Source organism: Streptomyces sp. NPDC007025 (assembly GCF_042869455.1).
In the GTDB taxonomy this organism is placed as follows: domain Bacteria; phylum Actinomycetota; class Actinomycetes; order Streptomycetales; family Streptomycetaceae; genus Streptomyces.
Genome location: NZ_JBIAFT010000011.1, coordinates 1 through 113,173, shown reverse-complemented (window position 1 = coordinate 113,173; position 113,173 = coordinate 1). Strand labels below are relative to the sequence as shown.

Genomic DNA, 113,173 nt, shown 5'->3' with positions numbered 1-113,173 from the left:
CGCTCCCTCGTCCCAGCCGAAGTGCTCCGCCTCGTAGCGGTCGAGGAAGCGCTCGAACTCGGCGTAGCTGCCGGGAATCCCCTTGATGCCCATGCGCCGCCCGAGGGTGCGGTAGTAGGCGCTCACGGCGCGCAGCTCGTGCTCGGTGAGCCGACGCCAGCCGAACGCGTCGAGCCAGCGCTTGGGCATGACGACGAAGGTGCACAGCACGTAGCGCATGTCGTCGTCGCCGATGTCATAAGCATGATGCATCTGGTTGATCCGGCGCACCGCGGTGCGCCCCTGCACACTGTCGAAGCCGTGCTCGACAACCGCGTCCAGCAGGAGCGCCGTGTCGTCGTAGCGCTTCTGCGAGCGGTCGGTCAGCTCCGCGGTGGCGGCCAGGAGCGCGCCGATGCTCGGTACGGCGTACGTGCGGTACAGGGCGAGTTCGAGGGCCCGGGTGAAGTCCCAGGGGAACTCGTATGCCGCGATCAGGCGGTAGATCTCATGCGCGTCCTGCTCCGGGTCGAGCCGGAGGATGTGGCTGAGCCGTTCGTAGCGGCGCACGCGGAGTGCTCCTCTCCCTCGGATCCTGGCGTCGGTCACGGAGGTGTTTCGGCTGCCGCTCGTGGACACGTTCCATCTGTCGCCTCCGGACTCCGGGGGCTATCGTCACCGAGATCCACCAGGAACGGGAGGTCATCGGTGGCTGCGGAAGAGGAAGATTCGCTCTATGTGCTGACTGCCGTGCTGCTGACGCCCGCACAGTTCCCCAGTGTGCTTGCCGACGACTACCCCGCCGCCTGCGCCGCGCTGGGCCTGGAGCCCTATGCCGAGGGATACGGACTCGTGCTGGGACAGGACGGGGCCGGTGCGCGCTGGACCGTGGTGACGGAGGAGGTGCCCCAGGTGGCGTGTGCCATCGCGGCCTGGGACTGCGGTATGGAGGCGGATCTGTCCCCGGACGAGAGGGACATCGTCGCGGTGCTGCCCGGGTGGCCGCTGGCACTCGCGGTCTCCGCACCCGGTCTGCCCGAGCCGCACGATCCGGCCCTGGAGGGGGAGCTGGCGGACGCCGGGCCCCTGCTCGCGCCACCGGACACTTCCGGCTGGGGACCGGCGCAGCGGCGACTGGGCGCGGACGAGATAGCGCTCCAGTGGGCGCAGTGGCGGGCGCAGGTCGACGACGAGGTGGAGTTCGTGGAATCGGGCAGCGAGCCCGCCGCACCGGTGCGGCGGGTCCTGGAGGAGGTGCGGGCCTATCTGGCGGCGCCCCCGCCGCCCGGGCGGATACGGTCCGCGTTCGCCTCGGGCGAGTCCCGCACCCTGCGGGCGGACGGCCCCGGCTGGAGCGTGGTGGCACGCACCGACGACATCGCGTTCGTGCTGCTGGACGAAGCGCCTGGAGAGGTCCTCCCGGTCGGCCGCGGCCGCGAACTGCCCGAGCTTCTCACGGCCCTGGACGGCATCGCGCTGCGCCCGGTCGCGTGACGGCTCGGCACCGCGCGGCCACCGCACCCGGCCACATCCTCCGGCGCAGCGGCGCCGGGGCGGCCGGCGCCAGGGGCATGCTCCGCCCCGGCGAAGACTGCGCACGGTACGCCGCGGGCCGAGCGGCAGTCAGCGGTCCAGCTCCTTGCGGCTGACTCTGCGCAGCCTCCTGCGCTGCGACGGATCCAGCGCCAGGTAGGCGACCGCGGGGACGCCCACGATCACCAGCAGCGCGATCCAGAACGACGTCAGCCACCACAGCAGCAGCCCGACGGCCACCCCTCCGATGGCGATCTTCGCTCGGTTGGTCATCTCCGTACCTCCTGCGCACCCGCGGCGTGCCCTCTGTCGTCCAGTCCGGCAGCTCCGCCTCTCCTTCCATTGAACGCCATCCGGGCACGGCGGGTTCCCTCCCCGCGCGGGCGGGACCACCGCGTGCCGCGGGGATTCGCCGGTACGCGGCGTCCGGCCCCGGCGTGCTGTACTCTCGGCCGCTCCGCTCACTAATCAAATTTGAGGAATGCATCAGCACTGTGGCAGCGCCCCTGGCAAACACCCCTCGGATGTCCCAGCTCACCGACTGCGTGGCCGTCTTCCTGCCCGCGGACCCGCCACGCCGGTCCCGTGTCGCCTTCCGGCTCCCCGAAGGGGCCGTGCAGCAACCCGCCGCGCGCGACACGGCGCCGTCCCACACCCGCGGAGCCGACTGCGGCCCTGACGCCGATCCCCTCGAAGTGACAGTTGCCGTTCCGGTCGGCGGCAGCGCGGAGACCCGCACGGTGCCGGCTCTCACACTTCCTGTGGCGACGGCCCTGCCCGTACTCATCAGAGCCCGTGCCGCGCACCAGGAGGGCGGGGCGGGACCGACCACGGCATTCTGGGGTGCCGCCGCGCTGTTCGCCCTCCGGCTGACCGCCGAGGGGCGGCTGCGGCCGCGAGTGACGCCGGCCGGCTACGACGCCTGGGGCCTGGGCCCGCTCACCGGTGCGGAACGCACCGCGCTGGAGGAGCTTGCCGCCGCGATGCCTCCGGACGCCCACGCCGTGCCGCTGCCCGGAGGCGGCCCGCTGCGTATCCCGGAGCCCGGTGCGCTGCTGCCGGCGTTCCTGGACGCGGTCGCGGACGGGCTGCCACGCACCCCTGCCGCAGCGGTCGCGGCAGGAGCGGCCGCGTTCGCCGGTGACGGGCTCGTCGCGGTGCCTCAGCTGCGGCAGTGGGCAGCGGAGGTGGCTGCCGGCGCCGACGGAGGGCTGGGCCTGTCGCTGCGGATCGAGATCGAGAGACCGCATGTGGCCGGCGAGGAGGCGGAACGGAGCGGAGTACTCGCCGAGGAGCAGGGTGGCCCCGTCTTCCGAGGAGTGCTGCAACTGCACGCGCCTGCCGACCCTGCGCTGGTCGCCGACGCCGCGGCGGTGTGGGCGGGCACCGCGCCCGTGACGGAACGATTCGGCCCGCAGGCGCGCACGGACGCGCTCCTCGCGCTGCGGCGCGCGGCCGCCGCCTGGGAACCCCTCACCCCGCTGCTGTCGGCGGCGGTGCCCGACTCGCTCGAACTCACCGACGAGGAGGTGGCCGAGCTGCTGGGCACCTCGGTTCCGCGTGCCCTGGCCGCCGTCGGCATCCAGGTGCACTGGCCCCGGGAGTTCGCCCGGTCGCTCACCTCCCGCGCCGTGATCGGCCCGGACGGCGGAAGCGATCCCTCCGGAGCCGGGGGGCTGGATCCGCACCGCCGGGGGCTGCCCGCACCACAGGATCCCGGCGCGCTGCTGCGCTTCGACTGGCGCTTCGCCATCGGCGACCAGGAGGTGACCCGCGCCGAACTCGACCGATTGGCCGAGGCGGGACGCCCGTTGGTGCGACTGCGCGACCAGTGGGTGCTCGTCTCGCCGCGGGAGATCGCAGCCGCGCGGCAGCGCGAGGACCGCAGGGTGGGCACGCTGGAGGCACTCGACGCCGTACTGACCCGAGCAGCCGACACCGGAGCAGCCGGCCAGGAGGCAGCACGCGTCGAGGTCGAGGCCACCGGATGGCTGGAGACGCTGCGGGAGCGGCTGTCGGATCCGGAGCGGCGCGAGGAGCCTCCGCTGCCCGCACCCGCCGGGCTGAAGGCGACGCTGCGCGACTACCAGTCACGCGGACTGGACTGGCTGCACCGGATGACCTCGCTCGGTCTCGGCGGCTGCCTCGCCGACGACATGGGGCTGGGCAAGACGCTCACCCTGATCGCCCTCCACCTGCGCCGGCAGCACGTCGAGGGCTGCGGCCGACCGACCCTGGTGGTGTGCCCCGCGTCCCTGGTGGGCAACTGGCAGCGGGAGATCGAGCGCTTCGCGCCGGACTCCCCGGTTCGCCGCTACCACGGCCCGAACCGCTCACTGGAGGGGCTGTGCGAGGGCGAGTTCGTGCTGACGACCTACGGCACGATGCGACTGGACTCCGATCGCCTGGTCCCCGGCGACGGCGGGCTCTGGGGCATGGTCGTCGCGGACGAGGCCCAGCACGTCAAGAATCCGTTCGCGGCCACGGCCAAGGCCCTGCGCACGATTCCGGCACGGGCGCGGGTGGCGCTGACGGGAACACCGGTGGAGAACAACCTCTCCGAGCTGTGGGCGGTGCTGGACTGGACCACTCCGGGACTCCTGGGCCGCCTCGGTACGTTCCGCAGACGCTACGCGGACGCGGCCGAGGACGGCGACCCGGTGGCCGCGGAGCGGCTGGCATGGCTCGTGCGGCCGTTCCTGCTGCGGCGGCGCAAGACGGATCCGGGCGTCGCGCCCGAACTCCCACCGAAGACCGAGACGGACCGGGCGGTCGCCCTGACGCCCGAACAGGCAGGACTGTACGAGGCCGTGGTGCGCGAGAGTCTGGAAGCGCTGGAAGGGACAGAGGGGTTCGAACGGCGCGGCTTGGTGGTCGAACTGCTCACCTCGCTCAAGCAGATCTGCAACCACCCCGCTCAATACCTCGGGGAGCACGGCAGCCGGCTGCCCGGTCGCTCAGGAAAGCTGGAACTGCTGGACGAACTGCTCGACGTCCTGCTGGCGGAGGGAGCCTCCATTCTCGTCTTCACACAGTACGTGCAGATGGCCCGGCTGCTCGAACGTCATCTCGCCTCCCGGCGTGTACCCACCCAGTGCCTGCACGGGGGCACCCCGCTGCCCCGGCGTGACGAGATGGTGCGCCGCTTCCAGGAAGGGGCCGCACCGGTGTTCCTGCTCTCCCTCAAGGCCGCCGGGACCGGTCTGAACCTCACACGCGCGAGCCATGTCATCCACTACGACCGCTGGTGGAACCCGGCGGTCGAGGCCCAGGCGACCGACCGGGCCCACCGCATCGGCCAGACCCGGCCCGTTCAGGTGCACCGTCTGGTCACGGAGGGAACCGTCGAGGACCGGATCGCCGACATGCTGCGGCGCAAACAGGCACTGGCGGACTCGGTGCTCGGCACCCGCGGGGAGCCGGCGCTGGCCGAACTCACGGACCTCGAACTGGCCGAACTCGTCGAACTGCGCAAGGTGGAGCGTTGAGCGGCGGAGACGAGCAGGGGGACGTCATGGCGGAGGCGGAGAGCGGAACGTACATGAGCACCCCGGCCCACGCGGAGGGCGTCGAGGAACGAGAACGCGTCTTCGCGCCCCTGCCCCCCGCGCGGGGGCAGGCCTTCGCCCGCACCTGGTGGGGCCGGACCTGGCTCAGAGCCCTCGAGGACACCGCGCTGGACGGTGCGCAGCTCAAGCTGGGCCGCGCGTTCGCGCGGCGGGGCGCGGTAGGGGCCGTCGCCGTCCGCCCCGGCCGCATCACCGCGGTGGTCCTCGGCGCCGACCGGACACCGTGCCGCGCCGATGTGCTGCTGCGCGAACTGACCACGGACGAATGGGACCGGCTGCTGGACGTGGTCGTCGCACAGTCGGGCCATATCGCCGCGCTGCTGGACCGGGACATGCCGCCCCGGCTGGTGGAGGACGCGGCCGATGCCGGACTGGATCTCCTTCCCGGCACCGGCGACCTCGAACCAGAGTGTGCGTGCGGCGGATGGGACCACTGCGCGCACACGGCCGCGCTCAGCTACCAGACCGCGCGGCTGCTGGACGAGGACCCGCTCGCCCTGATGCTGATGCGGGGACGGGGAGAGCGGGAACTGCTGGAGACGCTGCAGGAGCGCAGCACCGCACAGGCCGCGGAGAAGGACGGCAGACCGCCCGCGGCAGCCGCGCACGAGAACGACGGGCCCGAGGGTGTGGAGGCCGCGGAGGCGTTCGCCCTCGGCGTGCTGCTGCCCCCGCTGCCCGGACCGCCCGCCCCGGTGAGCGGAGCAGTGTGGGAAGCGGCGCTGGACGGTGCCGCCGATGTGCCGGGACTGGACGTCGGGGCGCTCTCCTTCCTGGCCGCGGATGCCGCCGCGACAGCGCGCCGCATGCTGGCCGCAGCCGTCTCCCCGCAGGCGGCCGGCCGGCCGGTGCAGCAGTCGCTCACAGCTCAGGAGGACGCCGTGCGGCTCGCTGCCGCGAGCCCCGGACCGGCCGTCACGGCCCGGCTGGCCGCCTTCTGCGGCTGCTCGGAGGCCGAACTCGGGATCGCCGTACGCGCCTGGGGGATCGGCGGCGCGGAGGCGCTGGCGGTCCTGGCGGACCGGCCGGCGTCACCCGCGGCGCTGCGACAGGCGCGGTACGAACTCGACCTCGCCTGGGGCGAGGCGGAGACCCGGCCGGTGCTGCAGGGCCAAAGCCGGCGCTGGACGGCGCCGGGAGGCGAGGCCCAGCTGCGCTACGGGCCGGACGGCCGCTGGTGGCCCTTCCGCATGCTGGGGCGGTTGTGGTGGCCGGTGGGCGGGCCGGAGCGGGACCCGGCGGCCGCGCTCGCGACGGCGCTGGCCTACATCGGGGAATCGCCGCCCGGGCGCTGAACACGGGCGTGCCGCCGCCCCGGGACGCGGGCGGCGGCACGGACCGAAGGTGTTCTGTCAGGCGAGGCCCTCCAGAACGGGAAGATAGCCACCGGACTGCCCGGCGGCGGTGGGGTGGTAGGACTCGTCGATCGGGAAGGTGACGCTGTGCAGCCACCAGTCGTCCGAGCAGATCTCGTGTCCCGTGAAGGTGGGACGGACGTCGCCGAAGCTGAACCCGTGGTCGGCGGCGCGCTTCGCGGTGACCTCGTCCAGGGCGTCGGACGCGGAGTTGATGGCTTCGCGGGACCTCTCGCTGATGCCCACGATGCAGCCGCCGTCGAGCTCGTAGATGTGGGGATAGCCCAGTACGACGACCTTCGCGGAGGGGGCGCGCTGGGCGATGGCGTCGTAGACGCCGTCGAGCTTGCCCGGCAGAGTGTTCTCGACGTAGTCGCGGGCCTCCTGGACGCGCGCCAGGCAGGCGCTCTCGCCCTGGGTGACGCAGGTCGTCATGGTGTCGGCGAACCCGGCGTCGTTCCCGCCGATACTGATGCTCACCAGGCCCGTGGAGGAGCTGAGGGGGCCGAGCTGACCGGCGAGCACGTCGTCGGTCCGCGCGCCGGAGCAGGCGGTGAAGTCGAAGGACGAGGGGGAGTTGGCGGCGTTCCAGAGATTCGGGTAGGCATGTGCGCTTCGCTTGCAGTCGCCTCCCGAGTAGTCCCCGGCACCCACTCCGGAGGAGTAGGAGTCGCCGAGGGCCACATAGCCGGTCGCGGCCGCCTCTTCGGCGGAGGCGGACGCGGCACCGGTGAGGGAGGAGAGTCCGAGGAGGACGGCGACGGCCGCAGCCGTGGATGTCCATCTGCGCAGCTTCATGGAGCCTCTCAGGGATAGGCACGGTAGGAACTGCTGTCACTTCGGTCGCGGCTGGACTTACCCCGCGATCGATGCGTCCATGCCAACTTTGGGGACTCAACTACGCGCGCAGACTGCCGTGTTGATGCGAAGGGGCGCGTGCTCCCGGCCGATCACACCGGCCGGGTCGCACCGGGGAAGGGTCACACCAGGGGTTTCGACAACTGCTTGCCCTTGCCGGCCGTCAGACTGCAGGTGACATAGCTCAGGGCCGTTCCCGCGTTCTTCGCCTTGGGGTACGTGATGAGCGTTCCGCCCACCGTGCCGCGCGGCTGCTTCGCCGCCTTGTTCCGCAGCACGGTGCGGCACATCGAGTCCGCCTTGCTGCGGACCGCGTCGTTGGTGCTGTAGTCCCCGGTGAGCTTCTTGCGGCTGACCACCTCCGCGTCGTGAGACTCGTCGCACTCGCGGTCGATGATCGCTCCCTCACTCTCCTCGGACTGGTCGAAGCAGTCGCCGACGCGGAGCAGGAACGACGGAAGCGGCACATCGCTGGGGCTCTCGTCGGGGTCCTCGGAGGGTGCGTCCGGAGTCGGATAGTCGGTCGCCTCCTCGTCGGAGGGCTCCTCCGTCGGCGTCGGACTCTGCTCCGGGGAGGGCGAGGACGAGGACGACCGCGAAGGGACAGGCGCACCCCCGGCGGAGTCGTCGGAGCCGGAGTCGCCCCGCGTCAGGTACACGACCGAAGCGGTGATCAGGGCGAGCGCGACGACGACCGCCGCGACCACCGCCGCCACCATCTTCCCGGTGTTGCGACCGGGCGGCGGTGGAGGCGGCCATCCGCCGCCCGGCACTGCGCCGAAACCACCGGAATCGGGAGGCCCGAAACCTCCTCCCGGAGGCTGCGCCGGGGGCGGCGGACTGCCTGGGGGCGGATGGTTCGGCGGCGGTGGCATCGTCATGGACACCACTGTGTCATGTCGCACTCACTGTCGGCATCGAGGTTCCGGCGGAGGGACCCGCTCCGCCACTCGCCCGGTCTGCGGCGCAGCAGCCGGGGCCGCGACGGCGGCCGTCGCGGCCCCGGAGACCGGGCCGTTGGTCACTTGGCCCCGACGCCGCCGTACCCCATGTGGCGCCGGAGGTCGGCACCGTTCGGCACGGGCCCGTCCGGCCGCCACAGCGGGAGCTGGACCAGACCGGGCTCCAGAAGCTCGAACCCCTCGAAGAAGGCCGAGATCTCCTCCCCGGTCCGCCACTGGGCGCTGGAGGTCGACTCCTCGTTGTAGACCTTCGTGACCTTCCCGAAGCCGTCACTCTGGTTGAAGTCCGCCGTCCCGTGGCTGAGGATCAGCCGGCTTCCGGCGGGCAGCCGCTCGGTCAGGGACCGCACGATGCCCACCGCATCCTCGGCGTCGGTCACGAAGTGCAGGACGGCAAGCAGCACCAGTGCGACCGGCTCGTCGAAGTCGATGAGGTCCTGGGTGACCGGGTGGTCCAGGATCGCGGCCGGATCGCGGATGTCGGCCAGGACGAACCCGGCGTTGCCGGAATTGGTCAGCTTGGCCCCTGCGTAGGCCGCGACGATCGGGTCGTTGTCCACGTAGGCGACCCGCACCTCGGGATCCACCTGGCGCGCGACGTCGTGGGTGTTGGGTGAGGTGGGGATGCCGGTGCCGATGTCGATGATCTGACGGACACCGCTGTCGACCACTGTCCGCACGGCCCGGTGCATGAAGTCCCGGTTGCTGCGGGCGGTGACACCCACGTCCGGCAGAGCCGTGAGAATGCGGTCCGCCGCGTCCCGGTCGGCCTCGTAGTTGTCCTTGCCCCCGAGATAGTAGTCGTACATCCGGGCCGGGTGCGGCCTGGTGGTGTCTATCTGATCCGGGCTGAATCCAGCCTCCGACACGTGCTTCTCCCACTCGTCCGTCGATCCGGACCGGGCTTTCGCGGTCCGGTGGTGTGCTCAGCCGACCAGGAAGTCGGCTTCCCCCGCCTTGGCCGCCTCGATGAATCCCGAGATGTCACTCCGGCTGCAGATGAGCGCCGGGCCGTCGGGATCGGTGGACTGGCGCAGCGCGACCCGGCCGTCGGCCAGCTTGAGCGCCTCCACGCAACTGCCGCCGTTGCCACCGCTCCAGGGCTTGCGCCAGCCCTCGTCGCCCAGATGTGCGGCGGGCATCCCGTTGTAGATTCGACCCATGGTTCAGATCTCCTTGCGCAGTGCACTCAGGACCGCCCGGGTCCGCACCAGCGGCACGGCCTGGGCGCTCATCCGGTCCAGCGCCTCGAGGAACACGCTGACGTCGTCGCGCTGGTCGAAGTAGACCGCGCCCACGAGACTCTCGGAGCAGACCATGTCGGGCAGCTCGTCGAGAGGGAACCGGAAGAGGTGGAAGGGGCCGTACATGGCCGGATGCGGCCCCGCGTTGAACGGCATGATCTGCAGCGCCACGTTCGGCCGCTCGATGGCCTGGATGAGGTGGTCGATCTGCTCGCGCATCACATCGGGCGAGCCGAGCGGACGCCGCAGGACCGTCTCGTCGATGACGGCCCACAGCAGCGGCGGGTTCGCCTCCTGGGTGAGCACGGTCTGCCGTTCCATGCGCAGCGCGACGCCCCGTTTGATCTCCGCCTCCGGTGCATGCGGCATACCCGCGCGCAGGACGGCCCTGGCGTAACTCTCCGTCTGCAGCAGTCCGGGCACGTAGTGCGGCTCGTAGGCGCGGATGACCTCGGACTCGCTCTCCAGGCTCACGAACACGCTGAACCACTCGGGCAGCACATCACGGTACCGGTGCCACCAGCCGGGCTGGTTGGCCTCCCTGGCGAGCGAGACGAAGCCGTCGATCTCCTCCGGGTCGCTCACCCCGTAGGTGCGCAGCAGCTTCTCCACATAGGGGACCTTGAGGCCGACCTCCGCCTTCTCCATCCGGCGGATGGTGGCGTGCGTGACGTCGAGCGATCTGGCCGCCTGTTCGAAGGTCACTCCCGCCCGCTCACGCAGGTGCTGCAGTCTCTTCCCGAGCACCACCCGCAGCACGGTGGGCGCCGCACCGCCCGTCCGTGAGTCCGCCACAGCCGCTCCCCTCCAACTGACATCGGTAGAGGGAAGTTTGGCATGTGCCAGCTCGCCAGCACACCCTGTCAAACACAATTCTGCAATTCACAGACTGATCCTTGCCTAACGCGAGTGACGAACCGCATAGTGGACCTGTGGCTGCCCCCCATGACGCCCTGCCTTTAGAACACCGGCCAGACGGCGCGCCGACGACCCGTCCGCTGCGCGACGCCTTCCACCTGCCGGCCCGCGACACCTCCGTGGCCCTGGCACGCGCACGCGTGCTGGAGAGACTCCGCGAGTGGTATGTCGACGACGAGTCCAACGCCGACGCGCAACTGCTCATGTCCGAGCTGTTCACCAACGCCGTCCGCCACACGGACAGCGAGAAGGTGAGCTGCGAGCTGTGGGTCATCGGAGTGCGGCTCCGCCTCGAAGTGGCGGACGAGGGCGGCGGCCAGTCCGTCATGCGCGTGGAGGACGCGGACCGCGGCCGGACAGGCGACGACGAGCGCGAGAACGGAAGGGGCCTGCTGCTGGTGAGCGTGCTAGCCGACGACTGGGGCATACGCAGGGCCCGCACGAGCGGCTCCGAGACGACGACGGGGCACGCGGTGTGGGCCGAACTGGAATGCAACCGCACGCACGGCTGACGCTCCGCTCGCGATAGACGGCGGACGCAGAGCTGACAGCGCCCCGCACCGGTGGCAGGATGCACGGCACTTACCGGCCATGATCGGGCTCCTTTGCCGACCTGTCCCCCTTGTGGAGGCGCTGTGTCCGCACGATCCGCGCGTAAGCGACAGTACGGGATATCCCTGACCGCAGTGCTGACGGCGGCCCTGCTGACGGCCGTCACCGCCTGTTCCAGCACCAAGACCTCCGGCAGGAGCGGCGACGAGGTCCAACTTGTGGCCTCGGGCAAACTCACCGTCTGCACCCATCTGCCCTACGAGCCCTTCCAGTTCAAACAGGGCAAGAAGATCGTCGGCTTCGATGTCGACCTGGTCGACCTGGTCGCGGAAGACCTCGGTGTCGAGCAGAAGATCGTGGACACCCCGTTCGAGGGGATCCAGTCGGGCGAGGACCTCAACGCGAGCAAGTGCGATCTCGCTGCCGCGGGCATGACCATCACTTCGGTCCGCGAGAAGAACCTCGACTTCTCCGCTCCCTACTTCGAGGCCACCCAGGCGCTGCTGACCGGGAAGGGCGGAGAGTACGACTCCCTGGAGGACCTCAAGGGCCGGAAGCTGGGGGTCCAGCAGTCCACCACGGGCGAGGAGTACGCCAAGAAACACGCCGACGGCGTCACCGTGCGCCACTACGAGGATCTCGCTCTGCTGCTCAGCGCCGTCAAGACCGGTCAGGTCGACGCGGGGATCAACGACAACGGCGTGCTCTACGACTACGCGAAGAAGAACCCGGACACCGAGGTCACCACCGAGTTCGACACCGGTGAGCAGTACGGGATCGGTGTGCGCACCGGTAACGACGCACTGCGCGAGCAGATCGACAAGACGCTCAAGAAGGCCAAGGCCGACAAGCGGTACGACAAGCTCTACAAGAAGTGGTTCGGCACGGAGCCGAAGAAGTGAGCCGCCGCAACCGCACCCGCGCCATCCGAACCGCCCAATACGGCGTTCTGCTGGCCGTCGTGCTGGCTCTGGCCCTCGCCGCGGACTGGGGCGAGCTGCGCCGCGCCTTCTTCGACGTCGAAGTCGCGAGGAAGCAGTTCCCGGACGTGGTGACCACCGCCTTGGTCAACACGGTGATCTACACGGTGCTCGGCTTCGCCTTCGGACTGGCTCTGGGGTTGCTGCTGGCCCTGATGCGGCTGTCGCAGGTACCTCCGTACCGCTGGCTGGCCGTCGCCTACATCGAGTTCTTCCGCGGCGTACCGGCACTGCTGGTGTTCATCGCGCTCGGCTTCGGCGTGCCACTGGCGTTCCAGGTCTCCATCAACCAGTACGTGACGGTGATGCTGGCGCTGGGACTGGTCGGTGCCGCCTACATGGCCGAGACGATCCGCGCCGGCATCCAGGCGGTCCCCCGGGGCCAGACGGAAGCGGCCCGGTCCCTGGGGATGTCGCCGACGTGGGCGATGGTCTCGATCGTGATCCCGCAGGCGTTCCGGATCGTGCTGCCGCCGCTCGCCAACGAGCTGATCCTGCTCACCAAGGACTCCTCACTGGTGTATCTGCTCGGGCTGTCGATGGACCAGTACGAGTTGGCGAAGTTCGGCCGGGACGCGCTGAACCAGCACCGCAGCCTCACCCCGATTCTGATCGCGGGACTGTTCTACCTGGCCATCACGCTGCCCCTGGGCCACCTGGTGCGGCGCCTGGAGGCCCGTACGGCGAAGGCGAGGTGACACCGGAGTGAGTGAGAACACGGGAGCACCCGCGGCGGACATGGCCGCCATCGAGGTGCGGGGGCTGCGCAAAACCTTCGGCGAGCTGGAGGTGCTGCGCGGGATCGATGTCACGGTGCGGCGCGGCGAGGTGGTCTGCGTCATCGGCCCGTCCGGATCGGGCAAATCCACACTGCTGCGCTGTGTGAACCTGCTGGAGGAACCCACCTCCGGCACGGTGCGTGTGGCCGGCACCGAGGTGACCGACCCGGAGGTGGACATCGACCGGGTCCGGCGCCGCATCGGCATGGTCTTCCAGTCGTTCAACCTGTTTCCCCACCTGACGGCGCTGGGCAACCTGACCATCGCGCAGCGTCGCGTGCTGGGGCGCGGCAGGGCGGCGGCGGAGGAGGTGGCACGGCGCAATCTGCGCCGCGTGGGACTCACGGACAAGGAGTCCGGCTACCCGGCCCAGCTCTCCGGAGGACAGCAGCAGCGGGTGGCCATCGCCCGCGCACTGTCCATGGACCCCGAGCTGATGCTGTTCGACGAACCGACCTCGGCACTCGACCCGGAGCTGGTCGGCGATGTCCTGGCGGTGATGCGCGGACTGGCCGCCGAGGGGATGACCATGCTGGTGGTCACCCACGAGATGAGCTTCGCCCGGGAGGTGGCCGACCGGGTGGTCTTCATGGACGACGGACTGATCGTCGAGGAGGGACCGCCCGAGCAGGTCGTGGGCGCCCCGCGGCAGTCACGCACCCGCGCCTTCCTCGCCCGGGTGCTGGACCCCGCGGCAGCCGGAGTGCTGGAGGGCGGCGCGGCACAGCCGGAACCACCGGCCGCACCGCCCGGGCAGGTCCCGGAGGAGGTGCGCAAGCGGCCGCTCCGATAGCGGAGGCCGCCGTGCGGAAGGGCGCCGTCCGCCCTCAGGGGTGCCCGGTCTGTCAGACCTGTGCTCTACATTTCCTCTCATCGAGGACGAGTGTCCGCCGGCGCCGACGGGTGCCCGGTGGAGAACGAAAGGCCAGGACCATGGCAGACAGCCCGCGCTCGGCGGACGCTCCCGTCACCGAACCCCCGGCCGGCCCGGAAGAGCTGCTGGAACAGGCGAAGCCCTACCGCAAGGAGCTGCTGGCGCACTGCTACCGGATGATGGGCTCGGTGCACGACGCCGAGGACCTGGTGCAGGACACCTACCTGCGCGCCTGGAAGGCCGGAGACCGGTTCGAGGGCAGATCCTCGCTGCGCACCTGGCTCTACCGGATCGCCACCAACGCCTGTCTGACCGCGATCGAACAGCGCGGCCGCCGGCCGATGCCTTCCGGTCTCGGCGCGCCCAGCGACGACCCGGAGCGCCCGGTGGTCGAGGCCCCGGAGGTGCCGTGGCTGGAGCCGATCCCGGATGCCATGTTCGCGGGCTCCTCCGGGCCCACGGACCCGGCCTCGGTGGTGGTGGGCCGCTCGTCGATGCGGCTGGCGCTGGTGGCGGCCCTGCAGCACCTGCCAACCCGGCAGCGGGTCGTCCTGCTGCTGCGGGACGTGCTCAAGTGGCGCGCGGCCGAGGTCGCCGAACTGCTCGGGACGACGACGGCGAGCGTGAACAGCGCCCTGCAGCGGGCCCGCGCCCAGCTCGAACAGGTCGCCCCCGTGGAGGAGGAGCTGACCGAGCCGGCCGACCCGGCGGCGCGAGAGCTGCTGGACCGGTACGCGGCGGCGTTCGAGCGTTCCGACGTGACGGCCATCGTGGACCTGTTCAAGGAGGACGCCGTCTGGGAGATGCCTCCCTTCCCGGAGTGGTTCCGCGGCCGGGAGAACATCGTGCGGCTCATCGGGGCCCAGTGCCCCATCGGCCGGGACGAAGGCCTCATGCTGCCGACCTGGGCCAACGGCCAGCCCGCCTTCGGGCTCTACAGCCTGCGGGAGGACGGCGTGCACCGGCCGTTCCAGCTGCAGGTGCTCACGCTGCGGGACGGGCAGATCGCGCATGTGGGTGCGTTCTTCGGCGAGGAGCTGTTCGCCACGTTCGGCCTCCCCGCTCAGGTGGACGCGCAGGAGGCGGCGGCGCTGCGGCGCTGAACCGTCTGGGGCGCTCCACGCCCCGCCGCAACGGCGCGCGGTACCGCCCGGGGGCGGTCCGGCGCACCGTGCGGCGGGCCGCGCGCCGCTCCCGGGGGGCCGCGCCGCCACGCCCCGGGCAGCGGGAACCTCTCGGGAGCGTCGGCTCTCCGGCGGCTCAGACGCCCAGCAGGTGGTCCATCGCGAGTTGGTCGAGGTGTTCGAAGGCCATGCCCCGCTCCGCTGCCGCGGCGGGATCGAAGTCCTCGAAGGCGGCGCGGTCGGCCAGCAGCGCACCCGGCGTCTCCTGCGGGCCCAGCGTCGGGCGGGAGAGCTCGTCCACCCGCGCGGCCCGCAGCGCCTCCTGGACGGCGGGGTCGGCACGGAACGCGGCAGCGCGCTCCCGCAGGATGAGGTAGTTGCGCATGCAGCCCGCCGCCGAGGCCCATACCCCGGCGGCATCCTCGGTGCGGGGAGGCTTGAAGTCGAAGTGCCGCGGGCCCGCGTAGCCGCTGTGCTCCAGCAGGTCGACCAGCCAGAACGCGGCTCGCAGGTCCCCGGCGCCGAACCTCAGGTCCTGGTCGTACTTGGCACCGGACTGACCGTTGAGGTCCAGATGGAAGAGCTTGCCGGCCCAGATGGCCTGCGCGATGGCGTGCGGGTAGTTCAGCCCGGCCATCTGCTCGTGTCCGACCTCCGGGTTGACGCCGAAGAGTCCGGGCCGCTCGAGCTGCTCGATGAAGGCGAGGGCGTGTCCGACCGTCGGCAGCAGGAGGTCGCCGCGCGGCTCGTTGGGCTTCGGTTCCAGGGCGAAGCGCAGTGCGTAGCCCTGTTCGGTGACGTACTCGGCCAGCAGGTCGAAGGCTTCCTTCAGCCGGTCCAGGGCGGCCCGGACGTCTTTGGCCGCACCGGATTCGGCGCCCTCCCGGCCGCCCCAGGCGACGTAGGTGTGCGCCCCCAGTTCGGCGGCCAGGTCGATGTTGCGCATCGTCTTGCGCAGGGCGAAGCGCCGGATGCCGCGGTCGTTGGCGGTGAAGGCGCCGTCTTTGAAGACGGGGTGGGTGAACAGGTTCGTCGTGGCCATAGGCACCGCCATGCCGGTCGCCTCCAGTGCCTTCCGGAACCGTGCGACGTGCGCCTCGCGTTCCCCGTCCGAGGCGCCGAAGGGGACGAGGTCGTCGTCGTGGAAGGTGACTCCGTAGGCGCCCAGTCCGGCGAGCCGGTGCACGGACTCGACCGGGTCGAGGGGCTCCCTCGTCGCGTCACCGAACGGGTCCCGGCCCTGCCAGCCCACCGTCCACAGGCCGAAGCTGAACTTGTCCGCCGGTACGGGTTCGTAGCTCATGCTGTCGTTCCTCTCCCACGCATCGTCGCCCTCGTACGCACGGGCGGGCACCGCGATGCGCAGCTATTCGTCATGGCTGCTTACAAATTAGTATGCGCACAGCACCGGAAGCCAGGGAAGGGAGCGGCAGGCCATGAGCGCACCGGAAGGCCCGTTCGTCATCGGGGTCGACAGCTCGACCCAGTCCACCAAGGCACTCGTGGTGGACGCCGCGACCGGCCAGGTGGTCGCCCGAGGCCAGGCACCGCACACCGTCTCCCCCGGCGACCGCCGCGAGTCGGACCCCGAGGAGTGGTGGCAGGCGCTGCGCACCGCCGTGGGGCAGTGCGGGCCGGCCGCCGGCGAGGCCGCGGCCGTGTCCGTCGCAGGCCAGCAGCACGGCTTGGTGACGCTGGACGGCGCGGGAGATCCGGTGCGCCCCGCACTGCTGTGGAACGACGTACGCTCGGCGCCCCAGCGTGACCGCCTGGTCGCCGACCTCGGCGGCCCCACGGCTTGGGCCGAGCGCGTCGGCAGCGTCCCGGCACCGGCCTTCACCGTCACCAAGTGGGCCTGGCTGCGGGAGAACGAACCGGAGGCCGCACAGTCGACCGCTGCCGTGCGGCTGCCGCACGACTTCCTGACCGAGCGGCTGACCGGGCAGCCGGGCACCGACCGGGGCGATGCCTCGGGCACCGGGTGGTGGTCCTCGGCGACCGGCTCCTACGACACGCAGATCCTCGAACTCGCCGGCCTGGACCCCGCGCTGCTGCCGCCCGTACTCGGTTCCGGGGAGGCGGCGGGCACGGTCAGGGAGACCGGGGACGGTCTCCTGCCGGCCGGCACCCTGGTGGCCACCGGTACCGGGGACAACATGGCGGCGGCACTCGGCCTGGGGCTGCTGCCGGGGCAACCGGTGCTCAGTCTCGGCACCTCGGGCACGGTGTACGCGGTCTCCAGTCGCCGCCCCGCCGATCCCAGCGGAACGGTCGCGGGCTTCGCGGACGCGCACACCGGCTGGCTGCCGCTGGCCTGCACCCTCAACTGCACCCTGGCCGTGGACCGGATGGCCGCGCTGCTCTCCCGGGACCGCGAGGACGTGGAACCGGGCGGGCGGGTCACCGCGCTCCCCTTCCTCGACGGCGAACGCACGCCCGACCTCCCGTACGCGACCGGACTGCTGAGCGGGCTCCAGCACGCCACGACGGGTGGCCAGGTCCTCCAGGCCGCCTACGACGGCGCCGTCTTCGCACTGCTGCGTGCGCTCGACCTGGTGCTGGCCGAGGGCGGGGAAGCGGCTGCGGCGCAGGAAGCGCCGCTGCTGCTGATCGGCGGCGGCGCCAAGGGCACGGCGTGGCGCGAGACGGTGCGGCGGCTGTCCGGCCGGGCCGTCCAGGTGCCCAGCGCGCAGGAACTGGTGGCACTGGGGGCCGCGGCACAGGCCGCGGGGCTGCTGCTCGGCGAGGACCCGGGCGCCGTCGCCCGCCGCTGGCGCACCGCGCAGGGGTCCTCGTACGAGCCCGTGGCCCGCGACGACGACGCACTGGCCCGCCTCTCGGCGACGCTCGAAGGGGCGGGTGCGCTGCTCGGCCGACGCCCGTGACCGGCGGCCCTCCGGCATCGGCTCCGGACACCCGGCCGCTCATGTTCCGCCGCCTCCTTGCCGCGGCTCCGGCCGCTCACCGGCCGCTCGCACCAGCGGCGCACACCCGGCTCCGACGAGTCCCACGGGGCGCCACGAGAAGGAGCCGTTCATGACAGCTGAGGCACCCGGACCGCAGCGGGAGATTCGCAGGCGGAACCTCTCGCGCGTGCTGTACGCGGTGGCCCAGCAGGGGCCTTCGTCCCGTGCGGCGGTGGCGACGCGGCTGGGGCTGACGCGCACGGCCGTCTCGACCCTCGTGGACGAACTGCTGCGCGGCGGCCTGCTGACCGAGCAGGGGCCGACGCCGGCGGCCGGCGGGCCCGGGCGGCCCGGTACGGCACTCGCGCTCACCGACAGCGGGCCGTGCGGGCTGGGCGCCGAGATCGGCGTCGATCATCTGGCGGTCTGCGCGACCGACGTACGGGGCCGGGTGCGCGCCCGTGCGGAGACCGACTCGCCGGGCAGGGACAGCGTGCCTGGCGCCGTGCTCACGCCGCTGCGGGAGCTGGTGGACCAGGTGGCGGCCCGGGTGCGCGGGCTCGGACTGGCACCGGCCGCTCTGGCGGTGGCGGTACCCGGACTGGTCGCCCGCGGCACGGCGTCGGTTGTCCGCGCCCCCAACCTCGGATGGCAGGGTGTCGACCTCGCTCCCCCACTCGCGGAAGCGGGAGCGGAACGCGCTCCCCTGCCGCTCCTGGTGGACAACGAGGCCAACCTCGGAGCGCTCGCCGAACTCTGGCTGGGCGGCGGCAGGGTCCCCCGGGACTTCGTGCACGTCTCGGCAGAGGTCGGTATCGGTGCCGCCGTGGTGCTGGACGGCGCACTGCTGCGCGGCCACCGCGGGTTCGCCGGGGAGATGGGCCACATGCCGGTACACCCGGACGGAGACCGGTGCGCCTGCGGGGGCAGGGGCTGCCTGGAGCAGTACGCGGCGGAGCCGGCTCTGCTGCGCGCCGCCGGGATCGCAGCCGACCGGCCGCGGGCCGCCGCACTGGCCGACCTGCTGGAGCGCGCGGCAGCAGGAGATGTACGCACGCTGGACGCTCTGGCGGCAGCCGGTGGCGCGCTGGGGCTGGCACTGGCCGGAACGGTGAACCTGCTGGACCCCCGTGCTCTGGTGCTCGGCGGCGTACTGGCCCGCTTCGCTCCGTGGCTGCTGCCGCCCCTGGAGCGGGAGCTGAGCGAACGCACCGCCGCGCCCGGCGCCCTCCCGGAACTGCTCGTCTCGGAACTGGGCGCGGACGGACCGCTGCTGGGTGCTGCGCACGCGGCCGTGCGCGTGGTGCTGGACGACCCACTCTCCTACCTGGCCGGGCCCCGGGGATGACCGGCCGGCCCGGGGCGCGTCCCCAGGCCGGGCAGGTGTCCGCAGGACTCTTCCCCGCGGCCGACGGTCCACCCGCTCGGGGGCGGGGGGCTGTACGACGGCCACAGGTCGGTCCAATGGCACATTCTGGCGACTCTTGGCAGCCCTTCCGGGTGCTGCCATCATCAACGCGCGTCAACTCGCCCTGCACGTGCACCCATTCCCCCCACTGGGAGAGACGATGGACTCAGCACGCCAGAACCCCGCATCCTTCCCCTCACGCCCCCACCTCCCGCGGCGCGCGCTGCTGCGCGGAGGGGCAGGCTTCACTCTCGCCGCCGGCCTCGCAGGCGCCTCGCTCGCCTCGGGCGGAGCCGCGGTGGCCCGGCCCAGAAGGCCGCTCGCCGTGGACTATCCAGCGGCGGAGTGGGTCCCCGCCTCCTCCGCCAACTACACGACGGCGAACCGGCCCGCGCAGTACCCGGTCGAGTTCGTGATCATCCACGTCACCCAGGAGTACTACGCGGACACGCTGGAGATCTTCCAGAACCCTGACAAGGCGGTCTCCGCGCACTACGTGGTGCGCTCCGACGACGGTCACGTGGCCCAGATGGTGCGCGAGAAGAACGTGGCCTGGCACGCGGGGAACTGGGACTACAACACGCGCAGTGTCGGCATCGAGCACGAGGGCTGGATCGACGAACCGGCCTGGTTCACAGAGGCCATGTACGAGGCGTCGGCAGCGCTGACGGCGGACATCTGCCGCCGGCACGGAATCCCGCTGGACCGCCGGAACATCATCGGACACAACGAGGTTCCCGGCGCCGACCACACCGACCCCGGCGGCGAGTGGGACTGGGCGCACTACATGGACCTCGTCAAGGCCCAGTAGCAGAACGGGAGACGGGCCCGGCGGAGTCGGCGGACCGAGCCGGGCCCGGTCGGCGACGGGCCGACGGCAATGGGGCAGCCGTCGGCGGCGGATGGGCCGCCGGCCACCGAACGGGCGGGCGTGCTCGCTTCCGTACGGGTACGCGTGACTGTTCGCGAACAGGTGTCGCAGTCCCCACCTGCCCTCGGCCTCCGGCCCGGTGCCGCGCGGGCCCCTCGGAGCGGAAGCGTGCGCGGCCGTGCCGACCGGCCCTGATCACACGCCAGTTCGGGCGCATGATCAGCCGGACACGCAAGCACTTCAACCCATCGTGTGACTACCGGCCGGAAGGCTTCTGCGCGGCACACCTTCCCCGCCATCCTCAGCATGTGCGACAACGGGAGAACAAGCAGGCCGCCGGCCGCGACGGACGGCAGAAGCTGGCAGCGGCGGCACTGGTGTGCCTGGCGATGGGGGCAACGGCCGGTGGCGCGGCAGCCGCATCGACGCGTGCCGAAGCCCCCGCCCGCACCGACGAATCCGCCGTGCTCGCGGCAGCCACCCGGCCGGACGGCGGTGAACCGCCTGGCCGCCCGCAGCCGAAGACCGCCCGTGCGGCGAGCAGTTCCCCGGCGGCCCCGGCGCCTCCGGCGACGGACGACGCCACCCCCGCCACCGGCACCGCCGCCGCCCGGACGGTCACGCCGTCGCACCTCACGCCCACCGCGGTTCCACATGGAGCGACGGCCCAGAGGCCCCACCGGGACGGTGGCACCCGCCTCTCGGTCGGAACGGAGGGGACCCGCCTCGACGCGACGGCAGGGCGGGCCGGCCGCTGTCCGGGCGTGTCCCTGACGGTGCGGGCGCCCGGTGTCAGCCTGGAACTCTCAGCGGGACAGCCGTGCGCCCCGCGTCCGCCCCGGCCCACTCCGCCGACACCGACACCCTCGCCGCGGCCTCCGGAGCAGAGCCCTCCCGCACCCGCCCCGTCTCCCGCGCCCTCGCAACCGGCGCATCCTCCGGCCGCAGTGCCTCCCGCCGCCCCCGAGCCGCAGGCCGCCCCCGAGGCGTCGGCGGTCCGGGCCACCCCACGTCCGGTCCGGCCGGACCGGGCATCCCCACGACCCGCGGTGACGCCGCGGCCGCTCCATTCGCCGACGCCCTCGCGCACGGCGGTCGCCGCTCCACGCCGGCCCGCGCCACAGCGCGAACGACCGGACGGAAGCCTGTCGATGGTCACCCGCACGCTCCTGATCGTCACCCCGGCCGTCCTCGCGGCCGCCGCCCTGCGCCCCCGTTCGAGCGGTGGACGGCAGGCGGCAGCCAATGGCACTGGCACGAGCCGCAACTGACCTCATTCGGGCCGTGCACGTGGTGCACCGCCGCCCCTCTCCCCTGTCCAACGCTTCGTGGAGGACCCGTGTCCGAAAGGTTCATGCTGGCGCTCAGTTTGGTCGCCGCCTGTCTGGTCGTCGTCGTTGTCGTCGTCCTCAGACGCCGGCGTGCCACGCCGGGCGATCCGGCGGAGACCCCGGACGTGATCGAGTACATGACGATGATGATCGGCGTGGTGTACGCGATCGTGCTGGGCCTGGCCATCGCCGGGGTCTGGGAGGAACGCAACGCGGCGGACGAGGCCCTCGCCCAGGAGGCGCAGGCGCTGCACGAGGTGAGCGAGCGGGTGGGCGTCTACCCGGCAGCCGAACGCGAACGCGTACGCGGCGACGTGGACGCCTACGTCCGGTACGCGGTCACCACCGAGTGGTCGCACATGGTGGAGCAGGGCGAACTCACCGAGCGGGGCACCCGCATGCTCAAGAGACTGCGCGGCGACGCGGCTTCCTTCGAACCGGCCACCATGCAGCAGGCGCAGTCCTACCAGGCCGTGATCGACCAGATCGCCGCCGCCGACACCGCCCGCACCGCACGGGCGACCGGCGCCGGACCCACGATGCCGGGCGTGGTGTGGATCGGGCTGTACGCGGGCGCGGTGGTCTCGGTGGGGATGCTCTTCGCGCTGCAGATCCAGCGCTCCGGCAGGGAACTGATCCTGGCGGGCATCTTCAGCGCTCTGATCGCCTTCCTGCTCTTCCTGGTCTGGCACTTCGACGCGCCGTTCGCCCGCGGCCTCGAGGACCCCAAGGAAGCGTTCACGACACTGTTCCCGCGAGCGACGGGCTCCTCGGGCTGAGCGGTATCCGGCAGGCACCGGTGCGGACGTCCAGGGCGACCCGTCCCGCGGCGGGGAGACCCGTCGGCTCCCCCCTGCCGCGGGACGGGTGAGATGCTGGCGGTCCCAGAGGCGAGAGATCACAAAGGAGTCCGGGTGTCCCTGCTCTTCCCCGCGCTGCACGCGGCGTCCTCGCACACGGCGCTGCGCTTCGGCGACCGAGTCCTCAGCTACCGCCGGCTGGCTGCCGTGGCCGGCGGCCTGGCCACCAGGTTGCAGACCTCGGCGCCCGTCGCGGTCTGGGCGACGCCCAGTCTGGAGACGGCGGTCGGCGTGATCGCCGGGCTGCTGGCCGGAGTGCCCGTGGTCCCGGTGAACCCGAAGAGCGGCGAGAGCGAACTGACGCACATCGTCAACGACAGCGCACCCGCCACAGTGCTGGCGGAGCCCGGTGCGGAACTTCCGGCAGCACTCGGGGCGCTGCCGCGCACGGACATCGCGGTCCCCGACGAGTCGGAGGAGGGGACCTGGGTCCTGCCCACCGAGCCCAACGCGGAGACCGCGGCACTCATCGTCTACACCTCGGGCACGACCGGGCCGCCCAAGGGCGTGGTGCTGTCGCGGCGCGCCGTGGCCAGCAATCTGGACGCGCTGACGGAAGCCTGGCAGTGGACGGAGGACGACGTGCTGGTGCACGGACTGCCGCTGTTCCACGTGCACGGGCTGATCCTCGGCGTCCTGGGACCGCTGCGCCGCGGGGGCGCACTGCGCCATCTGGAGGCCTTCAGCACCCGGGGAGTGGCACGGGAGCTGGCGGGCGGCGGCACGATGCTGTTCGGCGTCCCGACCATGTACCACCGGCTCGCCGACGCCTGTGAGAGCGATCCGGACCTGGTGCGCGCGCTGGCCGGGGCGCGGCTGCTGGTGTCGGGCTCGGCGGCGCTGCCGCTGCACGACCACGACCGGCTCACCGCCGCGACGGGCAAGCGGGTGATCGAGCGGTACGGCATGACCGAGACGCTGATGAACACCAGTGTGCGGCCCTCGGGGAGCTCCCGTACGGGTTCCGTCGGCCTGCCGCTGCGCGACGTGGACCTCCGGCTGGTGGACGACACGGGGCAGCGCCTTCCCGCGGAGGACACCGAGACGGTGGGTGAGATCCAGGTGCGCGGGCCGAACCTGTTCACCGAGTACCTCAATCGCCCCGACGCGACGGCCGAGGCGTTCGACGGCGGGTGGTTCCGCACCGGCGACATGGCGACGCGGGACGCGGACGGATCGGTGCGCCTCGTCGGCCGCAAAGCCACCGACATGATCAAGAGCGGCGGCTTCCGGATCGGCGCGGGCGAGATCGAGAACGTGCTCCTCGGCCATCCCGCCGTCGCGGAGGCCGCCGTCACCGGTGAACCGGACGACGACCTGGGCGAGCGCGTCGTGGCCTGGATCGTGCCGGTGACGCCACGGCAGCCGCCGTCGGCGGAGGAGCTGACCGAACTGGTCGCCGGCCGGCTCGCGCCGCACAAACGTCCGCGCGACGTGCGCTTCCTGGATGCGCTGCCGCGCAACGACATGGGAAAGGTGCTCAAGCGGGAACTGCCCGGGCAGCAACGCTGACGGCCCACCGCGTCCCGCGGTCCGCGACCGCTCCTCCCCCGACCGGTTGCGGGTTCGCGATGCACGCTGCTCGCGCGGGTCCCCGGCCTGCTCTGTCAGCTCCGAAGCCCGGAGTCAGGCAGGCCCCCGCCGCAGGTCCGCGGCATCGGCCAGCCGTCGGTAGGAGCGGAGGCGGTCGTCGGGGTCGTGAGTGTTGAGCGTCAGCAGAAGTTCGTCGGCACCCGTGCGCTCCACGAGTCCGGCCAACGCGTCGGCGACCTCCTCCGGGGTGCCGCGCAGCTGGGTCTGCCGGGCCTCGTCGAAGGCAGCGCGCTCCTTCGGGCCCATCGTACGGCCGCGCACGTCCTGGGGCGGGACGAGCGGGGCGAAGGTGCCGCGGGTGCGGGACAGCGCCGTCGACCACGCCTCGGGGACCTGCAGCTCCTCCGCCTCCGCGCGGGTGTCGGCGGCGGCCGCGTTCACCGCGACGACGACGTGGGGCGCGGTCCCGTCCCGGACGGCTCCGCCCACCCCGGCTCCCGGGGCGCCGGCGGGGCCGGTGCGCGGCCGGAAGGCCGCCCGGTAGGCCCGTATCGCCTCCCGCGTCCGCTGCTCGTCGCGGGAGGTCCCGATCACCAGCGGCAGTCCGTGCTCGGCCGCCACCGTGGCACCCGAGCCGACCGCCAGGACGAACGGCGGTACGCGCAGCCCCTCTGCGGGCCGGGCATGTACCGGGCCGGTGCCCTCGAAGTAGCCGAGGAGTTCCGATATCTGCGCCCCGAAGTCCTCGGCGGCGTCCTTGCCGACGCGCAGTGCCTTGCGGACGCCGTCGGTGAATCCGACGGAGCGCCCCAGTCCCATGTCGATGCGGCCGGGATGGAGCGACTCCAGCACCCCGAACTGCTCGGCCACGACCAGCGGCCGGTGGTTGGGGAGCATCACCCCTCCGGTGCCGACCCGGATCCGGGAGGTGGCGGAGGCCACCGCGGCGGCCAGGACCGTCGGCGCGGAGCCCGCGATGCCGGGGACGGCGTGGTGCTCGGAGACCCAGAAGCGCAGGAAGCCCAGCGCTTCCGCCTGCTGTGCGAAACGCACCGTCTCACGCAGCGCACCGCCGGGGTGCTCACCCTCCCGGGTGAGAGAGCGGTCGAGGACGGACAGGGGTACCGGGATCCGGGGCGATGGTGTCACCTCCGGTACAACATCTGTCGGCGGTACGGATTCCCGACGCTCCTGCGGGATCGGGCTACCGGTCGGCCGGGGACTCCTCCAGCAGTCCGGCGTCGTGGACGAGGAGAGCGAGCTGGACGCGGTTGTTGAGGTCGAGTTTGGTCAGGATGCGGGAGACGTGTGTCTTGACCGTCGGCACGCTCATGTAGAGGGACGCCGCGATCCGGGCGTTGGCCAGTCCGCGGCCGACACCGAGCGCCACCTCGCTCTCCCGCTCGCCGAGCCGGGCGAGGGCGTCCTTGGCGCGCGAGCGGCGGGTCTCCCGACCCGCTGGGGTGACGTGCTGGATGAGCTGGCGGGTGACCGCGGGAGAGAGCACGGGCTCCCCGGAGGCGACCCTGCGTACCGCGGCCAGGATGTCGGCGGGCGGGGTGTCCTTGAGCAGGAAGCCCGCGGCTCCGGCACGCAGGGCGCGGAGCACCTGGGCGTCGGCGTGGAAGGTGGTCAGGACGACGACCTCGGGCGGTTCGTCGCGAGCCCGGAGCAGCTCGGTTGCGGTGAGCCCGTCCATGGCCGGCATCCGGATGTCCATCAGGACCACATGCGGACGGTGCTCGTCGACCAGTCCGAGCACCTGGCTGCCGTCCGCGGCCTCCCCCACGATCTCGACGCCCTGGGTGCCGCCCAGCATCAGCCGGAGCCCGGCCCGTACGAGAGCGTCGTCGTCGACAAGGAGCACGCGGATGGTCATGCACATACCGTAGCCAGCCGCTACCCGGCCTCCACCCCCGCCCTGCGGAGGCCACAGCCGGCAGCGCACGGGCCGGGTGCGCTCACGCGCGGGCGCCCGCGTCGTCGCCGACCGGTGCGTCCCAGTCGATGCGGTAGTCCAGCAGCCAGTCGCTGCCGGAGTCGTCGTCGCGCCGCGCGCCGGGCCGGGCCTCCGCGGGGCGCGGGACGACCCGGTCGTTCAACCGGGCGCTGCGTTCGACAACGGCCTCGACCCGGTTCCGGCGCAGCGACTCGAAGCGGATGAACGCCTCGGGCACCCCGGGGAGGTCGCGGAGGCACTTGGCGAGGACGACGCTGTCCTCGATCGCCATGGACGCGCCTTGCGCCGCGTTGGGGGCCGCCGCATGTGCCGCGTCTCCGAGCACGACCATGGAAGCACGGTGCCAGACCGGGGTGCGGGCCATGTCGTAGGCGTTGGTGGCGACGATGCCCCGGCTGCCACGGACGATCTCGGCGGCCGGCGAGGCGTCTTCGGAGAAGAGCGAGACGACGTGGTCCCGCCAGCGGGCCAGCTCCGCGGGCGTCCCGGTGGCCAGCTCCTCCCGGTCGAGCTCGCCGCCTGGGGTGTTGGCGAACCACCAGACCTCGCCGTCGGGCGCCGCGGTGCAGCCGAGGAACGCGCGCCGCCCCTGGATCATCCGGTAGGTGCCGGGAGGCGGCGCTGCTTCCGGGGGAACCTCGGGCGTGTAGCCGCACACGGTGATCTGCCCGGTGTGGCGCGGCGCGGGCGCGCGGGGGTCGATGAGCGTCCGGGTGACGGAGTGGAGACCGTCAGCGCCGATGAGCAGGTCCCCTTCGGCGCACGAGCCGTCCGCGAAGCGGGCGGTGACCCGCCCGTCGGAGGCCGTGTCGGCGGAGACGAGACGCTTGCCGTGCTCGATGGTGACACTCCGGCGGATCGCCTCGTCGTGAAGCGCACGGTGGAGAGTCGCGCGCCGGAGCGTGCGCGGCCCGAGAGCGCCGTCGGCGCCGGTGCCCCGGGCGACCGGCCGCACGCCCACGCGGTCCCCGGTGTGCGCGAGCATCTCCACACGTTCCGCGGGAAAGGAGACGTCCAGCGCGGCCCGGTGTGCGTCGACGGTGCGCAGGGCCTCCAGGCCGTTGTTGAAGAGCACGAGGAAGGCACCGGCGTCATCGGCGCCGGACGGGTACGCCTCGTGCACGGTCGAGCTGATCCCCGCCCTGTGCAGGGACATCGCCGTCATGGCTCCGGCGATACCTCCGCCGATGATGAGCGCGTGCCGCTGCCTCATGGCACCTCCTGTCGCTGGGTGTTCCGTTCGCTGCCGCTCTCCCCCTACTGACCGCCCTCGAGGGCCGGTGGTTGCGCACCGGCTCCCTCGGATGCGGCGCGGCTCACTCACCTCCCCGGCGGAGGTGACCGCAGGCGGCGGCCGGAGCCCGCGTACGGCGGCAGCCGGAGGCCTCCGCCCCGGCCGCGCGGCGTCCCCTGCTCCGGAGCGGCGCCGCGCCCCCGGTCACCGGCCCAGGGCAGCCGCCAGATAGGGCGCGGTGGCACTGCTGCGGGAGGCGGCGACCTCCTCCGGGGTTCCGGCGGCGACGACCCGCCCTCCCCGGTCGCCACCGCCCGGACCCAGGTCGATGACCCAGTCGGCGCCGCAGACCACCGCCGGATCGTGTTCGACGACGATGACCGTGTGGCCGGCCCGGACCAGTCCGTGGAGCTGCCCCAGCAGCACCTCCGTGTCGGCCGGGTGCAGCCCGGTGGTGGGCTCGTCCAGGAGGTAGAGCGTGTGCCCACGGCGGCCGCGCTGGAGTTCGGCGGCGAGCTTGATGCGCTGGGCCTCGCCCCCCGACAGCTCCGTCGCCGGCTGCCCCAGCCGCAGATACCCCAGGCCGACACGTTGCAGTGCGTCCAGCCCGCGCCGTGCGGCCGGGACGTCCGCGAGGAACTCGGCAGCGCCGTCGACCGTCATGCCCAGGACGTCCGCGACGGTCGCCCCCCGGTAGGTGATCTCCAGCGTTCGAGGGTTGTAGCGCGCCCCGTGGCAGTCCGTGCACGGCGCATAGCTGCCGGGCAGGAAGAGGAGCTCCACCGCGATGTACCCCTCGCCCTGGCAGGTCGGGCAGCGGCCCTCGGCGACGTTGAACGAGAACCGTCCGGCTCCGTACCCCCGGGCCCTGGCCTCGTCCGTGGCGGCGAAGACCTTGCGCACCGCGTCGAAGAGGCCCGTGTAGGTCGCCAGATTGGAGCGCGGCGTGCGCCCGATGGGCTTCTGGTCGACGCGCACCAGGCGGTCCACGGCCTCCACCCCCCGGACCTCCGTGACCACGGTGCCGCGGCCCCCGGGCGGCAACTGGTCCGCCTCCGACTCCGCATCGTCCGTGCCGGAACCTGCTGCCTGGCTCCGCTGCTCCGCGGGAGCCGTCCCGGTACCGGTGTGCGCGGCGACGACGTCGGCCAGGACCTGGGTGACCAGCGTGGACTTGCCCGACCCGGAGACCCCTGTGACAGCGGTGAAGACACCGAGCGGGAACGCCACATCCAGCCCTCGCAGGTTGTGCCGCCTCACCCCGGAGAGCGACAGCGTGCGCTCCAGCCGACGTGGTGGGACAGGTCCCTGCGCCCAGGCTCCGCGACCGGGGCGGGCGGACTGCGGTGCCCCGGAGGCGCGGGACTCCACACTGTCGCCTTCCGCCGCAGGGGATCCGCCGGGCCCGGAGGCGCCGAGGCGACCGCCTACCGCGGCGCCGGGGGCTTCCGGCGGGAACAGGTAGGTGCGCGTGACGGAGCGCTCCGACTGCGCCAGTCCGGGCACCGGGCCGCTGTAGAGCACCTCTCCTCCGTGCTCGCCCGCAGCGGGGCCGACGTCCACGACCCAGTCGGCCCGCCGGACCACGGCCATCTCGTGCTCGACCACGAACAGCGAGTTCCCCGCCTCTCGGAGCCTGTCCAGGACCCTCAGCAGTGCCTCGGTGTCGGCGGGGTGCAACCCGGCCGACGGTTCGTCCAGAACGTAGACCACGCCGAAGAGACCGGACCGCAACTGGGTCGCCAGCCGGAGCCGCTGCAACTCCCCCGCCGAGAGGGTGGGAGTGGGCCGGTCGGTGCTGAGATAGCCCAGGCCCAGCTCCACGAGCACGTCGATGCGGGAAAGGAGGTCGGTGGAGAGGGTTTCGGCGACGCTCTGCCGAATGCCTTCTTCGGGGGCCCCTCCCCCCTCCCCTCCCCCCGTTGCGGCTCGCAGCACCCCGGCGAGCCCTTCCAGCGGCAGGGCCGCCAGCTCCGCGATGTCCCGGCCCGCGAACGTCACGGCGAGCGCCTCCGGGCGGAGCCGGCGACCGCCGCAGACCGGGCAGTCGGCGCTGACCAGGAACCGCCGCACACGCTGCCGCAGGGTGGCGCTCTTCGTCTCCGCGAAGGTGTGCAGCACATAGCGCTTCGCGCTCTGATAGGTGCCCTGGTAGGGCCGCTGGATGCGGCCCGCCTCACGCACCGGGTGAACGGTGACGACCGGCTGCTCGTCCGTGAACAGCAGCCACTCGCGCTGTTCGGACGGCAGCTCCCGCCACGGACGGTCGATGTCGTAGCCGAGTGCCGCGGTCACGTCGCGCAGGTTCTTGCCCAGCCACGCTCCCGGCCACGCCGCGACCGCCCCCTCCCGGACACTGAGCGACGGGTCCGGGACCAGCGACTCCTCGGTGACCCGGTGCACCACGCCCAGCCCGTGACACTCCGGGCAGGCGCCGGCTGCCGTGTTGGGCGAGAAGGCATCCGAATCCAGCCGCTCGGCTCCTTCCGGATACTGCCCGGCCCGCGAGAAGAGCATCCGCAGCGAGTTCGACAGCGTGGTCACCGTACCGACCGACGAGCGGCCCGTGGGCGTGGAGCGCCGCTGCTCCAGCGCCACCGCGGGCGGCAGTCCGGTGACCTCCTGGACCCGCGGTGCTCCGACCTGGTGGATCAGCCGCCGCGCATAGGGGGCGACCGACTCGAAGTAGCGGCGCTGTGCCTCCGCATAGAGCGTGCCGAAGGCCAGCGAGGACTTGCCCGAACCCGAGACACCGGTGAAGGCGACCAGCGCGTCCCGCGGAATGTCCACATCCACGCCGCGCAGATTGTGCTCGCGCGCGTCGCGCACTCGTACGTAACCGTCGTCGCTCATCCTTCCATGATCGGACATGCCGCCGAGCACCCACGGCAGCGGCCCCTCCCCGGGTGCGGCCACGGTGCGTGAAGGGCTCGCCGGGGTGGTATCCATGGCCGCCATGGAGTGGTTCACGCCGTGGTTCCCGGCGCCCGAATACGGGCTGAGCCGACTGGTTCTCCAACGTGCGCTGGCAGGGGTCTACCTCGTCGCCTTCCTCTCGGCGGCACTGCAGTTCCGGGCCCTGCTGGGCGAGCGCGGTCTGATGCCCGCCGCGGCGTTCACGCGCCGGGTACCGTTCCGGGCCTCCCCCAGCCTCTTCCACTGGCGGTGCGGCGACCGCTTCACCGGCGCATGCGCCTGGGCGGGTGTCGCGCTGGCTGCCGCGGTGGTGGGGGGCGCCGCGGATGCCGTGCCCCTGTGGGCCTCGATGGTGATGTGGGCACTGCTGTGGTTCCTCTATCTCTCGTTCGTGAACGTCGGTCAGGTCTTCTACGGCTTCGGCTGGGAGTCACTGCTGCTGGAGAGCGGGTTCCTCGCGATCTTCCTGGGCAATGCGCAGACCTCACCGCCTGTGCTGACCCTGTGGCTGATGCGCTGGCTGCTCTTCCGGGTGGAGTTCGGCGCGGGGCTGATCAAGTGGCGCGGCGATGCCTGCTGGCGCAACCTGACCTGCCTCTACTACCACCACGAGACCCAGCCGATGCCCGGGCCCCTGAGCTGGTTCTTCCACCACCTCCCGCGGCGGATACACCGGATGGAGGTGGCCGCCAACCATGTGGCCCAGCTCATCGTGCCCTTCGGCCTGTTCTTTCCGCAGCCGGTCGCCACCGTCGCGGCCGGGCTGATCATCGTCACGCAGTTGTGGCTCGTGCTGTCAGGCAACTTCTCCTGGCTGAATTGGCTGACGATCGTTCTGGCGCTCTCCGCTGTCGACCCCTCTCCCGCAACGGGCACCTCCTCCTACGGTCATACTCCGCTGTGGTTCGCCTTCATGGTGTGCCTCGCAACAGTGCTGATCGTCGTGCTGAGTTGGTGGCCCGCACGCAATCTGCTCAGCCGGACCCAGCAGATGAACCGCTCCTTCAACTCCCTCCACCTGGTGAACACCTACGGTGCGTTCGGCAGTGTGACCCGTGTCCGGCACGAGATCGTCCTCGAGGGCACGGACGAGGAGCAGATCACGCCGGAGACCGTGTGGCGCGAGTACGAGTTCAAGGGGAAGCCGGGGAACGTGCGCCGGCTGCCGCGGCAGTTCGCGCCGTACCATCTCCGACTGGACTGGCAGATGTGGTTCGCCGCGTTGTCCCCGGCCTACACCCGCGGCTGGTTCGAGCCGTTCGTCTCCCGGCTGCTGGAGAACGACCCGGCCACCCTGCGGCTGCTGCACACCAACCCGTTCCCCCAGCAGCCGCCCACTCATGTACGCGCGCTGCTGTACCGCTACCGCTTCACGACACGGGAGGAGCGGCGGGCGACGGGGGCCTGGTGGCACCGGTCCTTCGAGCGCGAGTTCCTGCCCCCGTTCGCGCTCACAGGGCGTCCAGGTGGGCGCCATCGCTGGTGACCGCGGCCGCTGACCACGGCCGGGTTCGCTGGTACGGCTGGTGGCCGCGGCAGCGCGGCCGGCTGTTCTCGCCCGCATGCGCGTTCCGCCTGTGCGTGCAGGTGCATCCCTCATCGTCGTCCTCGCTCTCGATCCGCTGTCCCGGTACGAGGCGCCGTCTCGCCCCGGTGGAAGGAGTCTGTCCCCGGTCGCCACGCTCGTGGGCAGCCATCGCAGTTCCGGTGGACAACTGACCGGTTGTGCATAATCCCGCCACTCACATGGGCGACGAGGACGAGCGGAATACGGACGGGGCGTACAGCACTCAGCGCGACGGGACCCGGGCCACCTCGGGCGAGTCCGACTCGAGCGGCACGGACCAGGACCGCACGAGCCCCAGTTGTGCCGCCTGCCGGGGCAGCACCGCATCCAGCGCCCAGTCCGCCAGCACCCGGATCCGGTTCCCCGGCATGGCAGCGAGGTGGTACCCGCGGGTCACCAGATTGGCGAGCGGCCCCGAGAGCGGCACCCGGAGCGGGTTCGCTGCGGCCTTGACCCCGCCCAGGTCCACCATGAATCCGAGGTCGTGGTGCTTGTAGGGGCGCGGCTCCCCGTGCCCGAGTGAGGCGGCGAGATTGCGGCCCGCGACCTTCCCCTGCCGCACCGCGTGCTGCGCCGTCATCGGAGTGATCTCCCCCGGCCGGGTCAGGTCCGGTACAGCGGCCGCGTCACCGCAGGCCATCACCTCCGGCCTGTCCGGCACCCTCAGGTACTCATCGACCACGATGCGCCCCTGCCGGGTCTCCAGCCCGAGATCCTTCACGACGGGGTCGGGCCGCATTCCCACACACCAGATCAGCGAGTGGGTCGCTACGAACTCGCCGTTGTCCAGCACCACCCCCTCGCTCGTCGCCTCCTGGACGGAGGTTCCGGCCCGCACCTCGACCCCCCGCTTGCGCAGCACCTCGTCCGCCGTCCCGGAAAGACGGTGATCCAGTTCGGGCAGCACGCGAGGCGCGACGTCGAGCAGCATCCAGCGGGTCCGCACCTCCCCCGTACTCCGAGTGCCCGCCGGTCCGCGCCCGTCCGTCCCCTGCCGGCTGTGCTGCCAGGCCAGCGATTCGGCGAACATCTGGCCGTGCGCCGCGACCTCTGTGCCGGTGTATCCCGCACCGACGACCACGAAGGTGCGCCGCGCCGTTGCTTCCTGCGCGTCCTCGGCAGCGGCAGCCAGCGCGATCTGCCTGTTGATGTGATCACGGAGGTAGAGGGCCTCCGGCATGCCGCGGAAGCCGTGCGCGTGCTCGGCGACCCCGGGGATCGGCAGCAGCTTGTTGACGCTGCCGACTGTCAGCAGCAGTCGGTCGTAGCCGAGCTCGCCCGACCGGCCTTCTGGGTCCACGTAGCGGAGGCGGCGCCCGTCGAGGTCGACGCCGTCGACCTCGCCCAGCACGAGCCGCACCCGTGGCAGCGTGCCGGCGAGCGAGACCGAGACCCGCCGCGGTTCCAGGACGCCCGACGCGACCTCCGGCAGCAGCGGCAGATAGAGAAAGTAGTCGTTGGGGTTGACCAGCACGATCTCCGCTTCGTCACGGAGCGTGCGGGACAATGTACGCGCTGCCCTGTAGCCGGCGAATCCAGCTCCGACGATCACAATGCGGGACCGGCTCACAACCGGACCTCCTCCCAGAACCGGACCGGGCAGGTTCCGTTCCGACCCCGGCCGTCTGCCGCGGATCCGCCGGGTTTCCCACCGGCTCTCCCACCAAACGCGTTCCGTGGGGGATCGGGCGCAGCGGCCGGCCGCCCGCGACGGGCCCACACTCCGCCCACCCTGGAGGGACGACTGCCCACGCGTGATCCGCCGACCGTGTAAGCACCGGGAGGGGGTGAGCGAGCACCCCCTGAAGTGCTGTATTGTTCTTTGTGCGCGAGCGGCGAGGGAAAAGCCCCGAGCCGAGCGAGCACCGGGACGTGGCGCAGTTTGGTAGCGCACTTGACTGGGGGTCAAGGGGTCGTGGGTTCAAATCCCGCCGTCCCGACCGGAGAGAAAGCCCCTTGAACAGGAAGAAATTCCTGTTCAAGGGGCTTCTTGTTTATCTCAGCGCACGACTCGCAAGTGACGTGGCGCTCCCTCGCTGGGGACCATTTGGGGACCAGGTGCCTTCTGGCCTCCTGACAGGTGGGCCGAAAGAGCGGAGCCGGCCAACTCGATAGCTCCCTGATCCGGATGCAAGTACCGCTGCGTCGTTGTCAGCGCCCCGTGGCCAGCGATCTTGCGAAGCACATGAAGGGGCACCCCGGCATCCGCCATCCACGTGAGTCCTGTGTGCCGAAGATCGTGGCGTCGCAGGTGCTCGTACCCCAGCCTCACGACGACCTCGTCCCAGTGCGTCGCGTCGCGCAGCACAGCAGTGGAGATGCGTCCGCCGCGCGGCCCGGTGAACAGCCGAGCCATGGGGTCATGCCCCACGACAGCCAGACGGCGTTCCACCAACTCACGGATCTCGGCAATCAGCGGTACGCGCCGACGGCGCTTCCCTTTGGTGCCCTTGTCGACCAGGCCACCAGGGCCGGTCGTGGTCTGTCGGCACAGGTTCCACATCCACGTCCGCGGGTCGATGTCCTTGACCCTGACACCGGACACCTCGCCAATACGGGCAGCAGTGCAGGCCGCGAACTGGACGACCTCGCCCCAGCCCGCGTACTGCCCTGCCGAGCGGTCGACCAGGGCAGTCGACAGACGTTCCAGGGATTCCCAGTCCTTCAGCGCGAGGGAGCGGGGATCGTCCAGCTCATCCTCGGCCTGCCGGTACGCCTGCTGCCAGCCCACGACCCGCGCCGGGTTGGTGTCGATGATTCCGTCCCGGACCGCCTGCTCCATGACGCGGACCAGCGCCGCGAGACTGTTCTTGACCGTGGACTGCCCGCACTCGTCAGCGATCCACCCGTATACCGCCCGGTCGACGATGCCCGTGGTGACGTTCTGCACGGCGATGTGCCCGATGGTCGGCACCACCCGCAAACGCCAGCCTGCGCTGTACGGGTCCATGGTCTTGTGTTCCAGACCGCGCATGGCGAGGTCCCATTCTTCCTCCCCGTACTCAGCCAAGGGCATGGTCGCCACAGCTGGCGTGACGCCCCTTGCAGCGATGCGCCGCAAACGGTCAATCCACTCCTGAGCTTCCTTCTCCTTCTCGAACGCTTCGGACGCGGAAGAGCGCTTCTTGGTGACCGGGTCGCTCCACCGGACCCGGGCCCGGTACGACGACGCCCGGTCAGCGCGGTACTCGATGTCCGCACCAAGCTTGATTCCTACCGGAACGATCGGAGCAGCCATCAGGCAGCCTGCCTCGGGTCAACGCGACGGGACGCCAACCAGTCCTGAACGTCTCCGACGCTGTAAAGAGTCACCCTCGACGACAGCGGCACGAACGGCGGCCCCTGCGGCGGCTTCGAAGTTCGCCACCGACGAAGAGTGGAAGTATCCACACCGATCAGGGCCGCGACATCGTCAGTGGTGTACCAGCCACCGTGCAGGAGGTCTCCACTCTCCTGCGCATTCCGTTCGAACGACCGCGCCGTCCTGGGAGGCTCAGCCACCCGGGCAGGCGTCAGTACGGGTTTCACTACGGACAGGGGCCTTGCCATACCGACTCCCTCATTGAATGTGCGAGTAACAATGCTGTGGGTCGCGGACCATCGCGGACCACGTCTGTGACCTGCGGTTTTCTGGCCGTCTTGAGCGGACCATCGCGGACCGCCGTTGTCGGCCTGGTCCGCGATGGTCCGGACTGTGGGCGATGGAAAGCCCCAGCTCATGCGGGGTGGTCCGCGATGGTCCGCGACCCGGCGGACTGTGGGCGGTTCCTTACTCGGGGGCCGGCGCGCGAAGCGTGATCCCGCTGTAGGTGCGGACTCGGCTGTCGCCCTCGCGAGGGCGGGTGAGCCGAAGTTGGGGGACCACGGATTGGAGGTTGCGGCCGAACATCTGCTTGGTGCCGATGGCGCGGACGTTGTTGTCCTCGGCCCACTCGCGCCAGACGGCCCATAGGGTATCGACGGGGACTGTGCAGGTGGGGCCGGTCTGGCAGCGTTCGCGGACGAACGCGCTGGTGGGGCTTGCGGTGTCCTGCATGCTGGTGACCGCGTCCCGGGATGATGCCGGTTCGGTGATGCGGCCGTTGCGCTCCAGCCGGGCCAGACCGTCCAGTGCCCAGTTGAGGATGCCGGGCATCTCTGCCGCCAGCTTGCCGGTCAGGGTCGTGTCCTCGCGTCCCAGCCATGAGGCGGTCATGGTCAGCACGACGAACCGACGTGCGATCACGCCGCTGCTGTCCCCGAAGTTGGGCAGCTCGTTGGACAGGACCATCAGCCGGGTCGGCAGCTTCCCGGTCCACGCCTCCCGGTACTTGCGGTCGATGTCGATGGTGTCCTCACCCGAGATCGTGAGGAGACGTTCGACGACCTGCCCGCCGTCGCCGTTGAGTCGCGCGTCGGAGATGACCGCCAGCGGCTTGCCCAGCAGGGAGGCCAGGCCGAAGTTCGACCCGAGTCCGGCGAGCGTGGGGCCGGCGATGTTCTTGCGCCCCACCAGCTCGGCGAGAATCCGGGCGATGGTGCCCTTCCCGGAGCGGGAAGGGCCCTTCATGAGGAGGATCTTCTGCTGGTCTGTGCGTCCGGACAGGACGTAGCCGAACCACTCCTGCAGGGCCGCGATGGATTCGGGATCGTCGGGCCACAGCTGCCCGAGAAACCGCGTCCAGGTAGGGGCCGTGGCGTGGGGGTCGTAGGCGTAGGGGACGGAAACGAGGTTGAAGAAGTCCGGGGTATGGGGCAACAGGGCCCGGTCGGTGATGCGCAGGAGTCCGTTCTCGCACGCCACGATCGGGGCCTGGCCACTTGCCGCGGCCTGGTCCTCGTTGAGCCATGTGGGCGCGTCGGTCTCGGTCGGCAGGAGCAGGAGAGCGCCGAACGCGTCCAGCAGGTTGGAGAGCTTCGTCCTCGTGGGCGCCCACTCCCGCACCTCGGGCTCTCCCTTGGCGTTGGCGCTGTAGTAGACGGCGTGCTCCAGACGCCGGTACATCTCCGCCTTGACCTGCCGCTCGTCCAGCTCGCGCCAGCAGGTGCCCGTCCAGTCCATCCACGAGCCGCGCCACCAGCGGCGCCGGGGCTGCCCGCCCTGGCCCTGCCAGTCCGGCGCCAGGCAACGCGCCACAGCCAGGGGGTTGGAGGGAGCGGGAAGCTCTTCCTGCATCGAGTCGGTCATGCGGCGGTCCTCCCTTCCTGGGGAGCACGGAGCGGGCAGGTGGTGCGGTGTGCGGCGTGTGCCTCGGCCAGCGCCGCGACTTGCCGGTGGCCGACGGCGCTGCGGTCCCTGCCGCAGGCACACCACGACGTGCCGGTGGGGATGGCGCCGCGGCCGGGCGCTGTGATGGTCAGCCAGGCCACCGGGTGCCGCATGTTGCTCAGGTGCGGGTCAGGGCGAAGTGCTGAAAGGGCGCCCTGACGGGCGGCGTTCTTCGGCGCCCCACGGCCGCCGGGTGCGGCGGCGGGTTCGGCGGTGCTGGGCCGGTCGGTGGTGGGGATGCTTTTCAGGCGGGGGGAGTCGTGGGCACTCATGCGCTCTCCCGGGGCCGGGCGTTGCGGATGGACCAGTTCAGGGCGCTGCGCAGGGTCGAGCGGCACTCGGCGGCGGTGAGTCCGGCCGACTCTCCCCCCGCCTGAAAAGCCGTCTCGACCTCATGTCGGGGGATGTCGCCCCACGCCACGAAGCGCCCCATGGCGCGTGCGGCGGTGAACAGCGTGTGTTCCCGGACGCCTTCACACGCGGCTGTGATGCGGGCCGTCTCCCTCTCCAACGCCACCCGCGCCACCTTCGTGGCATCCCGCGGCGACGCGAGCACCACCGGGGCCGGCGGGCGCTGCTCACACAGCCTCTCCGCGAGCCAGACGGGCAGCGGTGCGACCGGCGCGGGGTCGGTGAGCCGGTAGGTGCCGCCCGGGGTGGTGCTGCCAGGGGCGACGACGTAGCCACCCCATGCGCGGGTGTCGATACGCCGCGCCAGGCGGCCCGCGGTGGACTTCATGCGGGTGCCGGGCGGAGCGGCGAAGTACAGGTGCTCTCCGCTGCTGGGAGTCCGCACGCGGCGGGTGTGGGGCACCGGCTGCCCGGCGCGCTCGCAGAGCGCCACAAAGGCGGTCGCGCCGTCAGGCGCTCCTTTCTCGTCCTTCGGCTTGAGCGTGTCCAGGTCGACCACCAGCAGCCCGGCGGGACCGGTCGCGATCCCGACGTTGTAGGGCCGGTGCCCCCACGCCGCGTGGATGAGGCCCGGGTCGGTGGTGGCGCGCTGCTCGGGCCTCTGGTGCCCGCCCGCGCAGCGGCCGGTGCCGGGGCAGCGGTCCTCCCGGTGCCCGGCCGGCCGCTTGCCGCCGGGCCGGAGCGGGATGACCGGCCAGCCGCGCCCGGCAGCGTCCAGGGCCGCGGTGAGCAGTTCGGGGCTCATGCCGCATGCCTCCCGTCGAGTGCGGGGGTGTCGAGCAGCAGGCGGTAGGCGTGGGCGGCCTGGTGGACCACGACGCCGTTGCCCAGGATCTTGAGCTGGTCGGAGCGGGAGAGGCCCAGGGTGGGGCAGGTGATCCAGCCCGCATCGGCGCCCATCATCCATTCCACGAACGCCGGGGACAGGCGCCGGTTGCCGCGCGTTCCCGCTTCGGTGGGCTCCGGCGCCCGGCGGCCCAGCACTGCCTCCCAGCGACGGATCGCGGGACCGTAGTCGGTGCCGTTGGTGGCCACCCACGTGCGGTCATCGAGCCGCACGGCCTGGCCCAGCAGGTAGTACCGCCCGGAGGCGTCCCGCTGGTTGGGGCCACCGTGCGGGCCGTCGCTGGCCTTGGGGGTGGGCAGCAGGTTGACGACCACCTCGTTCAACGGCCGGGAGTTGACGCCGATCAGGTTGGAGGCGCCCGACTTCCAGTCCCGCGCGGCCGGCGTGGGCAGCAGCGTGACGGCGGTGCGCAGGTTCATCCCGCCACGCCGTTTGGGCGAGGTCCCCGGCCCGCCCGTGCCGTCGGCAGCCGACGGCGTGGGCAGCAGCCTCAGCCCTCCCCCGGCTCCGTCCCCGGGTGTGGCGGGTGTGTGGACAGCAAGAACACCGCTTCGTCCTCCAGCGTCGGCCCGTGTCCCCCAGCCTTGCGCTTGTCCGGATGCTGCGGGCCGCCGTTCCTCCCGAGCTGGGAGGTGGGGGTCTTCAGCAGCGGGATGGGCGAGGGCGAACCACCGGTCCCGGCGGTGCGGGGCCCCGACTTCGGGGTCACCAGCTCGAAGGCACAGCCACCGCGCGTCATACCCGAGCGCGGCCAGGTCCCGGGCGACGACGTCGAGTCCCCGGCTGCGGATGGCCGCGACGTTCTCCAGGAACAGGAATCGGGGTCCCAGGTGGCGAACGGCCTCAACGATGGTGGTCCACAGTCCGGAGCGGTCACCGGCAATCCCCTTCCTCGGTCCGGCATTGGAGATGTCCTGGCAGGGAAACCCGGCCGTCAGCGCGGCCGGACGGCGCGGCAGACCGGCCGCGACGGCGGCCCAGTCCACCTGAGTGATGTCACCGAGATTGGCGGCGTGCGGCAGCCGCGCGGCCAGCAGCCGGGAGGCGGCCTTGTCCTTCTCCGCCACCACACGCACCGGCAGACCGGTGACCGCCTCCACGGCCAGGTCCAGCGCCGCCGAACCGGTGCACAGACTCACCGCGAAAGCACCGCCCTCGTGTGGCGTCGACAAGATGGGTTGGGACATGCTGGGACCTCCACAGGTCAGGAGATGGCAGGTGGAAGAGGGCGACCCCGGATCTTTGGCGAGAGGCGGGGTCGCCCTCGTGGTGTTCACAGGCAGGTGCAGTCGGGGCGCTCGTCGCCACCGTTGGCCAGGCACAGGCAGCAGTGCTGGCCCTCGTAGGGCTCGCTGCCGTCCTCGGGCCAGCACAGCGGGCAGCTGCGGGCCTCGATGTAGTCGTCGTAGCTGGTCGGGTCGGGTACGGACATGCGGAACCTCCTGGTGTGGGTCAGTGGTTGTTGATGGCGTTGGCGACGGCTGTTGTGAGGTCGTTGATGGTGTGGCTGGCGTCGGTGTCGGCGAGGTAGAAGCCGAAGAGGACGGCGACGATGGCGGCGCCGATGCCGAGGGTCTTGTGTCGGATGAGCAGGGCCAGGAGTAGGCCGAAGATGAGGACGAGGGAGAGGGTTACTGCCACGGCAGCGTCTCCTTGCCGGGGGTGGGGTCGGAGCGGGTTCCGTCGTGGTGGAGGCGGCGGCTGGTGTTGGCCAGGCGGCGGCCGGCGCGGAGGCGGTAGCGGTCGCCGTGGCAGCGGCGGCACAGCTTCAGCGACCGGCGTCGGGTGTCGCGCAGGCCGGTGCCGGAGCACTTGCGGCAGACGGCGAATGGCTGGAGGGCGCACAACGCTGCGTAACCGGCGAGGGTCAGCAGGATGAGGCCCGTGCTAGCGAGGAGCATCGGGTGCGGTTTCCCTTCGCGGGCGGGTTTTCGGGGGTTGCGGCAGGTGGGCCGCTAGACGCTAAGTTCCTGATCACAGGGGTGTTGGGCCGCTAGTGGGGGTGCTAGGCCTAGCAGCTGGGGCTGCTAGGTCTAGCGGCGCTGCTGGCCTCAGGCGGCGGCCCTGTCGGCGTCACGCCGTGTGATGGCGGCGGTGATGTCGGCGCGCTTGATGCCGCGCCGGTTCCGGCCCTCGCCCTCGTCGGTCTGGCCCCATACCTGCCCGGTCTTGATGCCCCAGGGCTTGAGCGCGGTGGTGACGTTCTCGCCCGTCCAGCCGGTGTAGGTCTCGGGCTGGTGAGCGGCAAGGCGGGCGGCGATCCGCTCGCACCATGCGGCCTTCTCATCCGCGGGCATCACCTCGGCGATGTCGGCGAGGATGTCCGAGCCGGCTGTCTTCTGCGGGCCGGCGCCGATGGCGTGGCCGGTGACGTTGCCGTACTCCTCGCGCACCTTCCGCGCCCGCGCGACAACCTGCTCGGCGGACACCGCGTCGACGAACGCGGAGGCGACGATGCGCGGGTCGTCTCCCTCGCCGGCCATCCAGCAGATGCCCTTGTCGTCGCGGGAGAACATCGTCGCCCGGTAGCCGGCCTTGTACATGCTGGTGCCCAGCACCATGTCGTTGGCCGGCTGCCCCATGACCTTCAGGCAGAAGCGCAGCACCGCGTTCGCGGAGATGCCGGTGGGCAGGGACTTGGCGTCCGGCCGCTGGGTGCCGAACAGCGCCACGATGCCCAGCGCCGGGCCCCGCTTGACCAGGTCGGTGCAGATGGCTTCGATCTCCTTGCCGTGCTCCTCGTGCTCGAAGGGCACTTGGCACTCGTCGAAGCCGGCCACGATCGGGTGCAGCCCCAGACTCTTGTCACCGGCCAGCTCGTCGGTGACCTTCGATTCGGGGCAGCGGGAGCGCGGCAGGTTCTTTATCACCTTCGCCCGGCGGCGCAGCTCCTCCTTCAGCTCCCGCAGCGCGTCCAGGACGTAGCCGATGTCCTCGTCTTCCTCGCCGGCGCGGTAGCGGTGGCAGACCGGTTCCAGGGCGCCGAAGTCGCCGGTGCCCTTGAAGTCGAAGGCGTGCACCTCGGCGCGCGGGTCGAGGGCGGCGATCAGCAGCAGGAGCCGCATCAGGAACGTCTTGCCCATGCGGGGGATGGAGCCGACCACGACCGAGGCGAACATCAGCGTCACGCTCACATCCCGCATGCGCTGGTCGTTGCCGAACACGACCGGCTGAAAGAGGTTGACCTGCCCGGACTTGGCCAGCGGCCAGGCCGGTTTCGTGGTCTCGTTCATGGGCTTGTCGCCCACCCACAACACCAGCCGCCCCTCGTGCTCGGCCGGGTCGGGCGAGGGCCAGACGCAGCCGACCTTGCGGCGCAGACCCGAGGCCAGCGGCTTGCGCGCCTCCATGATGTCCTCGGGGGTGACCCCGTAGGGCAGGTCGAGGTCCGCGCGGTAGCCGGGGCCGTCGCGGTGAATCTCCGAGGTGAAGCGCAGCCCGTTCATGTCCCCGCCCTTCTTGATGGCAGCGGAGATCTTCGCGTTGCCGACCGAGTCCAGACCGCGCAGCACGATCTGACCGGTCAGCTTCTGCACCTCGGTCTTGAGCACCGCCGGGCCCATCACGGGCGCGTCGGGCTGCTGACCTGCCCACCCGAGCAGCATCACACCGCCCGCGGCGAACAGGTACAGGGCAGCCGGCGCCATGACGTAGAGCCACAGGGCGAAGCCGGTGCCGAAAACGATGGCCAGCAGGGACACCAAGCCGCGCAGGCGTACGCGTCCGGACCGCAGCCGGGCCAGACGCATGTACTCCTCCACATCCTCGTCGCGGACCGCAGCCGACCGCAGCGGGGCCGCCTCCCGGTCCCACACCCACCGGTTGGTGGCGGCCACGAACCGGCACGCACCCCGCGGCGCCATCCCTGCCAGGCGGGCGGTGTACACGGGCATGCGCACCCCGTGGTACAGCGACGCGTAGCCGAGATTGGCGCCGGCGTGCCGGGCCGTGGCCGCGAAGTCGCGCCGGTTGGTCAGCCATCCGGCAAGCACCGGACGGCGCTTCTCACTCTTGACGCCCGGTTCGGGCAGCTTCGGGTTGTCGACCGCGACCGGCGCCGTCGGCGGTTCCTCGGGGTCGGGCACCGGCCGCAGGTGCGGCGCCGGTGCAGCAGCATCCGTCATGCTGGATATCTCCTGTCTGCTCACGTGATGGGTGGTGCAGGGGCCCGCGACGGCCGACGACGCTGGCAGGCAAGGCGGCCGTCGCGGGGCACAGCTACCGGCAGGTGTCCGACCTCAGCCAGCAGTAGGGCGGCAGGTCGCCCGCCGCGTAGAAGGTGCGGATCGCGGCCCTCTCGGGGGCGTCGGGCAACGGGTAGACGCGGGCGCCGCTCAGGGAGGCGAGCATCCGTGCACCGTGGTGCTCGCAGCCATCCGCTCCGGCTCCGGTGCGGTCGACGACGGTGACCGCGACCGGCCCGCGGCAGTCGCTCGGGTCGCTGGGGTGCGCGGCGCCACAGCGTCCCGTCTCGGTCTCGGCCGGGCCCTGCCGGTCGTAGCCGGCGGCGAGCTGCTGCCGCCCTGCGGCGGTCAAGATGTCGGCGTGGTCGAAGGCCAGCGGCGGCAGGTCGTTCAGCGGCCACCAGCGGGCGTCGCGGGCGTCGTCTCCGGCATTGGCAGGCATGCCGGAGACGACGGTGAGGTGGTAGGCGACGGTGACGTACCGCCCGCGCGGGTCACGGCCCGGAGCGTCGAACACGCCGATGTGCTCCAGCTCGTCCGGCGCCGCGTGCACGCCGGTCTCCTCGGCCAGCTCCCGGGCGGCGGCCTCACGGCTGATCTCGCCCGGGTCGACGTGCCCGCCGGGCAGCGCCCAGGCGCCCTCGTAGGGGTCCCACCCACGCTCGATGAGGAGGACGCGGCCGTCGGTGGTGGTGACCACCACGTCGGCGGTGTAGCGGATGGTCTCGGGTGTGCTCTCGGTCATCGGGTTTCCTCTCTCAGCGGTCGGGTGCTACCGGTAGGCGCGTTCGGCGCGGCGCAGCCGGTCCTCGGCGTCCTTGCGGGCCTGCTTGGCGGCCTGCCGCTCGCTGCGGTCGGCGGCCCGCTCGGCGGCCTTGGCGGCGGCCAGCTCGTCCTTGGCCTGGTCGACCTGCCGGGCCAGGGCCCGCTGTTCACGCTCGTAGCGGTCGGCGGCGACGCGGTCGAGGCGGTCCAGCTCCCGCTCGATGGCGGTGGTGTCGCCGTAGGCGTTCTTCGCGCCCTTGGCCAGCAGCCGGGTGCGGCGGGCCTTCTCGCTGGTGGTGTAGGTGTGGCCGGCCATGCCGGTCTCCTCTCGGTCAGATGGTGCGGAGTCGGTCAGTGGCGGCGGGTGCCGCCGTGGCGGACCGACACGCGGTCGGCAGCCGCGTTCGCGGCGTCGTTGAGGCGGTGGTACTCCTCGGTCTCCCAGTCGATGCCGGCCGCCATCTCGGCGGCCTGGTTGGCGTGCAAGGCCGCGTCGGCGGCCCGCAGCTCGGCGATGGCCTGCTGCTCGCGGGGGCTGACGGGCACCAGGCGGGCCGCGAGGGTCAGCAGGGCGTGGCGCACCAGCCAGGCGATGACGAGGCCGACGGCCACCAGGGTTCCGGTGGGGACGTGGTGGTCGTGGAGGGTGGCGGCGTACCAGCCGCCGGCCGCCAGGGCGAGCAGCAGGGCGGCGGACTGTTCGATCAGGTAGCGGTTCACGGCGGTTCCTCTCCGGTGCCGGACGGTCCGGCCCCACCACGCCCGCCAGACCCGGCCCGGGGGCTGGTTGGCGCGGAAGGGCAGGTCAGCCCTTGCGGTGGGTGAAGTCGGTCCAGACGGAGCGCAGGACCACCAGGCAGACGGTCAGGGCGACGGCGCCGATGGCGAAGGCGACCATGGAGACGGCCAGCGAGACGGCCAGGAAGCTGCCGCCGATGCCGATGGCCACCCACTTGCCGGCCGCCCCCTGCCCGGCGGGTGCCTGGTGGTGCCGGCACGGCGCCGGCTGGCTCTCCTTCGCGGCTTGGACGGCGGCGAGCATCAGGGCGAGCTGGTCACTCTGCCGGGCCGCCTCGACCGCCTCGGCGGACGCTTTCTCGATGTCGCTCATCCGGATGTCCTCTCCGGGGCGGTCAGGCGGCGGCCTGCACGTCCTCGGGGTAGGCGCACGGGACGCAGGTCCCGAGCGCGGTGGGGATGACGTAGCCCGCGTCCCGCCCGCAGGCGGGGCAGGTACGGCGGGCGGTGTTCGCCTTGGCCAGCGCCGCCCACCGGGCCGCAGTCATCGGCCGGACGGGCAAAGCGAGGTCGAGGAGGTAGAGGTGGGCCACCAGCGGCGGTCGCCGGCGGCGGGGACGCTCGATGACCGCCGCCACCTCCTGACCACCCGGGCGCAGGCCCCGGGCTCGGAGCTGGCGGCGTGTGGCGTAGCCGTCGGGTGCCAGCCGCCAGCGGTAGGCGGGAAGCGCGGCCATCAGGGCGCCGCACGGTCCTTCATGCCGCCACCTCCAGCGCGGCCCTGTCGGCGGGGGTGGCGGTGGCCAGTCGGGCGAACGCGGCCTCGACCTCGGGGGTCTCCATCTGGTGGCGCTGCTCGGCCGCGCGCCCCTCGGTCCGCTCGGTCTTGAGCGTGTCGCGCAGCTCCCGCGCCTTGTTCGCGCCGATGCCGACTGCCTTGCGGATGGCCTCGGCGGTCAGGTCGGAGTCGGCCCACGTCCGGGTGGCCGACCGCGCCTCACTGAGCAGTTGGTCGGGGGTGCGGGTCGGGCGCTTGGGCCGGGCCGACTCCGGCACCCGGCCGGTCGCCCGACGCGGGCCCGTGGTCGACTCCGCCGCCACCGCCCGCACCGGTGGCACGGATGCAGTCGGTGCGGGCGGTGCTGTCTCGGTCGGCTCGTCCGCGTCGACCGGGTTGCCGGGAATCGGCAGCGGGGCGGGGTCCGGGGCGACGGGCGCCGGGCTCGGCTCGCGCAGGTCAGATGTCGACCGTTCCACCCTACTCTGAGTGGTTTTCTCCGCATCGGGCGTGGTTTGGGGTCGGTGGTGGAGGACCTTGGCCACCAGGTCGGACCCGAAGTAGATCGCGCCGACCGGCAGACTCGTGGCCAGCAGGACCAGCGCCCAGTTCGCGGGGTCCCAGTCGGCCAGTCGACCCCAGTCGACCGACCCGCCGTGCAGGTCGGGCACCAGCCCGTGCACGTAGTTCAGGACCAGTGAGGCGGCGGTGTAGGCGCCCAGCACCCGCAGCGCGAACCTGCGGTCGTCACCGTCCAGGACGAGGGTGGCGACCAGCGCGAGGGCCATCAGGCCGTCGACCACGAACGGGTAGAGCGTGGCGGCGGCCTGGTCGGCGCCGATCGCGCCGGCGATGTCGCGCAGCGCGTTCCACGACACCCGGAAGGCCATGCCCACGACCGCGACGAGCGCGGCCACCAGCAGCGTGCGGCCCTTGCCCTTCATGCCGCACCCCCTGCCGTGATGACCGCGGCCAAGGCCAGCGGGGCGCCGGTCGCCAGGGTGAGGTTCACCGCGCGCTGCAAAGCGCGCATCTTGACCACCACGATCCGCGAGAGCGCCACCACGTGATCGGCGGTGCGGTCCGCCGCCAGCTCAGCGGTCAGCTCGCCGGCCGAGAGCTTGGCCCAGTGCGGGAACCCGACCTTCGCCGCGGTCGGGCTGATACGTGGACGGACCACGAGCAGCAGCAGGGTTACCGACGCGAGCAGCAGGCCCAGCGCACCGGCACCGACGATCCGGGCCGCCACCGGCACCCACGGCTGCGCACCGACGCTCCAGACGCCGGCCAGCGCCACGCCGTTGAAGGCCAGCAGCAGACTCGCCTTGCTGTCGGTGCGGGCGATCTCCGCCTTCACCTCGCTCTTCGCGTCCTTCACGGCGTTCATGCCGCACCTCCCGCGAAGCTCTCGGCGGTCCGGTTGGCCAGGGCCCGGCGCGCGTCCAGGGCGCGGCGCCGGGCCCGGCGGATGCGGCGGGCGTCCAGCTCGGTCGGGGTGCGGTCCAACGTGATGATGACCGCCTCCAGCCACTCGACATCCGTCGTGATGGCCGGCATCTCCAGCTCGATGGCGTCCAGCTCGGCCTCGGTCGGCTCACGCCACGGGGCGAAGGCCGTAACGGCTCCCTGAACAGTCACGATGTGATCCACGGGTTGTCCTCTCATGCAGGACGGCCCAACTCAGCGGCCCCGGGGATGCAGCCCCGGGGCCGTGCGCCGTCGAAGCGGAATTGCTTCCGGTTGTCCTGGTCTCCGCACCAGCGATGCGGAGGCGCGGACCCCCGGAACGGGGGCGCGGCGATCTTTGCCCTTGTCTCACCTGGCGTACGGATCACTTGTCCGCCCCGTGAAGGGCGGCATGGGAGAAGGTGCGTGCTGCTCGCACAGGCAGGGCCAACGGCTTGTCGCAGTTGCCTGATCCCGGTCGGCCAGAGGACTCAGCCTCGTGACGCCCCTCCGCAGATCTCTTGCTCGGGGGCGCCGGCTTGTCGTGGCTCCGGGCAGCTCTCTGTTCAGTTCTCAACCGCGACGGACGCTCCGACGGGACCGTGGTCTAAGGCGCCCTCTAGGAGGGAGCCCCGCCGGGCGTTGCCCGCACCATCTGGTGCGCACCAGTAGAATGCATCTGGTGCGCACCAGAGTCAAGCGGCTTCACCGATCCGAGTGGAGACCGTCCGCCCTGGTGCACTCCCAGAAGACCTGTCAGGACGGGGGTACCGGTAGCCAACAAGCCTTAACTTCGGCACTGTTAACCCCTGTTGACCTGCGAGAATGTGAGGCATCCTGAGGAAGTCAGTGAAGAGAATCGACGCCTGGCGGTGCCGAGTGAGCGCAGGACTGAAGAGCGCGCGTGCCACCCGTGGCTGGTCGCAGGACCGACTGGTTCGCGAGATCGAGCTGTACGCGCAACGGCACGTAACCGACGTCGCCACGACCGCGAGTCTGCGCGTGTACGTGTCCGAGTGGGAGAACGACAAACGCACCATCTCGGATCGCTATGCGGCGATCCTGAGGCAGCTCCTCGGCATCACGGATACCGAGCTGCGAGGGGAGCCCACGTCCGGATCCGGGCCAGCGATGGCTGATGGGTATGACGAACTGCTTAGCCGGATCGACTCGGCCAGCAGTGTCAGCGAATCCATGGTGAAAGCGTTCAACGACCAGACCGAACTCCTGCGGAGCATGGACCGGGAGAGAGGGGCGGCCGGGCTCGTCGACCAGATGACCGGGCATCTATCAGCGCTGGAAGAAGCGCTCAGCTTCGCGGTCCTCCCCAGCACGCGCCGACCCGTCGCCCTTGCCCTGGCAGGAGCATCGACGCTCGCAGCCTGGCAGGCTATCGACGCAGGGGCAGTGGAGCGTGCCTGGCGACACTACGAGCTGGCGAAGCGGGCCGCGCGCGACGCTGAAGAACCCATGTACCTGGCTCATGCGATGGGCGAACAGGCATATGTGCTGTGCGAGGCTGGTCGGCCATCACTCGGGCTCGACCTAGTTCGTGATGCCCAACGGACCGTTGGGGAAGCCGGCTCGCCCCGTCTTCGAGCTTGGCTGCATGCGGCCGAGGCAGAGCTGTGTGCTCATGCTGGACTGCCAGACGATTGCTTGCGTGCACTTGACCTCGCGGCAGCATGCATTCCGCCTGGCCTCGAAGCCCGGGACCCGGACATGTTGAGCATCTTCCTCAATGACGCACACCTGACCCGATGGCGCGGCAACGTGCTGGCCCTGCTGGGCGATACTGGCGCCGTGACAAGCCTGTACGAAGCCCTGGACGTGGTCGATCCGACCTTTGTCCGGGCGCAGGCTGGGCTGCACGCGGATCTCGCGCAGGCTCACCAGGTGAGAGCCGAATACGACGACGCCAGGAGCCACCTGCAGAAGGCGCGGCTGTTGGCGAACCGTACAGGCTCGGTCCGCCAACGACGCCGTATCGACCGGCTCAGCGCGCAGGTGTGAGTCCGTATTTACCGCGGTTCGCCAAGACGTGGAGCAGCGCAACGAGCGTTCCGGAGCCCATCAGTTCACCGCGAGCCATCAGCCCAGGGATATCGGCCAACGGAACCCATTCGATGTGCCCCGCTTCCTCAAGGTCTGTCGGCGAGCCCACCTGCTTGGCGCCCTGACCCACGAAAATCTCGTGAGGTGAGTCCACCATGCCAACCATCGGCTGATAGGTCACGACATGCTCCAGTGCGTTGGGCTGCCAGCCGGTTTCCTCCACGACTTCCCGCAGCGCCGCACCGGCGGGGTCCTCACCCTCGTCCACGATGCCGCCGGGCAGTTCCCACCCCCACTGCTGCGGAACGAAGCGATACCGCCACATCATGAGCACGCGGTCTCGGTCATCCAGGATGGCCGTGATAGCCACATGATGGAGACGGACGACGTGGTGCTCGAAGCGCTCCATTCCGGGAGGCTCGACATCCCAGAGCTGGAGCTTGACCCAACGATTGTCGTAAAGGTCCCGCTCACCGTGAATACGCCATGCTTCGACCCCCTCGGGGGTCTCCACGCTCACGGCGCCGGGCACCCGGTAGGAACTCCTGCCTCGAACCTCCAACGCCCCCTCGGAGACGAGCCTGGCTAGCACCTGCCGAAGCGCAGTCCGGCCGATGCCAAGCTCTTCGACGAGCATGCGTTCGGAGGGCAGTTTGTCGCCGGCGCGGTACTCGTCGGAGGCGAGTCGGGCGCGCAACGCTTCGTACACCTTGGCTGTCTTCGGTCCCATCCGCGGAGCACTCTCCGTTCTGAAGTGGTGCGTACCAGCGTAACGGGCAGAGCAGGTGCGGTTTCGAGGCACCGCCTGGGGACCATTTGGGGACCACACGGTATGCGCGCAGCCGCACGATCGCAGCTCAGCCGAACAGCACGTTGTGCGCCCTACGGCATCTGACATGCGAAAACTCCTCCCGCAGTGTCCTGGGGGTCAAGGGGTCGTGGGTTCAAATCCCGCCGTCCCGACTGCGAAGATCGCAGCTCGGAAGCCGTTCCAGCGTTTGCTGGGACGGCTTCTTTCGTTAGCGTTTGCTCCCATGAGGGGAGCCCTCTGGGAGCACTCGCGCTCCCACGCTCCCAGCCGTCAGCAGTGCCCGTTTTCTCCGTCCCACGATCGGGTCGAGGTTGTGCGCGGTACGCCGCTGCTGCGCGCCGTCGTCAACGGTGTGGTACCGCCACGCCCCGGCGGGTGGACGGGTATTCCCGGACGGAAGGCGCAAGAGCCCCTTGACCGCACGGGAGTGCAGGGCCGACCTCTACGGGCCTTGCGTCTGACACATTTCCCACCCTCCGTCGCACGGGCCAGGGCCTCTGCCCAGGCCACCGCGACAGTGCTGGTCACCCCGTGATGCAGACCCGAACCCGGGGGGCGAATGACACTTGAGCATGGATGGGAGCGTGTCCGCGAGAGCGGGAGCGGCTGTGGGGCGCGGTAGAACGCTGCGGAGGGCCGTTCCAACTGGGCCGATGCACGAAGAGTCAGAGGTGCAGTGGTAGGCCAGGCGCGACGGCAGCTCACCATCGACCTCGACGGTGTCCTGGTGAGCGCTCACTCCGACAAGCAGGACGCGGCCCTGACCTGGAAGCGATCCTATGGTCACCACCCTTTGACGGCCTTCGTGGACCATGGGACGGGCGGAACTGGAGAGCCGGTCGCCGCTTTGCTCAGGCCCGGCAACGCCGACAGCACCACGGCCGCAGACCACATCACCACCGCCCAACTGGACCTGGTCCAGTTGCCGGAGAAGCACCGGCGAGGGCGGCGGACACTGATCCGAACCCAATCCGCCGACGGCACCCACGCCTTCGTCGCCTGACTCACGAAGCGCGGGCGCCGGCTGTCCTGCTCAGTCGGCATGGTGATCCCCGAGCAATGTGTCGTAGATCCCCGCCTCGGCCTGGACCCGGCGGTGGAGACCGGAGTCAGGTCCGCGACTTGGCCCGGGTCTCCGAACTGGCCGGCGCCTCGCCAGGCCGACCCACGGGCCTGCGGCTGATCGTCCGCAAGGAGCGGCCCCACCCTGGGGCCCAGTTGCGGATCACGGATGCGGACGGCCTGCGCATCACGTGCTTCCCCACCAACACCGCCGACCAACCGATCGCCGAACTCGAGCGCCAGGCCCCTTGGCCAGCTCCGCCTCCAGCTGAGCGAACTGCTCCTCGCTCAGCCTCGGCAGCGACGCCGGGCCCTGCGACCGAAGAGCCCGAGGGCCGCGCTCGGCCCACACGCGCCGCCACCGCTGCACCGACCGCACGCTGACACGCAGGTCCTTCGCGATCGACGTGCTTCCCTCACCCCGCGCGAACCGTTCCGCTGCCTGCAGCCGCAACTCCTCGCGGACCTGCTGCCGTTCAGCGGTCAGCCCGCCTCCCTGTGGATACCGCATGCCCCGGTCATACCGCAGGAAGCGACAGCCCGTCAGTCATACGACTCCACCAGTTCAACCTCAGTAACCTTGCAGCGGTCCAGGCTCGGAGCCTCGTTCTTGCGGCCGCGGCCGGGATGGCAAAGCGCCTTGGTGCGGTCGTAGTTGCAGAACAGGAAGGCTTCCTTGTTCTCGAAGACGTTCAGCGTCGGGTCGGCCAGCAGGCTGTGGGCCTGGCGGACGGAGGCGATGATGCCGCCGAAGCGGCTGTGTTCCTGGGCAGCAGCATTGATCAGGCGTCTCGCAGCCGGGCCGGAGACGCCTTCGCCGTCCTGGATGGCCTCGTGGACCTCGCTAAGAAGTCATCTCATTTGGCGAGTCTGCGGTAGCAGATGAGGGTGCAGGCGATGCTGGTGAAGGCCAGGAAGTGCTCGGCTTTGCGCTCGTAGCGTCGGTGGAGGCGGCGGCATCCGGCGAGCCAGGCCACGGTGCGTTCGATGGTCCATCGGTGTCGGCCGAGCCGGATGGAGGACTCGATGCCCTTGCGCGCGATGCGGTGGCTGATGCCGCGTGTCCGTAACCATCGGCGCAGGTGGTCATAGTCGTAGCCCTTGTCGGCATGGAGCTTGGCTGGGCGTCGGCGCCGTGGGCCGCGGCGGGAACGGATCGGCGGGATGCCCCGAACCAGCGGTTCGAGGGCCTGGCTGTCGTGAAGGTTCGCGCCGGAGATCCCGACGGATATGGGCAGACCAGTGCGCTCGGTGATCAAGTGGATCTTCGAACCGTACTTGCCCCGGTCCACAGGATTCGGACCCGCCAGATCCCCCTTTTCAGGGCCCGCATGTTCACCGAGTCGATGGCGCAGCGGGACCAGTCCAGCTCACCGCGTGAGCCGATTTCGTCGAGGACCAGGCGGTGGAGCTTCGCCCATACCCGGGCCTTCGACCACTCCGTGAAACGCCTGTGGGCGGTGGCTCCAGACGGTCCGAACGAAGCAGTCGGAAGCTGCTGCCACGTGCAGCCCGACGTGGCCACGAACACGATCGCGGCCAGCACTTCCCGGTCCCCGTGCCGGCGCCGACCGCCGCCCTGCGGACGCGTCGGCGCCTCCGGCACCAGCCGCTCAACGATCCCCACACCGCGAGCCTACCGAACACTCCAAATGAGATGACTTCTAAGTAGCCCGTATAGATGCCGCGTTCGATGAAGAGGGAGGTGCTCGCCTTCTTCCAGTCAGCGTGACTCTGTCGGGGATCTTGGTGTTGGCGAGGTCACGTGCCCGGGGTTCGCCACGCCTTCCGCCGGGGAATCTCGTGCTGATCGAGGTAGTTCTGAAAGGCCGTCGGTCGGCGGGCCGGGAGCGACTCCTCGGTCGGCAGCCCAGCGAGACGCTCGATGTTGACGGCGATGGCGGTCAGCACGTGCTGGAGGCGGACTTTGCCTTGTCCTCGGTAGCGGCAGTGGCGCATGCCGTGGCCGTGGGCGGAATCGTTGACCGTGCCCTCCACCCCGGAGCGGACCGCGTAGCGAGTCTTCCACTCCGGCGTCAGCTGCTCAGCAGAGACGCGAAGTTGCAGGCCGCGGAGTTCTCGCGGAGGAAAGCCCACGGTCCGTGCGTTATCGCGGGTGGTGGTGCACTGGGTGCGGACCGGACACGGTCGGCACTGGCCCTTGGCGAACCTGGCCACGATCAGCGGCGCCGCGGGCCGCCTGCGCTGGCGCACCGCGGAGTCCGAAGGCGGGCCCCGGGCTGCCACCCGCGGCCTGGGCGATCGTCTCGCCCTACGACATCTCGGCCCGCTATGCCCGCCACGGACACACCATCACCTTGAAGGGCTTCTCGGCTCATCTGACCGAGATCGTGTGGCCCCGACGTGATCACGGATGTGACCACCACCGCAGCCACCACGCACGACAGCAAGGTCCTGCCCGGCATCCACACCCGCCAGCCGCGTCGCGGACTGCTGCCCGCCGAGCACCTGGTCGACGGTGGCTACACCTCCCTGCCTCACCCGGAACAAGCCACGCGTGAACACCAGGTCACCGTCTCCGGGCCGCTCCGCGACAACCCCACCCGACAGCACCGCCGGGGCGAGGGCTTCGCCCGGGACGACTTCCACATCGACTACGAGCGCCGACAGGTCACCTGCCCCCAAGGCCAGGTCAGCGCGGGCTGGCCCGGCCCCTACCCCGACCTCTTCGCCCACCGCGGCGTTGTGGTGGTAGTTCTGCACCATGATCTGGCGCAGAGCCTGGACGCGCGGGCCAGACACCCGGTTCCGCTCCGTGCTGGTAGAGGTACTGAGGGAGGCGGGCGGCGTCGTTGCCGACAGCCAGAATCCTGGTCATGGGTTTGGTGGGGTTCTTGCCCAGGCGGACCGGGCGGCCGTAGCGGAGCCCCCAGTCCTCGTCGATCAGCTCGTCGAGCAGGTGAGGGGAGGTGCCGGCGGTTTCTTCGAGTGCGGCGCGGACCGCCTCGGTGACCAGCTCCAGCCGGGTCAGGTCGCGCACCGCAGCCAGGACGTGGGTGGAGTCGGTGCGCTGGGTGGTGCGCTCGCATACCAGCCCGGCTTCCTTCAGGCGAGCCAGCGCAAGGTCCAGCAGGCGGTCGGCACGACCGTCCTCGGCGAGACGGCCGCGGAAGTCGGCCAGCACGCTGTGGTGGAAGCCGGGATCGTCCAACTCCATGGCCATGGCGCACTTGAAGTCGATGCGGCAGCGGACCGCCTCGGCGGCCTGCCGGTCCGACAGCACGCAGACGGTGGCCAGCTGGGCAGGCGAGAGGCCCGGGCGCCCGTCGCGGGGGTACCACTCGGCGAAGTCCTCGTCGCCCCACAGCCCGTCCAGCCGGTCGCGGACCCATATCGCTGTCGTGCCGTCCGGGTTGCTCGCCCGCGCGATCTGTGCGGTCAGAGGCGGGTCGTGCTCACCGGAACCGGGGACGGAGGGACAACGGGCACCTCGATGGCTGCATCGGTCATCGGACGCGTCTGAGCATGCCCGTTGATCAGGCTGCCGCACCACGTAACACCAAGATCCCCGACAGAGTCAAGCTCACCGGCGACAACGACACCGCCGCCGCAAGGTCCGACCCGTCTACCGGGCCCGCCCTACCGGCAGGGGGCGTGGCGGGCGCGGTCTCCCGCGTCGGGGAGCAGGGGTCAAGGCCCGCCCGCCGGGCCTTCGAACGGGACGACGACGCGGTTGCCAGGTGGGTCAGGGAGGTGTGGCCCTGCGCGGAAGACTAGCGGCGGCTCGTGGGGCATGGCTGGTCTTCGAGGACGAAGCCGGCTTCTCCATGACGCCGCCGCAGGCCAAGACCTGGAGCAGACGCGGGCACACCCCGGTGGTGAAGGTGCGTGGCCGCTCCCGCAGACGCATATCCATCGCCGCCCTGACCTGCTACAAAGCGGGCGAGCGCTCCCGGCTGATCTACCGGCCGCGCAAGGACGACGACCGCCGGGATGGGCGCGGGGGCTTCTCCTGGCGCGACTACCGGGACCTGCTGATCGCCGCCCACCAGCAGCTCGGTGGCCCGGTCGTGCTCGTCTGGGACAACCTCAACGTGCACAAAGCTGACTGGTCTGCGGGAATTCGCAGCCTCCCGGGACTGGCTGACCATCTACTACCTGCCGCCCCACGCACCGGACCTCAACCCGGTCGAGGGCATCTGGTCCCTGCTACGGCGCGGCTGGCTGTCCAACGTCGCCTTCCGCACGCCGGAGCACCTCATCCAGCGCATCCGCCGCGGCTTACGCCACATCCAGTACCGCCCCCCGGCTCATCGACGGCTGCCTCGCCGAGACCGGCCTGGACATCAGCACCTGACCGGAGGCGACAACACGAGTTCAACCTCAGTAGTCCATGTCCTCACTGCTCAGCGCGCCGGTCGGTGCAGCCGATGCCCAGGAGGTGACCCGGGTGTTCAACCATCCCGTCACAAGAGGGTGTTGTACGAGCCATATCGCTTACATGCCACCAGGCGGGCCGTTACTCTCCTCTCACAATTCCGCGCCACAGACCACTCACAACTGAACGGACACAGCACGCATGCAGCTCTTGGGGGACAGCGAGCGGCGCTACGTGGGGCCGTACCGACTAGTGGCGGCACTTGGCCGCGGAGCCATGGGCGAGGTGTATCTGGCCCGCTCCCGCGGCGGCCGGTCCGTTGCCGTGAAGGTCGTGTCGGATGAGCTTTCCAGAGACGCGGAGTTCCGGCGCGCGCTCGCCCGGGAAGTGCAGGGCGCGCTGCAGGTGAACGGGTTCTACACGGCCCAGGTGATCGAGGCCGACGCCGACCCTGAGCAGGAGGGGCAGTCTCCATGGATCGCCACCTCCTACGTCCCCGGCCCCTCGCTCCAGACCGCGGTGGAGGCGCACGGCCCGCTCCCCGTCGCCGCGGCCCGGGTGCTCGGCGCCGGGCTCGCCGAGGGACTGAGCGCGGTGCACGCGGCTGGGTTGAGTCACGGGGACCTCAAGCCGGGGAACGTCATCCTCGGCGAGGACGGGCCCCGGGTCACAGACTTCGCCGTGTCCAGGGCGCTCGATGCGGCTCACCCTTCCCTGACCGTCGGCGAGGCTTTCGGCTGGTACATCGCGCCTGAGCGTGTGCGCGGAGAGGACGCCGCCGGGACCGCGTCCGATGTGTTCTCGCTCGGCGGTGTACTCGTCTACGCCGTCACGGGGCATCCCCCCTTCGGGGGCGAGGCTGGGTCCGAGGTGCTGCACCGGATCGTGCACGAGGAGCCCGATCTCAGCAGTGTGCCGCAGGAGTTGCGTGGGGTCGTCCAGGACTGTCTGGCCAAGGACGCCGCGGTGCGGCCGAGTCTTACGGAGGTGCTGCGCCGCTTTGCCGCTCCGCAGCACGGGTCCGACGGGACGGTGCCGCCGTGGCTTCCTCCTGCCGTGGCCGCGATGGCCGGGGAGCTGCCGGACGAGCCGCAGAACGGCCCGGACGGCCCGAAGCGGATCGGGCGCCGAGGCATCCTCACCGCTGTCGGCGCGGTCGTCGCCGCGGCGGTCGCCATCCCCCTGGGGCTGACTCTTGGCAACGGTGACGGTGACGATGACAGCAAGGACGGGAACGCGGGCTCAGGCCCGGACTGGCAGGGCGGGGGTGATGCCCTGCCCGCTTCTGTCACCCTCGTACCGAGGAAGGCCGTGTCCCTGGGCAAGGTAGACGACTCGGCCTCCTTCAGCTTCAGCCCGGACAGCAAGTCGCTGGCCGTCGGCGGCGTCGAGCAGTTGCGGCTCTTCAGTGCCGCATCGGGCGATGAGACCGGCACCCGGAAGGTCAAGGAGGCGATGGGCGAACTGCATGGTGTCGCCTACAGTCCTCACGGCGGAATGCTCGCCGTCGGATACCACTGGAACACCTATGCCGGAATCTCCTCCGGCGGCGGTTTCGATCCGGACGTCGGTGGAGTCACGGTGTGGGACGCCGCCTCGAACCAGCCGGTGGCCAAGCTGAAGTCGGCCACGGGAGGCGCGGGCCTCATGCCCTTGTGGAGTGTGGCGCTGAGCCCGGATGGACAGACCGTCGCAGCGGCCTGCAGCGACGAAGGCAACATCGGGAAGGTGCCGGTGTGGGATGTGCGGTCTGGAAAACTGATCAAGGACCTGGTGGTCAGCACGGACCGTGACACCTCCACGAGCTGGATGATGAGCGTGGCCTTCAGCCCGGACGGGAAGACCCTCGCAGCCGGGTACAGCAGGTCGGTGGAGGGCGGGTTGGTGTTCTGGGAAGCCTCCTCGGGCCAGTACCGGCGGCTGGCGACCGAGCAGGTGAAGAGCAAGAAGACCTATGGTGTCAGCGGCCTCGCCTTCAGCCCCGACAGCAAGAGCCTCGTATGCGCCTACGGCGGTGTGGAGGTATGGGACGCCACCTCCCATAAGCATCTCGCGACACTCGCGGAGAGCAGCGAAGGTTTCAGCGACGTGGCCTTCAGCCCGGACGGGAAGCTGATTGCCGCCGAGTCGCACGGCAGTGTCACCGTCTGGGACGCCGCCTCGCACAAGGAGGTCGTATCGGCGGAGGTGGGCAACAAAGGCACCGGGAACATCGCCTTCAGCCCGGATGGCAAGATCCTCGCCGCCTCAGTCAAGGACGCGCGGCAGCGCACCGTCATCCAGCTGTGGGACGTGCGGTGACCGAAGAGCTCGGTGCGAACGACCCCCGCGAGATCGGCCAGTACCAACTGCTGCGCCGCTTGGGCCGGGGTGGCATGGGGCAGGTCTTCCTGGGACGCTCTCCCGGTGGCCGACTCGTCGCCGTGAAGCTGGTCCATCCGGAGCTGGCGAACAACACACAGTTCAGGCTCCGTTTCGCAAACGAGGTGATTGCGGCCCGGAAGGTGGGTGGGTTCTACACCGCGCAGGTCGTCGACGCCGACCCGGCTGGCGACCCGCCGTGGCTCGTCACCGCGTACATTCCCGGCCCCTCGCTGCATCAGGTCGTCCAGGCTCAGGGCTCATTGCCGGAGAGCGCCCTGCGGGTGCTCGGTTCCGGGCTCGCCGAGGGGCTCGCGGCCGTGCACGCGGTCGACCTCGTACACCGGGACCTCAAGCCGGCGAACGTGATCGTCGCCGATGACGGGCCTCGCGTCATCGACTTCGGCATTGCCCGCGCGCTGGAGGGCACGGGGGACACCACGCAGCTGACGCAGTCGGCCATCGGCACCCCCGGCTACATGTCGCCCGAGCAGGCACGCGGCCACACCACCGGTCCCGAATCCGACGTGTTCGCGCTCGGGTGCGTGCTCGCCTTCGCCGCGACGGGTCACGCGCCGTACGGGAGTGGCCGACCCGAGGTCATTCTCTACCGCACCATCCACGAGGCTCCGGACCTGACCGGTGTACCCACGGGCCTGGCCCAGTTCATCAAGCAGTGCCTGGCGTCCGATCCAGCCGCTCGCCCCTCGCTCGCCTCGGTGCTCGACCGGCTGGCCATGTCCGCCGACCACACCGACTGGCTACCCGACGACGTCGTTACGATGATCGAGGAGCGCCGGGCGGCAACCTTGCTGCTGCCTGCCGAGCCCGGCAGGGAAGCCGTCACCAACGGCAAACGCCCAGCACGTAGAGGATTCTTGACGAAACCCCAGCAGTATGCGGTCTCTGCCCTCGCTGGGGTCATTATCCTCACGGGTGTTGTCTGGGGCGCGCTCGCGTTGCTCAACCACCCCGGCGGCAAACCCGATGTAAAGGCGTCCTCCCCGCAGTCGTCGAGCGCCGGCACGGCAAACGCCGCGGCCAAGAGCGGAAGGCCTTGCGACATCATCGACAACTCGGTGGTCCGCCAGTTCGACCTCACCGACACAGGGACAGCGGGCGGATACACCAGAGGCTCGTCACAGGTGCGGACCTGTAAATGGGGTTCGGCGAAGTACGGCGTCACTCATGACTTCTCCTTCACACTCGCCTACGCGCCCAAGCCGGTCAACATGTTCCGCAGGCAGGTGAAACCCAAGGACGACGTCTCTCTCGACGGCCTGCCCGAGGCTATCGTCGCCGTCGATGCCGACAGCTCCAGCTGTGAGATCGCCTGGCGCAAACCCGTCAAGACGGGCGGCGCTTATGCGACGGTGCTGGCTGAGACGCCGGGGACCGGGACGGACGAGTGCAAGTCTGCGCAGGAATTCGCGCAGGTGGTGCAGAAGGTGTTGCAGGGCAAGGACCACGAGTGGCTCTTCGGGTGAGGCGAGTGCCTGCGCCTGACAGTTGTCTTTCCGATCCTGTGGTCGTTTTGGTCGAACAGGGGGCTGGATCGGGTGAGTTCGTGGCTGTCGGCGAATGAAGGAAGGGCCTCCTGGTAGCTCACGGTTGTCGAAGCCAGAGCGACAGGGAGGCCCTTGTTGTTGCAGTCTTGCGTGGTCCCGCTCGTTCAGTCCAGCCCGTTTACCCCTGGGTGAACCGTTCCGGGGTCGGTGGAGGCTCTATGGACTGACTCCAGCCGCCGGTTGCGGCTGGTGGCGAGCGTAGTAGGTGGCTTCGCATTCGGCGGGCGGGATGTCGCCGATCGCGGTGTGGATACGGTGGTGGTTGAACCAGTCGACCCATTCTGCGGTGGCGACCTCGACCTCGGCGAGGGTCTTCCAGGGAGTACGGGGTTTGATCAGTTCGGTCTTGAACAGGCCGATCTGAGATTCCATGAGCGCGTTGTCCAGGGCGTCACCGACGCTGCCGATCGAGGCGTCGAGTCCGGCGTCCATCAGGTGCGCGGTGAAGGCGAAGGACGTGTACTGGGCGAGTTCAACCAGTCGTTGCAACACCGGGCTGTTGCAACGACTGGCTGAACTCGCCCAATTCCGATCAAGAAAGTACGTCCACGCTCTGCACCGCCACGGCCTGGCCGGATCCATGGGAAGAGTCGGCTCGGCCGGCGACAACGCTGCCATGGAGTCCTTCTTCGCTCTGCTGCAGAACAACGTCCTCGACCGCCGCACCTGGGCCACCCGGCAGGACCTCCGCACCGCGATCGTCACCTGGATCGAGCGGACCTACCACCGGCGCCGCAGACAACTACGCCTGGGCCGTTTGACCCCCATCGAGTACGAGACCACCATGAAGCCCGCCGCCCTCGCCGCATGAAACCCGACTGTCACCTATACGTGCAGCAGTCCCGTTCAATCAGACCCCAGTCTCACCATGTCCTCGTGCTATCTGACATCTTGTGGCTCATGAGCGACCTTGTTGAACGGGTTGACGACCGTGATGAGGTTCTGGCTGTCGTGAGCAGGAGCGACGCGATTCGGGAGGGATGGTTGCACCGCGTTGCCACAATCGTGTGCCGTGACCCCGAAGGGCGCACGCTTGTGCATCGCCGTACTGAGGGCACATCGCGATTTCCGGGCCACTTCAATTGGATGCTTGGCGGTGCAGTGGAGGTTGCCGAGACCTATGAACAGGCCGCTGCCAGGGAGTTGGAGGAGGAAATAGGGGTCGGTCCGGACCTGTCCAAGGTTCGTGTTCAAGTTCCGGTGCACCGGCGCCATCAGCCCGTACTGGCTTGGGCTGCACGAAGTCGTTGTGGACGAGCCGATCAAGCCGGACCCCGAAGAGATTGCCTGGCACGACTGGCTGACGGAACACGAGCTCAAAGAGTTGGTTCGGCATGATGCATTCGTCCCCGACGCCCGCGAGGCATTCGAACGCTACCTCGCTATCCGCCCCCGAACCCAGTCACGAGTGGGTTCGGGGCAGACTCCGACGGACCGGCCACGAGAGGACGCTCGAGGACATGGCGGCCAGTGTGGGGGCGGTCACGATCGAGAGCGTTGGTGACGCCAAAGGAAGGCTGCGCCAATCATCACTGCCAAGGTGGTGTTGGCGGCGCTCCAGAACATGAGCTTGGAGTTCGCCCCGTTGACCGTGCGCAACTCCCCGTCGGCATGGCGACAGAAGGAGTCGGGCGGGAAGTACTGCGAGACAGGAGTGCCGCTCGTGCCGTAGCAGGGCGAGGTCTCAGGAAACAGGAACGGCTGAGCGCGCTGTGAAAGAGCCCACCCAGCCAAGACGGTCAGCCAACCAGCCAGCAAGAAGACGGTCAGCATCCAACTGGGCACCTTCGCGCGCCGTCCCAGCAGCCACACCGTGGCGGTTGGTATGCCGATGATGGCAGTCGCGGCGAACAGCAAGATCAGAGTCATGATCCCGTCACCATACTGATCAAATATCCGATGGACAGGGTCTGTGCGCTGGTACAGCGGGAATACCAAGAAGGGTCGGCCCTCGTGGGCTGGCCGCTGCGTCGCCACCAGTCAGGGGCGACGTGGGCATAGAACTGTGGTGTCCCCCGAGAGTCTTCCTTCTCGAACCGGCGGACCAGCCCGCGCGAGCGCAGCCGCACGCCAGCTACAAGGGAGAGGACGCAGGCGATCTCATCGTCGAGGGTGAGATTTACTGCTCGTTTCAGAATGGAAGGAGTTGCGTTCGTGTCCGGCACCGAGCTCCAACAGATCCCGGCCTCCAGCCACACAGAACACGTCGGCCGCCCACGCAGCCGGGGCGGAGGGACGCCCCGAGCCCGTCTCGGCGTGAGCAGCCTCAGCCGGTCCGCAGAAGCCGGGTGGATTTCAGACGCTCTCGCACCCGTATGTGCAGGTGGCCAACGCGGGGGAAGGAGGGCGGTGCCGCGGGCAGGAGGGTGTCGAAGTCGTAGCGGCTCTTCTGTGCAACCCGGCACGATGCCAGGTTGTCCACCTGGTGCAGGAGTTCGAGACGCTCCAGCCCGTCGGCTTCGAAGGCGTCGAAGGCCCAGTTGGTGAGTGCCTCCAGAGCGTGGGCGGCCACTCCCCGCCCGCGGGCGTGCGCCGCGGTCCAGTAGCCCACTTCGGCTGCCGGTTTGCCGGAGGTGACTTTCTTGAGGACCACGTTGCCCACCAACTGTGCGCGAACTGAACCGGGTTGTGTCTCATGGACAGCGAAGCCGAACCGGTCCCCCGCTGCCCAGCCCTGCTGCTGAGCCTGCACCCAGTGTGTCCCGTCGGAATCGTTGTCCACGCCAGAGCTCGCCCACCGGCGCAGTGCCCGATCCCGGCTCACCTCGACCAATGCGGCGATGTCTTCCATGCGCCAGGGGCGAAGAACGAGAGCGGGAGAGACCGGCGACGCGGCCACCTGAAGTACGACCGGGGCACTCATCAGCCGATGATATGTGGCGGCGTTTTCACCCGACGCCGGCCGCATCCGCCCCATGCCGCCTTGTGACCGCCCCGTCATTGCCGTGTCCGGGCGCGCAGAGCCTGGACGGACCAGTCGAACACCGGAGCCAGGCTCTCCGGGGCCGGCCAGCCGTTGACTACTGCGAGCAGCTGGAGGTACCGCCGCCAGCGCGGTTCGTTCACTCTCTCCAGCCGAGTCGCCAGCCGGCGGCGAAGCTCGACGTCGTCGGGGCGGCCGAGGAGGTGCGCGTAGTGCACCGTGAACTGCGCGACGATCGGATGAGCCTGGGGCGAGGCCGGGTCGATGCCGGCGGTCACGGCCGGGCCGGCCTGGTCACGGACGGCTGCGGTGATGTCGCGGCGCGGGACCGTCACGCCGCTTCGGGCCTGCTCGGCCGCCTGGTCCTCGGCCATCCGCCGCACGACGGCGCGGAAACCCGGGTCCAGGGACATTTCGGCCAGCTCCACCCACGCCTGGACCTGCTCTGTCTTCGGGTTACGGGGCAACTCGGGGGTCATCGAGCGCATGACCCCCGCAAAGGTGGGGGCGGCGTCAAGACCGCCGAAGACGGCGTCGAGGAAATCGCCGGTCAGACGGCTGCGTTCGTCCTTGGAAAGCCGGGCCAGCTGGTGCATGCGTTCCGTCTCCTCAGGTGTGGACCCGCGCTCGGCCACCGCCGTCAGCACCGCGCGCCGCAGGCGCAGGACGCGGATCTGCACCGTCAGTGCTTCGGCATGCGCTGCGGCGACCTCCGGAAGCGAGAGCTCACGGTCCACGACCTTTCGGATCGTGGAAAGGTCCAGTCCCAGCTCGCGCAGGGTGCGCACGAGGTCCAGGCGTGCGACGGCGTCGATGCTGTAGAGGCGGTAGCCAGCCGGGCTGCGGTCGGTCGGCGCCACGATTCCGCGATCGGAGTAGAACCGAATGGTCTTGACCGTGAGACCGGTTCGTCGAGCAAGTTCGCCGATCGAGTAGAGCGTGTCGCCGTTCATGTCCCCACCTTCGTGTCTCCCCCTACGGGAGACTCAAGTCCCGTCGCCTGCCGGCAGGCAACCACTCCTCATCCACAAGTCGTGACAATTCCTATTGCCGGGCCAGGGTGGACGGCTCGCCGTCGGTACGCTGCCCGGGCCGGGAACAGGACGTCTGGTCGGTCAGTTGCGCGAGTCGAGCTCCTTGGGGCCGTAGAGGGCCGCGGGCTTTCCCGTGAGCAAGGCCCAGTAGCGGTCCCCGAAGGACCAGTGCCACCACTCCGTGGGGTAGTTCACCAGCCCTGCGGCCGTGAGCACGGTGCCCAGCAGTTTCCGGTTGGCGCGGGCTTCCTCGCTGATGTCCGGGGCGTGGGTGTAGCAGGCGCCGGCGCTCTCCTCGGGGTCCGCGTTCATGCGCGTGCCGAGGTCCAGTTCGTGTCCGTCGGCGTCGGCGAGGGTGAGGTCGACGGCCGCGCCGGCGCTGTGCGGCGCGATGTCGGGGGGTGAGACGTACCTGCTCGCCGCCGAGTGGATCTCATGGGAGGACCAGCCGGGGTTGGCGGCCCGCAGCCGGCCTGCGTACTTTTCGAAGTACTCCCGCTGGAGGGAGGGGGGTCGGTATCCCTCGACGAACAGCAGCCGGATGTCCGCCGGCAGCATCGTCTGTGCCGTGAGCAGCCGCTCCAGCACGCCTTCCCGCAGGTGGGCGAAGGCGTCTGCCTGGTCCTGCTTGCGGGTGTCGACGAGCAGTCGGCTGCCGGGGCGGACGTCCACGAGGCGTTCGCCGGACTCGATCAGGGGCACGGCGGCGACCTTCGGATCCGACATCAGGACGATCGCGTTCATGGGGCCGCCCTTCATCCGGCCGGTGTGGCCGGGGCGCGCACGCCGAACCACTGCTCGGCGCCGTACTCCTCGAACCGTTCGACCTCGGTGAAGCCCAGTCTCGCCGCGAGGCGCATCGCCCGGTGGTTGGTGCTCTGGGTGGAGAGCACCACGGGTTCGCCGGGCCGTGCGCCGGTGAACCAGTTGAGTGCCGCCGCGCACGCCTCGAAGGCGTACCCTTGTCCCCACGCCTCGGGCAGGAACAGGTAACCGAGTTCGGTCTCTCCGGCCTCGGGGCGGACGTGTCCCCGGCGTTCGGCGCCGCGGGGGTCGAGCGTGATCATGCCGATCATCGTTCCGTCGACTTCGACCACGAAACAGCCGGGGCGTCGGCCGGGCACTTCGGGCATCGCGCGTTCAAGTTCGTCGCGAGTCCGGGCGCCGCCGATGTAGGTGCCCACCTCGGGCGAGGCGAACAGTTCGACGAAGGCCGTACGGTCGCGGGCCTCGGACGCGCGGAGCACGAGCCGTTCGGTCGGTATCGGAGTCGTCGGCCAGGTGAAGGTTCCAGGTTCGATCATGGCGGGGAACCTATCGCACGCCCCACGAGGACGATCGGCGGAGAAGCCTGGCGCCTGCTTGGCAATCTTTCCCGGCGGTCTGCGACCGGGACCGCTTAGGCGCGCGTGTAGATGATCTGAGAAGCGAGCGCGGAGCGGAACCGGCGGGACGGCGAAGCGAGCGCGAGATGGCGAACGGACGGAAGCCGACACAGCGGCAGGCCCGTCCGGGTCCCGTTTCGAGGGCGCCACCTCAAGCAGTGGAAGCGCCGCCACAACACCACCCACGCCAAGATCCGTTGTCTTGACGAGCAGGCCATGGGCTGATTTCAACCTCAGTTTGAGCAGTTCAGGTGCAGGGTGAGAACGGCTTGGACGAGGCTGGTGATGCGGGTGGTGGAGCATCGCAGCTTGCGCAGGAGTCGCCAGGTCTTCAGGGTGGCCATGGTCTGTCCGACGAGCGCGCGGATCTTTGCGTGGGAGCGGTTGACGGCCTGCTGACCTGCGGAAAGCTTCTTCCAGCGCCCCCAGCAGGGCACGCGTATGGTGCCGCCGGCGCCCCTCGTGGGTTCAAGTCCCGCCGTCCCGACTGCGAAGATCGCAGATAGGAAGCCGTTCCAGCATTTGCTGGGGCGGCTTCTTCCGTGCGTGCGTGTGCTCCCATGATGGGAGCCCTCTGGGAGCACTCGCGCTCCCACGCTCCCAGCCGTCAGCCATGCCCGTTCTCTCCGTCGCACGATCGGGTCGAGGTTGTGCGCGGTACACCACTGCTGCACGCCGTCGTCAGCGGCGCGGAATCGCCTCGCCCCGGCGGGTGAACGGTTATTCCCGGACAGGGGGCACGAGAGCCCCTTGACCGCGCGGGAGGGCAGGTCCGACCCCTATGGGCCTTGCCGCGGACACACTCCCCACCCTTCCCCGCACAGGCGAAGGTCTTTGCCCAGGCCACCGCGACAGTGCTGGTCGCCCCGTGATGCAATCCCGCCGCCTGGGCGGGCGGATGACACTTGAGCACGGGCGGGAGCGTGTCCGCGAGAGCGGGAGCGGCTGTGGGGCGCGGTAGCACCCTACAGAGAGCCGTTCCAGCAGAGCCGATGCAGGGGGAGTCAGATGCGTCACTGAACGGAGAGCTGACGACGGCCGAGCGTGAAGAGCCGTCCCTTCTGCGGAGGTTGGCTCGCCGGGCAGGGCGAAGCGGTTGAGGTGCCGCGAAAGGGCACCGGTCTGATTTGCGAAGGCGAGCGGCGACGAGTGCGGTGTACGCGTTCATCGAGCCGGAGAAGACCACTGCATCGCTCTCGTGCGTCACCTACTGAATGGGACCCGCTTCCCCCTTGAACACCTGGCGGGCCGAGAAGACCCGGCGGACCACGCAGGTCAAGCAGGTCGGCGGACGGGCCCGGGCCTTCGGCAGGGGCCGGGCCCGTGGCCGTCCTCGTGCTGATACGCCGGTGGTGGGCTACGCCTGGTCGGTGGGAGCGAGACCGGTTTCCCACGCCCACGCGGCGATGCCCACCCGGTTGCGGACCGCCAGTTTGCGCTGGAGGTTGGCCACATGGGATTTGACGGTTGGGAGGGAGATGAACAGTTCCTCGCCGATGTCGGTGTTCGACAAGCCTGCCGCGATCAGCGTGGCGACCTCCTCCTCGCGCGGGGTCAGGGGTTCGCCGAGCGGGCGTTGCGTCGTGGTGTCCGGCGGGGCGAGCCGGTGCAGCATACGTGCGGTGATCTGCGGGCTGATGAGGGCGTCGCCGGATCTCGCCGCCCGCACCGCCTCGACCAGCAGAGCCGGGCCGGAGCGTTTGAGCAGGAAGCCCGAGGCGCCTGCGCGAAGTGCGGTGTGCACGTAGGTGTCGAGGTCGAACGTGGTGACCACGACGACCCGGATGGCAGGGTCCGCTTGGGGCCCGGTCAGGAGCCGGGTCAGCTCCAGGCCGTCGAGCTGCGGCATCCGGATGTCCGCGAGCACCACGTCGGGACGCAGCCGCCGGGCGGCGGCGAGCGCGGTGGTGCCGTCGGCCGCCTCCGCGACCACGGTCATGTCGGGCTGGGCGTCCAGGATGAGGCGGAAGCCGTTGCGGACGCTGGCCTGGTCGTCCGCCAGCACGATCCGGATGGGGCCCGGCCGTAGGGTCATGCGACGCTCCCCTCAGGTGCCCGGCCCGTCTCCTGGTGCGGGCCGGCGGCCTTGCGCGTGGTGATCCTGGGCAGTGGGAGGACGACCGTGACCTGCCACCCGGCGGGCCCGTGCGGCCCTGCGGCCAGCACGCCCCCGAGGGCGTGGGCCCGCTCGGTCAGGGCTGCCAGTCCGGTGCCGCTTCGGGGGCGTTCCGGCAGCGGGGCGGATCGCTGAAGGGTGGATGTGCTGTCGCGGTGGTCGGTGACGGTCAGGTGGAGGGCCTCGCCGCTGTGGTGGGGCCCGCGACGGACGTCGATGGTGACGGTGGTCGCGGCGGGTGCGTGACGGCGCACGTTGGTGAGGGACTCCACAACGGTCCGGTAGCCGAGCGCGCCGACCTCGCCGGGCACCTCGTCCAGGGCGCCGGCGCCCACATGGAGACGGGCCGCTACGGTGCCGGTACGCGTGAACCGGGCTGCCAGTTCGTCGAGTTGGGACAGGTCACGCGGCCGTTCGCGGCTGGGAGCGGAAGTGGAGGTGGGGTCGGCTGTACGTGGCGGATCCGGCAGCGGGCACCGGGCTCGCGGGGCGCCTTCGCCGCCTTCCGTCCTGTGGCCGTCCTTCCCGCCCTCCTCGTTGAGCATGTGCACCGTGCGGTCCATCGCGGTCAGTGCCTGCATGCCGGCGTCCTCGATGCGCGGCAGCAGCTCCACCGCCTGCGCGGGGTCCTCCTGTGCCAGGACACGTGCCGCCTGTACGAGGACCACCACGCCCATGACATCGTGCGAGGCGAAGTCGTGCAGATCGCGGGCGACTTCGAGACGTTGCTGGCGGCGCTGCGCCGCGAGTGCCTTGCGCCTCCTGGAGTCAAGGCCGCGCAGGTAGCCGCCGGACGCGGCGGCCCCCGCCGTCAGGAGCGCCCAGGCGAGACACAGCACACCGGTCTCCGCCGGGTCAGCGGGCGGCGCGAGCTGGGGGCCGATCCGCACCGGAAGGAGCACGACGGCGAGTGCCTGCAGGACAGCGGGCACGAGCGTGCTGCTCCGGCTCCGGCCATCGCTCCCCCGCACCTCCGGCACCAGGAGCGCGAGCAGCGCGCAGGTCTCCAGCAGCCACCACCAGCCGGTCGCATCGGCGACCGGCCCGCGGTACGCAACGGTAACCGCCACGGAGCACACAGGGGCGGCGAGCCGCAGCCGGCGTGCGACCGAGGGGTGATGCGGCAGTCCGGCCACGGTCGCCAGTGCCGCACAGGCCGTCAGCAGCCCAGCCCCAACGATCATGACGCCGGTGGTGGGTGCGCTCGCCGCACCGGCGGCGACCAGCCCGCAGACCAGCAGCCCGCTGAGGACACGTATGCCGATAGGGCGGCGATCGCTCATGGGTGTGCACCCTATGAGAACGTGCCTTCCGCGCGAGTGGCAGCCCGGCCGCCGGGCCGGCGGACGGGCACCGGGCTGGACGGGCGGCGTCAGTCCTGCTCGGTCCACCACGGCCGCGTCCCGTCCAGGCTGCGCAGTGCGTTGGTGGCGCAGTGCACCTCTCCGCCGACGGTGCCGCGGTGGTGGGAGTAGTCCCAGTCCTCCACCCAGGCGATGCGGGTACCGGTTCCCGCGAGCGCCTTCTGCGCGGCCCGTTCGAAGACGTCGGCACCGTCCGTCGTCCGGGGAGCGTGCTGGCGCGGGGCCAGATACACGCCTGTGCCGGTGCTGACGCCGTTGGCCGCTCCGGGCAGGTAGTTCGCGACCACGCCCTGGCGCGGATATCCGGCGGGCAGCTCCAGTTCGTTGAACAGCGCGGGTACGCGGACAATGTCGCGCTCCGTCAGTCCGGCCTGCTCGCGCAGGGTGCGCAGGGCGGCGTCGATGCCTTTACGCGCGATCGCGGTGCCGCGGGTCAAGGATGCCTTGCGCAGGGCGCCGGCGACCGTCAGCCCGGGGTCCTCGGTGTCCTTCGCCGGGATGCCGTGGACCAGGGGCCGGTCGCCGTGCCCGTCGGCGGCGAGGCCGCTCAGCAGCTCCCGGCCGAGGCCGGGGTCGGCGACGACGGCCACCCAGCCGCGTGCGTTCCGTGCGGGGACGAAGGACAGGAACTCGTCGATGTGCCCGACCCCCAGCCAGCCCGTGTCCAGCGCGAGGGGCCGCTGATAGCCCTGGGCGGCGAGCATCCGGGTGAACGTCGCGTCCGGGGCTTCCTTGCCGCCGTTGCCGCCGTAGACGATCCTGCCGACGGGGTAGTGGCGGCCGCGCCAGGTGTGGGGCGGGAGGGTCCCGAAGTTCCCGGTGGAGCTGAACGAGCCGTAGTACTGGGTGTCATCGCTTCCGACGCGCCGGGGATCGTACTGCTGGATCACACCCGTACCGGAGCCGCGGAGCAGGGGGAACGCGCTGCGGGAGGCGTCCCTGAGCGGAAACTCGCGGGTGGCCGTGCCCGGCATCACGTCCGCCGACCGTACGACGACTCTGACGCGGTGTTCCTTGCCATCCGGTGCGGGAATGGAGGCGTAGGCGGCCTTGAACAGGTCCTGCATCCACACGTCCCCGCCCGTGGGGTAGTTGTAGAGGGGGGCGGGCAGCCCGGCCCGGTCCAGGCCCCGTCGCAGGTCGCGGCGGAACGCTGCTTCGCCGGGCTCCACCGGCTCGGGCTGCGCGGCCGGATCGTAGCGCTCCCCGCGTTCCACCTCGGCCGGTTCCGTGGTGTGATCGGCCGTCATCAGATGCCGGACCGGCATCAGGTCGTGCTCGAAGACCAGCGGCGCGACCTTGAGCCGTATCCGGTTCTCGGCGCTGCTGCCCTGGCTGCTGACTCTCAGGACGAGGTCGGCGATGCCATTCCAGCGCTGCGGGTCGCGCACGAAGTCCCGGGCCTCGACGCCGAGCCGGACACCGCGCCGCAGCTCCTCCGTGCTCAGCCGCTCCCCGGGCGCCAGCGCGACCATACGGCCGCGCCGTTCGGCGAAGACGCGGACGTGCTGGCGGGTGGCGGGTGCGGCGGCGACCGTGGCGGTGGTTCCGGCACTGACACGCGGCTCGGCCCCGATACGCACGGGCGCGAGATCGTGCAGGTCGGCCTTTCCGTTGACGACGCTGTCCGCCGCGTCGTTGCAGGCGGCGATACGCTCGTCGGACAGCCGGGCACCGCCGGCGGCCGCGTCGGGGCAGCGCCGCCGGTCGTCGTCCACGTTCGGCAGCATCAGCGCACCGCGCTCGCGGGTCCACTGCCCCTTGCCCCGCTCGTCGTCCGCGGTGACCCGCCCGTCCCTGTCGGTGTCCGCGCGGAACGCCGGGATCCGCGGCGCCGCCTGCGCCGGTGCCATGGGCAGGCTTCCCGTGGCGGCCACCACCAGGAGCGCTGCTCCCCACCTGCCCGCTCGTACGGGCCGGAGGCGGCCGCGCCCGCCCCGAAGGCGCAGGCCGGCGCTGCCGACCGGGGAGACGGACAGGGCCGCAGAAGAATCGTTGTGGTTCACGGCACCACCTTCAGCCGGGGACCGGACGCGGTGCATCAGCCGAAGTACGGGTTCCCGCCGGGCCGTGGGCGGCCGTCTCATCCTTTCGGCAGCCGTCGGGGTGTGCGGTGTTCTCGGCGGCATAGTCAACTTCAGCGCCGCACGCGGCGAAGAGCCGAGTAAGCTCCCGAGCGGCGTACCGTTGTCCAACCGGCGGCGCCCTTGAGAGCTGTCAACCGTCGCAGCACTCCGGAGGGCTCCTTCACCATCGCCGGGCGCCGGACGATCTGCAGGTCACCGAGGGCCGGAGACCGGCGAGATCCTGGGCCGTCGCTGCGTCGCGCTTCAGGCCGTCGTGGACGCCAGCGTCCCCCAGTCCACTGGGCAAGCTTGGCAGACGCCAGCCGATACGTCATGACGCCCTGATCCCGGCAGGTGCGGTGCGGGGTCAGGGTCAGGGCGTCTGCACCGGGGACTGTCCGAGCCAGGTGATGTTGAGGACGGACAGGCGGTACCGAGCCGGTTGATCCAGTAGGTGAGGGAGAGCGGGCCGACGGCGGCGTGGCTGACGTCTTCGCCTTCGGGGTTGTCCTTGTTCCACTGCGGGAAGCCCCAGGGATTGCCAGCGGTGGCGTCCAGGATGTCCCACACCATTTCTTCGGCGTGCTCGAACAGGGCGTCGAGAACCTTCGCGGCGCCATGTCGATGAAGTCGCTGTCGTCGTAGTGGGAGGCGACGAACGCGTCGACGGCCGCCGCATCGACACAGCCCCAAACGGCAACGCAAGGACAAGCCCGAACACAACCGCCTGAGTGAAAAAAGCAGCTTGCATGGAATTGTCAGCGAGGTCCAGGCAGAGGAAGAAAACGAGAATACCCGCAAACACGGCAGTCGGCCCCAGCAAAGCCACAGCTCGCGCGGTGACCGGTAGGTTCGGCCTCACCCGGGCACTTGACTCACCCTGGGGCTCGCTACTGCGCGATGACAACCGATCGCGGCACCGTACGGCCCGATACATCTCCATGCGAGCCATGGCGCGGAATTGACGCACGGCTGGGGGTCAAGGGGTCGTGGGTTCAAATCCCGCCGTCCCGACTGCGAAGATCGCAGATCGGAAGCCGTTCCAGCATTTGCTGGGGCGGCTTCTTCCGTACGTGCGTGTGCTCCCATGATGGGAGCCCTCTGGGAGCACTCTCGCTCCCCCGCTCCCAGCCGTCAGCCGTGCCCGTTTTCTGCGCCCCACGATCGGGTCGAGGCTGTGCGCGGTACACCACTGCTGCACGCCGTCGTCAGCGGCGCGGAATCGCCTCGCCCCGGCGGGGTAGGCAGGTGCTCCCGGGCAGAAGACGCAAGGGCCCCTTGACCGCGCGGGAGGGCAGGGCAACCCCCTGCTGTCACAAGCCATCAGCCAGGTAGTGCGAACACAAGGCTTCGTGTCGGCCGGCCTGATCATCCTCATCGCGAGCGCGTCGATTCGCTCGACCGGCTTCACGGGCGTACTCCATGGACTCTGCAGAGAGATGCTCGTCGAGAGAGCGTTCCGGAGGCCAACTGCGCAGCATGGACATCTCCCATCCCCTGCGTCGCGGTGGGCTCGGCAGGAGACTTCCTACGCCAACTCGACAGCATCCTGCGATCACGCATAGCGAAGGATGACGCGTATCAATGGATTCGTCACACAACCATGGCCCGCATTTTCACGAAGTCGATGGCGCACCTCAGTCCACCGGAGGCTGCCGACCGCAAGGCTGACGCTCCGTAGTCAGTGGCCCATTCGGCGCTGCCTGTCGAACCGAAGCAGCATCCGTACCAGGCGCCACACTCCGGCCACCGCTCCGAGTAGTGCACCCACCATCAACACGCGCCTCTCCGCAAGGCCGGAGAGGCCAAGGGCCTGGACAGAAGTCCAGGCGACAGTGAAAACGACCCCACCCAGCACGACGGCAGTCACCAGGGCGAAGACGATCTCCACCGTCATCGCATCCTTTTCCCACCGTGCCTCACGCCCCATGTCCATGCTGCAAGTCTCACAGCCCGGTCAAGTGCGCCGCGTCTGCGCCTGGCTGTCGACTCCCACAGACGGCTCGATCACCAATCGGGAGATACCGTACCCCCTTGCGGCACCCCCTCCTGGCCCTTGCCTTCGTGGTCGCGCTGCGCAGGTACCGCTGGGACAGCATCATCATGCCCGTGGAGCACGGTGACCGCGACGAGTGGCTCGGCAGCGTTACCCCGGCAGAGGCGGAGGACTCTCCCCACCGGTGAAGAAGCACATGGGGCGCTACCCTCACCTCCGTGACCGGGACGACGGTCGGCAGGTCGTCTCCCAAGCCTGGGCGGTCCTGCTCGCCGAATCGGTCCGCAAGACCGGCCTTGACCAGGCCATGTCGCAGGCTCTCGCTCCGTGGCGCAAGCCGTGAGCCGTCCACGGTCCCGGCACGGCCCTTCTGGGCGTGGCCCCGGAAGTCGCACTGGGCGGGGACTGCCTGGCGGACGTCGCGATGCGGCAATGCGAGCCGGCCGTGTTCCAGTCGCCTCCGGCCCGACCGAGAGCGAGGCCGAATCGGTCGGGTCACAGGCGACGGCGTGTACCTGCTGGTGTCCCCTGCCGCGCATCTCATTGCAGACTCTTTCAGCGGCGGCGAGAGTGCGTGCGCGGAGAGGAAGACTTCGGCGCCGAGGTCCGCGAATCGTGTGACCAGAGTACGTCCGAAGTCCCGGCCGTCGACGGTGATGACCACACGATGATCGTCGAGTCTCATATCAGTGCTACTGGTGCAGGGGGCAGAAGGATCCTGGTGGGGTGCAGCAGCAGCCGGTCAACGGTCACCTACGACAACCGATATCGCCTCTCCTACCGACTGCAGCGCTTCTCCTGCACGGCATTTCGGGCAACGTTCTCGACGAAACGTCGAATCGCTCTGCGACGCTCCTCGACTTCTGACGGATAGTGGGTGTCATTGTCGCCGAACTCAAATCGAAGTACGAGATACTGCTTCTTGTCTACTTCACATTCAACGGTGACCATGGCCGCGCTGTCGGCGATGGCCCCACTTCCCTGTACCGGGAGGTGACGCATGGGCTGGACGTGCTCCTGCCGGACGCCTTCGAGGACTCTCACGGGGTCGAACCGCTGGTTCGTGGAACTCTTGCCGAAAGTCACTGCGCTGTATCCATCCACGTCCACGGTGCATCCCGTGTCGGTCGTCGGCAGGGCATGGCCGTCTTCGGTGAGCTTCTTCCCTTCGGGCGGCAGCAGGGGACTGAGGGAACTCGGTTCGACAGGAGTTCCACAGACCGTTTTCGGAACGGTGAAGTCGCGCCCGCCGCCGGAGCAGCCAGCCGCCGCCATCAAGGCGAACGCGAGAACCACTGCCAGTGTGCCCCGCCATGCCGGGTTCTCCCGCACGACAGGACTACTCTGCCCCGAGGATGCGCTCCGCGTTCTTCTCGCCGTCGTTCGCCTTTTCATCGAATCTGTACTCCAGGCTTTCCTTGGAGCCCCACTCGTCGTCATTCTGTGCAAAGTCACTGTTTCCGTTCACTTCGTACCACAGATGTCCGAGTTCCTTGATCTGATTCGCGCGAGCGAAACTGACGTCCTTGTTCTTCAGTGCCCCGTCCTCGGCGATCTGAGCTTGCTCGTCCTCGGTCCACGCTTTGGAGATACCGAACGCGGCATTGGCTATGTGCCCACCGACCGGGGCGAGAGGTGGGATGGTGGAGATTTCAGCAACCGCGAAGTATCCGAAATAGCCCTTCCAGCCGGCGGCCTTCTGATCGGCGGCGGTCGAATCGGCAATGGCCTGTTGGCGGGCCTGCACCTCGAAGCCGAGCGTCCGCCCCACGTGATCCGCACTCAGCGAAGGGTGATCCTTCTCGGTCAGGATGTCGTTGACCATGGACTGGTTCATGGCCTGGTTGAGTGCGGCGTACCCCTCCGGCGTCCGGGAGATCTGCTTGCTGATCTCCATCAGCTTCTGCTGATCCAACGGAGTGTCCCTGCTGCCGGCGACGGCACTCATCGTGTCGTAGGTCTCGTCACCGTGGTTGCCGAGAAGCATGGCCATGCTCTCGCGCACCTCGGGCAGCATGTCGTCCTTCTCGGCCGCGAGGCGGTCGAAGATGTTGTGGAACGCAGTGTTCTGGTCCTGGAGGTGCTCGGTGTACGTGGCGTTCGGATCGTCGGGGTTCAGTCCGCTGCCGCCCGCGTAGAGCGCGTCTCCCAGCGCCTCGGCCGCGCGGCTCTTGCCGTCCTCCAGATAAGGGTCTTCGGGCGGGTACTCCCGGTCCCTGAGGTAGTACTCGGCCGTGTCCGGGTCCTTGAACAGATCCGTCGCGAAGTCAGGGTTGTGGCTGGCGGCCTTGAGGAGGCCGGCCATCGGGTCCGAGCCGCGGCCCAGACCGGAGGGATCGAGGTCGGTGCCCTGCCAGCCGACCATGGACCACGCCTGGCCCTCGCCCCCGATCTTCTTGTCGAACGCGCGAAGTTTCTCCTCGTAGTCGTGCAGGAAGTCCTTGTCGAACTTTCCCTTCCCCATGAGGCTGCTCATGACCTGGAACCCGACCGGGTCGTGCATCGCGTGCATGTCCGGGTAGGCGATCGGTCTGCCGCCCAGTCCTATGAGGTCGTGCTTCCACTGGGCCATCTCCGGGCTCTTGACCCGGGATGCGGTCGCGAGCGTCATGCCCAGATTGTCCCGCAGCCGGACCATCTCTCTGCCGTACTCGCTCTTGGTCATGATCTCGGGGCCGTCGCCGGACATCATGCGCCAGAACTCCAGGGTCCCCTTCGGTCCCAGCTTTGTCGCCAGCCCTTCGGCGAAGACCGGGTTACTGTGCTGGAGTTCGGCCAGGTCATTGAACGAGTCAAGTTTCGTCTGGTCGATCCTGTCGCCGTTCGCCGCCTGCCTGGACAGCTCCTTGGCCAGGTCGGCCGCTTTGTCGGCATCAGCTCGGCCGACGACTTTCCGGATGTCGTCATAGCTGCCGTAGTCGGCTCCTGAGAAGTCATGTGCGTCCTGCACCAGCAGGCGCAGCCCGTCGGCGAGGGCATGCTGGCTCGACGTCGCTGCCTTCAGTATCTTCTCGATGCGGGCCTCGGCGGCCCGGACCTTCTTGTCCGAAAGCTTCTGCTTGGCCTCGTCGGCGTAACACATGGAGTCGGTGACCGTTCCGTCACTCGTCACGATCAGACCGTCGCCCTGGATGTCCTCGACGGCTCGACGCAGATCCGACTGGTGCTTGTGCATCCGCTGGCGAGTGAGATCCATCGCCCTGTGAATGCTCTTGGCCTCGTTCGCCGCGTCGTGGAACTCCCGGGCCACCTCGACGACAAACGGTTTGCTGACGTCTGCATTGGCGCCTGTCCAGTCGGCCGCCGCGGCCTTGCTCTCCAGCCTCACGACATCGGCACCTTCGCCTCTGCCGGTGGCGATGTCGTGGAATTCCTTCTTGATCCCCTTCCATTTGGTGATGGCCGCATCCAGTTTGTCGAACTTCAACTCGCTCAGGTCTCGGTATGAAACCACTTCCACGGCCACAGATCGATACCTCTCAGACCAGTTTCGTGTCGTAGTCGTTGTGGAAATAGTCCGTGATCCTGGACGCCCTGTTCATGCTGAGGACGATGTCCTCCTCGTCCCTGGCGTGGGATTTACGCGTGAAATCCAGGTGGTTGGAGATCAGACCGAAGCCGTTCTTGAGGGTGCTGACCTGCGTGCTCCAGTTTTCATTCACCTTCAGCAGCGCGTCGGCCAGATCGCTCAGACCGCCCTCGTTGAGGAGGTAGATCGCAGCCCGGTGCGTCTCACCACGCGCGTCATCCGCCTTGTTCTTGACACGGCCGTGCAATTGGAAGGCAATGTTGCCGATTTTTCCCAGTTCGTCGTCGTGCACCGTGAGGTTGGCCTTCGAACCTCCTTCGCGTGGCGACGAGCCCGACCCGTTGAGCTGCGTGCGCACAGCCTCCGCCCCGGCCGCCTTGTGAGCCTCCCACTCGTGTTCGAATTTCATGAATATCTCCCGTTGCATCCGGAATGTCGATGTCCGTGTGACTCAGTGCGCCGCTCCACGAGGCACGGAGGCGTTCTCCCTGCGGCCATACCCTGACAGCTGTCCGTACTGACTGCCCTCCACGCCTTACAGGACGCACCGTTGCAGCTGGATGGTTTCCCCGAGGGCGTGCCCGTCCGGCAGACGGCGCCCGGACGGGCAACGCACCGCACGACTACGCGTGCGCGTGACCGCCTCTCTGCGGGCCTGCGCCGCGGGACGCACGCTCCTACGGCGATGTCCTCGCGATGCCGCGTGAGTAGTGCTCCTTGAACACCTCCAAGTGCGCCCAGGTGGTCAGGCCGTGTACCTCGTCGAGGGCCTTGAGCTGTTCGGTGATGTGGTGCAGGCGGGTCGTCGAGTCGGCGCCGAGGGTGATCACCAGGTCGAAGCGGCCCACGGTGCGGGCGACGAACTCCACCCCGGGGAGCGCGGCGAGGAAGGCGGTCACGTGCTCGTCGTCGCCTCCGAGGTTCAGCCCGGCGCCGAGTGCGGGTCTGCCGCTGCCCGTGCCCCGGCGCACCACGGCGGCCACGTGCAGGGCACGGCTGGTGACGAGCCGGCTGACCCGGGCGCGGGCGGCGCTCGGCGACATGCCGACCCGGGCTGCCAGTTCGACGAACGGCATGCGGCCGTCGCGTTCCAGCAGTTCGATGAGCCGCAGGTCGGTTTCGTCGACGTGCACGTCGCTGCGGAGCGGCCCCTGGGGCATGAAGACCGAGGTGACGACGTCGGTGTAGAGGAGGGTGTTGACCGCTCGGACGCGGGGCTGTGCGCGGAGGTGGGCGAGCGCGTCGTACAGTTCGCGGTCGCTGGAGACGCGCAGTTCCGCGACGAGGTCGTGGGCGCCGCTGACGGCGGAGACGAAGACGGACGCGTCCGTGGCGCACAGTGCGCCGACCACCTCGTCGGTCGGACCCGACACGGCGACGGAGACGTGCGCGAGCGTGGTGAGCCCGAGCAGCTGGGGATGTGCCACTGCGACGATCTCCACGGCTCCGGAGCCGAGCAGGGCCTGCACCCGCGCCGAGACCGCCGTCCGCGGCGCTCCCACCCGGGCGGCCAGCTCGCTGTAGCTCGCCCTGCCGTTCTGCTGGAGTGCGGCGATGAGCAGTGCGTCCAGATCGTCGCTCATGAGTGTCCGAGACCCAATCTTTACAGAGTGATTCCGTGCTTCCGTGGAGACAAGTTTACGGCTGGTGTGACCCCAGGAAACTGATCAGCCGAAAATCAGCACCGTTGAGCGACAGAAACGCTGACAGGGCCGCGTTCCGCAGCGCACCTGGTATTGCTGCCGAGGGTGGGCGGACCTACGGTGCCGGTCACCGGAACGCCCCCGACCCCGCACGAGGAATCACATGCGCGCACTGCGCCACCAGGAGACATCGGTCCTGGACGCGACCGTCACCCTTTTCACCAGCGCCGCCCTGCGCACCGTCGACCCCGGTACCGAAGGGGCCGAGGCATTCCTCGTGCACGGGAACCGGTTCGCCGCCGTCGGCACCGTCGAGGAGTGCCGGGCCGAAGCCGCACGGATCGGCCGGCCGGCCGAGGAGGTGGATCTCGGTGGCTCCGTCGTGGTCCCCGGCTTCGTCGATCCGCACGCCCATCCCCTGATGTACGGCCAGATGATGAGCTGGGTGGACTGCGGGCCGGACCGGGCGGCCGACATCCCGGGCCTCATCGCGCTGCTGCGCACGGCGGCCGAATCCCTGCCGCCCGGCCGGCCGGTGCGCGGCTACGGCTACGAGCACCGCAACCTCGCCGAGCGCCGCCACCCCACCAAGGAGGAGCTGGACCGGGTCAGCACCGACCGCGAGGTGTACCTGATGAACGCCAGCGGCCACGGCGGGGTCGTCAACAGCCGCACCCTGGCCCGGCACGGCATCACCCGGGACACACCGGACCCGGAGGGCGGCACCTTCTTCCGGGAGGCAGGCGGGGAGCTGACCGGGGAGATCTCCGATGCCGCCTGCAACATCCTCACGGGTGTCGGCGGCGTCAAGGTCGGCCGGCACGGGCCGAACTTCCACCTGGAGGACGAGCCCGAGGAGCATCTGCGGCAGCTGCGCGCCGCGCAGGAGCGGTTCCTCGCGGGCGGCGTGACGACGGTCGGGGACTGCCAGGTGACCCGCCGCGAATTCGACACCTACCTGCGACTGGCCGACGGCGGAGAGCTGCGCACCCGCGTGGGCATGTACCTGCTGAGCCATCTGCTGGACCACGTGATCGAAACCGGGATGCACGGCGCCTTCGGCAACGCCCGGCTCTCCTTCGCGGGAATCAAGTTCTACGCGGACGGCACTCTCGGCGGCTGGACGGCCTACTTCCCCGACGGCTACGTCGGGGACCCCTGCCGCACCGGGCAGCTGTACCACGAACCGCGGGCGTACCGGGAACTCATCGGCAGGGCACATGCCGTGGGGCTCCAGACGGCCACCCACGCGCAGTCGCCCGACGCGATAGAGATGGTGCTCGACGCCGTCGAGGCCGCACAGGAACGTCACCCCCGGGCCGACGCACGGCACCGGATCGAGCACTGCGGGCTGCCCACCGCGGAACAGATAGCGCGCATGCGCCGGTTGGGCATCCACCCGGTCAACCAGACCCAGCACTACTACAACTGGGGCGAAGGCGTCACCGAGGCGATCGGCACCCCCGGCGAGCGGTTCAACCCGCTCGGCGAGTTCCAGGCGGCCGGGGTACCCGTGACACTCAGTTCCGACGCGCCCGTGGCCGAGCCGAAGCCGCTGGAGGCGATCCAGGCGGCAGTCACCCGCGTCACCCGGCGCGGGCACCAGTTGGGCGCCGGCTCGCTGCGGATCCCGGCAGCCGACGCGCTCGCCGCACACACGCTCGGCGGCGCCCGCACCCTGGGCCGCGAGCACGAACTCGGCAGCATCACCCCGGGCAAGCTGGCGGACTTCACCGTGCTGGACGCCGATCCGCTCGCCGTCGACCCCGGTTCCATCGCCGCGATCGGCGTCCTCCAGACGTGGGTCGACGGCGCACTCCAGCACTCCACCACCGCCACATCGACCGAGGGGCAGCCGTGACGGAACATGCTCAAACCCGCAGAGCACGCAAGGCGGGCGTCGCCGCGTTCGTCGGCACCACCATCGAGTGGTATGACTTCTACGTCTACGCCACCGCCGCGTCCCTCGTCTTCGGCAAGATCTTCTTTCCCGAGGGCACGGACCGGCTCACCGGCATCGCCGCCGCCTTCGCCACGTACGCGGTCGGGTTCTTCGCACGACCGCTCGGCGGTGTCGTCTTCGGCCACATCGGCGACCGGTTCGGCAGACGCAGCGCGCTGGTGATCACCCTGACCATGATGGGCGCCGCGACGTTCCTCGTCGGACTGCTGCCCACCTATGCCGGCATCGGGGTGTTCGCCCCGCTCCTGCTCGTCCTCCTCCGCTTCGTACAGGGCATCGCGGTCGGCGGCGAGTGGGGCGGCGCCGTCCTGATGGCCGTCGAGCACGCGCCGGAGGAGAAGAAGACCTTCTACGGAGGCTTCGCACAGCTCGGCAATCCGGCCGGAGCCCTGCTGTCCACCGGCCTGTTCAGCCTGCTGTCCACGTTCGGTGACGACGCCCTCGAGGAGTGGGCTTGGCGGGTGCCGTTCCTGCTGTCGGCGGTGCTCATCGTCATCGGCATCGTCATCCGGCTGAAGATCGAGGAGTCGCCGGTCTTCGAAGCCGAGCCGGAGCCCGAGGGGGGCCTGCCGCTGACGTACGCGCTCAGGACGAACTGGAAGCCCATCCTGCTGGGCATCGGCACGCTCCCCATCGCGGTGGGCGGCTACTACCTGGTGACCACCTTCATCACCGCGTACGCCACCGATCCCTCGGTGGGGCTCTCGAAGACGGTGGTACTCAACGCGCTGAGCGTCGCGGCGGTCGTCGAACTGATCGCGACGCTGGGAGTCGCCTGGCTGGGCGACAAGGTCGGGCGGGTCCGCGTGGTCATCTGGGGGCTGGCGGCGGTTGCCGTGCTGGCCGCACCCCAGTTCCTGGTGGTCTCCTCGGACTCGACGGTGCTGATCTTCCTGGTCTTCGCCGCGATGCGGCTGGTCATGGCGGCGACATACGGTCCGGTGGCCGCGGTCCTGGCCCAGATGTTCGGCCCTCAGGCGCGCTACACGAGCATCTCGGTGACCTACCAGGTGGCCGGCGCCCTGTTCGGCGGCCTCTCTCCGGTGGTGTCGACGCTGATGTTCCAGGCGACCGACAGCATCGTCCCGGTCATCGTGCTGCTCGTCGCCATGTGCGCGCTGAGCATCGCGTGCCTGCTGAGGGCACCGCAGCACACCGACGAACCAGCGCCCGAGCGGAGCCCGGGCTCGGCTGCGTCGGCCGACACGGGGGCCGGACCCGGGTGACGGGGAAGACCGGCCGCTGGCCCCGTGGCCGTGCCGGAGGGCCGGGGACACGGACCGGGCCGCCTGCTCGGGTGAGCCCGCCGCGTCCCCGGCCGTCGGCACGCCGCGCACTCACGGTTTGCGGGCGACTCCGCCGTAGGCGGCGATCCGCGGCCGCTCCCCGATCTCGTTGGCCTGCGGCCGCCATTCGGTGATGCGGACGAAACCCGGGTCGACGAACTCGAACCCGTCGAAGGCGGCGCGGATCTGATCCTGGGTGCGCGGATTGTAAGGGGCCCCGCCGGTCTTCGCGTACTCCTCGCAGAGGGTCACATACGCCTGACTGTCGATGGAGCCGTCCCACAGGACCAGGTGACTGCCGGCGGGCACCGCCTCCATGACGGTGCGCACGACACGCAGCATGTCCCCGTGGGTGTCGGCATGGCCGAGCACGCCCATGAACATGACGGTGATCGGCTGGGTGAAGTTCAGAACGTTCCGGGCGTCGGCGACGATCTGCTCCGGGTCGTGGAAGTCGGAGTTGATGTAACTCGTGACGCCCTCGTCGGAGGTGTTGGTCAGCAACGCACGGGCGTGGGCGAGCACCAGTGGATCGTTGTCGACGTAGACGACCTTGGACTCCGGTGCCGCGCCCTGTGCGACCTCATGCGTGTTCTGCATGGTGGGCAGTCCGGTACCGATGTCGAGGAACTGGCGGCTGCCGGCCTCGCGGGCCAGGTGGCGCACGGCGCGGATGAGGAACTGGCGTGACTGGACGGCCATGGTGGAGATGTCCGGGTCGATCTCCAGGCACGCTTCGCCGACGGTGCGGTCGACCTGATAGTTGTCCTTGCCGCCCATCCAGTAGTTCCAGATCCGGGCCGAATGCGGGATGTCGCTGCGGATCGCCGGTTCCTGCGGGTTCGCCATGGGCGTTCAGCTCCTCTTGGCCTTGATGTGCGACAGACGATCGCCGCGACCGGTACCTGCCGCGGGCCTCCTCCAGCCCGCAGACACCACCCGGGCACGGCCACCGCACGTTACCCCTCGGACACACCTGTCGTACCAATATTGATAATTCTTGATGCCTGTCATTCATTCAGTTCGGTTTACGCCCGCTCGGCGTCCGGTCGCCGTGCCGGTTCTCTCGGCTCCGGGCCCGCACCCCGACGCCCGGCAGGAAGCCGACGAACTCCCGGCCGCGGGCTGCTCCGTCACGCTTCTCACACCCGACACCGCATCCCGTCGCGCCATGGGCCGGGACATGACCGTCGACAGCCGGCGACCGGATACCACCCGCGCGGGTCACACGCAGGCCACCGGCCTCGCTCACACCGTTGCCGAAGTCCTGCACGGCTGAACCGCCTTACGGCGCGGTGCGGCGCCAGGATCCGTCCCCTTGGGGTGCCGTCGAGACGCCCAGGACGCGGCGCCCGCGCCCGATCGGACACGAGCCGTTGCTCACCGACGTTCGGACGGGGCCCGCCCACTCGCCCGCGGACGCGACCGCCGCCGGTCCGCTTCCGCGACACCGCAACCCCGACCAGTCATCCGGCAGCGGGACGACCCGCAAGAGTATGGAGGAACGCAATGGAGGGCGACGGCCGCAGGCACCGACGTTGCAGCAACCGATCGGCGCAGCGGCCGACATGGCGGCGGATCCGTACCCGGCATACGCCGCCTTGCGTGCCAAGGGCGCCGTGCATCGGATCCCGGTCCCCGGCAGTGGGGAGAGCTGGTTCGTCGTGACGCGGGAGGCGGCACGGACAGCGCTGGCGGATCCGCGGTTGCGCAACGACGTTCGCCACTCCTCGTCATGGCGCGGAGACGGCGGGGACTCCATCGGGCGGAACATGCTCCAGAGCGATGCCCCGCAGCACACGCGGCTGCGCCGCATGGTGGCGGGCCACTTCACACCCGGACGGATCGCAGCGCTGCGTCCGGGAATCGAGACGCTCGCCGGCGACCTGCTCGGCGCACTGCCGCGGCAGGGGCGGGCCGCGGCCTGGTGAAGCTGCCCCTCGTCCTGGGGTGACGCACTATCGGGCAAGCGGTGCCGACGGGACGTGACACCCGGCACGGGTGCCGCACCCGGGCGGTGCGCGTCCCCGTCGGCCGCTGCGCGCAGTCCCACGCCACCGGATGTCCTCACGCACGCGCGCCCCGCGGGCGGGCGCGTTCCGCGACCGGGACAGTCCGGAAGCGGGGCGCCGGGCGGAAAGGACCCGTCCGGCGCCCCGCGGACTCACTCCGAGGCGCCGGGCGGCGCGGGGGCGAGGTGCCGGGCGAAGAACCGCAGCGTGCTGTCCAGCTCGAAGGCCGGGATGTCCGCGTGCGCACCCGGGTTGGCGTGCAGGGTCTTCTCGGCCGATCCCAGGGCGTCGAAGAGCGCCAGACCCTGCTCCCGTGGCACCCGCTCGTCGTCCCACTGCACCAGGAACTCGACCGGGACGGTGATCCGCGCGGCGGGCCCGGCAGTTGCCAATACCCCGCCCAGCCCCAGCACCGCCGCGCGCACCCGGGGTTCGGCGGCGACGAACGGAACGCCGAGTCCGCAGCCCAGCGACACCCCCCAATAGCCCACCGGGCCGGAGCCGACGTACTCGAGTTCCTGGAGCGTGTCCAGAACGGAGCGCCACTCCGGGACGGTCCGGCGCGCCACCCTCGCCTGTAGGTCCGCGATCAGCGGGGCCAGTTCCTCCCCGGCCGCCGCACGGGCCCGGTTCTCGGCCGCGAGCCGGTCGTACTCGTCCTCCCGCGGCCGGTCGCCATGTCCGGGCACGTCGACCGCCGCCGCCGCGAAACCGCACTCGGTCGCGAAGCCGCGCGCGGGCCGCGATTCCCGGAGCCTGCTTGTGCTGACCGCCGCCGTGTCCCATCAGGACGAGGGGGCGGGTACCGGCAGCGCCTGCCGGTGTCCACAGCGCACCGGGGATCGCGCCAAGAGTGAAAAGCTGTTCGGTTACGCCGTCATACGACGTCTGAGAGGTGAAGCGCATAGCGTTTCGAGCCCTTCGGAATGCCTTGAGCGGGCACTCCCCGGACCATGCGAGAAGGGGAGCCCCGACCTGTCACAGCGTTGATCGGTCTCACCTCCTCGGTTCGCAGCGGCGCACGGCGGGCTGAAATTATCACAACCGGCTTGGCCCCACTCCGACCGCGGGACTCGGTGGGGCTCCTGACGCGGCGCCGGTGTGCGGAGGATCCGGGCCGGTGGATGTCGGCCGTCCGGTCGCGGCGGATGTCCACCGTGGTCGCGGCGGGCGCCGGCCGCCGTCGTCCCCGGGGCGCTGCGGTCGAGGCGGATGCCGCTGCGTCACCAGGTGCGGGGATGCTGCTGCTGAGGCATCAGCCAGCTCAGCGTGCGGCCGATGTCGCTGGGGGAGACGATCCCGACGACGTGGCCGTTCTCGAGTACCAGCACCCGGTGCTCGGCACCCGGCTCCATCCGCGGCAGCAGGTCCGCCAGAGGATCGTCCGGGCCCGCGGTGACCACTTCCGACAGCGGCAGCATCACGTCACCGACCGCAGTGGTCTCCCGCTGGTCGGCGCGAACATGCTGAGCCCGCTCCAGCGTGATCAGCCCCGCCGCGTCGCCCGCCGCCCCCACGGCCGGGAACGCCGAGTGGCGGTAGCGGTACCGGGGATCGGCGAGGAACTGCCCGATCGTCAGCCCCGCGGGCGCCAGCACGGGGTGCTCCGTCATGGCCCGCCGCACCGGCACACCGGCCAGGGTGCTTCTGATCTGCGCTTGCCGGCCCTCCGCGGTCGCGGCGGTGACCAGGAACCAGCCGACCAGCGCCAGCCACAGCCCGTCGAAGGCGCGCGCCGTGAGGAACAGCAGGACTCCCCCGACGACGAGCAGCCACCCGAAGGCGCGCCCCACCAGGGTTGCCCGGACGGCCGCCCGCAGCCGGTCCCCGCTGCGGCGCCACAGCAGGGCGCGGAGCAGGCGCCCACCGTCCAGGGGAGCGGCGGGAATGGTGTTGAAGAGAGCGAGCAGCACGTTGATGACCGCCAGCCAGGCTGCCGCCTCCACCAGGAGCCGCGGGGCGCCCAGGAGGTGGACGAGCCAGGAGCCGAGCCCGAAACCCACCCCGAGCAGCAGGCTGACCAGAGGCCCGACTCCGGCGATGCGCAGCTCCGCACCCGGCTCGGACGCCTCGGACTTCAACCGGGCCAGCCCGCCGAGCAGCCACAACGTGATGTCCTCGACGAGGACTCCGTTGCGTCTGGCGACAATCGCGTGCGCGAGTTCGTGCGCCAGCAGTGAGCCGAAGAACAGCAGCGCGGTGCCCAGTCCGGTCACCCAGTACAGCCCTTCCGCGCGCCCGGGCTCGACCTGCGGAAAGCGGCTGCGGGCCAGCACCCATGTGATGAGGGCGAAGATGAGCAGGACGCTCCAGTGGACGCCGATCCGCACTCCGGCGATCCGCCCCAGTGGGAACGTTGCACGCACGGTCGTCTCCCTGCCTCGGGGTGACTGGTGTGATGTCCGAGTCACGTGGGTGGCACGTGCCCCGCCTTGCGGGGCCCCACGTCGCCGCTTCCGGCGACGACCGGAGGCCGCCCGACCGGCGCCGCACGGCGGATCCCGCCGAGGCGTCGGAATCCGCGCGGAGCCTGCGGTGGAGCTGCCGGCTCAGTGCGGCGAGGTTCCGCTGCCGGCCCCGGAAGCCGTGTACGCCTCGTTGACCGCGGAGAAGGCCCGAGCGCCATAGATGGTCGCGGGGCCCCCGTTCATCAGGAAGGTGACGCCGATGGCCTCGGCGGCCTCTTTCGGGGTCGCTCCCTGCTGCACGGCGGCATGGGCGTGTGCGGCGATGCAGCCGTCGCACTGCTTGCTCACCGCCAGCGCGAGGGCGATGAACTCCTTGGTCTTCGCGTCGAGTACGCCTGCCCGCAGGGCCGCGTCGTGCAGTTCCTTGTAGCCCTGGTAGACCCCGGGGATGGCGTGCCGCAGCTCTCTGGTGAGCGGGCGTAGCTCTTCCCGTACGGCTTCGCCGAAGCTGCTGCTCATCAAGCGCCCCTCTCCTGCTGCTGGGTGCAGCTTCGAGTGTGCGTCCCCGAGCGGTGCCCGGCGCGGGAGGCTGGTCCTTCCGGGTGTATCCGGCCGCTTAGCCACGGCGGCCGCCTGCTGTCCACACCCGTCCGCCCCCTGTCCCTCACCCGGCCGGGCCGGGTGCCCGGCGCCCGGGCTCCGAACAGGCCGGGGCGGGGCGTAGCGTCCCCGAGAGCCGGCGCCTACGGGGCGGCCGTCGCTCCGGGCTCAATCGGTGATCTCGATGCGCTGTGCCTGCCCCTTCCCCGCCTTGGGGACGTTCACCGTGAGGATGCCGTCCGCCAGCTCCGCGCTGATGTGCTCGGCGTCGGAGTTGGGCGGCAGCGTGGTGCGGTAGTCGAACCGTCCGATGCGGCGGGTGTGCCTGCGCACCGTTCCGGTCCGTTCCTTCTCCTTGACCTCGCCACGGACATCGAGTTCGCCGTCGGAGACCTCCACGGTGATCTGGTCCTTGCGGACGCCGGGCAGCTCCAGTTCGACCCGGTAGGCGTCCTCGACCTCCTCGACGTCGGCCAGCGGAGCCCACGGCTCGGCCATGCCGAACCCGGGGAACCCGGCACCGGGAAGGGCGGCGTGCAGGAGCTCGTCCACCCGGGTTCGGAGGTTCTCCAGCTCGCTGAAGCCTGCCGCCGGAGGTCCTGCCGTGTGGTGTCGTGCGGGAACAGTCATGACTTCCTCCTGCGCTGGTTTCTCCCTCGCTGCCGCCGGCCCGTGGGGCCGCTCCCCGGTTCGCGGACGGCGAGCCGGGGCGCTTCGCCGCCGGTCACCTGGGCTGCCCGACCGTCGGACGGGCCTCCGCACGGGGGATCTGCATGCCTTCGACATCGTGCTCGGCGATGTTCAGCAGTCGCTGGGCGAGGTCACGCATGGCTCTGCCCGCCGCCAGCTCGTCACCGATCTCCGGCACGTCCGTGTCCGCCGGGTGGCAGTGGGCCGTGCCGCGGCCGGTGACCTGCGCGGCGCCGGTGTCCAGCGTCGCGTGCGCCTTCGTCGCCCCCTCGTCGTCCTCGAAGAGGTGGAGGCGAACCTTCCATTCCATGGTGTGTGACATCGTCCTCTCCTCACCCGGGTACGGAGCGGTGCGGCACCCGATGGGGTGCCGGGCAGCCGGGACCGCGCGCGGGCCCCGCAGCTGCTGCCGGACGCCGGAACAGAGCGCGGTTCGCGCGTGCTGCTCGCCTCTCCGCGGAGCTCCGGGGTACGCGAAGAGCCGGCCGGCTGCGGACGGCGGCCCTGGGCAGGCCGAGCTGCCCGAGGTTCCGACGGAGCGCCGTCGGTCCGCTCCCCCGCCACTCGATTCCGTTGTGGTGCCGGCGGCGGATCCGGTCGCGGCCCGAGAGTCGCACCTGCGTCGTGCCGCCGGTCCGTACGCGGCGGAGTGTCGGTGACCGTCCGAGCCACCTCATCCCCGCATCTTCCACTCTCCTACGCGGAGGAAGCAGCCGCCATACGACGCCGACGTCCCGTTCCCGGTGACTGAGCGTGGCGCCGTACACCGGCGCGGGGCGCTTCTGGCCTGCCGGTCCGTCGGGGACGGTGCCGGCACCGGTGCCCGGCTGCTCCTCCGAACGGCGGATCGCGGTGGCCCGCTGCCCGGGCTTCTGCTCACCTGGAACAGGCGGTTCACGCATCCCGCGCCGACGGCCGCGGCACGACCGCGGCACCAAGAGGCGGCTGGAGGCAACTGGAGGCAGGGGCGATGCACAACAACGGGTCGCGGCCAGGCGCCGCAGCCGGTCATCCCGGAGGGCCGCTCAGGCCTTGCGCGGATGCTCCCCCGGCCGGCGGGAGCATACGCCGCTGCCCCCGCGGGCCGTCCGGGCGCGGGGCCGTCGGCCGGCAGGACCGGCGGCGAGCGCACCGGGCCGGGTCCAAGGGCCGCAGCGCGACTGCCGGTACCGGGGGGCGCTCAGCTCTCGGTACCCCGCGTAAGGCTTCCCGCTGGGCATCGCTGCTCGGGGAATCGCGCGTGCCGGTCGTTGCGGCCGGGTGGCGGACCGGTGGCTGAGGCGCCGTCATGCAGCCGGAGGCGGGGACCGAGCAGTCGCAGCTCCCCGTGGAGGTCGACCCGCGGGAACCGCTGGCGCGCCTCCGCCAGGATCTGAGGACCGGTCCGGAGGGGCTCTCGCGGCGTGAGGCGGAGAGACGCGCCGCCGTGTACGGCCCCAACGAGGTCCGCCGGGAGCATCGCGGACAACTGCGGCGGGAGCTGGCACGGCAACTGGTGCATCCGCTCGCGCTGCTGCTGTGGGGGGCCGCGGGACTGGCCTTTGTCGCCGGTACCCGGGTGCTGGGCGTGGCGATCGTCGCCGTCATCCTCCTCAACGCCGGGTTCGCACTGCTGCAGGAGCGGCAGGCGGAGCGCGCTGTCGAAGCGCTGGCCGACTACCTGCCGGCCCGTTCCCGGGTGATACGGGACGGCCGGGAACAGACCGTCGAGTCGACGCGGCTCGTTCCCGGCGATCTGATCCTGCTGGACGAGGGAGACAGCGTTCCTGCCGATGTGCGGCTGGTGGAGGGGGCTGTGGAGATCGACCTGTCATTGCTGACAGGCGAGTCCGCCCCGGTGGAGCGGGCCGCGGGGCAGGCAGCGGCCGACGCGCCGACCCTGCGCGAACCGAATCTGGCGTTCAGCGGCACCACCTGCGTCGAGGGGCAGGCGAAAGCCATCGTCTTCGCGACCGGCCGGCACACCGAACTGGGCCGGATCGCCGCGCTCAGCCAGCGCACCCGGCGCGAGGGGAGTCCGCTGGAACTCCAGGTCAAGCGGGTGGCCTGGCTGATCGCCGCGGTCGCCGTCGGCATGGGTGCGGTCTTCCTGCTGATCGGGACGGCGTCGGGCCTCCCGGTCAGGGACGCGCTGACGTTCGCGATCGGCCTGCTGGTCGCGAACGTCCCCGAGGGGCTGCTGCCGACCATCACCCTGGCGCTCGCCCTGGGGGTGCGGCTGCTGGCCCGGCAGGGCGCGGTCGTCAAACGCCTCAGCGCGGTCGAGACACTGGGTTCGACGCATGTGATCTGCACCGACAAGACCGGGACCCTCACCCGCAACCGGATGCGCCTGCGGACGGTGTGGACGCCGCTCGGCGGGGAGCGGGATGTCGAGCAGCCGGACCCGGGCGACGACGTCGACAGGCTCGCGGAGACGATGGCCGAGTGCACGACCGTCACCCGCGGCGAGGACGGGGCGTTCACCGGCGATCCCACGGAGGTCGCACTGGTCGAGGGAGCCGCGCGCCTGGGCCGGGACTTCGACCCGGGCGCACGGGACCTGCGCAGACGAGCCCTGTTCCGCTTCGACCCCCGGCTGCGGATGATGTCAGTCGTCAGCGACCTGCGGGACACGCCGACGGTCGGTGTCAAGGGCGCTCCGGAAGCGCTGCTGCCCCTGCTGGGCCGCACCGCCGACGCCGACGCGGTGCGCGCGGCCGTGGACGCCATGGCGCGGGAGGGGCTGCGCGTCCTCGCCGTCGCCACGCGGAGCCAGACGACCGCGGATGTGCCGGCGCGGCGCGAGGATGTGGAGTGCGACCTGGAGCTGCTGGGTCTGGTCGGGCTCCACGACCCGCCGCGCCCCGAGGTGGCGGGCGCGGTGCGCCGCTGCCATCAGGCCGGGCTTCGGGTGCACGTCGTCACCGGGGACAACGGCGCCACGGCCGCCGCCGTGGCGCGTGAGGTGGGCATCGGCGATCCCGAGTTGAAGGTCCTGGCGGATGCCGAGTCGGTGGGCGAACAGCAGCTGGACGAACTGCTCGCCTCCCCCGCCGAAGTGGTCTTCGCCCGGGCCTCCCCGGAGACGAAGCTGCGGGTGGCGGACGCGTTGCGTGACCAGGGCCAGATCGTGGCGATGACCGGCGACGGGGTCAACGACGCGCCCGCGCTGCACCGGGCGCACATCGGGGTGGCGATGGGCCTGTCCGGCACCGATGTCGCCAGGGAAGCCGCCACGATGGTGCTCACGGACGACGACTTCGCCACCATCGTCAAGGCGGTGGAATCCGGACGCCGGGTCTACGACAACGTCCGCAAGTTCATCCTCTACATCTTCGCGCACGCCGTCCCGGAGATCGTGCCGTTCCTGGTGTACGCGCTCAGCGGGGGCACGATCCCGCTGCCCTTGACGGTCCTGCAGATTCTCGCGATCGACCTGGGCACCGAGACGCTGCCCGCACTGGCGCTGGGCCGGGAGCCGGCCGAGCCCGGGCTGATGGCAAGACCGCCCAGGCGCTCCGGACGGGGTTCCGGGGTGATCACCAAGGACATGCTGTTCCGGGCGTGGGCCTTTCTGGGACTGCTCTCCACCGTGCTGGTGATGGGGACCTACTTCTACATGCTGTGGCGTGCCGGGTGGACGCCCGGTGCCTCCACCGCCGCGGGCAGCGGACTGCACCAGGACTATCTGACCGCCACCACCGCCACCTTCGCGGGCATCGTCATGTGCCAGGTCGGCACGGCGATGGCTGCCCGGACCGACCGGGCGTCCCTGCGCGAGGTGGGGTGGGCGTCCAATCCGCTGCTGCTGGCCGGCATCGTCTTCGAACTCGCCTTCACGGCAGTGCTGATCTGGGTGCCGCCCTTCCAGAGCCTCTTCGGCACCGCCCCGTTGCCCTGGGACGTGGTGGCGCTGCTGCTGACGTTCCCCGTACTGGTCTGGGGCGCAGACGAGCTCCGGCGCTCGCTGCGGCGCCGCCGCGAAACGGTCCGGGGCGGCCGGGCCGCCGGTGCGGCGAACCGGAGGTGACCGGGATCCGCGGGGGTCGGGGGAGGGAGAACCCGATGAACGGCCCCGCGCGGCAGCGAGAGGGGCCCCGGGAGGCCACCGAAGGGGTTCCGGTCCGCCGTGCGGGCGCTGCTTCCGGTTGCCGGGCCCCGGGTGGTGCGGGACCGTGCGAGGAAGCGAACGTGATGTCGTCCCGGAGCCAGGGCGGTGTGTTCCCGTGCGGTTGCCGCAGACAGTAGTCGGAACGGACGGTTCGCCGCCGGCCGCGGTCGCGGTGGAGCAGGCCGCCCGCGAGGCCGCGTGCCGCGGTGCGCGGCTGCGGATCGTCCACTCCGTCGACTGGGTGCCGCCTCCGGGAATCGCCACCGCGCTGGACGAAGCCGGTCAGCGGGCGCTGCGGGAGAGCGGGGAGCGCGTGCTCTCCGAGGCCGAGTCGCGTGCCCGGTCCGTCGCGCCGGAGGTCGACGTCCTCACCACGTTGGCGAGGGGTGATCCGCGGCCGGTGCTCGCGGAACTGTCCCGGGACGCGCTGATGACGGTCGTGGGCAGCAGCGGGAGCAGCGGCATCACCAGCGGCCTGCTCGGGTCCGTCTCCAGGCATCTGACCACCCGGGCCGAGGGACCCGTGCTGGTGGTCCGCGGCACTCCGACGCCCGACGCACCCGTCGTCGTGGGCATCGACGGCTCCCCCGCGGCGGAGGCAGCGACCGCCTTCGCCTTCGCCGAGACCGCTGCCTGCGGCGGGCCCCTGGTGGCTCTGCACGCCTGGTCCGAGTGGAGCGTGCCGCCGGTACCGCCGGACGATCCGGCGCAGCCGTACGCGAAGGCACCCGGAGACCTTCAGGCGGGCGAGGAGCGGCTGCTGGCGGAACTGCTGTCCGGGTGGAGCGAACGTTGTCCGGACGTCGCCGTCGAGCGCCGCGCGGTACGCGAACGGCCGCGGCAGGCGCTGATCGAGGCGAGCCGTACGGCCCGGCTGCTCGTGGTCGGCAGCAGAGGCGAAGGGGGTTTCGCGGGACTGCGCCTGGGGTCGGTCAGCATGGCCGTCCTCCATCACGCGCACTGCTCGGTCGCTGTGGTGCGGGGACGGAGGGACGGCTCTCAGTAGCCGGCGGGGTGGAGGGGGAGGTCGATTCGGGCCGCCGTCAGCACCTCCGTCCTCTCCCCGACGTGGTGTCGCGGCGGACGGCTCGCCCCGTGTCCGTCCGCCGCATGTTACGGCAGGGCCGCCTGGACGGTCGGGGGCGATCGTAGGATTTCCGGGTGTGCGGACTCCGGTGGCTCGCAGCGTCGCCCCGGCGGCTGATCGTGTCCCGTACGGTGGCGACTGCCCCCGGCGATGCGAAGGTCCCGCCGTCGGTTGTGCACGCCGCGGCGATTCCGGCGCCCGTGGAGTGCGCTCGTAGCGGGCGGGAGGAACCCGGTGGAGCCCCGATACCCCTTGCCGGCGCGCCGGGGTGCCGGAGTGGCGGCAAGGAGCACGGGCGCACCGGGCCGTGCACAAGCCCGGTATTGGAACGAAGCGAAGGTCCCAGGAGGTCCCGTGGCCGACTCAGCCGCCCCGAATCCGCCGCTCACCCAGGCGCGGTCCCTGCGACCCGTCGCATTCGGCGCCGATCCCACCGGTGAGCGCTTGGCCCGGATCCGCCGCTCACCGCACTTCGCGGACGGGGTGTTCCAGAACCCCGACAATCCCGAGGGCCCCCGGGCCCGTCCTTCCGGCTCCAGGCTCGACTTCGCGAAGATGTACTTCCAGAAGGAAGCGCGCAGGCGACGCCGGCCCGCCGGGCCCATACCCCTGCACCCCACCACGGCGGAGGACCTCGCCCGGCCGCCGGCCGGCGGACTGCGGCTCACCTGGATGGGCCACTCCAGCGTGCTCGCCGAGATCGACGGCCGGCGGGTGCTGTTCGACCCGGTGTGGGGGCGGCGCTGCTCCCCGTTCTCGTTCGCCGGGCCGAAGCGGCTGCACGCCGTCCCGCTGCCGCTGGCCTCGCTCGGCACGGTGGACGTGGTCGTCATCTCGCACGACCACTACGACCACCTCGACCTGCCCACGATCCGTGCGCTGGCCTCGACGGACACGGTCTTCGCGGTGCCGCTCGGAGTGGGTGCGCATCTGGAGCGCTGGGGCGTTCCGGGCGACCGACTGCGCGAGTTGGACTGGTCGGAGTCGACGCTTGTGGGGGACCTGCGGCTGACGGCGACCCCGGCCCGGCACTTCTGCGGTCGGGGACTGCGCAATCAGCAGCACACCCTCTGGGCCTCCTGGGTGGCCGAGGGGCCCTCCGGGCACCGGGTGTTCCACAGCGGTGACACCGGCTACTTCCCCGGGTTCCGGGACATCGGCGCGGACCACGGCCCCTTCGACGCGACCATGATCCAGATCGGGGCGTACAGCGAGTACTGGCCCGACATCCACATGACGCCGGGCGAGGGCGTGCGGGCGCATCTGGATCTGCAGAGGGGGAACCCGCACGGGGTGATGCTGCCGATCCACTGGGCGACCTTCACTCTCGCGCCGCACCCGTGGGACGAGCCCGGGGAAGGCACGCTCGCTGCCTGCGAGGAGGCCGGCGCCCGGGCCGCTCTCCCCCTTCCGGGGGAGCCGTTCGAGCCCACCGCGGACGAGGTCCCCTCAGCGCCGTGGTGGCGCACCGTCGCCCGGGCCCCCGTCTCCGGCCCCCCGGCGGCGGAGGCACAGGCAGGGGCACCGGCGGAGGCGCCGGGTTCCGTGGTCGCGCACCGGGCCGAGCCGTCCGGGGAGGCGGCCGAGTCCCCGGGGTGAGAGGGCCCGTACCCGCCGGCCGGCCGGATCCGTCGGTACCTGCATCCTCGGGGTCGCGTCGGGCTGGTCGAGGCTTCGCCGCGGTCGGCGGCCAGGGCGCCGGGGACGGTGCAGGGCGCACCCGGTCAGGTTCTCCGGCCGCGGCGGGACGGCGCGCTGCCCGGCGAAGGCGCCGCGCTGCGGGTCGGACACCTGCCCGACGATACGCCCATCTTGTGCTAGTTTGTCCCATTCGATCATGCAGCCGGCGAGGCGTGCGCCACCGGTCCGGCCCCGGTCCGGTGGCGATCCGGTAGCGGCCCGGTGGCGGTCCGCACCACGGTGCCGATACTGACGGAGAGCGACAGTCGAGGACGGGCGAGCCATGAGCGCCATCGAAGAGACGGTTGAAGTCCGGGTTCCGGTGCACACCGCCTACAACCAGTGGACCCAGTTCGCCGACTTCCCCCGGTTCATGTCGTCGGTGCGGGAGGTCGAGCAGGTCAAGCCCAACCTCACCCACTGGGTCGTCGGGGTCGGACCGCTGCGCGGACGGTTCCAGGCGGAGGTCGTGGAGCAGCGGCCGGACGCGTACCTGGCCTGGCGGAGCACGGGACGCGGACATGCGCACAGCGGTGAGGTGTGCTTCCGGCCCACGGCGGCGGACCGCAGCACCGTCACAGTACGGATGCGGATGCACCCGCCCGGATTCGCCTTCCGCCTCGCGGCCGCATCCGGGCTGCTGCGCGGCGCGGTCCACCGCGAACTGGGCCGCTTCAGGGAGTTCATCGAGGCGGTCGGCGAGGAGTCCGGAGCCTGGCGCGGCACCATCGGCGACGGCCGGGTGAGTCCGGGCGAGCCGGAACCTCCCCGGAGCCGGGTGCCGCACTGGCCGGTCGGCTGATCCGGAACGGAATCGGCAGCGGAAGCGAGGGGCGAACCAGATGCACAAGCCACCCGAGGACGAGCCCGAGGAGCAGCTGTCGGTGACGCCGCCCAAGGAATGGGCCGCCGGGGTGCCCGCGGTCGCGCACGCGATCGAGTACTCCCTCCAGCAGACATCGCCCCGCCGGGCCGGGCAGACGCTGCTGACCATGAACCAGGTGGACGGCATCGACTGCCCCGGCTGCGCCTGGGCCGACCCCTCCCCCGGCCACCGGCACCGGAACGAGTACTGCGAGAACGGCGCCAAGCACATCAACGACGAGGCGACCTCGCGGCGCGTCACGGCCGACTTCTTCCGCAGGCACCCGGTCTCGGAGCTGGCCCACCGCTCGGACCTGTGGCTGAACCAGCAGGGCCGGCTGACCGAACCGATGGTCAAGCGGCCGGACTCGGACCACTACGAACCGGTCAGCTGGCACGAGGCGCTGGGGCTGATCGCCGCCGAGCTGAAGTCGCTGGACTCCCCCGACGAGGCGGTGTTCTACACCTCGGGCCGGGTCAGCAACGAGGCGGCGTTCGTGCTGCAGCTCTTCGCCAGAGCATTCGGAACGAACAACCTGCCCGACTGCAGCAACATGTGCCACGAGTCCAGCGGCTTCGCGCTGCACGAGACGCTGGGCACCGGCAAGGGCACCGTGACCCTGCACGACCTCCACCACGCGGACCTGATCTTCCTTGTGGGGCAGAACCCCGGGACCAACCATCCGCGCCAGCTCTCCGCCCTGGAGGAGGCCAAACGCAACGGCGCGCGCATCGTCGCGGTGAACCCGCTGCCCGAAGCCGGGCTGCTGCGGTTCAAGAATCCGCAGCAGCCCGGCGGGGTCCTCGGCCGGGGCATCCGGATCGCCGACCGCTTTCTGCAGATCCGCACCGGTGGCGACCTCGCGCTGTTCCAGGGACTGAACAGGCTGCTGGTCGAGGCCGAGGAGGCGGCGCCCGGCACCGTGCTCGACCAGGACTTCATCGGCTCCCACACCAGCGGCTTCGAGGACTTCGCACGGCATGTGCGCGAGATCGGCTGGGACGACGTCCGCACCGCCACCGGACTCACGCGCGAGGAGATCGAAGCGGTCCGGGACGAGGTGCTGCGCAGCAAGCGGGTGATCGTCTGCTGGGCCATGGGGGTCACACAGCAGAAGCACGGGGTTCCGACCATCAGGGAGATCGTGAACTTCCTGCTGCTGCGCGGGAACCTGGGCAGAGCGGGTTCGGGGGCCTGCCCGGTGCGCGGTCACAGCAACGTCCAGGGCGACCGCACCATGGGCATCTGGGAGCAGATGCCGGACGCGTTCCTGGACGCGCTGCAGCAGGAGTTCGGCTTCGCGCCCCCTCGTGCGCACGGGCTGGACTCGGTGAACTCGATCAGGGCCATGCGGGACGGGCGGATCAAGCTCTTCCTGGGCGTCGCGGGCAACTTCGTGCAGGCCGCTCCGGACACCGCGGTGACCGGGGAAGCGATGCGCAAGTGCCGGCTGACCGCTCACATCTCCACCAAGCTGAACAGATCCCACGCGGTGTGCGGCCGGACCGCGCTCATCCTGCCGACCCTGGGGCGCACGGAGCGGGATCTGCAGTCGGGCGGCGAGCAGTTCGTCACCGTGGAGAACTCCATGAGCGAGGTGCACACCTCCCGCGGACGGCTGCGGCCGGCCTCGACGCTGCTGCTCAGCGAAGTCGCCATCCTCTGCCGGCTCGCCCGCGCCACTCTCGGCGACGACCCGGACATTCCCTGGCAGCAGTTCGAAGCGGACTACGGCACACTTCGTGAACGGATCGCCCGCGTGGTGCCGGGGCTGCACGAGTTCAACCGGCGGGTGATCCGCCCCGGCGGCATCAGGCTGCCCAACCCGGTCAACGAGGGTGTCTTCCGCACCTCGACGGGCAAAGCCCTCTTCAGCCGCAACACCTGGCAGATGCCGCTGGCGCCCGAGGGGCATCTGCTGCTGCAGACCCTGCGCTCCCACGACCAGTGGAACACCATTCCCTACACGGCGGACGACCGCTACCGGGGGATCCACGGAAGCCGGCAGGTCGTGCTCGTCAATCCGGAGGACGTGGCCGGGCTCGGCCTCACCGCGGGGCAGCGAGTCGACCTGGTCAGCGTGTGGGCGAACGGCGAGGAGCGCCGGGCCGCGGGCTTCGAGGTGGTGCCCTATCCGAGCGCCCGGGGCTGCGCGGCCGCCTACTACCCGGAGACCAACGTCCTGGTACCGCTGGACAGCGTGGCCGAGGGCAGCAACCAGCCGACGTCGAAGGCGCTGGTCGTCCGGCTGGAGCCGGCCGGCGCCGCGGACCGGGCCGGGGTGGAGGCCTGATCCGCCCGCTGCGCCGCACGATCCAGTCCGGGCCGGACGACCGGCTGTCGGACGTGCTGCTCGACGGGACGCCGCCGGGGAGGGCGCCGACGCGTGCGAGGCGTGCGAGGCGTGCGAGGCGTGCGAGGGGATGTTGGCGTGTTCCCTGAAGGGCGCGCCGGTTCCGGCGAGCGGACCGCGGCCCGAGCCGCCTGATCGGGCCGGCATCGGGAAGCCGTCCGGCCGGGCGCGCAATCCGGCCAGGGTCCGCGCTCCACGGCTAGCATCTGCCGCCCACCGTGCGTAACTTCTCTGCCTACCAGGCGTCACATGTCGTGCGGTGCCGCGGGGCTCTTGCGGGATGAGGGCCCGCGCAGGGCAGTCGCGGCCACGACCTGGGCTGTTACGGGGCTGGGGGCTCGGGGGAGTTCAGCGCCGGACAACGAGGCCCCGAGCCGGCAGCACTCCGGCTCGGGGCCCTGCTCGTACGTGTTCCGCTCCGCGCCCTGTGCCGCGCCGCAAGGAGGACCTGTGCCCTATACGACCGTCAACCGCGTCGAGTTGTTCCACGAGGATCACGGGTCCGGACAACCGCTGATCCTGCTGCACGGCTGGGGCACGAACGGTCAGGTGTGGAGCGCGCAGGCCGAGGAGTTCGCCGGCGCGTACCGGGTCGTCGTACCGGACTGGCGCGGATGCGGGCGTTCGGCGCGACCGGGCGGCGCCGACACGATCGCGGGCCACGCGCAGGACGTCCTGGCGCTGGCGGAGGCGCTGGAGCTGGACCGTCCGGTGCTGGTGGGCGTCTCGGCCGGCGCCGCGATCGTGCTCGAGGCGGCGCGGCGGGCGCCGTCGTCCGTACGCGGAGTGGTCGCCGTGGACGGCCCCGGGTACTGGCCGGCGGAGCGGAAGGCGGAACTGCTCATCCAACTGCGCCGGATGCTGCGTACGGACCGGGCGGCGACGGTCCGGCAGTGGGTGGTGGACTGGTACGGCCCGCTGGCGGACCCGGCGCTGCCGGAGTGGACGGTGCAGCAGATACTGGACGCCTCGGACTCCATCGACGAGATCCTCTCGGACGCGGTGCGGCACAATCCCCGGGAGACCATCGGTGATTTGGAGGTACCCGCGTTCTTCGTCCACGGGCGGCTCGACGCCGAGATCCCCGCCGAGGTTTCCGAGACACTCGCGGAACTCGCCCCGCACGGCGAGGCGCACATCATGCCGGAGTCGGGCCACATGCCGCACGTGGAGCAGCCTGCGGAGTTCAACGCGCTGCTGCACTCCATACTCCGGCGTCTCGCGGCGCCAGGTGCGGCGCGGGACGCCCGGCAGGACTGACAGCTTCGACACCACGGGACCGACCAGCAGGGCCCCGAGCCGGAGAACCGGCTCGGGGCCCTGCCGTACTGCGCCCGGTCCCCCGAACCCCGGACGCGGTACGGCTCCAGGACTTGGCCGATACTGATCTGTGTGGACTCCACTGCATCATTCGGCATTTGACTCCTGGGATGCAGAACGTTACTCACTGTGGAAAAGGCAGGCTAGCCGCGGAACGCGGTCCCTGGCCGGATAACGCGACGGTGAGTGAGGAAGCTCCATGAACGCGCCCGCTGCCGATGACAGCCGGATGCGGACGCTGGTCCGCAGTGATGATCTGGACGAGACACGCGAGATGATCAGCACCGCGTACAGTCCCTACGACCTGCGCGTTCTCAACAAACCGCAGGACTTCTCCGCGTGGTACGCGGAGGGCGGCTTCCCCGGGATCACTCTCTCCGCGTTGAGCTACGGCACGGAGACGCTCGTGGCGCCCGAGCCGCTGACGACGTATCTGCTGATCTGCCAGGTGCACACGGGCCGGGTGCGGGTGGAGTCGCCGGGGCGTGAGGAGCAGTTCGTCGACACCGGGGAGACCTACATCCTCGACCCGCACCGGAGGTTCAAGGTCTTCTGGGGCGCCGGGGCCCGGATGACCACGCTCCGGCTCTCCCGGGAGGCGGTGGACCGGGCGGCGGGCGAGGCGTTGGGGCACGAGGAGCCGGTCCGGGCGCAGTTCGCGCTGGGCGGCGCGGTCTCCGCTGCGGCGGCGGAGAGTTGGTCGGGAGTGTCCGCGGCGGTGCACCGGGAGGTGATGACCGGCGGTGTGGCCCGCAGCAACCCGCTCGTCGCGGAACAGCTCGCCCGGACCGCTGCCGCGACCCTGATGGCGACCCATCGTCTGCTGCCGGCCTCGGAACCGGTGCGGCACGTCGGGAACGTCGCCCACCCGGCCGTGCGCAGGGCGATCCAGCTCATGGAGGAGCGCAGCGACCAACCGCTGTCCCTGTCGGACCTCGCGGTGGCGGCCAGGCTCAGCCCCCGTGCCCTGCAGGAGGCGTTCCAACGCTACGTGGGCCGGACACCACTGGCCCAGCTGCGGGAGATCCGCCTGGAGCGCGCCCATCAGGACCTGCTCGCGGCCGACTCCGACGGCCCGGTCACGGTGGCGGAGATCGCCTTCCGTTGGGGCTTCTCCAACCTGGGCCGGTTCGCGGACTGGTACCGGCGCCGCTACGGGCACGCCCCGTCCCTCACGCTGCGCGGGTGACCGGCGGCGCCCGTGAGCGGGCGCGGGGCGGGACGCGGGTGCGGCGGGACGGCGCGCCCGCGGCTGGCGCAAAAGCACCGTAGCGGAAACTGCGTCCGAAAACGGGCCTGCCCAAGGCGTGCGCCGCCCTCTTTCATACCGGTCGGGGGGAGCGACCCGGAGCACAGGGGCCCCGGCTCCCTCCTGTCCCCCGAAACCGCACACGACGCAAGGGATGCCCATGTCGCGAAGATCCCTCAGGACCGCAGCGGTGGCTGCGGCGTTGTCCGCCGGCGTGTTCTCCGCACAGCCCGCCCAGGGCGCCTCCACGGCCCTCGCCGACCCGCCCGACGACCGGATCGTCATCGACGTCGCCACGGTCAACGGTTCCGGCTGCCGCGAAGGAACCGCCAAGGTGGCGGTCGCCGAGGACAACACGGCCTTCACCGTCACCTACAGCGACTACCTGGCCGAGGTGGGGCCGGACTCGAAGCCCACCGACCGCCGCAAGAACTGCCAGCTGAACCTGATCGTGCACGTGCCGCAGGGGTTCACCTACGCGATCGTCTCCGCGGACTACCGCGGCTATGCCTATCTGCAGCCCGGCGCGACCGGACTGCAGAAGGCGTCGTACTACTTCCAGGGCTCCCCCGACACGGCGGCCACGAGCCATCCCTTCACCGGCCCGCAGGACGCCAACTGGCAGGCCACCGACTCCACGGACTGGGGGCAGGTGGTGTGGAAGCCCTGCGGTGAGCAGCGCAACTTCAACATCAACACCGAGGTGCGGGTCGATGTCGGCAGCTCCGATCCGACCACGACGAGCTTCATGACGATGGACTCCACCGACGGGGACATCAACACGACCTACCACTTCGCCTGGAAGCAGTGCCCGTCCTCCTGAGCGCCCCGGGCAGCCGCTGACCGCCGCGGCCGGCACCGGTCAGCCGGTGCCGCGCCCGGCCGGAGCGGGCCGTCCGGGACCTCGGCCCACGCCTTCGCCGCGGCGCAGCCGGGCGGTGGGGTGGCGGGTTCCGGGCGGCACCGGCCCGCGCCCCGTTCGGGCCGGTGCGTCTTCCGCGGAGCGGTGCGGACGGGCCGGGGCCCTCCTGCACCGTCCCGGGGCGGCTCGGGGTCCGTCCGGCCGGTGGCCGCCGGACGCCGGGGCGCTGGGCATAACCGGGCGCTAACAGAAAAATGCTATTACCCGAACTCCTCGAATTCCGGAAACCTGAAACCGGTACTTCCCTGGACGCCACGCGCGGGACATCGCGCGTCTTCGGAAACGAGGAACCTTGCGCATCACCAGATTACTCCCCACGCTCATAGCCGCCCTGCTGGCCGCTCTCAGCCTCGGCACCGCCGCGGTGGCCCAGGACCACTCCCCCACCGGCCCGGCCGCCACCCGTGCCGCGTCCGCGGCCGGCACCCAGGACGACCGCCCCCAGCCCATCATCGGCGGCGGATACGCGCAGAGCGGGCCGTGGGCCGCCCGGCTGTTCTCCGGCGGAAGACAGACCTGCAGCTCGACGATCATCGCCCCCACCTGGATCCTCACCGCCAAGCACTGCGTCAGCGGCGGCCGGTTGTCCTTCCGCATCGGCAGCCTGGACCAGACGAGCGGCGGCACCACCGCCAACGGCGTCCAGGTCTCCACCCACCCCTCCGCCGACCTGGCACTGGTCCGCCTCGACCGGTCCGTCCAGGCGACCTACGCCCGACTCGGCCAGCCGGGCTCGGTGTCGGTCGGCCAGACCGTGCAGGTGTACGGGTGGGGCGCCACGTCCCGCTGCGGCCAGGAGATCAACTGCCAGTCCCGCTACCTGAAGTACGCGAACGTCGTGGTGACCGGCGGCTGCCAGGACGCCTACTACGGTTCGGCGATCTGCGCCCGGCGCGGTGACGGCATCACGGCGGGCGGTGACTCGGGCGGCCCGATGATGGCGAACGGCGCGCAGGTCGGCGTCGCCTCCACCAGCGACCGGCAGTCGAACACGGCATACACCAACGTCACGCGGTACCGCTCCTGGATCCGGTCCGTCGCGGGCGTCTGAGCGGCCGGGACCGGCCGGTGCGGCCGCCGGTTCCCCGTGCCGGACCAGGCACGGAGAACCGGCGGCAGAGCACCCGGGGACGGACCGTGGCGTCCGCGGCGGTCACGGACGGCCCGCCGCGGGGGGACCGGCGGTCATCATGGAGACCAGAGCCCCGGGGCTGTCCGGGCCGAAGAGCAGGTCGAGCCCGGCTGCGGACTCGGCGGCCCGCTCCGCGCTGCGCGGGAAGAGAGCCTCCTCGTAGACGGTGAGGGCCTTCTCGCGGTCGCCGGGGTGGGCGGCGAGGGCCTGTGCGAGCTCGGCGCCGTCCAGCATCGCGAGGTTGGCGCCCTCGCCCGCGAACGGGGACATCAGATGGGCGGCGTCTCCGAGGAGCGTGACGCCCGGCACCCGCTCCCAGCTGTGGCCTACGGGCAGGGCGTTGATCCGGCGCGGGACCAGCCGGCCGTCGGCCTCGGCGAGCAGCGCGCGCAGACTCGGGTGCCAGTCGGCGAAGCACTCCAGGACCGCCTCCTTGGCGGTGTGCGTGTCGGTGAAGTCGATGCTGTCGAGCCAGGATTCACGGGCCCGCACCCCGACATACACGTGCAGGCTGCCGTCGGGCTCCCGGTGGGCGAGGAAGGCCCGGCCGTCCTCCGGCGCGAAGAACATCCCCCCGCCCAGCAGCGCCGCCGCCGCGGGGTGGCGGACGTCGGCGTCGAACAGGTCGAGTTCGACGAAGGAGACGCCGGTGTAGGCGGGCCGGGCGGGCGAGAGCAGCCGGCGGACCCGCGACCAGGCGCCGTCGGCACCGACCAGCAGATCCGTCGTGACGGCACCGCCGTCGGCGAACGTCACCTCGTGGCGGCCGTCGTCCAGTGAACGGACGGTGTCGGCCTTGGCGTTCCAGCGGACGGTGCCCGCCGGCAGCGCGCCGAGCAGCAGGTCCCGCAGCCGGCCGCGGTCCACCTCGGGGCGGGCGCCGGTCCCGTCGTCCTCCTCGGCCAAGCGGAGGGCGGCGTCCTTGCCGACGATGCGCAGCTCCTGGCCGCCCGGATGGATGATGCGTTGGAACCCGGCGGTCAGACCGGCTGCCTCCAGGGCGACCTGTCCGTTCTCCTCGTGGATGTCGAGCATGCCCCCCTGCGCGCGGGCGTGCGGAGAGGCGTCGAGATCGAAGACGGCCGCCTCGATGCCGTGTACATGCAGGACGCGGGCGAGCACGAGTCCGCCGAGGCCGGCGCCGACGACGACTACGGGGTGATGCAGGGACATGGGGGTCACCTCACTGGGTGGTGAGAACTGGGCCCCGGCCGGAGTCAGGCACGGGGAGTGTGGCGGATGCCGTCCAGAAGCACGCGGAAGGCCCATCCGAGCCGCTCCTCGGGAGTGCCGGTGAACAGCTCGGCGCCGAGAGCGGCGAGCCGCGGATGGGTGGCGGCCGGGATGTCGGCCAGTGCGGTACCGGCCGCCTGCGGCCATGCGGCTGCTCCGGCTCTCTCGGCCTCGTCCCGGGTGGCGTGCTCCGCGGCTGTGGCGGTGGCGGTCTGCAGCAGGAGATCGACTCCCCAGGCCGCCCGGTCGTCGGGGACGCCGCCCTCGTGGAGCAGCCTCAGCAGCGTCTCCAGCAGGGCGAGGTAGTGCGGCCCGGACGGCTGGACGGCGAGGGCGGCGCGGGCCAGCTGCGGATGCGCGAAGAGGACGCGCGTGCAGGAGCCCAGGACGGCCACGGCGCGCTCCTGCCAGTCGCCGCCGGGCACGGCGGGATCGAGGTCGACCTCGGCCAGCAGCCCGTCCAGCACGGCCGCGTGCAGTGCGGCGGTGTTGTGCACATAGACGTAGAGCGAGGCGGGCCCGGTGTCGAGCTCCCGCGCCAGCCGTCGCATCGTCACCCGCTGCAGGCCTTCGGCGCGCATCAGCGCGACGGCGGTGGCGACGATGCCCTCTCTGCTGAGAGCGGGCTTGGCGGGCCGCTCCCGGCGGCTACGGGGTGCGGCGGAGTGCTGTGCGGTCACTCCCGCACCATAACGAACATGTTCGCCACGAACAAGTTCGCCACGCCCGCTCCGTCACCGCGGACAGGTCGCCGCGCGGCGCGGAGCCGACCACCTGGTGGCGGCGCACTCACGACTCCGCGCGCCAGAGGAGGGTGTAGCGCCAGAAGAGGCGACGGCGCAGGTGCACGCCGGGCAGGATGCGGCGGGCCTCCCGGGCGATCTCGGCGAAGTCCTGCTCCGGCGGGCGGGTCGCGGCGGTCATCGAGAGCGGAGGCGGCGCCGTGCGCCCCCGGTTGCGGCACCAGCCCACGGCGGCGTTCAGCGGAACCGCGGCTGCGCCGAGTGCGTGGTCGCCGACGCTCCGCGCCCGGGCGCAGCCGACGACCACCAGCGTGCCCCCGGGCACCAGTCGGCGGCGGAATGCGCGGAGTGCCTCGCCGAGCGGCAGGTGGTGGAGGACCGCGACACAGGTGAGGACGTCATACGGTCCGGCGGGGAGCCCGGCGGGTGCGTCCGCGACCGTGAAGGCCACCGGAGCCGCCGCGGGGGTCGCCGCCGCTGCCCGGGCGGTGAGCACCGGGTCGGCGTCGACGGCGTGCACCTCCCTGGCTCGCGTCGCCAGCAGCCTGGCCAGGTCGCCGCTGCCGGAACCGACGTCCAGGGCGCGGTCGAAGCGCCGGGGGATTCGGCGCAGGATCCAGCGGTGGTAGTGCGCGTTGTGGTCCCAGGGGTGCGCCGCGTTGAAGCGGTCCAGTGCGGCCAGGACCCGGTACGGCGGGGTCGTCATGGGGCAAGTCCACCACCCCGCCGGGCGGGTGGGCCCGGAGACCGCCCGTCCGCGGGACCGGGGCCGGATGCCGCAGCGGACCGGACCGGAGCCGGTGCCGGTGCCGGGTACGGACGGCTGCGGTGCGCCCCCGTGCGGGAAGGCGCACCGCGCCTCCGGCTCAGGCCGGCGCCGGCACCTGGCCCTTCGGGCTCTGCTCGCCTTCGTCAGCGGCCCCGGCCGTCCGCACCGCCGGGATGACGGCGGCGACCACGGCGGCGACGAGGGCCACTCCGCAGCCGATCAGCAGACCGGTACGGAATCCGGTCTCCGAGGCGAGCTGGTGGCCGCCCATGGTGATGGTCAACTGCGCGAGCACCACACCGATCACGGCCGAGCCGATGGTGGTGCCGAGCGAACGCATCAGCGTGTTGAATCCGTTGGCGGCGGCCGTCTCGGAGAGCGGCACCGAACTCATGATGAGGGCTGGCATGGCACCGTAGGCGAGGCCGACCCCGCTGTTGATCACGATGCCGACGACCATCAGCCCCCAGGCGGAGCCCATCAGCGCCAGGGACAGCCCGTACCCGGCAGAGATCACCAGGGCCCCGCAGACGAGGGCGGGCTTCGGACCGCGCGCGTTGATGAGCTTCCCGCCGAGCGGCGAGACGATCATCATCATCACGCCGCCCGGGGCCATCCACAATCCGGTGGCCAGCATCGACTGCCCCAGGCCGTACCCGGTGATCTCGGGGAACTGCAGGAGCTGGGGCGCGATCAGCATGAAGGCGTACATGCCGACGCCGACCAGGACCGACGCGACGTTGGTGAGCAGCACCCGTGGCCGGGCGGTGGTGCGCAGGTCGATCAGTGGATCCCGGGTGCGCAGCTCCCAGACCCCCCAGGCGGCGAGTGCCGCTGCGGCGACGATGAACAGACCCAGCGTGGTCCCCGAACTCCAGCCCCAGTCCGCGCCCTTGGAGATCGCCAGGAGCAGGCACACCAGGCCGACGGCGAGACCGAGTGCGCCGGGTGCGTCGAAGCGCTGTCCCTTGGCACCGGCCGGGACGTCCGGGACGAGGAACCAGATCAGTGTGCCGATCAGCAGCGCGAGCGCGGCCGAGCCCCAGAACAGGGCCCGCCAGTCGGCGTACTCGGCCACTGCCGCGGCGACCGGCAGCCCGATGGCGCCGCCGATCCCCATGGAGGCGCTGACCAGGGCGATGGAACCGCTGAGTTTCTCGGCCGGCACCACGTCGCGCAGCAGCGCGATCCCCAGCGGCACCATGCCCATGCCCATGCCCTGGAGTCCCCGGCCGACGATCATCGGGACAACGGAGGAGGAGAGGGCGCACACCACCGAGCCGACCACGAGCGGAACGGCGCAGATCAGCAGCATCCGGCGCTTGCCGATGAGGTCGCCGAGGCGGCCGGAGACCGGCACGCACACGCCCGCGACCAGCAGCGTGACGGTGATCACCCAGGCCGCGTCGCCGGGCGTGGTGTGCAGGATCCGCGGCAGTTCGGCGATGAGCGGGGTCACCAGGGTCTGCATGACCGCGGCAACGGTGCCGGCCAGCGCGAGCGTGGCGACGACGCCGCCAGTGCGGGAGGTCGGCTGGGGACCGTCCATGACGGGACTCCTCTGCGGGTTCGGGGTTCCACCGGTACGGAGCGGTGGCGCACGGATCGAATGTGCATCATACATATGATGTGTATAGGCCATATCTCAGGTGCCATGCACCCTGCGTGATACACAGGACCACTGGAGGCACGCTCGGCCGCCCGGCGCGCGGCCCCCGAAGGAGACACATGGACGAGGCCACGCGCCAGGTGGAGTACGAGCAGATGCTGCTCAGCCGCTATCTCCACCTGCACAAGTCCAAGGGGCGGCGCAAGGACAGCACACTCGACCGCAGCGCCTACATCCTGCTCAGCCGGATCCGGATGCAGGGGCCGATGTCCATCGGCCAACTCTGCGACGCCTTCGGCCTCGACGCCTCCACCCTCAACCGGCAGACGGCCGCCGCCGTGCGCGCCGGACTCCTGGAGCGGATCCCCGACCCGGACGGCGGCATGGCCCGCAAGTTCCGCACCACCGCCGAGGGCGAGCAGCGGCTGGACGAGGAGCGCGAGGGCACCGTGCGCAGCCTGGAGCGGATCATGGCCGACTGGGACGACGAGGACATCGCCGCCTTCGCCGCCTACCTCAAACGCTTCAACACCGACATCGAACGCCTGGACGGCCGCCCCTGGCCCCGGCCGTAGCGCGGCCGGGCCGACGCCGGCCCCTCCGCCCGGAGCACCCGGCGGAACCGTGCCGTGCGGCACCCCGCCCGCCCGAACCAGGGACCACGCGCAGCGCCGTGCACCGCGGTTGAGCCAGGAGCAGAACCGCGGTGGAACCGGAGGGCCGGAAGCCGCCCGGAAGCGAAAGCCCGGCTGCTGCCCCGCTCACCCGGGGAGCCCTCCCGCGCACGACACAGGACGGCGGCGCGGCGACGCCTCCGCGGCCGGACCGCGCCGGCTGACCCGGCCGGACGGGTTCCGCCGGCGCGGAGGCCCGCAGGAGCGCATGTCAGCGGGCGGGAGCGCGCCGGCATCCGTCCCTGGCCGTACCGGCCGTCCGTCCGCGGTCTGATCGACGGGAGGGCCCGTACGGCTGCGGAACGGACGGGAGTTCGTCCTGCGGCCGGACTCCGGGGGGCGGGAGACCCGGAAGCATCGGCGGGGTCGACCCGGAGCCCGTCCAGGAACCCGGGCAGCCGGATCCAGGAGGATCGCGATGTCCACTGAACGTCCCCTTACGGAGTGCTTTCAGAATGCTGGGAGTCTGCGTGCGAGGGTCATGCACTGAGCGAGTTGGAGGAACGCCTCGTGTATGTCGTCCCGGGACTCCCAGCGCACGCGTAAGCGACGCGGGCCGTGGAGATGGGCGATCGCGGATTCGGCGACCCATCGGACCCGTCCCAGCCCCGATCCGTGCGGCTGCCCACGGCGGGCGATCTTCGGAGTGATGTTCCGCTCGCGGAGCCGTCGGCGGTAGATGTCGTGGTCGTACCCGCGGTCGGCGTACAGCGCGCGGGGCTTGCGGCGGGGCCGGCCCCGCTTGCCCCGCACCGGTGGCAGGCCGTCGACCAGCGGAAGGAGCTGGGTGACATCGTTGCGGTGGGCGCCGGTCAACGACACCCGCAGCGGGATACCGTTCCCCTCGGTCAGCACGTGGTGTTTCGAGCCCGGCCGTGCGCGGTCAACCGGGCTCGGGCCGACTTTTGGGCGGCTTCGCCCCCGCTTGGCCTGCACATGAGACGTGTCGACGGTGGCACGGGAGAAGTCCAGGCGGTCCGCCGCCCGCAGCCGGTCCAGCAGCACCCGCTGAAGCTCGTCCCACACACCGGTCTGCTGCCACTCGGCCAGCCGCCGCCAGCACGTGGGCCCCGAACCGAACCCCAGCTCCTGCGGCAGGAACTCCCACTGGATCCCGGTGTAGAGCACGAACAGGATGCCCTGCAGCGTCCTGCGGTCATCGATCCGCTTGCGGCCCGGGTACCGGAAGCGGCGTTCGTGCCTGGGCAGGAGCGGCTCGATCACTGCCCACAACTCGTCACTGACCTCCCACGGCTTCGGCCGGGCCATCCCCACCCCCAGAGGAACGAGATCACCTACCCCTCCCACCGTGCCACACGAAGATCATTCTGCAAGGACTCCTTACCGCTTCCCGCACGGCGCACGCGCGGAACCCGCGCGCGGGCGGCCCGGCCGGCACGGTGCCGGGTGTCCCGGCGTGGGCGCGCCGCGCCGCGGCCGCCGTGGTGTGGGTCGCGCTCCCGTCCGGCCTGTGGCGAGTGGCCGTCGTGCTGGGCGTGCCGCTGGGGCTCGGGCAGGCCGAGTACGACTCGATGCTGGTGCCGGGGTGGGGCCTGCTCGGCCTGCCGTTGCTGTCACTGCTCCAGGAAGGGCTCGCCTGGCTGACCCTCGGGCTGGTGCGGTCCTGGGGAGAGGTGTGGCCCCGGTGGCTGCCCTTCCTCGGCGGCCGGCCGGTGCCGGTGTGGGCCGAAGTCGGGCCCGCGGCGTTCGGCGCCATGGCCTGCAGCGTCTACGGCGTACTGCTCCTCTGGACGACCGCGCACGCGGAGATGGACATCGCGCGCTGGGGAAAGTGGCTTCTCGACCTGTGCTACGTGCCGATGATCGCCTGGGGGCCGCTGCTGGCAGCGGTGACCGTGCACTATTACCGGCGCCGCACCCGCGCCGGGCGGCACACGGGCCCCGCGCGCTCCTGACGCACCGGCCCCGACGGCGCGTCCCTCCGCACCGGACGGGGGTCGCCTCACGACCGCCCGCGGCGGCTCCCCGCAGCGGCCAGGCCCCCCGGGAGCTCCGGGGACACGTCCGGACCGGCGCTATGCGGCCGGAGGTTCGGAGTCCCCGGGCCCGCGCGGCGGGTACGGCGCGGACTCCTGCCTGAGGGCCCGCGCCTCGCTCTTGAGGATCCGCAGGGACGTGCCGAGTGAACGCGCGGCGTCCGGCAGCCGTTTGGAACCGAAGACGAGCATCGCCACGAGTGCGACGACCACCAGGTGCCACGGCTCCAGACCGTTGCGCAGAAACATCCGCCCCGCCTCCATCCTTCACCACTTGCTACATTGCGCAACTGTACAACCCTGAAAGCGGTGCGGCCGTCTTCGCTGTCACAGAACGCCGCACGGACGAGGAGCGCGCATGTCGGACCGCCACCCGGAGAAGTCCCCGCACCACAACGAAGGCCGGAGGAACCGACGCCGGCGGCGCACCGCCGGCAGGGCCCGGACGGCAGGGCTGCTGACGCTCTCGCTGCTGGTGCTGGCCGCCGCCGGAACCGGATGGTTCCTCCTGCGGTTGAACAGCAACATCTCCACGTTCGGTTCGGACGGGCTGAGCAGGGACCGCCCGGCCGCCGGCGCCGGCGGCCAGAACGTCCTGGTGATCGGCTCGGACGCGCGCACCGGCGGGAACGACCGGCTGGGCGGGGGCCGCAAGGACGACACGGGGCGCTCCGACACCGCGTTCCTGCTGCACATCTTCCGGGACAGCGCGCACGCGGTGGCCGTCTCCTTCCCCCGGGACACGCTGGTGGAGATCCCCCCGTGCAAGCTGTCCGACGGCACCTGGACAGCGGCCCGGCACAACACCATGTTCAACGCGGCGTTCTCCGTCGGAGGCAGCCGCGAGGGCAACCCTGCCTGCACCCAGAACACGGTCGAGAAGCTGACCGGGCTGCGCGTGGACCACACCGTCGTCATCGACTTCCAGGGGTTCTCCGCGATGACCGAGGCGGTCGGCGGAGTGCCGGTGTGCGTGCCCGAAGACCTCTACCAAGGCGATCTGAACCCCAACCGGGGCTCCCGCGGCGCACGCGTCTTCCGGGCCGGCGAGCAGACCGTGTCCGGGCAGCGGGCCCTGGACTACGTCCGCATCCGGCACGGGATAGGCGATGGCTCCGACATCGGCCGGATCAAACGCCAGCAGGCGTTCGTCGGCTCACTGATCAAGAAGATCAAGGAGAAGGGGTTCGCTCCCACGACGCTGCTCCCGCTCGCCGACGCCGCCACCGAGTCCCTGACCGTGGACGAGGGCCTGGGGACGGCCAAGAAAATGGTGGACTTCGCGATGTCCCTCAAGGACATCGACCTGGAGAACACCGAGTTCGTCACCATCCCCTGGCGCTACCAGGGCAACCGCGTCGCCGTCCGCCACCCCCAGGCCGAAAGGCTGTGGGCCGACCTGAGGGCCGACCGGCCCCGGGAGGGGAGCGGCGGTCCCGAAGCGTCCCACGGGCCCGGCACACGGAGTCCGTCGGCCCCGGCACCCCGGACGCCGGTCTCCGGTACCGGTATCAGCGTCTCCGTCCGCAACGGCACCACCACCCACGGGCTGGCGGCCGCCGCCTCGGCGGAGCTGCGCGCCCACCACTTCACCGTGACCGGCGTCGGCAACGCGGTGGAGCGCGACCGCACGACCACGGTGCTCACCTACGGCCCCGGCGCCCGGTCGGACGCCGCGCAGCTCGCCCGGCTCCTTCCCGGTGCCCGCCTGGAGGCCGGTGATCTGCCCGGGCTGCGCGTGACGCTCGGCGCCGACTACCGGCCCCCGTCCTCGTCCGGCACCCCGGACCCGGACCCCGGGTCCGGGCGGGGCGAAGCGGAGGAGACCGGCCGCTCGGCCGCCGACGACCTCTGCTCCGACCTCTCCTACGGCTGAACCGCCCCGGCCGGCGGATCCGCGCCGGGGAACCGGCACCGGGGCCCGGCGCGGCCGGGCGAGTCGCTCCCGGCCGGGAAACTCCGCGGGCCGGGGCGGGACTCCGGCGGCCGCGGGGAACTAGGCTGCGGTCGCATGCTGTTCCGTGAGCCGAGACCAGGACGACCGGTGGACGGCACCACGAAGGTCGCACGGTGGCTGCTGGTGCTCTTCCTCGCACCGGTCTGCTGGGGCCTGTTCCAGCTGGCCGGAACCCTTCCGACCTCGCAGGCCCCGAGATGCGCGGGCACGGTCCTGGACGAGCACGGCGAGGAACTCCCGCAGACGCGGCTGCGTCCCGGGCAGACCTGCCACACCCAGGACGGGCTGCGTCCGACGGGCAGCAGGACATTCGAGGAGGCCGAGAACCTGCGAGCACAGGAACAGCGGGAACTGCTCGAAGAGGGCGCGCTGTTCACGCTCTACGGAACAGGCGGACTGGCGCTGGTGCTCCGCCGCCTCGGACTCCCCTGGCACCGACCGAAGCGGGGGCAGCGCATCCGGCCGGAGGAGGCCGACGGCGACACGGCCTGAACCGTCCGGCGGCGCCGAATTCCCGGGAGGCGCCGACGCGCTAGCCGGCAGCGCGGCCGCCCCGCCGCCGGGCGGCGACCAGCGCGGCTCCGTACAGCGCGAGGACCAGGGCGAGCAGCGCGTACGACGCGGCGGTCAGTGCGGTGACCATGCCCAGCGCAGGCCCCAGCGGGGTGAGCGGCAGCACGATACCGACGACCGCGAGGACGGCGGCGGCCAGTTGCACGGGACCGGCCGGTCGCCGCCGCCCGATACCGCGGCCGCTGCGCAGCAGCACCATCACCATCGCCTGGGTCAGCAGGTTCTCGGTGAACCACCCGGCGTGGAAGAGCCCCTGGCCCGCTTCGGTCGCCGCCTCCGCCACGGTCCAGGCCAGCACCCCGAAGGTGGCCAGGTCGGCCGCCGCGTTCAGCAGACCGAAGCCGGTGATGAACCGGAGGAGCTCTCCGGGGCGCAGCGCGGCGGGCCGGCGCAGTTCGGCTGGCTCCCGGCGGTCGAAGGCGAAGGCGAGCTGCGCGGCGTCGAAGAACAGGTTCTGGGCGAGGACCTGCGCGGGAAGCATGGGGACGAACGGGAACAGCAGGGCCGCGGCGAGCATCGCCACGGCGTTGCCGAGATTGGAGGAGAGCGCCACCCGCAGGTATGAGGTGAGGGTGACGCTGCTGTGCCGCCCCGCGGTGACGGCCGGCTCCACCGCGGCGAACGACGGCTCGCCCAGCACCACGTCGGCACTCTCCCGGACGGTGGGCACGGCATCGCGCGGGCACAGTCCCACATCGGCGGAGCGCAGCGCAGCGAGGTCGTTCACCCCGTCGCCGAGAAAGCCGGTGGTGTGCCCGGCCGCGCGCAGGGCGGCGACCACCCGGGCCTTGTGCCGCGGAGTGCACCGGGCGAAGACGGTGACGCGCCCGACCGCCTCGGCGAGCGCACGGTCCCCCAGCCCGTCGATGCGGTCGGCCGTCAGCACGCCCTCCGCACCGGGCTCCAGGCCGAGTTCGCGGCAGACGCGGGCCGCCGTGCCGGGGTGGTCGCCGGTGAGGATCCTGACGCCGACACCTTGGTCCCGCAGGCCCCGCAGCACCTCGGGGGCAGCGGGGGCGAGGGCATCGCGCAGGGCGACCAGCCCGCGGAAGGAGAGCCCGTGTTCGTCCGCGGAACTGTACGCATGCGGGCCTGCCCGGGAGGGGCGCTCGGCGGTGGCCACGGCCAGCAGCCGCAGGCCGTCGGCGGCGTAGCGCGCCGCCGACCTGCGCAGTTCCTCGCGTTCGGGCTCCGCCAGCACACACCGCTCCAGTACGGCCTCGACCGCGCCCTTGACGACGAGGATGTGCGTTCCCGGACGGCCGGACGCACGGAGCACGGCGGTCGACAGCCGGCGGACCGGGTCGAACGGCAGCACCGCCACTCCCTCGTACTCCTCCTCCAGGCAGGGAAGGCCATAGCGCTCGGTGGCGGCGTGCAGGAGTGCGTCGTCCAAGGCGTCGGCCACCGGGGTCTCGGCGAGCTGGAGCGTCCACAGCGAGTTGCGGGCCGCCCAGCGCAGCACCGCCGCGTCCGGCGCACCGGCCGTATCCACCGCACGGTCGAGGACCGGACGGTCCTGGGTGAGGGTGCCGGTCTTGTCGAGGCACAGCACGTCCATGGCGCCCAGGTCGTGCAGTGCGGGCAGCCGCCGGACGATCACCTCGCGCTCCCGGGCGAGCGAGGCCGCGCCGCGGGCGAGTACCGCGCTGACCACGACCGGAAGCATCTCGGGAGTGAGGCTGACGGCGACCGCTATGGCGAACGGCAGAATCGCCACGCCCCGGCCGCTGACGGCCGCGTCCGCAGCCAGCACGACCGGGGGTGTCAGCAGCATGAACCGGACCAGGATCCAGGCGGTGCCGTGCAGCGCCCGGTCGAAAGCGCTCTGCCGCGGACGGGTGTGCTGGTGCCCGGCGGCCAGCCCGGTCTCCGCGCCGGTGGCGAGCACCACAGCGCGCCCTCCTCCCGAGAGCACGGTACTGCCCTGGAAGCACAGATGCGGCTCGCCGAAAAGGGTGCCGGTGTCCGGTTCCCCGGACGGGGGTGCGGAGCCAGGATCTCCCGTGCTGGTCCCGCCGCTTCCGGCGGACGCCTGGCACTTGCCGAGCGGACCCGACTCCCCGGTCAGCTGCGCCTGCCCGACGACCAGGCCGGTGGAGCTCAGCAGCAGCACGTCCGCGGGCACGAGATCGCCGGGCCCGAGCCGGATGACGTCCCCGGGCACCAGGTCGGCGACCGGCAGCTCCCTTTCGTCCGGGCGGGCGGCGTACGTGTCGCGGCGGCGCAGCACGGTGACGGTGCCGGCAACCAGCGCGCGCAGCCCGGCGACCGAGCGGTCGGCCCGCAGTTCCCCTACGGCACACAGGACGCAACTGACCGTCACCAGGGCCAGGATCACCAACGCGGTCCCCACGGAACCGATCGCGGCCGAGACCAGCCCCAGCAGCAGCAGAACGGCGGTGAAAGGTTCACGGACCCGTTGGACGAGGCGCCGCGCCAGGGAGGGGGTGTGCCAGGCAGGCGGCGTGTTCTCCCCGTGCCGCGCCAGGCGTTCCTCGGCTTCCCCCTCGGTCAGTCCGCGCGGGCCGGTCTCCAAGTGCCGCAGCGCCGTGAGCGGAGCCTGTGCCGCGAGTGCGGTGCCGGCACCCGTTTGCGGAAGGGCCGCCCCCTCCGTGCGGGGGCCGGGTCCCGGGGACTCAGGCACCGAACTCATCCGACCGCAGTCCGGCCACCGGCGTACCCCGGCCGACGGCCAACTGCCGGACCATCTCGTGCACCACGGTGACGACGGCCGGGTCGTCGACCAGATACACCTGCCGCCGCCCTTCCCGCCGGGAACGCACCAGCCCGGCCAGCTTCAGCTTGGCCAGGTGCTGGCTGACGGCCGGCAGCGTCCCGCCCACCCGTTCGGCGAGGTGCGAGACATCGCACTCGCCCTGGGACAGCGCCCAGACGATGTGCACCCGGGACGGCGAAGCCAACAGGCCGAAGGCGGTGGCGGCCTGCGTCAGCAACTCGGCGGAGGGGTCCTGCCCACCGTCTGCCTCCGGTGCCACCGCTCTCCTCCCGTTCATGCCGTGTCCCCCGATCCGGGCAGCCCGGACCCGCGGAGCATCTCAGTGTAGAGCGCGTGCGGGCGGCAGCGATGCCGTGGCGGCCGGGCGGCACGCGGCGGCAGCCGCAGGCAGTCGGCGACAGGAGCCGCAGGCGGTCTGCAACGGTTCGACGGCGACACGGTGAAACCGTCATCACGCGCACGGTGACGGCGCATCCTTGTCTGGACGCCGGGGCCGCACTCGGCCGTCGGCGGACCCCAGGAGCCTGAAGGGAAAGAGCCGATGCCCATACCCGTGTGCTCGCTGATCATGAACGAGAACCAGAGAGTCGCTTCCGACGGGGACTACCACGTGGTGCGCTTCCCGTTCGGCGGAGGCGAGTCCTACGACGCCGAGGGCATGCACCAGGTACGGCAACCGGACGGCTACGACGTCTCCGACTGGCGCGCCGACGACCGATCCGGACTGATCTGGCCCGCCGTCGACGGATGGGGCGTCGTCACCGTCATGATCCAGTGGGAGCCCGGCGACTACAGCGAACTGCGCGACCAGGTGGTACGCGACCCGCTCGGCCTCACCGACGACCCGGTGGACACCACGGCCACCGACCATCGGCGCCCCTCCCCCGGCATGCAGTGCTTCACCAAGCACCATGAGCTCTTCGTGCACCCGGACGTCCCACTGGCCATCCGCGTCGCCCACAACGACTCCCGGTCCCGGGACCTGGTGCACGCGCAGTTCAAGCTGGCGATCCACACCTGAGCTCCCCGCGCCCGGCCGGAGAACGACCACCGGCCCGGCCGCTCCGCACGTGCGGGGAGCGGGTGGGAGGTGTGTTCCTCCCACCCGCTCCCTGGCGGTTCAGCGGTGTGGTGTGTTGCGGGGTGTGTCAGTAGGCGGAGTCGACGTTGTCCATGCTGCCGTAGCGGTCGGCGGCGTAGTTGCAGGCGGCGACGATGTTGGCGACGGGGTCGGTG

Annotated in this window: 97 protein-coding genes, 1 tRNA gene and 9 pseudogenes (1 of these 107 cut by a window edge); 42 read left to right on the top strand and 65 right to left on the bottom strand. The window is 71.0% G+C overall.

The window, feature by feature from the left end; genetic code table 11:
* On the bottom strand, positions 1-549 hold the 5' portion of the coding sequence (locus tag ACFYMO_RS22065; protein WP_366772123.1) for an oxygenase MpaB family protein. The gene continues 372 nt to the left of window position 1, outside the view; 549 of the gene's 921 nt are visible here — the first part of the coding sequence; it begins with the start codon at positions 547-549; the stop codon falls past the left edge of the window.
* A 138-nt stretch (positions 550-687) separates the two neighbouring features.
* On the opposite strand from ACFYMO_RS22065, the gene ACFYMO_RS22060 reads away from it, so the two are divergent.
* Entirely contained in the window at positions 688-1,473 is a 786-nt protein-coding gene (locus tag ACFYMO_RS22060; protein ID WP_366772122.1) for a hypothetical protein, read from the top strand.
* A gap of 129 nt (positions 1,474-1,602) precedes the next feature.
* Here ACFYMO_RS22060 and ACFYMO_RS22055 read toward each other — a convergent pair whose 3' ends face one another.
* Entirely contained in the window at positions 1,603-1,785 is a 183-nt protein-coding gene (locus tag ACFYMO_RS22055) for a hypothetical protein (protein ID WP_075001091.1), read from the bottom strand.
* Between the two features lie 251 nt (positions 1,786-2,036).
* On the opposite strand from ACFYMO_RS22055, the gene ACFYMO_RS22050 reads away from it, so the two are divergent.
* Both ACFYMO_RS22050 and ACFYMO_RS22045 read left to right on the top strand, forming a co-directional pair.
* Complete coding sequence (locus tag ACFYMO_RS22050) at positions 2,037-5,000, top strand: DEAD/DEAH box helicase (protein ID WP_388548316.1); 2,964 nt, start codon at positions 2,037-2,039, stop codon at positions 4,998-5,000.
* Positions 5,001-5,026: 26 nt separating this feature from the next.
* Positions 5,027-6,376, top strand: coding sequence for an SWF or SNF family helicase (locus ACFYMO_RS22045; RefSeq protein WP_388548515.1), 1,350 nt, complete (start codon positions 5,027-5,029; stop codon positions 6,374-6,376).
* A gap of 57 nt (positions 6,377-6,433) precedes the next feature.
* On the opposite strand, the gene ACFYMO_RS22040 is transcribed toward ACFYMO_RS22045, so the two are convergent.
* The 5 genes from ACFYMO_RS22040 to ACFYMO_RS22020 form a co-directional block, all read right to left on the bottom strand.
* Positions 6,434-7,234 carry an SGNH/GDSL hydrolase family protein gene (locus ACFYMO_RS22040; protein WP_366772119.1) on the bottom strand — a complete coding sequence of 267 codons (801 nt, stop codon included), beginning with the start codon at positions 7,232-7,234 and terminating at the stop codon, positions 6,434-6,436.
* A 182-nt stretch (positions 7,235-7,416) separates the two neighbouring features.
* Entirely contained in the window at positions 7,417-8,013 is a 597-nt protein-coding gene (locus tag ACFYMO_RS22035; protein ID WP_366772118.1) for a hypothetical protein, read from the bottom strand.
* Between the two features lie 302 nt (positions 8,014-8,315).
* The gene (locus ACFYMO_RS22030; protein ID WP_366772117.1) at positions 8,316-9,125 is read right to left on the bottom strand and encodes an SAM-dependent methyltransferase; all 810 of its coding nucleotides are present in this window, start codon (positions 9,123-9,125) and stop codon (positions 8,316-8,318) included.
* 57 nt (positions 9,126-9,182) lie between these two features.
* On the bottom strand, positions 9,183-9,419 hold the full coding sequence (locus tag ACFYMO_RS22025) for a DUF397 domain-containing protein (RefSeq protein ID WP_026005066.1): 237 nt from the start codon (positions 9,417-9,419) through the stop codon (positions 9,183-9,185).
* Between the two features lie 3 nt (positions 9,420-9,422).
* Positions 9,423-10,295, bottom strand: coding sequence for a helix-turn-helix transcriptional regulator (locus ACFYMO_RS22020; protein ID WP_366772116.1), 873 nt, complete (start codon positions 10,293-10,295; stop codon positions 9,423-9,425).
* Positions 10,296-10,432: 137 nt separating this feature from the next.
* On the opposite strand from ACFYMO_RS22020, the gene ACFYMO_RS22015 reads away from it, so the two are divergent.
* The 5 genes from ACFYMO_RS22015 (at position 10,433) to ACFYMO_RS21995 (ending at position 14,706) form a co-directional block, all read left to right on the top strand.
* Complete coding sequence (locus ACFYMO_RS22015; RefSeq protein WP_360684222.1) at positions 10,433-10,930, top strand: ATP-binding protein; 498 nt, start codon at positions 10,433-10,435, stop codon at positions 10,928-10,930.
* A 123-nt stretch (positions 10,931-11,053) separates the two neighbouring features.
* Complete coding sequence (locus ACFYMO_RS22010; RefSeq protein WP_388548310.1) at positions 11,054-11,872, top strand: basic amino acid ABC transporter substrate-binding protein; 819 nt, start codon at positions 11,054-11,056, stop codon at positions 11,870-11,872.
* Entirely contained in the window at positions 11,869-12,648 is a 780-nt protein-coding gene (locus ACFYMO_RS22005; protein ID WP_366772115.1) for an amino acid ABC transporter permease, read from the top strand. Before ACFYMO_RS22010 ends, ACFYMO_RS22005 begins: the two co-directional genes overlap by 4 nt.
* A gap of 40 nt (positions 12,649-12,688) precedes the next feature.
* Complete coding sequence (locus ACFYMO_RS22000; protein ID WP_388548512.1) at positions 12,689-13,522, top strand: amino acid ABC transporter ATP-binding protein; 834 nt, start codon at positions 12,689-12,691, stop codon at positions 13,520-13,522.
* 140 nt (positions 13,523-13,662) lie between these two features.
* A complete protein-coding gene (locus ACFYMO_RS21995) occupies positions 13,663-14,706 on the top strand; it encodes a sigma-70 family RNA polymerase sigma factor (RefSeq protein WP_366772114.1) in 1,044 nt (347 codons plus the stop codon).
* Between the two features lie 157 nt (positions 14,707-14,863).
* Here the strand turns inward: ACFYMO_RS21995 and xylA are convergent, their stop codons facing one another.
* Entirely contained in the window at positions 14,864-16,030 is a 1,167-nt protein-coding gene (gene xylA, locus ACFYMO_RS21990) for a xylose isomerase (RefSeq protein ID WP_366772113.1), read from the bottom strand.
* Between the two features lie 133 nt (positions 16,031-16,163).
* Here xylA and xylB point away from each other — a divergent pair, with 133 nt between their 5' ends.
* The 5 genes from xylB to ACFYMO_RS21965 all read left to right on the top strand — a co-directional run bounded on the left by xylB (position 16,164) and on the right by ACFYMO_RS21965 (position 23,615).
* On the top strand, positions 16,164-17,612 hold the full coding sequence (xylB, locus tag ACFYMO_RS21985; protein WP_366772112.1) for a xylulokinase: 1,449 nt from the start codon (positions 16,164-16,166) through the stop codon (positions 17,610-17,612).
* Between the two features lie 151 nt (positions 17,613-17,763).
* Positions 17,764-18,981 carry an ROK family transcriptional regulator gene (locus ACFYMO_RS21980; protein WP_366772111.1) on the top strand — a complete coding sequence of 406 codons (1,218 nt, stop codon included), beginning with the start codon at positions 17,764-17,766 and terminating at the stop codon, positions 18,979-18,981.
* 220 nt (positions 18,982-19,201) lie between these two features.
* Positions 19,202-19,852, top strand: a complete 651-nt coding sequence (locus ACFYMO_RS21975) for an N-acetylmuramoyl-L-alanine amidase (protein WP_366772110.1) — start codon at positions 19,202-19,204, stop codon at positions 19,850-19,852.
* Positions 19,853-21,251: 1,399 nt separating this feature from the next.
* Entirely contained in the window at positions 21,252-22,022 is a 771-nt protein-coding gene (locus ACFYMO_RS21970) for a hypothetical protein (protein WP_366772109.1), read from the top strand.
* A gap of 135 nt (positions 22,023-22,157) precedes the next feature.
* Complete coding sequence (locus ACFYMO_RS21965) at positions 22,158-23,615, top strand: acyl-CoA synthetase (protein WP_366772108.1); 1,458 nt, start codon at positions 22,158-22,160, stop codon at positions 23,613-23,615.
* Positions 23,616-23,729: 114 nt separating this feature from the next.
* Here the strand turns inward: ACFYMO_RS21965 and ACFYMO_RS21960 are convergent, their stop codons facing one another.
* The 4 genes from ACFYMO_RS21960 to ACFYMO_RS21945 all read right to left on the bottom strand — a co-directional run bounded on the left by ACFYMO_RS21960 (position 23,730) and on the right by ACFYMO_RS21945 (position 29,683).
* Positions 23,730-24,785: an MsnO8 family LLM class oxidoreductase gene (locus ACFYMO_RS21960; protein WP_366772107.1), complete on the bottom strand. Its 1,056-nt coding sequence runs from the start codon at positions 24,783-24,785 to the stop codon at positions 23,730-23,732.
* A 55-nt stretch (positions 24,786-24,840) separates the two neighbouring features.
* Complete coding sequence (locus tag ACFYMO_RS21955) at positions 24,841-25,515, bottom strand: response regulator transcription factor (RefSeq protein WP_366772105.1); 675 nt, start codon at positions 25,513-25,515, stop codon at positions 24,841-24,843.
* Between the two features lie 82 nt (positions 25,516-25,597).
* Positions 25,598-26,809 carry an FAD-dependent monooxygenase gene (locus tag ACFYMO_RS21950; protein WP_388548302.1) on the bottom strand — a complete coding sequence of 404 codons (1,212 nt, stop codon included), beginning with the start codon at positions 26,807-26,809 and terminating at the stop codon, positions 25,598-25,600.
* A 225-nt stretch (positions 26,810-27,034) separates the two neighbouring features.
* On the bottom strand, positions 27,035-29,683 hold the full coding sequence (locus ACFYMO_RS21945) for an excinuclease ABC subunit UvrA (protein ID WP_366772103.1): 2,649 nt from the start codon (positions 29,681-29,683) through the stop codon (positions 27,035-27,037).
* A 94-nt stretch (positions 29,684-29,777) separates the two neighbouring features.
* Here ACFYMO_RS21945 and ACFYMO_RS21940 point away from each other — a divergent pair, with 94 nt between their 5' ends.
* Positions 29,778-31,232, top strand: coding sequence for a lipase maturation factor family protein (locus tag ACFYMO_RS21940; RefSeq protein WP_388548509.1), 1,455 nt, complete (start codon positions 29,778-29,780; stop codon positions 31,230-31,232).
* Between the two features lie 304 nt (positions 31,233-31,536).
* Here the strand turns inward: ACFYMO_RS21940 and ACFYMO_RS21935 are convergent, their stop codons facing one another.
* Positions 31,537-32,883 (bottom strand): NAD(P)/FAD-dependent oxidoreductase, encoded by a 1,347-nt coding sequence (locus ACFYMO_RS21935; RefSeq protein ID WP_388548299.1) that lies wholly within the window; start codon positions 32,881-32,883, stop codon positions 31,537-31,539.
* A gap of 296 nt (positions 32,884-33,179) precedes the next feature.
* On the opposite strand from ACFYMO_RS21935, the gene ACFYMO_RS21930 reads away from it, so the two are divergent.
* Positions 33,180-33,253: transfer RNA gene (locus ACFYMO_RS21930), tRNA-Pro, on the top strand.
* A 59-nt stretch (positions 33,254-33,312) separates the two neighbouring features.
* On the opposite strand, the gene ACFYMO_RS21925 is transcribed toward ACFYMO_RS21930, so the two are convergent.
* The 18 genes and pseudogenes from ACFYMO_RS21925 to ACFYMO_RS21840 form a co-directional block, all read right to left on the bottom strand.
* Positions 33,313-34,551 (bottom strand): tyrosine-type recombinase/integrase, encoded by a 1,239-nt coding sequence (locus ACFYMO_RS21925; RefSeq protein ID WP_388548296.1) that lies wholly within the window; start codon positions 34,549-34,551, stop codon positions 33,313-33,315.
* Positions 34,551-34,862, bottom strand: a complete 312-nt coding sequence (locus tag ACFYMO_RS21920; protein WP_388548293.1) for a helix-turn-helix transcriptional regulator — start codon at positions 34,860-34,862, stop codon at positions 34,551-34,553. Before ACFYMO_RS21920 ends, ACFYMO_RS21925 begins: the two co-directional genes overlap by 1 nt.
* 220 nt (positions 34,863-35,082) lie before the next feature.
* The gene (locus ACFYMO_RS21915; RefSeq protein ID WP_388548290.1) at positions 35,083-36,480 is read right to left on the bottom strand and encodes a phage/plasmid primase, P4 family; all 1,398 of its coding nucleotides are present in this window, start codon (positions 36,478-36,480) and stop codon (positions 35,083-35,085) included.
* Positions 36,477-36,833, bottom strand: coding sequence for a hypothetical protein (locus ACFYMO_RS21910; RefSeq protein WP_388548287.1), 357 nt, complete (start codon positions 36,831-36,833; stop codon positions 36,477-36,479). Before ACFYMO_RS21910 ends, ACFYMO_RS21915 begins: the two co-directional genes overlap by 4 nt.
* Positions 36,830-37,717 (bottom strand): bifunctional DNA primase/polymerase, encoded by an 888-nt coding sequence (locus ACFYMO_RS21905; RefSeq protein WP_388548285.1) that lies wholly within the window; start codon positions 37,715-37,717, stop codon positions 36,830-36,832. The genes ACFYMO_RS21910 and ACFYMO_RS21905 overlap by 4 nt, the downstream gene beginning before the upstream one ends.
* Entirely contained in the window at positions 37,714-39,006 is a 1,293-nt protein-coding gene (locus tag ACFYMO_RS21900; RefSeq protein ID WP_388548282.1) for a DNA cytosine methyltransferase, read from the bottom strand. The genes ACFYMO_RS21905 and ACFYMO_RS21900 overlap by 4 nt, the downstream gene beginning before the upstream one ends.
* 86 nt (positions 39,007-39,092) lie before the next feature.
* Positions 39,093-39,251, bottom strand: coding sequence for a hypothetical protein (locus ACFYMO_RS21895; RefSeq protein ID WP_175488503.1), 159 nt, complete (start codon positions 39,249-39,251; stop codon positions 39,093-39,095).
* 20 nt (positions 39,252-39,271) lie between these two features.
* Entirely contained in the window at positions 39,272-39,460 is a 189-nt protein-coding gene (locus ACFYMO_RS21890; protein ID WP_388548279.1) for a hypothetical protein, read from the bottom strand.
* The gene (locus tag ACFYMO_RS21885; RefSeq protein WP_388548276.1) at positions 39,451-39,720 is read right to left on the bottom strand and encodes a hypothetical protein; all 270 of its coding nucleotides are present in this window, start codon (positions 39,718-39,720) and stop codon (positions 39,451-39,453) included. The genes ACFYMO_RS21890 and ACFYMO_RS21885 overlap by 10 nt, the downstream gene beginning before the upstream one ends.
* A gap of 150 nt (positions 39,721-39,870) precedes the next feature.
* Positions 39,871-41,943: a cell division protein FtsK gene (locus tag ACFYMO_RS21880; RefSeq protein WP_388548274.1), complete on the bottom strand. Its 2,073-nt coding sequence runs from the start codon at positions 41,941-41,943 to the stop codon at positions 39,871-39,873.
* Between the two features lie 400 nt (positions 41,944-42,343).
* Positions 42,344-42,748 (bottom strand): annotated as a pseudogene (locus ACFYMO_RS21875) (NUDIX domain-containing protein); the annotation flags it as partial.
* A gap of 27 nt (positions 42,749-42,775) precedes the next feature.
* On the bottom strand, positions 42,776-43,084 hold the full coding sequence (locus tag ACFYMO_RS21870) for a hypothetical protein (RefSeq protein WP_388548271.1): 309 nt from the start codon (positions 43,082-43,084) through the stop codon (positions 42,776-42,778).
* A gap of 35 nt (positions 43,085-43,119) precedes the next feature.
* A complete protein-coding gene (locus ACFYMO_RS21865) occupies positions 43,120-43,488 on the bottom strand; it encodes a hypothetical protein (RefSeq protein WP_388548268.1) in 369 nt (122 codons plus the stop codon).
* Between the two features lie 85 nt (positions 43,489-43,573).
* The gene (locus tag ACFYMO_RS21860) at positions 43,574-43,879 is read right to left on the bottom strand and encodes a hypothetical protein (RefSeq protein WP_388548265.1); all 306 of its coding nucleotides are present in this window, start codon (positions 43,877-43,879) and stop codon (positions 43,574-43,576) included.
* A gap of 22 nt (positions 43,880-43,901) precedes the next feature.
* On the bottom strand, positions 43,902-44,243 hold the full coding sequence (locus tag ACFYMO_RS21855; protein ID WP_388548262.1) for an RRQRL motif-containing zinc-binding protein: 342 nt from the start codon (positions 44,241-44,243) through the stop codon (positions 43,902-43,904).
* A 19-nt stretch (positions 44,244-44,262) separates the two neighbouring features.
* Positions 44,263-45,228 carry a DUF2637 domain-containing protein gene (locus ACFYMO_RS21850; RefSeq protein WP_388548260.1) on the bottom strand — a complete coding sequence of 322 codons (966 nt, stop codon included), beginning with the start codon at positions 45,226-45,228 and terminating at the stop codon, positions 44,263-44,265.
* Complete coding sequence (locus tag ACFYMO_RS21845; protein ID WP_388548257.1) at positions 45,225-45,671, bottom strand: Pycsar system effector family protein; 447 nt, start codon at positions 45,669-45,671, stop codon at positions 45,225-45,227. Before ACFYMO_RS21845 ends, ACFYMO_RS21850 begins: the two co-directional genes overlap by 4 nt.
* Positions 45,668-45,934 carry a DUF6284 family protein gene (locus ACFYMO_RS21840; protein WP_388548254.1) on the bottom strand — a complete coding sequence of 89 codons (267 nt, stop codon included), beginning with the start codon at positions 45,932-45,934 and terminating at the stop codon, positions 45,668-45,670. The genes ACFYMO_RS21845 and ACFYMO_RS21840 overlap by 4 nt, the downstream gene beginning before the upstream one ends.
* Before the next feature lie 798 nt (positions 45,935-46,732).
* On the opposite strand from ACFYMO_RS21840, the gene ACFYMO_RS21835 reads away from it, so the two are divergent.
* Positions 46,733-47,743 (top strand): hypothetical protein, encoded by a 1,011-nt coding sequence (locus ACFYMO_RS21835; RefSeq protein WP_027761520.1) that lies wholly within the window; start codon positions 46,733-46,735, stop codon positions 47,741-47,743.
* Here the strand turns inward: ACFYMO_RS21835 and ACFYMO_RS21830 are convergent.
* Entirely contained in the window at positions 47,727-48,515 is a 789-nt protein-coding gene (locus tag ACFYMO_RS21830) for an NUDIX domain-containing protein (RefSeq protein ID WP_388548251.1), read from the bottom strand. The genes ACFYMO_RS21835 and ACFYMO_RS21830 overlap by 17 nt on opposite strands.
* 778 nt (positions 48,516-49,293) lie before the next feature.
* Between ACFYMO_RS21830 and ACFYMO_RS21825 the strand changes: the two are divergent.
* Positions 49,294-49,895: pseudogene (locus tag ACFYMO_RS21825) on the top strand (transposase); the annotation flags it as partial.
* On the opposite strand, the gene ACFYMO_RS21820 reads toward ACFYMO_RS21825, so the two are convergent.
* The 4 genes from ACFYMO_RS21820 to ACFYMO_RS21805 all read right to left on the bottom strand — a co-directional run bounded on the left by ACFYMO_RS21820 (position 49,846) and on the right by ACFYMO_RS21805 (position 53,169).
* Positions 49,846-50,169, bottom strand: coding sequence for a helix-turn-helix domain-containing protein (locus ACFYMO_RS21820; RefSeq protein ID WP_366772101.1), 324 nt, complete (start codon positions 50,167-50,169; stop codon positions 49,846-49,848). The pseudogene ACFYMO_RS21825 and the gene ACFYMO_RS21820 overlap by 50 nt on opposite strands.
* A gap of 346 nt (positions 50,170-50,515) precedes the next feature.
* A protein-coding gene (locus tag ACFYMO_RS21815) for an IS5 family transposase (RefSeq protein ID WP_388548248.1) occupies positions 50,516-51,285 on the bottom strand; the annotation gives its coding sequence in 2 pieces (ribosomal slippage) (positions 50,516-50,976 and positions 50,976-51,285; 771 coding nt in all).
* Positions 51,286-51,419: 134 nt separating this feature from the next.
* Positions 51,420-51,872 (bottom strand): transposase, encoded by a 453-nt coding sequence (locus ACFYMO_RS21810; protein ID WP_388548245.1) that lies wholly within the window; start codon positions 51,870-51,872, stop codon positions 51,420-51,422.
* A 439-nt stretch (positions 51,873-52,311) separates the two neighbouring features.
* Positions 52,312-53,169 carry a transposase gene (locus ACFYMO_RS21805; protein ID WP_366772099.1) on the bottom strand — a complete coding sequence of 286 codons (858 nt, stop codon included), beginning with the start codon at positions 53,167-53,169 and terminating at the stop codon, positions 52,312-52,314.
* Between the two features lie 277 nt (positions 53,170-53,446).
* Here ACFYMO_RS21805 and ACFYMO_RS21800 point away from each other — a divergent pair.
* The 3 genes and pseudogenes from ACFYMO_RS21800 (at position 53,447) to ACFYMO_RS21790 (ending at position 57,845) form a co-directional block, all read left to right on the top strand.
* Positions 53,447-53,976 (top strand): annotated as a pseudogene (locus ACFYMO_RS21800) (transposase).
* A 222-nt stretch (positions 53,977-54,198) separates the two neighbouring features.
* Positions 54,199-56,298 (top strand): serine/threonine-protein kinase, encoded by a 2,100-nt coding sequence (locus ACFYMO_RS21795; protein ID WP_366772098.1) that lies wholly within the window; start codon positions 54,199-54,201, stop codon positions 56,296-56,298.
* A complete protein-coding gene (locus tag ACFYMO_RS21790; RefSeq protein WP_366772097.1) occupies positions 56,295-57,845 on the top strand; it encodes a serine/threonine-protein kinase in 1,551 nt (516 codons plus the stop codon). The genes ACFYMO_RS21795 and ACFYMO_RS21790 overlap by 4 nt, the downstream gene beginning before the upstream one ends.
* 237 nt (positions 57,846-58,082) lie before the next feature.
* Here ACFYMO_RS21790 and ACFYMO_RS21785 read toward each other — a convergent pair whose 3' ends face one another.
* Positions 58,083-58,418 carry an integrase core domain-containing protein gene (locus ACFYMO_RS21785; RefSeq protein ID WP_366772096.1) on the bottom strand — a complete coding sequence of 112 codons (336 nt, stop codon included), beginning with the start codon at positions 58,416-58,418 and terminating at the stop codon, positions 58,083-58,085.
* Between the two features lie 28 nt (positions 58,419-58,446).
* Between ACFYMO_RS21785 and ACFYMO_RS21780 the strand changes: the two are divergent.
* Both ACFYMO_RS21780 and ACFYMO_RS21775 read left to right on the top strand, forming a co-directional pair.
* Positions 58,447-58,737: pseudogene (locus ACFYMO_RS21780) on the top strand (IS3 family transposase); the annotation flags it as partial.
* A gap of 89 nt (positions 58,738-58,826) precedes the next feature.
* Positions 58,827-59,430, top strand: a pseudogene (locus tag ACFYMO_RS21775) (NUDIX hydrolase).
* Here the strand turns inward: ACFYMO_RS21775 and ACFYMO_RS21770 are convergent.
* The 9 genes and pseudogenes from ACFYMO_RS21770 to ACFYMO_RS21730 form a co-directional block, all read right to left on the bottom strand.
* The gene (locus ACFYMO_RS21770; RefSeq protein WP_070200518.1) at positions 59,409-59,795 is read right to left on the bottom strand and encodes a hypothetical protein; all 387 of its coding nucleotides are present in this window, start codon (positions 59,793-59,795) and stop codon (positions 59,409-59,411) included. The pseudogene ACFYMO_RS21775 and the gene ACFYMO_RS21770 overlap by 22 nt on opposite strands.
* 397 nt (positions 59,796-60,192) lie before the next feature.
* Positions 60,193-60,789 carry a GNAT family N-acetyltransferase gene (locus ACFYMO_RS21765; RefSeq protein WP_366772093.1) on the bottom strand — a complete coding sequence of 199 codons (597 nt, stop codon included), beginning with the start codon at positions 60,787-60,789 and terminating at the stop codon, positions 60,193-60,195.
* 74 nt (positions 60,790-60,863) lie between these two features.
* Entirely contained in the window at positions 60,864-61,802 is a 939-nt protein-coding gene (locus tag ACFYMO_RS21760) for a MerR family transcriptional regulator (RefSeq protein ID WP_388548239.1), read from the bottom strand.
* A gap of 162 nt (positions 61,803-61,964) precedes the next feature.
* On the bottom strand, positions 61,965-62,627 hold the full coding sequence (locus ACFYMO_RS21755; protein ID WP_388548236.1) for a M15 family metallopeptidase: 663 nt from the start codon (positions 62,625-62,627) through the stop codon (positions 61,965-61,967).
* Positions 62,628-62,638: 11 nt separating this feature from the next.
* Positions 62,639-63,187 (bottom strand): GNAT family N-acetyltransferase, encoded by a 549-nt coding sequence (locus ACFYMO_RS21750; RefSeq protein ID WP_366772090.1) that lies wholly within the window; start codon positions 63,185-63,187, stop codon positions 62,639-62,641.
* A 314-nt stretch (positions 63,188-63,501) separates the two neighbouring features.
* Positions 63,502-63,729, bottom strand: a pseudogene (locus tag ACFYMO_RS21745) (transposase family protein); the annotation flags it as partial.
* An 896-nt stretch (positions 63,730-64,625) separates the two neighbouring features.
* Entirely contained in the window at positions 64,626-65,303 is a 678-nt protein-coding gene (locus ACFYMO_RS21740; RefSeq protein ID WP_366772089.1) for a response regulator transcription factor, read from the bottom strand.
* Positions 65,300-66,667, bottom strand: coding sequence for a sensor histidine kinase (locus tag ACFYMO_RS21735; RefSeq protein ID WP_388548232.1), 1,368 nt, complete (start codon positions 66,665-66,667; stop codon positions 65,300-65,302). Before ACFYMO_RS21735 ends, ACFYMO_RS21740 begins: the two co-directional genes overlap by 4 nt.
* A gap of 89 nt (positions 66,668-66,756) precedes the next feature.
* Positions 66,757-68,754, bottom strand: coding sequence for a protein-arginine deiminase family protein (locus ACFYMO_RS21730; protein ID WP_388548229.1), 1,998 nt, complete (start codon positions 68,752-68,754; stop codon positions 66,757-66,759).
* A gap of 540 nt (positions 68,755-69,294) precedes the next feature.
* On the opposite strand from ACFYMO_RS21730, the gene ACFYMO_RS21725 reads away from it, so the two are divergent.
* Complete coding sequence (locus tag ACFYMO_RS21725) at positions 69,295-69,459, top strand: hypothetical protein (protein WP_388548226.1); 165 nt, start codon at positions 69,295-69,297, stop codon at positions 69,457-69,459.
* Between the two features lie 1,036 nt (positions 69,460-70,495).
* Here ACFYMO_RS21725 and ACFYMO_RS21720 read toward each other — a convergent pair.
* Positions 70,496-70,750, bottom strand: coding sequence for a DUF6332 family protein (locus tag ACFYMO_RS21720; RefSeq protein ID WP_366772085.1), 255 nt, complete (start codon positions 70,748-70,750; stop codon positions 70,496-70,498).
* A 98-nt stretch (positions 70,751-70,848) separates the two neighbouring features.
* Between ACFYMO_RS21720 and ACFYMO_RS21715 the strand changes: the two genes are divergently transcribed.
* Together ACFYMO_RS21715 and ACFYMO_RS21710 are read left to right on the top strand one after the other, a co-directional pair.
* A complete protein-coding gene (locus tag ACFYMO_RS21715) occupies positions 70,849-70,998 on the top strand; it encodes a hypothetical protein (protein ID WP_366772084.1) in 150 nt (49 codons plus the stop codon).
* A gap of 8 nt (positions 70,999-71,006) precedes the next feature.
* Positions 71,007-71,261: pseudogene (locus ACFYMO_RS21710) on the top strand (transposase); the annotation flags it as partial.
* A gap of 326 nt (positions 71,262-71,587) precedes the next feature.
* Here ACFYMO_RS21710 and ACFYMO_RS21705 read toward each other — a convergent pair.
* From ACFYMO_RS21705 to ACFYMO_RS21690, 4 genes are all read right to left on the bottom strand, one after another.
* On the bottom strand, positions 71,588-72,106 hold the full coding sequence (locus tag ACFYMO_RS21705; protein WP_388548538.1) for a hypothetical protein: 519 nt from the start codon (positions 72,104-72,106) through the stop codon (positions 71,588-71,590).
* Between the two features lie 43 nt (positions 72,107-72,149).
* Positions 72,150-74,276 carry a hypothetical protein gene (locus tag ACFYMO_RS21700; RefSeq protein ID WP_366772082.1) on the bottom strand — a complete coding sequence of 709 codons (2,127 nt, stop codon included), beginning with the start codon at positions 74,274-74,276 and terminating at the stop codon, positions 72,150-72,152.
* A gap of 13 nt (positions 74,277-74,289) precedes the next feature.
* Positions 74,290-74,748: a hypothetical protein gene (locus tag ACFYMO_RS21695; RefSeq protein ID WP_366772081.1), complete on the bottom strand. Its 459-nt coding sequence runs from the start codon at positions 74,746-74,748 to the stop codon at positions 74,290-74,292.
* A gap of 268 nt (positions 74,749-75,016) precedes the next feature.
* Positions 75,017-75,922 (bottom strand): AsnC family transcriptional regulator, encoded by a 906-nt coding sequence (locus ACFYMO_RS21690; protein ID WP_366772080.1) that lies wholly within the window; start codon positions 75,920-75,922, stop codon positions 75,017-75,019.
* A 223-nt stretch (positions 75,923-76,145) separates the two neighbouring features.
* Here ACFYMO_RS21690 and ACFYMO_RS21685 point away from each other — a divergent pair, with 223 nt between their 5' ends.
* Both ACFYMO_RS21685 and ACFYMO_RS21680 read left to right on the top strand, forming a co-directional pair.
* The gene (locus ACFYMO_RS21685; RefSeq protein WP_366772078.1) at positions 76,146-77,843 is read left to right on the top strand and encodes an amidohydrolase; all 1,698 of its coding nucleotides are present in this window, start codon (positions 76,146-76,148) and stop codon (positions 77,841-77,843) included.
* A complete protein-coding gene (locus ACFYMO_RS21680; RefSeq protein ID WP_366772077.1) occupies positions 77,840-79,171 on the top strand; it encodes an MFS transporter in 1,332 nt (443 codons plus the stop codon). Before ACFYMO_RS21685 ends, ACFYMO_RS21680 begins: the two co-directional genes overlap by 4 nt.
* Positions 79,172-79,282: 111 nt before the next feature.
* Here ACFYMO_RS21680 and ACFYMO_RS21675 read toward each other — a convergent pair whose 3' ends face one another.
* A complete protein-coding gene (locus ACFYMO_RS21675; protein ID WP_366772076.1) occupies positions 79,283-80,080 on the bottom strand; it encodes an SAM-dependent methyltransferase in 798 nt (265 codons plus the stop codon).
* A 719-nt stretch (positions 80,081-80,799) separates the two neighbouring features.
* Between ACFYMO_RS21675 and ACFYMO_RS21670 the strand changes: the two are divergent.
* Positions 80,800-81,150, top strand: a pseudogene (locus ACFYMO_RS21670) (cytochrome P450); the annotation flags it as partial.
* Between the two features lie 245 nt (positions 81,151-81,395).
* On the opposite strand, the pseudogene ACFYMO_RS21665 reads toward ACFYMO_RS21670, so the two are convergent.
* The 5 genes and pseudogenes from ACFYMO_RS21665 to ACFYMO_RS21645 form a co-directional block, all read right to left on the bottom strand.
* Positions 81,396-82,149 (bottom strand): annotated as a pseudogene (locus ACFYMO_RS21665) (dienelactone hydrolase family protein).
* Between the two features lie 317 nt (positions 82,150-82,466).
* Positions 82,467-83,609 (bottom strand): site-2 protease family protein, encoded by a 1,143-nt coding sequence (locus ACFYMO_RS21660; RefSeq protein ID WP_366772075.1) that lies wholly within the window; start codon positions 83,607-83,609, stop codon positions 82,467-82,469.
* A 183-nt stretch (positions 83,610-83,792) separates the two neighbouring features.
* Entirely contained in the window at positions 83,793-84,170 is a 378-nt protein-coding gene (locus tag ACFYMO_RS21655) for a carboxymuconolactone decarboxylase family protein (protein ID WP_388548218.1), read from the bottom strand.
* Between the two features lie 249 nt (positions 84,171-84,419).
* Positions 84,420-84,881, bottom strand: a complete 462-nt coding sequence (locus ACFYMO_RS21650) for an Hsp20/alpha crystallin family protein (protein WP_366772073.1) — start codon at positions 84,879-84,881, stop codon at positions 84,420-84,422.
* A 94-nt stretch (positions 84,882-84,975) separates the two neighbouring features.
* Positions 84,976-85,263 carry a DUF1876 domain-containing protein gene (locus ACFYMO_RS21645; protein ID WP_366772072.1) on the bottom strand — a complete coding sequence of 96 codons (288 nt, stop codon included), beginning with the start codon at positions 85,261-85,263 and terminating at the stop codon, positions 84,976-84,978.
* 966 nt (positions 85,264-86,229) lie between these two features.
* Between ACFYMO_RS21645 and ACFYMO_RS21640 the strand changes: the two genes are divergently transcribed.
* The 9 genes from ACFYMO_RS21640 (at position 86,230) to ACFYMO_RS21600 (ending at position 99,561) form a co-directional block, all read left to right on the top strand.
* Positions 86,230-88,953, top strand: coding sequence for a cation-transporting P-type ATPase (locus ACFYMO_RS21640; protein WP_366772071.1), 2,724 nt, complete (start codon positions 86,230-86,232; stop codon positions 88,951-88,953).
* A 196-nt stretch (positions 88,954-89,149) separates the two neighbouring features.
* Complete coding sequence (locus tag ACFYMO_RS21635; protein ID WP_388548213.1) at positions 89,150-90,040, top strand: universal stress protein; 891 nt, start codon at positions 89,150-89,152, stop codon at positions 90,038-90,040.
* Positions 90,041-90,475: 435 nt separating this feature from the next.
* Positions 90,476-91,720 (top strand): MBL fold metallo-hydrolase, encoded by a 1,245-nt coding sequence (locus ACFYMO_RS21630; RefSeq protein WP_366772069.1) that lies wholly within the window; start codon positions 90,476-90,478, stop codon positions 91,718-91,720.
* Between the two features lie 364 nt (positions 91,721-92,084).
* Positions 92,085-92,603 (top strand): SRPBCC family protein, encoded by a 519-nt coding sequence (locus ACFYMO_RS21625; RefSeq protein ID WP_388548209.1) that lies wholly within the window; start codon positions 92,085-92,087, stop codon positions 92,601-92,603.
* A 40-nt stretch (positions 92,604-92,643) separates the two neighbouring features.
* Positions 92,644-94,959: an FdhF/YdeP family oxidoreductase gene (locus ACFYMO_RS21620; protein ID WP_388548206.1), complete on the top strand. Its 2,316-nt coding sequence runs from the start codon at positions 92,644-92,646 to the stop codon at positions 94,957-94,959.
* A gap of 510 nt (positions 94,960-95,469) precedes the next feature.
* Positions 95,470-96,279 carry an alpha/beta fold hydrolase gene (locus tag ACFYMO_RS21615; RefSeq protein WP_388548203.1) on the top strand — a complete coding sequence of 270 codons (810 nt, stop codon included), beginning with the start codon at positions 95,470-95,472 and terminating at the stop codon, positions 96,277-96,279.
* A gap of 259 nt (positions 96,280-96,538) precedes the next feature.
* Positions 96,539-97,528: an AraC family transcriptional regulator gene (locus ACFYMO_RS21610; protein ID WP_388548201.1), complete on the top strand. Its 990-nt coding sequence runs from the start codon at positions 96,539-96,541 to the stop codon at positions 97,526-97,528.
* Positions 97,529-97,748: 220 nt separating this feature from the next.
* Positions 97,749-98,411, top strand: a complete 663-nt coding sequence (locus ACFYMO_RS21605; RefSeq protein WP_388548198.1) for a DUF4360 domain-containing protein — start codon at positions 97,749-97,751, stop codon at positions 98,409-98,411.
* A gap of 391 nt (positions 98,412-98,802) precedes the next feature.
* A complete protein-coding gene (locus ACFYMO_RS21600) occupies positions 98,803-99,561 on the top strand; it encodes a trypsin-like serine protease (RefSeq protein ID WP_027761501.1) in 759 nt (252 codons plus the stop codon).
* Positions 99,562-99,663: 102 nt separating this feature from the next.
* Here the strand turns inward: ACFYMO_RS21600 and ACFYMO_RS21595 are convergent, their stop codons facing one another.
* From ACFYMO_RS21595 to ACFYMO_RS21580, 4 genes are all read right to left on the bottom strand, one after another.
* A complete protein-coding gene (locus ACFYMO_RS21595; RefSeq protein ID WP_388548195.1) occupies positions 99,664-100,815 on the bottom strand; it encodes an FAD-dependent oxidoreductase in 1,152 nt (383 codons plus the stop codon).
* 44 nt (positions 100,816-100,859) lie between these two features.
* Positions 100,860-101,555 carry a TetR/AcrR family transcriptional regulator gene (locus tag ACFYMO_RS21590; protein WP_366772064.1) on the bottom strand — a complete coding sequence of 232 codons (696 nt, stop codon included), beginning with the start codon at positions 101,553-101,555 and terminating at the stop codon, positions 100,860-100,862.
* 109 nt (positions 101,556-101,664) lie between these two features.
* Positions 101,665-102,324, bottom strand: coding sequence for a class I SAM-dependent methyltransferase (locus tag ACFYMO_RS21585; RefSeq protein ID WP_366772062.1), 660 nt, complete (start codon positions 102,322-102,324; stop codon positions 101,665-101,667).
* Positions 102,325-102,484: 160 nt separating this feature from the next.
* Positions 102,485-103,936 (bottom strand): MFS transporter, encoded by a 1,452-nt coding sequence (locus ACFYMO_RS21580; RefSeq protein ID WP_366772060.1) that lies wholly within the window; start codon positions 103,934-103,936, stop codon positions 102,485-102,487.
* 179 nt (positions 103,937-104,115) lie between these two features.
* Here ACFYMO_RS21580 and ACFYMO_RS21575 point away from each other — a divergent pair, with 179 nt between their 5' ends.
* Positions 104,116-104,571: a MarR family transcriptional regulator gene (locus ACFYMO_RS21575; protein WP_360690035.1), complete on the top strand. Its 456-nt coding sequence runs from the start codon at positions 104,116-104,118 to the stop codon at positions 104,569-104,571.
* A 549-nt stretch (positions 104,572-105,120) separates the two neighbouring features.
* On the opposite strand, the gene ACFYMO_RS21570 is transcribed toward ACFYMO_RS21575, so the two are convergent.
* Positions 105,121-105,939: an IS5 family transposase gene (locus ACFYMO_RS21570; protein WP_388548191.1), complete on the bottom strand. Its 819-nt coding sequence runs from the start codon at positions 105,937-105,939 to the stop codon at positions 105,121-105,123.
* Between the two features lie 131 nt (positions 105,940-106,070).
* Here ACFYMO_RS21570 and ACFYMO_RS21565 point away from each other — a divergent pair, with 131 nt between their 5' ends.
* A complete protein-coding gene (locus ACFYMO_RS21565; protein WP_388548188.1) occupies positions 106,071-106,586 on the top strand; it encodes a hypothetical protein in 516 nt (171 codons plus the stop codon).
* A gap of 120 nt (positions 106,587-106,706) precedes the next feature.
* Here ACFYMO_RS21565 and tatA read toward each other — a convergent pair whose 3' ends face one another.
* The gene (tatA, locus tag ACFYMO_RS21560) at positions 106,707-106,916 is read right to left on the bottom strand and encodes a Sec-independent protein translocase subunit TatA (protein WP_366772058.1); all 210 of its coding nucleotides are present in this window, start codon (positions 106,914-106,916) and stop codon (positions 106,707-106,709) included.
* A gap of 109 nt (positions 106,917-107,025) precedes the next feature.
* Between tatA and ACFYMO_RS21555 the strand changes: the two genes are divergently transcribed.
* Together ACFYMO_RS21555 and ACFYMO_RS21550 are read left to right on the top strand one after the other, a co-directional pair.
* On the top strand, positions 107,026-108,543 hold the full coding sequence (locus tag ACFYMO_RS21555; protein ID WP_366772057.1) for an LCP family protein: 1,518 nt from the start codon (positions 107,026-107,028) through the stop codon (positions 108,541-108,543).
* A gap of 168 nt (positions 108,544-108,711) precedes the next feature.
* Positions 108,712-109,116 (top strand): hypothetical protein, encoded by a 405-nt coding sequence (locus ACFYMO_RS21550; RefSeq protein WP_388548185.1) that lies wholly within the window; start codon positions 108,712-108,714, stop codon positions 109,114-109,116.
* A 40-nt stretch (positions 109,117-109,156) separates the two neighbouring features.
* Here ACFYMO_RS21550 and mgtA read toward each other — a convergent pair whose 3' ends face one another.
* Together mgtA and ACFYMO_RS21540 are read right to left on the bottom strand one after the other, a co-directional pair.
* Entirely contained in the window at positions 109,157-111,853 is a 2,697-nt protein-coding gene (mgtA, locus tag ACFYMO_RS21545) for a magnesium-translocating P-type ATPase (protein WP_388548182.1), read from the bottom strand.
* Positions 111,837-112,196 carry a metalloregulator ArsR/SmtB family transcription factor gene (locus ACFYMO_RS21540; protein WP_366772054.1) on the bottom strand — a complete coding sequence of 120 codons (360 nt, stop codon included), beginning with the start codon at positions 112,194-112,196 and terminating at the stop codon, positions 111,837-111,839. Before ACFYMO_RS21540 ends, mgtA begins: the two co-directional genes overlap by 17 nt.
* A 282-nt stretch (positions 112,197-112,478) precedes the next feature.
* On the opposite strand from ACFYMO_RS21540, the gene ACFYMO_RS21535 reads away from it, so the two are divergent.
* Positions 112,479-112,958: a hypothetical protein gene (locus ACFYMO_RS21535; protein ID WP_366772053.1), complete on the top strand. Its 480-nt coding sequence runs from the start codon at positions 112,479-112,481 to the stop codon at positions 112,956-112,958.
* The last annotated feature ends 215 nt before the right edge of the window (positions 112,959-113,173 follow it).

What these genes read in the sequence shown, in the direction of transcription:
- ACFYMO_RS21945 (WP_366772103.1), bottom strand. Translation starts at nt 29,683, where the DNA reads ATGAGCGACGACGGTTACGTACGAGTGCGCGACGCGCGCGAGCACAAT.
- ACFYMO_RS21845 (WP_388548257.1), bottom strand. Translation starts at nt 45,671, where the DNA reads ATGAACGCCGTGAAGGACGCGAAGAGCGAGGTGAAGGCGGAGATCGCC.
- ACFYMO_RS22000 (WP_388548512.1), top strand. Translation starts at nt 12,689, where the DNA reads ATGGCCGCCATCGAGGTGCGGGGGCTGCGCAAAACCTTCGGCGAGCTG.
- ACFYMO_RS21575 (WP_360690035.1), top strand. Translation starts at nt 104,116, where the DNA reads ATGGACGAGGCCACGCGCCAGGTGGAGTACGAGCAGATGCTGCTCAGC.
- ACFYMO_RS21975 (WP_366772110.1), top strand. Translation starts at nt 19,202, where the DNA reads ATGGACTCAGCACGCCAGAACCCCGCATCCTTCCCCTCACGCCCCCAC.
- ACFYMO_RS22040 (WP_366772119.1), bottom strand. Translation starts at nt 7,234, where the DNA reads ATGAAGCTGCGCAGATGGACATCCACGGCTGCGGCCGTCGCCGTCCTC.
- ACFYMO_RS22055 (WP_075001091.1), bottom strand. Translation starts at nt 1,785, where the DNA reads ATGACCAACCGAGCGAAGATCGCCATCGGAGGGGTGGCCGTCGGGCTG.
- mgtA (WP_388548182.1), bottom strand. Translation starts at nt 111,853, where the DNA reads ATGAGTTCGGTGCCTGAGTCCCCGGGACCCGGCCCCCGCACGGAGGGG.
- ACFYMO_RS21995 (WP_366772114.1), top strand. Translation starts at nt 13,663, where the DNA reads ATGGCAGACAGCCCGCGCTCGGCGGACGCTCCCGTCACCGAACCCCCG.
- ACFYMO_RS21655 (WP_388548218.1), bottom strand. Translation starts at nt 84,170, where the DNA reads ATGAGCAGCAGCTTCGGCGAAGCCGTACGGGAAGAGCTACGCCCGCTC.
- ACFYMO_RS21770 (WP_070200518.1), bottom strand. Translation starts at nt 59,795, where the DNA reads ATGACTCTGATCTTGCTGTTCGCCGCGACTGCCATCATCGGCATACCA.
- ACFYMO_RS21555 (WP_366772057.1), top strand. Translation starts at nt 107,026, where the DNA reads ATGTCGGACCGCCACCCGGAGAAGTCCCCGCACCACAACGAAGGCCGG.
- ACFYMO_RS21570 (WP_388548191.1), bottom strand. Translation starts at nt 105,939, where the DNA reads ATGGCCCGGCCGAAGCCGTGGGAGGTCAGTGACGAGTTGTGGGCAGTG.
- xylB (WP_366772112.1), top strand. Translation starts at nt 16,164, where the DNA reads ATGAGCGCACCGGAAGGCCCGTTCGTCATCGGGGTCGACAGCTCGACC.
- ACFYMO_RS21605 (WP_388548198.1), top strand. Translation starts at nt 97,749, where the DNA reads ATGTCGCGAAGATCCCTCAGGACCGCAGCGGTGGCTGCGGCGTTGTCC.
- ACFYMO_RS21535 (WP_366772053.1), top strand. Translation starts at nt 112,479, where the DNA reads ATGCCCATACCCGTGTGCTCGCTGATCATGAACGAGAACCAGAGAGTC.
- ACFYMO_RS21940 (WP_388548509.1), top strand. Translation starts at nt 29,778, where the DNA reads ATGGCCGCCATGGAGTGGTTCACGCCGTGGTTCCCGGCGCCCGAATAC.
- ACFYMO_RS21755 (WP_388548236.1), bottom strand. Translation starts at nt 62,627, where the DNA reads ATGAACGCGATCGTCCTGATGTCGGATCCGAAGGTCGCCGCCGTGCCC.
- ACFYMO_RS21675 (WP_366772076.1), bottom strand. Translation starts at nt 80,080, where the DNA reads ATGGCGAACCCGCAGGAACCGGCGATCCGCAGCGACATCCCGCATTCG.
- ACFYMO_RS21685 (WP_366772078.1), top strand. Translation starts at nt 76,146, where the DNA reads ATGCGCGCACTGCGCCACCAGGAGACATCGGTCCTGGACGCGACCGTC.
- ACFYMO_RS21915 (WP_388548290.1), bottom strand. Translation starts at nt 36,480, where the DNA reads ATGACCGACTCGATGCAGGAAGAGCTTCCCGCTCCCTCCAACCCCCTG.
- ACFYMO_RS21595 (WP_388548195.1), bottom strand. Translation starts at nt 100,815, where the DNA reads ATGTCCCTGCATCACCCCGTAGTCGTCGTCGGCGCCGGCCTCGGCGGA.
- ACFYMO_RS21585 (WP_366772062.1), bottom strand. Translation starts at nt 102,324, where the DNA reads ATGACGACCCCGCCGTACCGGGTCCTGGCCGCACTGGACCGCTTCAAC.
- ACFYMO_RS21870 (WP_388548271.1), bottom strand. Translation starts at nt 43,084, where the DNA reads ATGGCCGGCCACACCTACACCACCAGCGAGAAGGCCCGCCGCACCCGG.
- ACFYMO_RS21645 (WP_366772072.1), bottom strand. Translation starts at nt 85,263, where the DNA reads ATGTCACACACCATGGAATGGAAGGTTCGCCTCCACCTCTTCGAGGAC.
- ACFYMO_RS21910 (WP_388548287.1), bottom strand. Translation starts at nt 36,833, where the DNA reads ATGAGTGCCCACGACTCCCCCCGCCTGAAAAGCATCCCCACCACCGAC.
- ACFYMO_RS21750 (WP_366772090.1), bottom strand. Translation starts at nt 63,187, where the DNA reads ATGATCGAACCTGGAACCTTCACCTGGCCGACGACTCCGATACCGACC.
- ACFYMO_RS21920 (WP_388548293.1), bottom strand. Translation starts at nt 34,862, where the DNA reads ATGGCAAGGCCCCTGTCCGTAGTGAAACCCGTACTGACGCCTGCCCGG.
- ACFYMO_RS21690 (WP_366772080.1), bottom strand. Translation starts at nt 75,922, where the DNA reads ATGAGCGACGATCTGGACGCACTGCTCATCGCCGCACTCCAGCAGAAC.
- ACFYMO_RS21720 (WP_366772085.1), bottom strand. Translation starts at nt 70,750, where the DNA reads ATGGACATGGGGCGTGAGGCACGGTGGGAAAAGGATGCGATGACGGTG.
- ACFYMO_RS22025 (WP_026005066.1), bottom strand. Translation starts at nt 9,419, where the DNA reads ATGGGTCGAATCTACAACGGGATGCCCGCCGCACATCTGGGCGACGAG.
- ACFYMO_RS21580 (WP_366772060.1), bottom strand. Translation starts at nt 103,936, where the DNA reads ATGGACGGTCCCCAGCCGACCTCCCGCACTGGCGGCGTCGTCGCCACG.
- ACFYMO_RS21925 (WP_388548296.1), bottom strand. Translation starts at nt 34,551, where the DNA reads ATGGCTGCTCCGATCGTTCCGGTAGGAATCAAGCTTGGTGCGGACATC.
- ACFYMO_RS21955 (WP_366772105.1), bottom strand. Translation starts at nt 25,515, where the DNA reads ATGACCATCCGCGTGCTCCTTGTCGACGACGACGCTCTCGTACGGGCC.
- ACFYMO_RS21855 (WP_388548262.1), bottom strand. Translation starts at nt 44,243, where the DNA reads ATGGCCGCGCTTCCCGCCTACCGCTGGCGGCTGGCACCCGACGGCTAC.
- tatA (WP_366772058.1), bottom strand. Translation starts at nt 106,916, where the DNA reads ATGTTTCTGCGCAACGGTCTGGAGCCGTGGCACCTGGTGGTCGTCGCA.
- ACFYMO_RS21695 (WP_366772081.1), bottom strand. Translation starts at nt 74,748, where the DNA reads ATGAAATTCGAACACGAGTGGGAGGCTCACAAGGCGGCCGGGGCGGAG.
- ACFYMO_RS21895 (WP_175488503.1), bottom strand. Translation starts at nt 39,251, where the DNA reads ATGTCCGTACCCGACCCGACCAGCTACGACGACTACATCGAGGCCCGC.
- ACFYMO_RS21740 (WP_366772089.1), bottom strand. Translation starts at nt 65,303, where the DNA reads ATGACCCTACGGCCGGGCCCCATCCGGATCGTGCTGGCGGACGACCAG.
- ACFYMO_RS21850 (WP_388548260.1), bottom strand. Translation starts at nt 45,228, where the DNA reads ATGAAGGGCAAGGGCCGCACGCTGCTGGTGGCCGCGCTCGTCGCGGTC.
- ACFYMO_RS21900 (WP_388548282.1), bottom strand. Translation starts at nt 39,006, where the DNA reads ATGTCCCAACCCATCTTGTCGACGCCACACGAGGGCGGTGCTTTCGCG.
- ACFYMO_RS21795 (WP_366772098.1), top strand. Translation starts at nt 54,199, where the DNA reads ATGCAGCTCTTGGGGGACAGCGAGCGGCGCTACGTGGGGCCGTACCGA.
- ACFYMO_RS21880 (WP_388548274.1), bottom strand. Translation starts at nt 41,943, where the DNA reads ATGACGGATGCTGCTGCACCGGCGCCGCACCTGCGGCCGGTGCCCGAC.
- ACFYMO_RS21765 (WP_366772093.1), bottom strand. Translation starts at nt 60,789, where the DNA reads ATGAGTGCCCCGGTCGTACTTCAGGTGGCCGCGTCGCCGGTCTCTCCC.
- ACFYMO_RS21650 (WP_366772073.1), bottom strand. Translation starts at nt 84,881, where the DNA reads ATGACTGTTCCCGCACGACACCACACGGCAGGACCTCCGGCGGCAGGC.
- ACFYMO_RS21620 (WP_388548206.1), top strand. Translation starts at nt 92,644, where the DNA reads ATGCACAAGCCACCCGAGGACGAGCCCGAGGAGCAGCTGTCGGTGACG.
- ACFYMO_RS22045 (WP_388548515.1), top strand. Translation starts at nt 5,027, where the DNA reads ATGGCGGAGGCGGAGAGCGGAACGTACATGAGCACCCCGGCCCACGCG.
- ACFYMO_RS22050 (WP_388548316.1), top strand. Translation starts at nt 2,037, where the DNA reads ATGTCCCAGCTCACCGACTGCGTGGCCGTCTTCCTGCCCGCGGACCCG.
- ACFYMO_RS21905 (WP_388548285.1), bottom strand. Translation starts at nt 37,717, where the DNA reads ATGAGCCCCGAACTGCTCACCGCGGCCCTGGACGCTGCCGGGCGCGGC.
- ACFYMO_RS22035 (WP_366772118.1), bottom strand. Translation starts at nt 8,013, where the DNA reads ATGGTGGCGGCGGTGGTCGCGGCGGTCGTCGTCGCGCTCGCCCTGATC.
- ACFYMO_RS21860 (WP_388548265.1), bottom strand. Translation starts at nt 43,879, where the DNA reads ATGAGCGACATCGAGAAAGCGTCCGCCGAGGCGGTCGAGGCGGCCCGG.
- ACFYMO_RS21625 (WP_388548209.1), top strand. Translation starts at nt 92,085, where the DNA reads ATGAGCGCCATCGAAGAGACGGTTGAAGTCCGGGTTCCGGTGCACACC.
- ACFYMO_RS21610 (WP_388548201.1), top strand. Translation starts at nt 96,539, where the DNA reads ATGAACGCGCCCGCTGCCGATGACAGCCGGATGCGGACGCTGGTCCGC.
- ACFYMO_RS21830 (WP_388548251.1), bottom strand. Translation starts at nt 48,515, where the DNA reads ATGGGACCGAAGACAGCCAAGGTGTACGAAGCGTTGCGCGCCCGACTC.
- ACFYMO_RS21735 (WP_388548232.1), bottom strand. Translation starts at nt 66,667, where the DNA reads ATGAGCGATCGCCGCCCTATCGGCATACGTGTCCTCAGCGGGCTGCTG.
- ACFYMO_RS21980 (WP_366772111.1), top strand. Translation starts at nt 17,764, where the DNA reads ATGACAGCTGAGGCACCCGGACCGCAGCGGGAGATTCGCAGGCGGAAC.
- ACFYMO_RS21820 (WP_366772101.1), bottom strand. Translation starts at nt 50,169, where the DNA reads ATGCGGTATCCACAGGGAGGCGGGCTGACCGCTGAACGGCAGCAGGTC.
- ACFYMO_RS21885 (WP_388548276.1), bottom strand. Translation starts at nt 39,720, where the DNA reads ATGCTCCTCGCTAGCACGGGCCTCATCCTGCTGACCCTCGCCGGTTAC.
- ACFYMO_RS21950 (WP_388548302.1), bottom strand. Translation starts at nt 26,809, where the DNA reads ATGAGGCAGCGGCACGCGCTCATCATCGGCGGAGGTATCGCCGGAGCC.
- xylA (WP_366772113.1), bottom strand. Translation starts at nt 16,030, where the DNA reads ATGAGCTACGAACCCGTACCGGCGGACAAGTTCAGCTTCGGCCTGTGG.
- ACFYMO_RS21640 (WP_366772071.1), top strand. Translation starts at nt 86,230, where the DNA reads ATGCAGCCGGAGGCGGGGACCGAGCAGTCGCAGCTCCCCGTGGAGGTC.
- ACFYMO_RS21760 (WP_388548239.1), bottom strand. Translation starts at nt 61,802, where the DNA reads ATGAACGGCGACACGCTCTACTCGATCGGCGAACTTGCTCGACGAACC.